Genomic DNA, 115,343 nt, shown 5'->3' with positions numbered 1-115,343 from the left:
TCCCTCACCCGTGACCGCGCGGAGCTCGGCACACTGATCGACGAGCTGGAGCGGGTCCGTGACGGCGTCCGGGAGGGGAGGGCGCCGCGGATCGCCGCCGACGCGCTGTGGCAACTGGCCCAGGCGTACCGCGAGCGCGGGGTCCGCAACGACGACGTGAAGGACATCGCGGCCCTGGAAGCCGCCAAGGAGTCGCTGACGGCGCTCGCCGCCGACGTCCTGCTCCAGGCCGGCGCGGAGCACGGCCTGCTGACGGCGCGTTCGGGAGCGAGCAGGGGAGTCCAGGCGGCCCTGTGGGCGGCCTCGCAGGGACGGCTGCACGAGACGGTGGCCGCCCTGGAACTGGGCCGGGCCCTGGTGCTGCAAGCGGCGTCCACCTCGTCGGCGGTGCCCGAACTCCTCGACGCGGGCGGGTACCACGAACTCGCCGAGGCGTGGCGGACGGTCGGCGCGAGCCAGGGACCAGGGACGGCCGACGAGGGCGGCGTCCCCGGCGAGCTGCCGAGCAGGCTGCGCCGCCAGGCCCTCGAAGCCCTCGGCTACCGGCGTGCGGACGGCCTGCTCGCCACGCCCACGCTGAGCGAACTCGCCGACGGGCTCGCCGAGAGCGGCGCGGACGCGCTCGTCTATCTGGTTCCCGGCGACGACGCGGACGCCGGTGTGGTGCTCGTGCTGGCTCCGCGACTCGGCGTCCGGATGTGGGTGCAGTCGCTCCTGTCCGGCGCCGAGAACGGCCCGCTGGAGCGCTACCTCGACGCCACCGACGTGCGCGACGCCGCCGCACGCGACGGCCGCCGGAGCGACCCGTCCGCCGAACAGGCATGGGAAGAGGCCCTCACGGCCCTGTGCGACTGGGCCCACCAGGTGATCGGCCCCGTCCTCGCCGATGTGGAGGAGCGGCTCGCGGCCGACGGCGACCGCGCCGACGGGCCGCTCAGGCTCGTCCTGGTGCCCTGCGGGCGACTGGGCATCGTCCCCTGGCACGCCGCGCGCCTGCCGGACGACGCGCCCCACGACTACCTGTGCCAGACCGCCGTGGTCAGCTACGCGGCGTCCGGCAGCCAGTTCCTGCGGACCGTGGGACGCGCGCCGAGGGATCCGGCGGCAGCCCCCGTCCTGCTGGCCGACCCGAACCTGGGCCTCACGCATGCCGAGGTCGAGGTCACCGCCCTTCGGGACGCCTTCTACCGGCGGGCCCGGATGTGCGGCGGGCTCTTCGGGGTGCCCGACGAGGAGCTGGTTCCCGGCACCCCCGACGACGTCCTCGCGTTCCTCGCCGACGGGGCCTCGCTGCTCCACGTGGCCTCGCACGGATCGGCGGGGACCCGCCCCACCGTCTCGGCCCTGCATCTCGCCGCCCCCGAGCCCGCGGGAGACCAGCCCGTCGGCGACGAAAGCACGGCGCCGGACCCGGGCCACCTGACAGTGACCCGGCTCCTGGACCGCCCCGACACCCAACTTGGCGCCGACGACGGCCCGTTGGTTGTGCTGAGTGCCTGCCAGACCGACCTCAGCACCCGCGACCACGACGAGGCGCTGACCCTCACCACGGCGTTCGTCGCGGGCGGGGCACGGGACGTCGTCGGATCACGGTGGACGACCCAGGACAGCGCGTCGGCGCTGCTGATGGCGGTGTTCCACCACCATCTGACCGTCGAGGGGATGAGCCCCGTGGACGCGCTCAGGGCCGCGCAGCTGTGGATGCTCGACCCGCGGCGCGAGAACCCGGGCTCGCTCAGCGGTGAGCTGCTGCGGCGGATGGAACGACCGGACCTCGACCGGATCGCACTCTGGGCCGCCTTCATCCACCAGGGACACCCGGGTCCGGCCGAGACGAGGACAGGAACAGAAGGGGGGAACGCGTGAACGACAACGGTACGAGCGAGGACGGCACAAGTCCGGCGGAGCGGCTGCTCGCCCTGATCGGCGAGCACCGGGACACCGTCCGCGAGGCGCTCGACGACGAACAGCACGCGCTGCTGCTCACCCGGCTCGGCGCCCTCGCCGCCGTGGCACCGGACGACGACAGGGCGGTCCGCAAGGCACTCCAGGGCGTCCGTCTGGCCCTGCTGCCGCTGCCGTTCGACCATCCGGTGTACGTCGCGCTGGACTCCCTGCGGCTGGTCCAGGCACCGCCCGGCCCGACGACCGTCGCGGGAGCGCGGGACCTGGTGACCCTGCTGGCGAGCCCCTCGTCCGGCCCGGCCCCCGGCACCAGCACCGACCCCGGCCAGGAGCGGCTGCTCCGGGCACCTGCCCTGTCGGCGGCCGAGGCGCGGGCCCGGTGCGGCGGCGCCGCCCCGCCCGCCGAACTGATCAGACTGACGGATCCCCAAGGCGGCGACCGTTACCCCGAGTTCCAGTTCACCGCGGACAGCGGCACCCCGCGCGAGGTCGTCCTCCAGGTCAACCGGCTGCTGCTCGCGGACATCGACCCCTGGGGCGCCGCGGCCTGGTGGCTCAGCGGGAACAGCTGGCTGGGCGGTACACCCGCGTCGCTCCTCGGCCGACTGCCCGACCACCGGTTGGTCGGCGCCGCCACCGCACTGGTGGAGGGCGACTGATGAGCGGCTTCTACCCCATGACGTCGCTGGAACTGCGCCCCGTCCGTCATGTGATCCCCGAAGACACGAGGCTGTGGCGGGTGCACAACGCCAGGTACGCCCCCGACGAGTTCAACCCGACGCTCGCGGACCCCTTCGATCCGCGACAGGGCAGCCGCTTCGACGGGACGGTGCTCGACCCGTATCACAGCCTGTACCTGGCGGACACGGCGACCACGGCGCTCTCGGAGAGCGTGCTGCGCTCACGGCCGTTCGAACGGTCGGAGAGCATGCGGATCATCCCCTACGTCACCGTCCGCGGCCGGTCGCTGAGCGTCCTGCGGACCACGTGCGAGCTGGTCCTGGTGTCCCTGATCGGGGCGACGGACCTGGCAGCCGTCTGTCAGAACACCCTGCTTCTGGAGGACGAGTCCAACTACGTCCAGGCGCGGCACTGGGCGCGGGAGATCCGGGCGCAGGCACCCGACGTGATGGGGCTGATCTGGCAGTCCCGGCACAACCGGCCCCAGCACGTCCTGGTGCTGTTCCACGACCGGTTCGGCCACCACGACGGCAAGCCGTTCGAGGTGCTGCCGGACGACGGCGTCGCGGATCTCGGCTCCAAGGACGGCGTCAGGAGGGCGAACCGGCTTCTGGAACCGCTGCGGGCGAAGGTCTCGGAGCCGGTGTGGACGTGATCGCGCCGTGCCGGACCGTCCCGCTTGTCCTCGGTCGAAGCGTGATGCCATCGTGGTCCGGTGGCACAGCCCTTACCTGACGACACATCACTTCTCGATGAGCTGAAGGAAGTCAGACGCGCGGGACTGGTCCGGCTGCGCGGCCGCGCACTGCCCGCCCTGGAGTCGGCGGCGCAGGCGGTGAACCCGGCCGCGGCCCGGACACCGGGCGCGGCCGTCGAGGCGCTGCTGCGGCGCGCCGTGTCGGACCTGGACGCCGGCACCCTGCGCACCGCCGCCGAGTACACCCTGGGTCTGGCGCAGGGCACCCTGGACTGGCCGGCGTCCTCGCGCCGCGCCAGGGCGGCCTCGGTGTACGGGGTGAGCGTCGAGCGGTTCCGCAAGGAACAGGAGGTGCGGGTCCTCGAACAGGTCGCCGAGCACATCGTGCGGCTGGTGTCGCGGCAGACCGGGAGGCCCGGCGCCGAGGAGGGCGAGTGGAGCGTCGGCACGCACCGGTCCGTCCGGGTCCTGGCCGGCCCCCGCCAGGTGACGCTCACCGTCCACGTCCATCCCGTGGACCTGCTGCGGGACGTGGACGTGGTGGTCGCCCCGGCCAACGTCCATCTCGCGCTGCCCGAGCCGTTCAAGGCGTCGGTCGCGGCGTCGCTGCGCCGGGCGGCCGCCGTGCGGGGCGTGACCGGTGACGTCCTGGACGACCCGGTCCACGACGAACTGCGCAAGTGGGCCGCCCGGCAGGGGACAGCGGGACGCGCGGTGCTGCCCGGCACGGTGGTCGCCACCGGCGCGGGCGCCCTGGCCGGACAGGGAGTGCGGCGGATCTACCACGCCGCGATCGCCGTTCCCCGGGCGGGAACCAACGACTACGACGTGCTGCCGGCCGACGTCACCCGGGCGGCGTCCCGGGCCCTGGCGCTGCTGGCCGAGGAACACGACAGCTACGCGCCGCCGCTGCGCTCGGTGTGCTTCCCGCTGCTCGGCTCGGGGCGCGGCGGGCTGCCGTACCGCGTCAGTCTGGGAGCCGTGTGGGCGGCCGTGGAGGCGGAGTTGGCGCGCGGGGCGCAGTGGGACGTGCACTTCGTGGTGCGCACCCCCGAGGCGGCGGCGGTGGTGGAGCGCCTTCCGGCCTGAATACGCCCGGCTCACGACCGGAGCTCGACCGGGTCACGCGGTGAAATGGAAGAACGCCTCCCGTTCCGTAGGAGCGGATGAGAGGGGCGTGACGGGGGCGCCGCATCGACCGGCCGCCCAAGTTTCCTTTCGACAGCCCAGAGTTGATGGATCGTCATGCAGCGGTGGCGCCCGAGTGGCAGGATGGATGGGCGGGTTCATGGAGGCCGACGCGGTGACGGTCGCGGATCTCCGGCGGTCGGTGTCGTTCCGGCACGGGCCGTGGGCAGGAGGGCCGCCGGAGCCACCGCAGCGTCGGCGGAAATCGGGGGAAGGTGTTGCGGTGGTGGTCGTCTGTCGCTGCCCGGGCGCCGGTTGTGGACCGGGGCGGGGAGCCGGGGGAGTGGACGGGTGAGGGGGGCCTGTGAGGCACAGGCTGCCTGCCCGGTGTGCGCCACCCCGGATCAGCACGGCGACTTCTGCCCGGTGTGCGGATGGCGGCTCCATGACGGCCTGGTGCTGGGAGAGTTGACCGCCCGGGACCTGGAGATCGCCGAGGACGCGCTCCGGTCGGCCGGGCACGCATGGGACATCCGGGCGGCGGCGCTGTCGGGCCGTGCACCCGGCGGCAGCCCACGGGTCGCGGAGGTGACCAGGGGCGGTCCGCCGGGGCCGGACGAGGAGGAACGGCCCGGAGCCGGTCCGGCCGACGGCCGGATTCCCTCCGGGCGCGGCGAACTCCTCGACGACCTCCACCGCGGCCGCGTCAAGGAACTGTCCTTCGTGGAATTCACGGCCGACGGACTCCACATGATCAAGGTGACCGTCGGCGAGGCCGGAATCCCGCTGCACAACGACGCCGGATTCATGCCATGGCGTTCGCTCGTGCCGGAGTTCGACTCCGACGAGGATGTGCGGCGCTTCCAGCTCGCGGGCGGGATAGGCACCCTGCGGCCCGTCGACCGCCGGGAATTCGACGCCGCTGTGCTGCGATGGCTCACGGCATGCCTGCCGGCCGTCCCCGACCCTCCGGTCGTCCTGCTGCGGCCTGCGCCCGGATGGGTACTGCTGGAACGCGCGGCAGCCGCCGTGTGGGAGACCTGCGCCCCGCGAGCCGAACTGCACGCGGGCAGCGCGGAACGAGCGGACGGCACGTCGGCCCGCCGTAGCACCGCCGACGCGGTACGCGCTCTCGTGCGTACCCTGCCGCTCCTGGCCGACCACACGCTCCTGTTGGTCGGGGCCGACCGCGACACCGGCACCGTGCACCCCCACAGCCATGTGCTCTTTCCCGCGGGCTCCCGGCTCGGCCCCGGTGAGACCGAGACCGCCGAGGTCACCGTGTACGGCCCGGTCACCGGACGGGACGCCCTGCTCCCCGTGCTGGCCGGCGCGCCCGCCGCCGACGGGACCGGCGCGCCCACCGTGAGCGTGCACCGGATCGAGGTGGGGGCACTGGAACCGGTGCGGCTGACCTTCGTCCTGCGCGGCCCCGGAGAGGTGGACCTCGTCGCCCCACACGGCGATCCGGCCGCCGTCGACGTGCCGGGCCTGCTCGCCGCCCTGCCCCGCCGGGTCGTGAGACCGCCGAGGCTGGAGCTGTTCTTCACCGTCGAACTCAGCGGCGCAGACGCGGCGGAGACCGAGGAACGCCTCACCTTCGTGCGGGACGTGGCCGCCCTGCTGGCCCGGCGGGACCGCGCCGGCACCGCGATCCGGGTCGGAGCCGTCGGCCACTACGACCACACGGTCTACGAGAGCGTCTGGGCCCAGCCGGGCACCCTGCTGCAGGCGCCCGTCTCCGCGCGGCCGCCGGCCATGCTGCCGGCCGCCCTGAACAGATGGTCGCCCGCCCGGCGGCGGCAGGACACGGTGTCGTCCCTGGAGGACGCGCTGCAGACAGTGGCCCTGCTCGCCGCCGACTCCCCGGCCGCAGCCGACGTGCGGCGGGTGGTCCTGATCGTCGCCCGCCGTCCACCCGCACCGGCCCGCCAGGACGGCACCGTCCCGGCCTGCCCGCACGGCGTGGACTGGCGAACGGCCCTCGCCCGACTGCGCTCCCACGGCGTCCAGGTGATGACCCGGGCGGATCCGGGGGCCGGACCGCCGCCGGACGCCCAGGACCGCGAGGCCCGGCTCTACGCCGCCGAGGCCTGGAGAGCCCTCGGCGCCGACGGCGGCTTCCGTCCCGGCGAGGACCCGGCGGCAGCCGTGGCCGACAGCCTCGTCCCGCCCTGGCGGTCGGCGGGCCCGGACTGCCGTCTCGCCTTCGCCGCCCCGCTCGTGTGACCCCGCGTCCCCCTCCGCCCCCGCGTTCCCCGGTACGAGGAGAGTTCATGTCCGATCTCTACGACCCGAACAAGAAGGACTCCGGCGACCCGGCCCCGGCAGGCGCGGCCCCCGGGAACACGGTCCCCGGGCCCCCGCCCGGGGCCCCCGCGACCCCGCCGGGCAGGCCTCCCGCGCAGGCCCCGGCCGGCGGCGGCCCCACGCCGCAGCCCGGACCGGTCCCGGACGCGGTGCCGAACTCGATACCCGAGCCGATTCCGTCCGCCAGGCAGGAGGACGGGACGACCGCCGGCCGCATCCGAATCGGGCTGTGGGGCGCGCCCGGCTCGGGCAAGACGACCTATCTGGCCGCCCTGCCGATCGCCGCCATGCAGTACCAGCGGCACAACAAGGGCAGTTGGAACATCAGCGGCATGACGCAGGAGGCCAACACCTTCCTCACCCAGGGCATGGACCTGCTGACCCGGCGGCGAACCTTCCCCGAGGCCACCATGGGTGTCCAGGGCATGGCCTGGTCCGTCCAGGGACCGGAGGAGAAGGGGAAGCGGTTCCGGTCCCGGCGGCCCAGCTTCGTGCTGGAGATCCAGGACGCGGCCGGAGAGGTGTTCCGGCACGATCATCCCCAGCATGCCCAGCTCGTCGGTCAGCTCGCCCGGTCCCAGGGGCTGATCTACCTCTTCGACCCGATCGGTGACGCCCAGGAGGCCACCGAGAGCTTCACCTATCTCCAGGCGATGCTGACCCAGCTCACCGCGAGGGTCCGGGACCAGGGCCAACTCGTCGACGGCAAGCTTCCGCACCACGTGTCCGTCTGCATCGCCAAGTTCGACCACCCGGAGGTCTTCCGGCCCGCGGTGGAAGCGGGCTGGGCCGTTCAGGACACGGTGGGATCCCGGCTTCCCCGGGTGCCCCGGGAGGACAGCGAGAAGTTCTTCCAGTGGATGTGCGACGACTTCCGCGGAGCCAACGCCCGGCTGGTGCGCGACGCCCTCTACTCCCACTTCGACCCCCGTCGCATCTCCTACTACGCGACCTCCGCCGTCGGCTTCCGGCTGAACCCGCAGCAGGTTTTCGACTACGCGGACTACGTCCAGCCGGTCATGCGGGAGGGAACGCTGCACATTCGTACCTCACCGGTGCCGATCAACGTGCTGGAGCCCCTGATCGACCTGGAGAGCCGGATCCACCGCGACGGCGGCTGGGGCGGCTGGCGCGGAGGAAAACGACGTTGAACGAGAGCCTCGGTGAGGAGCGACTGACCGCGCACTGGGCAGTGCTGGGCAAGCGTCCGGGGCAGACCATGGGCTACGAGTTGCTGCGGAGCAGCCTTCCCAAGGACCGGGCGAGCAGCTACCTCTGGAAGGCCTCCGCCACCGGCGCACCCAGCGGCCGTGACCAGGAGGGCGAACTGCCGTGGCGGGTGTTCCTCGGCAGCGCGGGCACCCACCCGGAACCCGCCTGCGCCTCCGTGGAGACCACCTGGGACGGCTCCACCGACGGCACCGGCCGCCCCAGTTACACCTGGCGGCTGACCCTGCTGGAGTGGGCACAGGCCGGTCGGTCCGCCCTGACCTGGTCCGGGATCGACCGGGCGCTGATGTCGGATCCGCCCGCTCTGCCGGGCGACGAGGCCCCGATGACCGTTGCCGTCCGACCGACCCCGCCCGCCGAACTCGCCGAACTGATCGATCAGTTGGGCTTCGAGTGGGCGGCCGGCGTGGCCGCGCTGCTGCTCGGCAACCGGCAGGTGGCGATCGTGCCGAGACCGGGCGAGCGACTGCCGGACGTCTCCGACCGCGTCCGTGTCCTCGACGCGGTCTGTTCACTCCTGCCGTACGGATGCCGGGCCTGGCTCAGCGCCGCGACCTGGACGGGCCAGGCGGAGCACGACCTCAGACTGTTCTTCGCGTCCGCGGCACGCAGGGGGCAGATCTCGGCGGTGCTCGGCGGAAGCCCGCCGGAGGAGCCGGGGGAGGAGGCCGCCCGGGCCTATCTGGGCGGGCTGCGCAAGCTGCGTGCGAAGACCGGCGACACCACCGCGATCGTGGAGAACCTGCTGACGGCCACGGAACCGGCCGCGGAGCCACGCCCCGGGGCGGCGCTCCGCGTCCTGCGCGAGGCCGACCTGATGGACACGGTGGTCGAGGAGATCCGGTCGGGCGGTGGGGAGGTCGAGGACGTCCGGCGGGTCCTGGAACGGTTTCCGGCCGTGTCCATGGACGAACACCGGCTGGGCGTGCTGACCTTCTTCCTGGTCCACAGCGCGCACCACGGCGACGCGGCCGCGGCGAGGCAGCTGAGCGAGCACTGGACCGAGCGCACCCAACCCCTGCTCGCCCGGGAGGTCCTCGCTGCCGGCACCCCGGCCGAGTCCTTCGAACGGGCCGAGCGCTACCTGGGTGTCCTCCACAACGCCGTCGAGGCCGACCGGCCCGGCAGCTTCGACGCACTGTTCGACGCCCTGGTCGAGTCCCGGGAACCGACGCACGAATGGACCGGGACGCTCATCTACATGGCCGAGAACGAGTGGGGCCGCAGCACGGACCGGGCCGACCGCCTCCTCGTCCGCGAGCCGGCCGTCGGCAAGACATGGCTCGGATACCTGCTGAAGCACAAGGACCGCCGTCTGGCACCGCTGCGCCGCCTGGTGCAGCGGGCGCGGGGCGACATGGCCACCGACGCCATCCCCGGCTGGCTGCGCTTCGCGGCCGTACTGCTCGGCGATTCCCTGGCCCCGGCCACCGCCACCGACGCCGCCGATTTCGCCGATGCCGTCGAGGGAGGCTGGCGGACCACCCTGGACATCGCCCGGGCGGAGCGGCGGCCGGAGGTGCTCGGTCTGATGTGGCCGGGTCTGTGGCGGGCCGCCCACACCGAGCGAGGACTGCGGGAAGCCGTGGAGCGGCTGGTCCCGGTCGAGGAGCCGCCGACGTCAGGGGCCGTGGCAGCGGACGCCGACCTGTTCTGCGGGGCTGTCCAGGGCGGAACCACGCCGGGCATGCCCCGGCTGCAGCGGCTCTCCACGGAGGAGGAACTGGCGGACTACGTGTCCGTTCTGTCCCGCCGGATCCGGTCCGACGGAGAGCTGAGAAGGCTGGCGATCGATGCCCTGCTCGGCGGGGAACTGTCCCGGCGGACGTGGCGCGTGATCGAGCAGACGAACAACGCACTGCCGGGCACCTTCCTGCCCCAGCTGTGCGAGCAACTGCACGGGCGGCTGATCGGACGGGGGAGACCGATCAACGATCTCGACGTCCCCGAGTACCTCATGCAGGAGCTGACGAAGCGGTACGACCTGGGATGGCTGCGGCCGGTGCATGCCTTCCGCAAAGCGGTACGGGACCGGGCGCCGTACCGGGAACTCGCCGGGATCATTCTGGAGGCCCACGCACCTCACGGACCCGGCCGTCTCCCCGCCCAACTGCTGGACGCGATCGCCGCATGGGTCCGCAAGGAGGGAGCGCACGGCCTGGCGCTGGTCGCCCTGTACATGGACGGCATGGCGAAGGACTGGCCGGGGCTGAAGCTGTACACGGCCGTCGCCGGCGAGGACACGGACGGTGAACTGCGCGAGCTGCTGATCAAGTACAGCGAGGACCAGAAGGCGCGGCACGACTGGATCCTGACGGAACTGCGGCGCGGGGGTGGCCGCGCGAGGACGCGTCGGCTGTGGCCCGGGGGATCCTGATGACGACGCCCTCCGCCCCCGCCATCGCCGTCGACGCCGGCACACGCTTCCTCCGTGTCGCGTGGACCCGCGCCGACGGGACACCGGAGTTGGTGCAACTGCCCGGCACCGTGCCCGGAGAGGGGCTGCCCACCCCCGTCGGCGTCCGCGGTGACAGGGAGGCCGCGCTGAACGTGGCCTACGCCGCGTACCGCGAGCACTGCGGTGCGCCCGGACCGGTGGTGCTGGTCGTCCCTCCGGAAGAGCGGGCCGTGCTGCCCGGGGACGGCCCGCTGCCGCGTCCCCGTCTGCTGAGCACGCCGCACGCGGTGCTGGCCCTGCTGCGGCACGCGGAATCCCGGACCGCGTCCCGTTGGCTGGTGTGCGACCTGGGCGCCTCGGCGGCCGAGGTCGCCGAATGCGCCGTCGCCGCAGGGGCCGTGGCCGTGCCCAGAGTCGCCCGGTACGCGCCGGCCGACGACGGCTACGGTGCCGCGTTCGACGCCGCGGTGCTGGCCGGGGCGGGGCTGCCGGTCGACGACCCCGAGAAGCTCCTGGAGCTCGCCCGGGCCATGGACAACAACGGCCGGCGACTCGACGTCGCTCTCGACCGGATGGCGGCCCGGCCCGACCGCGCCGACCGGTTCGCCGACACCGTGGTCTTCGAGGTGGCCGGCCGGGAGATCACCGCAGGCCTGGTGCACCGGGCACTGGACCTGCTCAAGGGCGGCCTCGACGGGGCCCTGGACGGCCTGCCGGGAGTCCGGGGCGCAGCCGACGACCCCGACACACGGGTCGTCGCGGTGGGCGGTCCGGCCCGGTCCGGGGCGCTGCTGCGGCACCTGACCGGTCGTCTGGGCCCGCCGACCCCGCTGCCCGGCGGGACGGACCCCGCTCTGGCCGCGGTGTTCGGGGCCGCCCTGGTCGCCGGTGGACACATCGACCCGCCCGACCGCTGTCCGCATGCCGTGGCCGTGGGCGTCCACCGGACCGTGGCCGGCCGGCCACGGGACGAGGAACTGCTGATCAGCCCGCCCCGGACGCTGGAGCCGGGCGGCGCCACCGTGTTCGCCGAGACCGGCGGGGAACGGGTGCGGATCCGGACCGGACCGGCCCACGGGACCGGCGGACGCGAGGTCCGGATCCTGGTCCACGCGGCGGGGACGGACGCCGCCGCCCCGGTGGGCGTGGTGACGGTCCCTCAGTACGGCGACGGCGCGTACGTCAACGTCGGCGTGCGCGTCGCCACCGACGGCACCGCCTGCCTCGTCCTGCAACCGCTCGGCCGGACCGCGCCCGGCGGACACCCGGCCCAGGACCACCAGCCCGCCGAACCTCCGCCCGAGGAGTTCCCGTTCGGCCTCCTGCCGACCGACCCCCAGCCCGACACTCAGGGAGACCGTACGTGAAGCGAACCGCCTGGCCACCGTGCGCGGTGACCGTACTGCGGCGCGGGGCCGCCGTCGCCGCCGCCCTGCTGGCCGTTCTGTCGGCGGCCACCGTCCCCGCGACGGCCGCCGAGACGCCGACCCGGGACGGGATCTACGAGGAACTCGGTGTGGCCGACCAACCCGTCGACTACGTCGTCCTGGTGGACACGTCCGGGTCGATGGCGGCCGACGGCCGCTACGGCACCGTGCGCTCCACCCTGGGCGTCTTTCTGGACGGGCTGTCCGACACCGACCATGTCGCCCTCATCACCTTCGACGACCGCCCCGACGTGCGCTACATCGGATCCGCCGGGAACCCGGGGAAGATCGTCTCCTCGCTGCCCAAGGCACCCAACCCGACCGGCGGGACCGACATCGGGTCCGCCCTGGACCGGGCCCTGCGCGAACTCGAACGGGCGGACGCCGGGGACATCGCCTCCGTCGTCATGCTGACCGACGGCAAACACGAGCCACCGCGCGGGAGCGACTACCCCAAGGCGTCCGGGGCGTCCTGGGACGACCTGCGGGAGCGGGCCGACGCCCTCGGCAAGCGCACCGAACTCGCCGGGTACGCGCTGCCGCTGGGCAGCGGCGCGACCGGCGCGGACCTGCTCGGCGATGTCGTCGAGAACTCGCTCGTGCTGCGCCCGGAGAGCATCGAGGACCTCAGCGGCTATCTGCGGCGGGCCGGGGACAACACCCGCGCCCGGTCGGCGGCGCTGCTGCTCGCCGAGGACAACGGCAAGGGCGTCACGGCCTCCTGGACGGGCACCGGCGCCCGCGACCTCACCGACGGCTCCGCCACGGCCTCCGTCACGTTCCGGTCGGCCACCCGGCACGTGCCGCTCACGGTGAGCGACATGCGGGTCTCCGTGGACGGAGTCCCGCTGCGGGTGACCGGAGTGCCGAAGCAACTGACCCTGAAACCGGGCGAGTCCCGCGAGTACGCCGTCCGACTCGACGGAGGTCCGCAGGCGGGCGGACTGCCGTACCGCAGGACCGAGGACGGCGGGGCCACCTTGCGGGTGTCCGGCCAGGTGACCTCCCCGTGGCAGCGGGCGCTCGCCCCCGACGTGGACCTGAAGGTCCCGGACCGGGTCGGGGTCACCGGCGATGCCCTGGCGGTGCGGGCCGAGGTCGGCTCGGTGTACTTCCTGCCGGCCGTGTGCGCGGCGCTGGCGGCGGTCCTGGCAGCCGGGTCGCTGTGGTGGCTGCATGTCAACCGGCCTCGGCTGCGGGGGGTGCTGACGGCCGTTCCCGTGTTCGTCGAGGCGATCCCGGAGCGGATCGCGTTGTCCGGGAGGCGGGTGAACTTCAGCCTGCGCGAGGGCGGGCGGGGCACGGTGCACGGCCGGCGTCGCAGGACGCCCGAGGGGTCCCGGGTCGATCTGCTGATCCGCTACACACCGGCCGGCGCGTCCGGACGGCCGAACGAGGTGACCTGCGAGCCGGGCGCCCACGTCGTGGTCGGCGGCCTGTCCTTCACCTATCTGCCGCCCGAGTCGGCGGCCGGCTCCGGCTCCGGGGCCCAGGCCGTCGCGCCGGGTACCGGGCGGCCCTGATGGCTGCCGAGCCGCTGCTCAATGTGGCGGCCACACATGTCGGCACGCGGGCGCTCGGGCCCGGCCTCCGGTCGGTGGTGTGGGTGCAGGGATGCCCGTTCCACTGCGCCGGGTGCGTCGCCCCGGAGTGGATTCCCGACCGTCCCGCGCGGCAGGCCCACCCCGAGGACCTGGCCGCCGAGTTGCTCGCCGATCCCCGGGTCACCGGTCTGACCCTGTCGGGAGGCGAGCCGATGCAGCAGGCGGCCGGACTGGCCCTACTGGTCCGGCGGGCGCGCGAGATCCGGGACGTCTCCGTGATCTGCTTCACCGGCCATCGGCTGGAACGGCTGCGGGACCGGCCCCCGTCGGAGGGCGTACCGGACTTGCTCGCGGTCGTCGATGTGCTGATCGACGGCCTGTACGTGGCCGGTCTCAACGACGGGCGCGGACTGCGCGGCAGCACCAACCAGCGGATCCACCACCTCACCCGGCGGCTGGCGGACAGCGGATACGACTTCGCACACCGGGCCCGCGACGCGGAGATCGCCGTCGACGGCCCGCAGACCCTGCTCATCGGCGTGGCGCCGAAAGGGCTCCCCACAGTGTTCGAAACCGCGGTCGACACGGTTCGCACCCGGATGTCGGCAGCGGACCCCAGCAGCCCCGGTCCAGGAGAGGAAGGGCGGTCATGAGCGGCAGGAAACGCATCTTCATCGACGAGTCGGAGTGGTACAGCCTGCAGCGCAAGGCGCGGCAGCTGCGGGAGGTCAGGCGGGACATCCCACGGCTGTTCGCCGACGTGCGGGCCCAGACCCGGGCCGATGTCGACCGGGCCTTCTCCACGGTGGAGGCGCGGCAGCGCCGCCAGCAGGAGGCGGTCGACACGCTGAGCGACCGGACCCGCCGGCTGGAGGCCGACACCACCCGCAGGCTGCGCGAACAGGCCGACCGCCTGCACCAGGACCTGCGGGAGACCACCGGCCGGATCGAGCAGGACACCCGCCGCCGACTTCAGCAGCAGCAGAAGGAGACCGAGCGCGCCATCGCCGCCCAGCGGGCCGAGACGACCCGGCTCGCCCAGGAGGTGGAAGCGTTCAAGGAAGACCGGGCGCGCGCCGAGGACACCGTGCGCACCTGGCTGGCCGACGCCCGCACCATGGCGGACCTCATCGACGGCGAGCTGCCCCACGACCGGTACGCGCCCGGCCGGCTGGACAGGCTGCGCCGCCGGATCGCCACGGCCGAGGAGACCGCCGCGGACGGCCGCTTCGACGCCGCCCTGGCCGTGGCGCAGGAGACCTTCCACGAGCTGAGCGAGCTACGGGTGGACATCGAGCAGCGGGAGTTGGAGCGCTGCCTCGCCCAGCAGGAGGCGATCGACGCCCTCGTGCAGGTGGAGACCCTGGCCGAGCAGAACCGGCAGCGTCCGGTGGTCGGACCGGACCGCGAGCAGGTCGCCGGATACACGCTGGACGTCGTGTACTGGTCCGAGGGCGAGTACGACCGGGTACGGCAGGACACCGCGGACGCGCTCACCCGGGCCCGTGACCCGCAGACCGGCGTGGACGACCTGCGCGCCCTGCGCGACGAGGAGGCGCCCCGGCTGGAGCGCGGCCTGGGCGAGACCGTGGAGCGGGCCGGGATGCGCCAGCTCACCTCGCAGATGCGGGTGAACCTGGCCGACGTCGTCGCCGGCACACTCGCCGAGATCGCCTCCTACGACCTCGTCGAGGAGGAGTCCGGATACGACGGCGGTGACGTGCGCGCGAAGTTCCGGGCCCTGCTCCGCCACGAGGTCAGCGGCAACGAGATCACGGTCGAGATCGAGCAGGCCGGCAAGGACTCGGACCAGTGCGTGATCCGCGTGGTGTCGCACGACCACGACGTCACCTCCGAGGCCGAACTGCGCAGCCGGGCCGACTCGGTGTACCGGGCGCTGCGGGAGCAGGGCGTGCCCGTCGGACTGGACGCGGCGGCGCCGACGGTCGATACCGGCTCCGCGGTCCCGGGGACCGTCCGTCCCGGCGAGCGGCCGGCAGGCCGGGAGGGCCCCGGCGCGTGATCAGCACCAGCAAGCACGGGAGCCGTCCGCCGGGGACCGAGCGGCTGGACCCCGCGGCCGTCCGCACCGGCGAACCCTTCACCGTCCTGTACGGGCCCGGTGTCGGCGACGTGTTCGTCGACAGCGCCGCCCAGGTGTGCGTCATGGAGCAGGCACTGTGGCGCATGCTGCGTTCTGCGGGATTCGAGCGGATCGTCTTCAGCACCCTGCACCACCCGGTCTATTTCCTGGACCGGGCTTCGTGGGACCTGTCCCGCCGGCCGGTCCGCCGCAGGGAGGGACCGGCCGGCCGACGTGGGCCGCGCCTGATGGAGCACGCAAGCCTTCAGGGGCCCCTCGGCGGAACGCAGCTGCTGGGTTCCGCGCCCCCGTCCCGGGCGGAACCCGCCGCGGACGAGGGCGCGACACCCCGTGCCGCACCGGCGTCCGGGATCGCCGATTCGTTCGCGGTGATGACCCTGGCCGCCCATCTGCGCGGCTCGGGACACCGTACGGCCGTGGTCTTCCCGCACGCGGACGAGTTCCTGCTCCTCAACGAGGCCCCGCGGCAACTCGCCGGAGCCATGGCCGAATGGGCGGCCGACGCCGTCGCGGGGAACCAGTGGATCCTCGTGTTCCGCAGGGCCTCCCTGAACAGTGTGGCCGAGTTCCTGCGGGGGCTCGGGCGCTATCCGCAGCTGGAGAGCTTTGTGAACGAACGCCGGGACGAGCCCACCCGCGGGGGCACCTTCCGGGTCGGGCTTCCGCAGGCGGCGGAACTGGAGCGGCTGGTGCACTCGGTGCGGCTGCGCAGCGGACTTCGGGTCGCGTGGCAGGACCTGGATCGGGTGGTCCGGGGAATGGCCGGCCAGCCCGAGACCGCCCGTGTCTGGCACGGGCGCCTCGAACAGCTGTCGGCGGCCGAGGAGCCGCTCGGCCGCCACTCGGTCCGGCCGTGGTTGGGCGCGGCCCCGTCCGACGAACGGACACCTTGGGACCGACTCGCCGCGATGCCCGGCATGGAGGCGCTGGTGCGCCGTTTCGAGGACATGCGGGCCGAAATGGAGGCGGCCGAGGAACTCGGCGTGCGCGGGCTGGCCGCGGAGGCTGAACCGCCCGCCCGGCACCTGGTGTTCACCGGCAACCCCGGGACCGGGAAGACGACCGTGGCCCGACTGGTCGGCGAAATCTACCGGGACCTCGGTGTACTGAGCCGGGGCCACTGCCGGGAGGCGAAGGTCAATGACCTGGTCGCCGGTTACGTCGGGCAGACCGCCGGACGGACCGACGCGGTGGTGGACCAGGCGCTCGACGGTGTGCTGTTCATCGACGAGGCGTACACGCTCAGCGACCAGCGCGAAGGCTTCGGCAGCGACGCCATCCAGGCGCTGCTCAAGCGGATGGAGGACGACCGCGGCCGACTGGTGGTCATCGTGGCCGGATACCCGGACAAGATGAGGGAGTTCCTCGACGCGAACCCCGGCCTGAGGAGCCGGTTCCCGCTGACGAACATCGTCGAGTTCCGCGACTACGATCCCGGCCTGCTGAACACCATCCTGCTGCGCCGCCTGGCCGAGCACGGCCTGCGCCCCTCGGACGAGACGGCACAGGCGCTGGGGCGGATCGTGGAGGGCATGCACCGCTCCCGGGACGAGACCTTCGGCAACGCCCGGGAGATGCGCACCCTCGCCGACGCGATCCGCACCCGGTGGGCCGTCCGCGTCGGACGGCAGGTGGAACAGCCCGTCACCGTCGACGACATCCCGCAGGAGTACCAGGACCACCTGCACGGACAGGCGCCCGACCTCACCGTACGGCGGCCGAACTCGACCGGCATGTGGGCCTCAAGGGGGCCCTCGGGGCATCGGAACGACTCGTCAACCGGTTGAGGACGCGCCAGGAACGAGGGATGGCGGCCATCGGCCGAGCATCGGCCCGGACGGTCAGGGCTGAGGGCGGGTGATTCTCGTCCTGCCGTCCTGCTCGTCGTCCAGGCGTTGGGCCAGCACGCGGCTGAGCGTGCGGTCGGCGTCGGCGAGCCGCTCCTCGACGGTCTGGCAGAGGATCTGCACCTCTTCGAGAGTGAGGCCCTGCTCCGGTACACGGCTGCCGCTGTCGTCGCCGGCGGCCTCGCGCAGAGCCTGCGCCAGCTCCCGGTCGGCGCGGCCGTGCCGGGCCAGGGACGCGAACACCGGGCCCTGTTCCGTCTGGATGCGCTCCAGCCGCTCCTGGCAGCCGGCGAGTTCGCGGGAGCCCTCACTCAGCTCCTGCTCCGCGGCCGCCAGCGCTCTCTGCGCCGCCGCGGCCCGCTCCAGGGCCTGCCGCGTCCGCGGCGCCAGCACGGCGAGCTGCTGCTCGGTGATCCGCAGCAGGGCGTCGGCCCCCGTGCGCAACTCCCGGTCGACCGCCTCGGGGTCCTGGTCGCGCAGCTCCCGCAGCCGTGTGTCGATGACCTCATGCTGCGCCCGCAGGTCGTCCAGCTCCTCCACCAGCTGCTCCAGCCGCCGCAGTTCGTCGGCCTCCTGCCGCAGCTTCTCGTGCTCCGCCAGGCGGCGGCGCAGCTCCTCCTCCCGGTCCGCGAGCTCTTGGAGAGCCGCGCGTTCCGACGCCACCCGCTCGGCGACCGCGGTGAGTTCAGCCATCAGGTCCCGGGTGGCCCCGCCCATCCGTTCCCCCGGCCGAGCCGCCTCCAACAGCCCGGGCAGCGCCTCGCCCAGGCCACGGGCGTCCGCCAGCGCGTCGTACAGCGCGTACAGGGCCGCCAGGGCTTCGGCCCCGTCGGCTTCGGCCGACGTGCCGCCGTCGGACGCACGGTCGTGTCGGCCGAGCGTGTCGGCGGCCCACCGGACGGCGCACCCCAGCACGTCGAGGGCCAACTCCCGCTCGGTGCGCCCGGAGTCCGCCAACGCGTCCGCGATTTCCTGCCTGCCGTCGCGCACGATGCCCCCTCGTGAACCCTCGGCGGGGCCGATCGGCGCCCCGATGCCGTCCTGGCCGCCAGGTTATCTCCGCGAACCGGAGCCCCGGGGCCACTTGCACGGCGTCGGTCTGCGACCGGCGGAGTCCGTGCTCCCGTCGGGACATGAGCCCGCAGGGGAGACAACCGCTTCACAGGACCAGACTCATCAGGATCTCGTCCCGGTCGTCACCGGGCGCCACACGCAGCGCGCCCGGCCACCGGCCGACCTCGGTCCAGCCCGCCTTGCGGTAGAACTCCTCGAGCCCCAGACCGGACCGCACGGCGAGCTGGAGCCGTTCCAGACCCATGTCGTCGCGCGCGACACCCCTCGCGTGCCGCATGAGGGCGGCACCCACGCCCAGGCCACGGAAGCGGACGTGCGTCTGGACGTGGTTCACCACGCCGCAGTGCGCCACAAGGGGGTGCTCCTCGCGGCGCAGCAGCAGCCAGCCCGCGAGCGCGCCGTCCACGGTCGCAAGGAGCAGTCTGCTCCGGTCCGGGGAGAGGCCACGCGTGATCCTCTCGACCGCCGGCCGGAGCGCGGCCTCGGTCACCGGCGGGAGTGGGCAGTCCATGGGTACGACGGCTCCTCCGGCGTTGATGACCGCCGCCCAGCATGCGGTGAGTTCTCGCCGGACGGCCGCGGTGGCATCCTCGGCCCGGCTGATCTGTGCGGCCATGGGAGTGGGCACAGTCTCATGCGCTGTCACACCCCGTAGCCTGCCAGCCGCGTGAGGTCCCGTGTGCTTCTGTCCCGGCCTGCCCAGAGGCGGGCCGGTCGCCAGGCCCTGCCCCGTGCGTCACCGGCCGGGCGTGAGTCGCCGCTCGGCGTGCTGCTCGGTCGAGCCTTGCGCGGTCGGGGTGACGCGACCGCGGCCGCAGACGCCCTTCAGTTCCACCGTGTGCTCGACCTCGGCGAATCCCATGCTCTCGGCCACGTCCTCCGCCCAGCGTTCCACTGCGTCCGCCTCCACCGCCGTGCTGAAGCCGCAGCCGCGGCAGACGAGACAGTGGCGGTGTCCGTCGGTGGGCCGGGGGCGGTAGAGCCGTTCCCCGGTTCTTCTCCCGTACGACGTCGACCTGCCCGGAGCGGTCCAGGGCGTGGCGCGGCTCTTCCCCGTCCATGAGTGGCCTCCCTGTCCCGTACGTGTACCGGGCCGGACGGTGCCGTGGCTGCGACCACCGTCCGGCCCGGAGTCTTAGTTCCCCGCCACGGCGGTGAGGGGCTCGTGCTCGTGCGCGCAGACCTCGTCGAAGCCGTAGGTGTCCCAGGCGGGGAAGGGGTCGGAAGAGGGGGACCGCTCGCCCTCCCTCATGAGGCAGTCGGCGAGGGCCGCCCGCAGCGGCTCCGCGTCCAGGTGGGTGCCGATGAACACGAGTTCCTGGGCGTAGGGGCTGTCGGTGTCACGCGCGGAGGAGGGCTCGAAGCGTGCCACCGAGCCGGCCTGGGACCACAGTCCCGTCACGTGGGGGCGGCTGGCCAGGGTGAAGAAGCCCTTGGAGCGGAGGATCTGTCCGTGGGCGCCGCTGTCGAGTGCCTCGGTCACGAACGTCCACAGCCGCCCGGGATGGAAGGGCGTCGCGGAGCGGAAGACGGTGGAGGAGATGCCGTACTCCTCTGTCTCGGGGACGTGGTCGCCGTTGAGTTCCCTGACCCAGCCCGGTGCCTGCTGGGCTCGTTCCAGGTCGAAGCGGTTGGCACCCAGGATTTCGCCGACGGGTACGCGGCCCCGCACGGCCGGCACGATGTGGGCGGCGGGGTTGAGGCGGGTCAGGGTGGCCCGCAGCCGGTCGGCTGACGTGGCGTCGACGAGGTCGAGCTTGTTGAGGACGATGACGTCGGCGAACTCGATCTGGTCCATCAGCAGGTCGCTGACCGTGCGTTCGTCGTTCTCGTACTGGTCCAGGCCCCGTTCGGTCAGTTCGTCGCCGGCGGTCAGCTCGGGCAGGAAGCCCGCGGCGTCCACGACCGTGACCATCGTGTCGAGGCGGGCCAGGTCGCCGAGGGTGGCGCCGTCGTCGCGGGCGAAGGCGAAGGTGGCGGCGACGGGCATGGGTTCGGAGATGCCGGAGGACTCGATGAGGAGGTAGTCGAAACGCCCCTCGCGGGCCAGTCGGTCCACTTCTTCCAGCAGGTCGTCGCGCAGGGTGCAGCAGATGCATCCGTTGGTCATCTCGACCAGGCGTTCCTCGGTGCGCGACAGCGCTGCTTCGCCGCCGCGCACCAGGGCGGCGTCGATGTTGACCTCGCTCATGTCATTGACGATGACGGCGACGCGCAGGCCCTCACGGTTGCTGAGGACGTGGTTGAGCAGGGTGGTCTTGCCGGCGCCGAGGAATCCCGACAGGACGGTGACGGGTAGGCGCGGCGAGGGGGTGTGGGTCATGCGGCGGTCAGCCTTCGGGGCGGAGCAGACCGCGCTCGTATGCCTTGGCCAGCCGCTGGGGGACGAGGTACGGCACGCCGTCCACCGTGACCGTCACCAACTGAGGCGTCGTGGCCTTCCATTGCGCGCGACGGTGCCGGGTGTTGCTGCGCGACATCTTGCGTTTGGGTACGGCCATGGGGACCTCCGGTGCGTTCGGTGAGCGAGGCAGAACGATACATGAAAATGGATTTCATTACGACCGTAGCTGTGCTCGGCGTTCCCCGAGGGTGGGCAGGGGTCGTGCTTGACGTGGACCTCCCGCTCCGCGCGGGGTGCGCAAAGTCCCGGAGAAGCCCCAGAAATGCCGCCGCACCCGCTCCTGACCCCCATATGTGGGCCAGGAGCGGGTGCGGCGGCAGCTCTGTCTCAGATGTCCCGGAAGATCTCGATCTGCGCCCCGATCGAGTTGAGTCGCTCGGCCAGATCCTCGTACCCCCGATTGATGACGTACACGTTCCGCAGCACCGACGTCCCCTCCGCCGCCATCATCGCCAGCAGCACGACCACGGCCGGACGCAGGGCCGGCGGGCACATCATCTCGGCCGCGCGCCAGCGGGTCGGGCCCTCCACCAACACCCGGTGCGGGTCGAGGAGTTGCAGTCGGCCCCCGAGGCGGTTCAGGTCCGTCAGATAGATCGCGCGGTTGTCGTACACCCAGTCGTGGATGAGCGTCTTGCCCTGCGCGACCGCCGCGATCGCCGCGAAGAACGGCACGTTGTCGATGTTCAGGCCGGGGAACGGCATGGGGTGGATCTTGTCGATCGGCGCCTCCAGCTTGGAGGGCCGCACGGTGAGGTCCACCAGCCGGGTACGGCCGTTGTCGGCGACGTACTCGGGCGTACGGTCGTGGTCGAGGCCCATCTCCTCCAGGACCGCCAGCTCGATCTCCAGGAACTCGATCGGCACCCGACGCACCGTCAGCTCCGACTCGGTGACCACCGCGGCGGCGAGCAGGCTCATCGCCTCGACCGGGTCCTCGGAGGGGGAGTAGTCCACGTCGACGTCGATGGTCGGCACGCCGTGCACGGTGAGCGTGGTGGTGCCGATGCCCTCGACCTTGACGCCCAGCGCCTCCAGGAAGAAGCAGAGGTCCTGAACCATGTAGTTGGAGGAGGCGTTGCGGATGACGGTCACGCCGTCGTGCCGCGCGGCGGCGAGCAGCGCGTTCTCGGTCACGGTGTCGCCGCGCTCGGTCAGCACGATCGGCCGGTCGGGCCGCACGGACCGGTCGACGACGGCGTGGTACTGACCCTCCGTCGCCGCGATGTCCAGCCCGAACCGGCGCAGCGCGATCATGTGCGGTTCGATGGTCCGCGTACCGAGGTCGCAGCCGCCGGCGTACGGCAGCTTGAAGTGGTCCATGCGGTGCAGCAGCGGACCGAAGAACATGATGATGGAGCGGGTCCGCACGGCGGCCTCGGCGTCGATCGCCGCCATGTCGAGGTCGGCCGGCGGCACGATCTCCAGGTCGACGCCGTCGTTGATCCAGCGGGTGCGGACACCGATGGACCCGAGCACCTCGAGAAGGCGGTACACCTCCTCGATGCGGGCGACCCGACGCAGCACCGTGCGCCCCTTGTTGAGCAGCGAGGCGCACAGCAGTGCCACGCACGCGTTCTTGCTGGTCTTCACATCGATGGCCCCGGACAGCCGGCGACCGCCGACCACCCTGAGATGCATGGGACCCGCGTAGCCCAGAGAGACGATCTCACTGTCGAGAGCTTCACCGATTCGGGCGATCATCTCAAGGCTGATGTTCTGATTGCCGCGCTCGATGCGATTGACGGCGCTCTGGCTGGTTCCGAGCGCCTCGGCAAGCTGCGACTGTGTCCAGCCCCGGTGCTGCCGGGCGTCACGGATGAGCTTGCCGATGCGTACGAGGTAGTCGTCTGCCATGTGGTTGAGGTTATCTCAGATATGAGATGGCGCTTGTTGGGGGGTCCATTCGGGTGATGGGCCGTCAACGCCGCCGTGTCGAACGGGTCCTGCGCCATCCGAAAGGTCCGGGCAAATCCACCGATGTCGTACGACGTCCGGTGCTGCTGCGCGTGTGGCGCGGCCCGTGTTTACCGCCCGTCGTGATGGACCAGGAGCGCCGGTTGATGTTCAGCCGCACCCCGGGCAGGATCTGGAAACTCTTACGGAACGTGAGCGGCATACGCGTCTCCCTCCGGTACGTCGCCGGTCTTCCCGGCTCACCTTCGGTTACCCCGACTTTCCTCACTGATGGCCGGACAGGGGCGCTTCCTTGAAGGGAGATGTGACCAGGAGTCCACCGACGAAGGTGTGGGTGGGCTTGAGGTCGCGCAGGGCGTCGCCGGGGCAGTGGGCGGGGTCCTGGTCCCAGACGGTGAGGTCGGCGAGGCGGCCGGGGGTGAGGGTGCCGCGCAGGTGCTCCTCGCCGCACAGGCGGGCGGCGTTGGTGGTGTGCAGGGTGAGGGCTTCGTCGTAGGTGATGGCGTGCTCGGGGCCCTTGACGCCGATGACGGTCTGCCGGGTCGTCAGGCCCCAGACGGAGCGCATGGCGCCGAACTGGCCGACGGGGAAGTCGGATCCGGCGCTGACCTGGGCGCCCAGATCGATCCAGCCGCGGGCGGGGAAGAGGCGGGCGACGCGTTCCGGGCCCCAGAAGCCTTCCTCCACCTCGGCGGTGTCGTGCAGCAGCGGCTGCTGGATGGTGACGGGGATGCCCAGCGCGACGGCGCGGGCGCGCTGCTCGGGGCCGGCCAGGCCGCCGTGCTCCATCACCAGCGTGCCGGCGGGCAGGCCCGGGTTGCGCTCCAGGACGCGTTCGTAGACGTCCAGGAGAGTGCGGACCGCGCGGTCGCCGTAGGCGTGGGTGCCGACCCGCCGGCCGCGCCGGACCACCGCCTCGACCGCCTCGACCAGCGCGTCGGGCTCCCAGATCAGCGTGCCGGAGTAGGAGTGGTCGCAGGCGTACGGCTCCTCCGTGGCACCGGCCTCCAGGCCGCCGTCGATGCCGAACTTGACGCCCCACACCGACAGCCCCGGGTCGGCGCCGTAACGCCACTCCTCCATGGTGTCGAGCAGGTCCTCCACCTGGGCGGCGCTGGTCATGCCGAGCGCCGAGATCAGCGCCCGCACCCGGACGCCGAGCGCCCCCGCCTCTCGGGCGGCCCGCAGGAGCGCGTAGTCGGCGGGGGAGACCATGCAGTCGCGCACGGTGCCGATACCGGTGGCCGCGTAGTCGTGGGACGCCAGGCGCAGGCCCTCGATGGGCTGGGCCCGGTCCTGGGCCGGGACCAGGCGCTCCACCAGACCCATGGCGTTGTCGATCAGGCGGCCGTCCAGCTTGCCGTCGGCGCCGCGGCCGATGGTGCCGCCCGGCGGTACGGGGGTCTCCTCGGTGATGCCGGCGAGGCGCAGCGCGTAGCTGTTGACGACGTCGTTGTGGCCACCGCGCTTGACCAGGACCGGGTGGCGGTCGGTGGCTTGGTCGAGCTCGGCCGCGGTGGGCATGCGGCGCTCGGCCAGGTTCAGCTCCTGCCAGTTGGTCGTGGTGCGGATCCACTCTCCCTCGGGAGTGACCGCGGCCCGCTGCCGGATCAGGTCCAGGAACTCGGGGATGTTCCGGGCCTGGTGGACGGGCACGTCCTGGGCGCCGAGGGCGGCGAAGATCAGGTGGGTGTGGGTGTCGTCGAAGGCGGGCAGCACGGTGGCACCGGGCAGGTCGTGGACCTCGGTGGCCGCGGTGACCAGGTGGTCGAGGCCGTCCAGGTCGGGGGACAGGGCCAGGACGCGGTCACCGCGAACGGCCAGGGCGCGCTGCGGGGCCTGGCCGGGGACCAGGGTATGCACGGCATTGGCCCGGATCAGCAGATCGGCACCGTGGTCAGTCATCGTCTTCTCCACGCGGTCTCGAAGTGTTTCGGACGAGACCGTTGTACGGGTCGAAGCTGATTCACGTATGTTCGGCGGCTCTGGGCACAGGAAGTACGCCACAGCGGCATTGGCTCATGCAGATTATGCGCCATCCGCTCACAGGCTGCCGGGGCGGACCAGTCCCGTTCGCTTGACGCCGGTCAGGATCGGGGTGACCTCGATGGTGGAGACGTGCTCCAGGGCGCCGATGGTGTCGCTCAGGAAGTGGTAGAGCGCGTTGAGGTCGGCTGCCGCGACGGCCACCAGGAGGTTGGCCGGGCCGGTGGTGGCCGAGGCGAACCGGACCTGGGGATGGCGGCTGAGTTGCCGGCCCGTCTCCTCCATCCCGCCGGGTGACACGGTGATCCACAGGAGGGCCTCGGCGCGGATGCCCAGCCGGGCGAGGTCGACCTCGGTCGCGAGTCTGATGACCTGTCCGCCCACCAGCGCCTCCAGACGGCGGCGGGCGGTGAGGGCGGTGGTGTCGGCGCGGCGCGCGAGGTCGGTGTAGGAGGCTCGCCCGTCCTCGGTCAGCGTCGCGATCAGCTGATGGTCGAGGGGCAGGAGAGCGGGACGGGTGGGTGCGGCGGACATGTCCGGCCGCAGGCTGGTCAGCTCGGCTTCCGTGAGCAGGCCGCCGCTCCAGTCGAAGGCGGCCGGGAAGACCCGTAGCAGGACATGGGAGGTCCACGACTGGACCGCGGGGGTGGCGGGGAGGTCGCGCAGCAGCAGGTTGTTGCGGGCGTCCGGGCCGTCCAGGAACAGGATGGTGCAGATCTCGTCCCCGCCGCCGAGGACGTCCACCCAGACGGTGTCGGGGCGGCGGGCCAGGGTGGCGGCGACGGCCGTGATCCGGTTGGGCTTGCAGCGGATGCGCAGGGCCAGCGGGATCAGATCGGGGAAGTGCACGGGGTTGCGTACGGCTGTGGCACGCAGCGTTCCGTCATGGAACAGCGGCGACGCCCGGCGCACCACCGTGCGCTCCGAGATGCCCAGGACCCGGCCGACCGTGCGCCACGAGGCACGCGGCGCAGCCAGCAGCGCGGCGGTGATCCGGCTGTCTGTTTCATCGAGACGGTGGCGCACTTTTTCCATGCAGCGAGACTCTATGTCCTTCTTTCTCGCTCCATACGTGCGCGCTGGCTCGGAATGCTCGCCCCGCCTGGAAACGAACCACGGCCGAGGACGAGCACGCTCTGGGGCGCGCACTTCGGCTGAGTCGACAGGCCGCGCGAATCTGTGGCGAGCGTCACATCCCAGGGTTCGAACTTCCACCTCCGCCGTGCATCCAGTCCGTGTCGGTCACCAAGCGACTTCGGAGCAGCAATGGGTTACATGCGCGGATTCATCCCCTGGATCGTCGCGGGCGTCGTCTCAGCCTTCGACTGGCGGTGGGGCGCGATCAGTGGTCTCGTCTCGGGGCTGCTGCTCCTGGTGCAGGACCGCCGCCGCCGGGTCGGCCTCGATGCCCTGATCCTGGAGATCAGCACCATCGTGTACTTCGCCGCGGTCGGCGCCGTCGCTCTTGCCAGGCCGGACTCGGCCCTGGCGGACCACACCGACGTCGTCTCCTTCGCCTGGCTCGCCGCCACCGCCTGGGGGACCCTGGCGATCCGCCGCCCCTTCACGCTGGGCATCGCCAAGCGCCAGACACCCCCCGAATACTGGGACATGCCGGAATTCATCCGGGTCAACAACAACATCACCATCGCCTGGGGCGCCGGGTTCTCCTTCATCGGCGTCAGCCTGGCCATCCTCGGGGCACTGGACGCCCCGGCCTGGGCCGGCATCGCCGCCCATGTCGCCGGCCTTGCCGCCCCCGCCGTCTTCACCAAGGTCTACCCGGCCCGCGCCCAGGCCCGCCTGCTGGCCGCCCAGGCCCCCGTCACGGCCGTACCGCAGCACTCACCCGAAGGAGCTGACGCACCATGACCACGGAAGCCAGGAACGTCGTACTCGTCCACGGCGGATTCGTCGACGGATCGGGCTGGAAGGGGGTCTACGACCTCCTGACCGCCGACGGCTACCACGTCACCGTCGTCCAGAACCCCACCCTCTCCCTCAGCGGCGACGTCGCCGCCACCAAGCTGGTCCTCGACGCCCAGGACGGCCCGACCGTCCTCGTCGGACACTCCTACGGCGGCGCGGTGATCTCGGAGGCGGGCAACCACGAGAAGGTGTCGGCCCTCGCGTACATCGCGGCGTTCGCGCCCGACAAGGACGAGTCCGTGAACACGCTCATCGCCGACCCGCCGCCCGGAGCGCCCGTTCCGCCGATCCTGCCGCCCGTCGGCGGGTTCCTCTTCCTCGACCGGGAGAAGTTCGCCGCGTCCTTCGCCGGGGACCTGCCCGAGGGCGAGGCCCGGTTCCTGGCGGACTCCCAGGTGCCCTGGGGCCTGGACGCCCTGGGCGGGACGGTCACCCAGCCCGCCTGGCGGGCCAAGCCGAGCTTCTACCTGGTCGCGACCGACGACCGCATGATCCCGCCCCCCGCGCAGCGTGCCATGGCCGAGCGGGCCGGCGCGACGGTGACCGAGACCGGCGGCAGCCACGCCGTCTACGTGTCCAAGCCCGGTGAGGTCGCCGCGCTCATCAAACAGGCCGCCGCGGGAACCCGCGCATGACGCCCCCTGTGGGTCCCGTGACGCTCACGGGACCCACAGGACACCGGACCAGGAAAGAAGCATGGCGAACGACACAACTCCTCCCCTGTACCTGCGGGGGCGCTTCGCCCCCGTCCCCGACGAGCACACCGCGGCCGATCTCACCGTGCGGGGTTCCCTGCCTCCCGAGCTGGACGGCCGCTATCTGCGCAACGGCCCCAACCCGCTGCCCGGCGAGGACAAGGGCCACTGGTTCATCGGCCCCGGCATGCTCCACGGCATCCGGCTGCGCGAGGGCCGCGCCGAGTGGTACCGCAACCGATGGGTCCGCACACGGGAGTTGGAGGGACACCCGCTCATCCGTGAGGACTTCACCGTCGATCTCACCGCGAACCCCTCCAACACTCACGTGATCCGGCACGCGGGCACCGTGCTCGCCCTGTGCGAGGTGGGGCTCCCCTACTGGGTCACCCCGTCGCTGGAGACCGTGGGGCCGTACGACTTCGCGGGACGGCTGACCACCGCGATGACCGCGCACCCGAAGGAGGACCCGGTCACCGGCGAACTGCACCTGTTCGGCACCGGTTTCGCCCCGCCGTACCTCACCTACCACCGGGTCACCGCGGACGGCGAACTGCTCGACAGCCGGACGGTCGACGTGCCGGGCCCGACGATGATGCACGACTTCGCCATCACCGAGCACCACATCGTCTGGATGGACCTCCCCGTCGTCTTCGACCTCGAACTCGCCGGACGCGGCGGAATGCCCTACCGGTGGGACGACGGCTACGGCGCACGGCTCGGGGTCATGTCCCGAAAGCCCGGCAGCACGGACGTGCGCTGGTACGACGTCGATCCCTGTTACGTCTTCCATGTCGGCAACGCCCACGAGGACGGACACGGGCGGATCGTGCTGGACGCGGTGCGCTACGACCGCGAAGGCTTCCGGCGCAGTTGGACGAACATCGGCGGAACCGCCTCACCGAACGGTCGGGCCGGGGCGCGGGAGCCGCGCAGCCACCAGGCCCCCTCCGTGCTGCACCGCTGGACGCTGGACCCGGTGACAGGCCGCGTCACGGAGTCCCAACTGGACGACCGGGCGGTCGAGTTCCCCACCCACAACGAGACCCTCACCGGGCGCCGGAACCGCTACCTGTACACCGTCTCCGACGAGGGCATCGCCAAGCACGACCTCGCGCGTCACACCACGCACACCCACGCGACGCCCGGCAGCCGCTACGCCGGCGAGGCGGTCTTCGTACCGGCGGCGGACGGCACCGGCGAGGACGAGGGCTGGCTGCTCTCGCTCGTCTCGGACGACGACGGTGCCGCCGGGGAACTGCTCGTCCTCGACGCCGCGGAGCTCTCCGTCCAGGCCGTGGTGGAACTGCCCCACCCGGTCCCGGCCGGCTTCCACGGAAGCTGGCTGCCGGAGCTTTCGGAGCGGCCATGACCGAGGCATGATGCGGTAGCGGCACGTCTCCGGAGGCGTACAGACATGGCACCCCTCATCCCGCCCACCGACGAGGAACTCACCCGCAGAGCCCAGGCCGGCGAGACCGGAGCCCTCGGGCTGCTGCTGGCCCGCCATGAGGCGTCGATGCGCGCGGTGGCGCTGAGTCTGCTCGGGTACGGTCCCGACGCGGAGGACGCGGTGCAGGACGCCGCGCTGACCGCGCTGCGGCGCATCGGCGACGTACGGGACCCCGCGGCCGTGGGAGCGTGGCTGCGGGCGATCGTGCGCAACGCCTCCCGCATGCGCCTGCGCGCCACCCGGGAGACGCCCGGCCTCGACGGCCTCGACCACCTGCGCCTTCGCGACGACGAGCCGTCGCACCCCGAGCGGATCGTCGAGCAGCACGCGATGCGCGACTGGATCTGGGACGCGATGGAGGAACTGCCGCAGCAGCTCCGGCTGGTGCTGATGCTGCGGCACTTCAGCGGCATCACCTCCTACCAGGAGATCGCCGACGCCTGCGAGGTGCCGGTCGGCACGGTACGCAGCCGGCTCCACCAGGCCAGGGGAAAGCTGGCCGAGGTACTGCTGTCGACCGCCGCGCAGGCGCACGACGACGCCTCCGCCGTCACCGAGGACAGCAGGCAGGAGGCGCTGGCGACGCTGGAGAGCGCCATTCGCGGCAGCATCCCCGGCGACATCGCCGAGCTGTGGCCGGCCGAGACCGAACTGCTCGGCACGCTCAGCCGGCCGGGGGAACGCATCCATCCCACCACGGCCATGCGCCAGAACCGGGAGAAGGGCGTGACCCAGCACCTGCGCCACGTGGTGGCCAGCCGGGACATCACCATCTGGGAAATGGACGTCACCAACCCGCCCGGCATCGCCAGCCCGTGCCCGCCGACTCTCGCCTGGCTCATGTTCCGCCGGAACAGAAGGGTTCAGACCCTCCGGGTGATCTTCCCCGAGCCGACATGACAGGGAGGCCGGGCATGACCATCCCTGCCTCATGTACTAGAGTTATCTCGACATCGAGATATCTGCCGAGGTGCAACCGCAGCCGCCACCCGGTAAGGGTTACCTAACTTAGCCTTACCTTAGCGGATCGGCCAAGATGCCGTGGCGGCAGGATCGTGGTGGTACGCGCACATCAATGAAGGAGACTGTCGTGTCGGCGAACAGCTTCGACGCCCGCAGCACGCTGCAGGTGGGCGACGAGTCGTACGAGATCTTCCGCCTGGACAAGGTGGAGGGCTCGGCCCGGCTCCCCTACAGCCTTAAGGTCCTGCTGGAGAACCTGCTCCGCACCGAGGACGGCGCGAACATCACCGCCGACCACATCCGCGCCCTCGGCACCTGGGACTCGCAGGCCCAGCCGTCGCAGGAGATCCAGTTCACGCCGGCCCGCGTCATCATGCAGGACTTCACCGGTGTGCCCTGTGTCGTCGACCTCGCCACCATGCGTGAGGCCGTCAAGGAGCTCGGCGGCGACGCGGCGAAGATCAACCCGCTGGCCCCGGCCGAGCTGGTCATCGACCACTCCGTCATCGCCGACAAGTTCGGCACCAACGACGCCTTCAAGGTGAACGTCGACCTGGAGTACGGCCGCAACAAGGAGCGCTACCAGTTCCTGCGCTGGGGCCAGACCGCCTTCGACGAGTTCAAGGTCGTCCCGCCCGGCACCGGCATCGTCCACCAGGTGAACATCGAGCACCTCGCCCGTGTGGTGATGGTCCGTGACGGCAAGGCCTACCCGGACACCCTGGTCGGCACCGACTCGCACACCACCATGGTCAACGGCCTCGGCGTCCTCGGCTGGGGCGTCGGCGGCATCGAGGCCGAGGCCGCGATGCTCGGCCAGCCGGTCTCGATGCTCATCCCGCGCGTCGTCGGCTTCAAGCTCACGGGCGAGCTCCAGCCCGGCACGACCGCCACCGACCTCGTGCTGACCATCACGGAGATGTTGCGGGGGCACGGCGTCGTCGGCAAGTTCGTCGAGTTCTACGGCGAGGGTGTGGCGGCGACGAGCCTCGCCAACCGCGCCACCATCGGCAACATGTCGCCGGAGTTCGGCTCCACCGCCGCGATCTTCCCGATCGACGACGAGACCATCAAGTACATGCGGCTCACCGGCCGCAGCGAGCAGCAGCTCGCGCTGGTCGAGGCGTACGCCAAGGAGCAGGGTCTGTGGCTGGACCCGGCCGCCGAGCCCGACTTCTCCGAGAAGCTGGAGCTCGACCTCTCCACGGTCGTCCCCTCCATCGCCGGCCCGAAGCGCCCGCAGGACCGCATCGTCCTGGCCAACGCCGCCGAGCAGTTCAAGGTCGACGTACGCAACTACGTCAGCGACGAGTACGAGGCCAGCAAGGAGTCCTTCCCGAGCTCCGACGCGCCCTCGACGATCCCGAACGGCGCCCCGTCCAACCCGGTCACCGTGACCGCCCCCGACGGCACCTCGTACGAGATCGACCACGGTGCCGTGACGGTCGCCGCCATCACCTCCTGCACCAACACCTCCAACCCGTACGTCATGGTCGCCGCCGCCCTGGTGGCCAAGAAGGCGGTCGAGAAGGGCCTGACCCGCAAGCCGTGGGTCAAGACCACCCTCGCCCCGGGTTCGAAGGTCGTCACCGACTACTTCGACAAGGCCGGTCTGACGCCGTACCTCGACAAGGTCGGCTTCAACCTCGTCGGCTACGGCTGCACCACCTGCATCGGCAACTCCGGTCCGCTGCCGGAGGAGGTCTCCAAGGCCGTCAACGACCACGACCTCGCGGTCACCTCGGTCCTCTCCGGCAACCGGAACTTCGAGGGCCGGATCAACCCCGACGTCAAGATGAACTACCTGGCCTCCCCGCCGCTGGTCGTCGCGTACGCCATCGCGGGCTCCATGAAGGTGGACATCACGCGCGACGCCCTGGGCACCGACCAGGACGGCAACCCGGTCTTCCTGAAGGACATCTGGCCCTCCGAGGCCGAGGTCAACGACGTCGTCGCCAACGCCATCGGCGAGGACATGTTCTCCAAGTCCTACAGCGACGTCTTCGCGGGCGACGCCCAGTGGCAGGCGCTGCCGATCCCGACCGGCAACACCTTCGAGTGGGACGCCGAGTCGACGTACGTCCGCAAGCCCCCGTACTTCGAGGGCATGGCGATGGAGCCGGCCCCGGTCCAGGACATCGCCGGCGCGCGCGTGCTGGCCAAGCTGGGCGACTCGGTCACCACCGACCACATCTCCCCGGCCGGCGCGATCAAGGCCGACACCCCCGCCGGCAAGTACCTCACGGAGCACGGCGTCAAGCGCGCCGACTTCAACTCCTACGGCTCCCGCCGAGGCAACCACGAGGTCATGATCCGCGGTACGTTCGCCAACATCCGCCTGCGCAACCAGATCGCGCCGGGCACCGAGGGCGGCTACACCCGCGACTTCACCCAGGACGGCGGTCCGGTGTCGTTCATCTACGACGCCTCCCGCAACTACATCGAGCAGGGCATCCCGCTCGTCGTGCTCGCGGGCAAGGAGTACGGCTCCGGCTCGTCGCGCGACTGGGCGGCCAAGGGCACGGCCCTGCTCGGCGTCAAGGCCGTCGTCGCCGAGTCGTACGAGCGCATCCACCGCTCCAACCTCATCGGCATGGGCGTCCTGCCGCTGCAGTTCCCGGAGGGCCAGTCGGCGGCCTCCCTCGGTCTGACCGGTGAGGAGACCTTCTCCATCTCCGGCGTCACCGAGCTGAACGACGGCAGCACGCCGCGCACGGTCAAGGTCACCACCGACACGGGCGTCGAGTTCGACGCGGTCGTCCGTATCGACACCCCCGGTGAGGCCGACTACTATCGCAACGGCGGCATCATGCAGTACGTGCTGCGCAGCCTGATCCGCAAGTAACGGATCCGGTACGGCGACCCGGCCGCACCCCCGGTCAACGGGGGTGCGGCCTTCGTCGTGCCCCCGCAGCGAGCCGCGAGCGGTTTACAAGCGAGCCGCTCCGCGCTAGCTTCCGAAACAGGTGGGTGGGAGCGCTCCCATAGGCGGGCGGACCGGAACCTGTCGCGCCGGGTCCGCTCCCGCCCCTCATCACCGACATCCGAGGAATGATCTCTGACGACCTTTCAGTGAAGGGACGTAGATCTGTCATGTCCGCGACATTCTCTGAGCCGCCAACCCTCGCGCGGCGATTACCACGCCGGACCTTCCGCCCCACCGCCCTCCTCCTGGTCCTCCTCTCCCTGCTCGCGACGATCCCCGCCCTCGGCCTGATCGTCGTCAGCTCCGGCAGCCCGGCAACGGCCCACGGCACGCCCATGAAACCGGGCAGCAGAACGTTCCTGTGCTGGCAGGACGGACTCACCGACACCGGTGAGATCAAGCCGGTCAACCCGGCCTGCAAGGCGGCGCAGCAGGTCAGCGGGACGACCCCGTTCTACAACTGGTTCTCCGTGCTGCGCTCGGACGGCGCCGGCCGCACCCGCGGCTTCGTACCCGACGGCGAGCTGTGCAGCGGCGGCAACACCAACTTCACCGGCTTCAACACACCCAGCGACGACTGGCCGCTCACCCACCTCACCTCGGGCGCGACCGTCGACTTCTCCTACAACGCCTGGGCCGCGCACCCGGGTTGGTTCCACGTCTACATCACCAAGGACGGCTTCGACCCGACCCGGACCCTCACCTGGGACGACATGGAGGAACAGCCGTTCCTCAGCGTCGACCACCCGCCGCTCAACGGCAGCCCGGGCACGGTCGAGGCCAACTACTCCTGGACCGGGAAACTCCCTGACGACAAGTCGGGGCGCCACATCGTCTACATGGTCTGGCAGCGCTCCGACAGCCAGGAGACCTTCTACTCCTGCTCGGACGTCGTCTTCGACGGCGGCAACGGCGAGGTGACCGGTATCAAGGACCCCGGCAACCCGCCGACCGAGCCCCCGCCCGGCACCTGCACGGCCACCCGCAGGACCACCGGCAGCTGGAACGGCGGCCACCAGTCCGAGGTCACCGTCACCAACACCGGTGACGTCCCGATGCTCGGCTGGATGGTCGACTGGACGCTGCCCGGCGGCCAGAAGGTGGAAAGCCTGTGGAACGGCAGTCCGACCTACAACGGCCAGGCCGTGATGGTCCACAACGCCGGCTGGAACGGATCACTGGACCCCGGCCAGAGCACCACATTCGGATACGTCGTCTCCGGCTCCGGCGGCGACACCACGACGACCCTGCCCTGCCGGGTCGGCTGACCCGACGCCGCCCCGTGCGGACCCGGTGGTCGCCGATCCGACGTCCTCCGGGACCGCGAGAGCTTCGGCTGTCACAGAACCGGCGGCTGTCCTGTCCTGCTGGTGTGCGCTCCGGCGCACCGGGTCCGGCGGGTGCCGCCGTGATCCGTTCGTCAAGCCGCATCAGCGAATGGAGACAGTAATGAGGATCGTGGTCGTCGGCGGTACGGGGCTCATCGGCTCACAGGTGGTCGCGCTACTGCGTGACAACGGTCACGAGGCCGTGGCCGCCACTCCCTCCACGGGCGTCGACGCCGTCACCGGTCAGGGCCTGGCACAGGCCCTCAAGGGCGCGGACGTGGTCGTGGACGTGTCGAACTCCCCGTCCTTCGAGACCGAGGCGGCGCTGGACTTCTTCACCCGCTCGGCGCAGAACCTGTTCGAGGCCGAGAAGGAGGCGGGTGTACGCCACCACGTCACGCTCTCCATCGTCGGCGTCGACCAGGTACCGGACTACGGCTACTACCAGGCCAAGGTCGCCCAGGAGGACGCCGTGCGGGACAGCGGCGTCCCCTACAGCATCGTGCGCGCCACCCAGTTCTTCGAGTTCATCGCCCCGGTGATGGACATGTCCACCCAGGGTGCGGAGGTGCACCTGCCCTCCCTGCGGCTGCGGCCCATCGCCTCCGCCGATGTCGCCGCCGCCGTCGCCGACGCGGCGCAGGGTGAACCGTCGAACGGCGTGCGCGGCATCGCGGGCCCCGAGGTCCACCGGCTCGACCGACTCGGTGAGATCACCCTGGCGGCGAAGCCGGACGGCCGCTCGGTCGTCGTCGACGAGGCCGCCGGCCCGTTCGGGGGCATGCCCGACGGGGTACTCATCGGCGACGACACGGTGCACACCGTGTCCACCCGCTACGAGGACTGGCTCAAGCAGAACTGACCGGCGCAGTGGTCTGCGCACCCAGCGGGTGCGCAGACCGTTCGCCGCCGCGACTGTTCGCTACGGCCGGCCGGTGAGCCTGTGTGCCGACCGCTCGTACGCCCTCAGCTTCTCGGGCGTCAGGACCCAGTAGAGCCCGTCGATACCGTCCGGCCCTGTCGTGATGCTCACCAGAGCGACAGTGCGCCCGTCCCTGCCGAGCGCCAGGCACGGCCGGCCGTTGGCCTCGACCACGCCGTACTCGGCGCCGGGGAAGAACTTCTGGGCGAAGGCGCTGATCCTGGCCACGCGCTCGGGTCCCACGACCTCCAGCCGTGCCACGCCGCGCATACCGTTGCCGTCCGCGTACGCGACGACGTCGGCCGACAGCACGTTCTCCAGCGCGGCGACGTCTCCGTGCCGTGCGGCGGCGACGAAGGCTTCGAGCAGACGCCGGTGCTGTGCCGTGTCGACGGGTTCCCGGCGCTCGGCGGACAGGCGCTTGCGGGCCCGGCTGACGATCTGCCGCGCATTGGCCTGGCTCAGCCGCAGGATGCCCGCGATGTCGCCGTACGCGTAGTCGAACGCCTCCCGCAGCACATAGGCCGCCCGCTCCACGGGATTCAGCTTCTGCAACATCAGCAGCACGGCGAGCTCCAGCGCCTCGCCGCGCTCCGCGCCGACCTGCGGATCCACACTGGTGTCCACCGGCTCCGGCAGCCACGGCCCCACGTAGGCCTCCCGGCGAACCCGCGCCGACTGGGCCACGTTGATCGCCAGACGTGTGGTGATCTTCGCCAGGAACGCCCCGGGCTCCAGTACGGCGCTCCGGTCGGCGTCCTGCCACCGCATCCACACGTCCTGCACCACGTCCTCGGCCTCGGACACGCTGCCCAGGATGCGGTAGGCGATACCGAACAGCCGTGGCCGCAGCCGCTGGAACGCGTCCGCCGCTTCGCTCAGCGAGTCGTCGCCGAGCGGCTCCCGCTCGTCCATGGTGCCGATGCCTCCGCAGGTCGACCGCCGTGCCCTCGGGCGGGCGCACCTCCGACGCAAGGACGGCCCGCTCGCTGTGATCCTATGGCGATCGCGCCGGGAGGACAGCGAACGCAAGCGGCGCCTCCCGCCGGGAAACGCGGGAGGCGCCGCAGGGGACCACGGTCTCCTTACCGGCCGAGCAACTCGACCTCCGAGAGCGTGGCCTCCCCACCGTTGAGGACCAGCCGGTATTTCACATACTCACCGGCCCGCGCCACGGAGAACGCCCGCGTCTGCCGGTCCCACCTGAAGGACTCCCCGGCACGTTCGTCCAGCGTCCGCCATCTCCTGCCGTCCGCCGATCCCTGGAGCTGCCACCCGGTCGGGGCCTTCGCGTGGTCGGACGAGGTCAGCGTGTACTGCACCGCTTTCGCCCGCCCCGACACCGGCAGCTCCACGGACGTCACACTCGCGGCCGTCGCCGACGTGTTGTCGAAGAGGGCACCCTCGCCCGTGATCATGTCCGATCGCGGCGTCGGCACCTTGTCGTCCCGGGTGACGGACACCGGTGCCGCGTTCTTGCCCGTGCCCCACTTCGACGGCCTCGGCCCCATGTCGAACTCCAGCACCCCGCCCTTGGCGAGCAACGAGTGCGGAAGCGCAGTCGACGACCAGCTGCGGCCGTTGACCTTGAGGCCCTGCACATAGACGTTCTTCGCGCTGTTCTTCGGTGCCCGGACCACCAGGTCCCGGCCGTTCTCCAGATGGACCGTCGCCTTGGTGAACAGCGGTGAGCCGACCGCGTACTCGCCGCTGCCCATCACCAGCGGGTAGAAGCCGAGCGCGGAGAAGAGGAACCAGGCCGACTGCTCGCCGTTGTCCTCGTCACCGTGGTAGCCCTGGCCGATCTCGCTGCCGGTGTAGAGGCGGGAGAGCACCTCGCGGACGTTCTTCTGTGTCTTCCAGGGCTGTCCGGCCGCGTCGTACATGTAGATCGCGTGGTGGGCGACCTGGTTGGAGTGCCCGTACATGCCCATCCGGACGTCCCGCGCCTCCGTCATCTCGTGGATGACACCGCCGTACGAGCCGACGAACTCGGGCGAGGCCGTCTCCGGCGTCGCGAAGTACTCGTCGAGCTTGTCCGCGAGCCCGCCGCGGCCGCCGTACAGGTTGGCGAGCCCCCGGCTGTCCTGCGGGGCCGTGAAGGCGTAGCCCCAGCCGTTGGTCTCGGTGTAGTCGTAGCCCCACACGCGCGGGTCGTACTTCGAGGACTCCACCCGCCAGTCGCCCTGGGCGTCGCGGCCCTGGAAGAAACCGGCCTTGGCATCGAAGAGGTTCACATAGTGCCGGGCCCGGTCGAGGAAGTACTCCGACTCGTCCCGGTAGCGCTTCTCACCCGTCTCCCGGTACAGCTTCTGGCCCATCATCGCGATGCCGTAGTCGTTGAGGTAGCCCTCCAGCGCCCACGACAGGCCCTCGTGCGTGTCGGTGCTGGTGTAGCCGAGGAAGGGCGAGGTCGCCATGCCCTTGCGGCCCACGCCCGACGACGGCGGCACGACGGTGGCGTTCTTCACCGCCGCGTCGTACGCCGCCTTCTCGTCGAAGTCGACGCCCTTGACGGAGGCGTCCGCGAAGGCGACGTCCGAGGAGGTGCCGGTCATCAGGTCGGCGTACCCCGGCGACGACCAGCGTGAGGTCCAGCCGCCGTCCTTGTACTGCTGCACGAAGCCGTCCACCATCTCGCCCGCCTGGCGGGGCGTCAGCAGCGAGTACGCCGGCCAGGTCGTCCGGTACGTGTCCCAGAAACCGTTGTTGACGTACACCTTGCCTTCGACGATCTTCGCGCCGGTGTGGGTCGGGGTGTCCGGGCCCGGCATCGGGGAGAACGGGGAGGCGTACTTGTACGTGGACCCGACCTTCTCGAAGCCGGAGTTGGGGTACAGGTACAGCCGGTACAGGCTGGAGTACAGCGTGGTCAGCTGGTCCGGCGTCGCGCCCTCGACCTCGACCTTGCCGAGCAGCCGGTCCCACAGCCGTTGCGCCTTCGCCTGCACCGCGTCGAAGGAGGTGCCCTCCGGGATCTCCTGGCGCAGGTTGTCCTTGGCCTGGTCGACGCTGATCAGCGAGGTCGCCAGGCGCAGCGTGACCGTGCGGTCGGCGCCCGCGTCGAAACGCAGGTGACCCTTCACCCCGCTCGACGAGCCCTCCGTCACCGGCTTGTCGAACGTGCCGTAGACGAACAACCGGGTGGCACCGGTCGACAGGCCCGACTTCACGTCCGAGTAGCCGGTCACCACACCGGTCTCCGTGTCCAGGCTCAGGCCCGCCTGGTCGGTCACGTTGTCGAACAGGACGCTCGCGTCGTCGCCGGGGTAGGTGAACCGGAGCATCGCCGCGTGGTCCGTCGGGGTCATCTCGGCCTTGAGACCGTTCTCGAACCGCACGCCGTAGTAGTGCGGCCGCGCGACCTCGTTCTCGTGCCTGAAGGCCAGGGCCCGCGCCGTCCGCCCCATGTCCGGGGTGCCGGCGGCGGCGGACGGCATCACCTGGAAGGTCTGCCGGTCGCCCATCCAGGGGCTCGGCTCATGACTGGCGCTGAACGCCTGGATCGTCGGCAGGTTGTCGGCGTTGTTGGCGCGGGCGTAGTCGTACAGCCAGCTGAGCGAGCCCGCGTTGGTCACCGGCGTCCAGAAGTTGAACCCGTGCGGCACGGCGGTCGCGGGGAAGTTGTTGCCGCGCGAGAAACCGCCGCTGGAGTTGGTGCCGCGCGTGGTGACCGCGTAGTCCGACAGGTGCGCCTTCGGCTTCTCGGGGGCCTTCACGGCCAGGGACACGTCGTCCACCCAGCCGCGGAACTTCGCCGGGCCGGCGGGGGAGTCGTAGGCCACCAGGATCCGGTCGACGGTCTTGCCGGACGCCACCGAGCCGATCCGGGAGACGACGTTGTTCCACTGGTTGACGTACAGCACCTTGGCCTCGCCCTGTCCGCGCGGGGAGAGCCGGAAGCCGTGCTGGTCGGTCGCGCCGAGGTCACTCAGGTGGGTGCCGTCGGTGAAGGCGAGGTCGACGGAGACGTTCGTGGCGTCGTAGTCCCGGTCCCCGTCCGCCATCGACGGGAAGATCCGGTACGACAGCTCGGTGTCGCGGCCGACGGCCACGTCGACGTCGAAGATCTTGTTGTACGAGTACGCCCGGCCGTCCGCGGTGTGCCGGCCGGCGTACCGCAGCGCCCGCTTGCCGGTGAAGCCGGCGCCCGCCTTCGCGGTGGGCGAGCCGCTCGGGCCGCGGTCGACGAGGGAGAGCATGTCCTGCGGGACCGGACCGTCGCTGCCGCCCGTGGAGAACTGGACGTCCGCCAGCTGCAGGATGCCTCCGCCGTTGTTCTTGGTGACGTCCAGCCGGTAGTGCCGGAACTCGGCGGCGGCGGTCTCCGCGATGTCGTACGTCTTCGTCTGGAAACGCTCCGAGAAGCCCTCACCGGTGCGGCTGTCGAGCGTCTTCCAGTCCTTGCCGTCGATGGAGCCCTGAAGGGTCCAGTCGACCGGGTCGCGTTCGTCGTGGTCGTTGGCCGAAGTAAGGGCATACCGGGCGAGTTTCACTGGTTCGTCCAAGTCGAACTCGACCCAGCCCGTGGCCGTGAACGTCAGCCACTTGGTGCTCGGCTCGGTGTCGACGAGGTTCTCCTTGACCTCCCCGCCGCCGGTGTTCTCGCCGCTCGCCCGGACGTCGGTGACGTGGTCGGTGACATTGCCCGGAATGCCGCTGCTGTAGCCGCCGTCCACGCCGGCGGCCCGCTTGCTGCCGTCCGGTGCGGTGTCGACGGTGTTCAGCCAGTCCGGTGCGGGCTCCCCGGTCTCGAACGAGGACGTGAACTCCCGGTCGGCCGCGGGTGCCTCCGGCAGGGCGACGGCCACGCCCTGTGAGCCGACGGCCATGACAAAGGCGGCCGCTGACACGACCGCCGTACTCCATCTGTGCCGAACTCTGTGCCGCAACGCCAACACACTCCCTGCCACGTTCTGGACAACGTTGTCAAATACCGTGAGCAAGGACCAGTAGTGGCCCAAGTGGTCGATGCTGTCAAGGGTGTTGCTCGCGTCGTTCGAGGCCTATGTCGCGGATTTTTCCGGCAAGGCGCCCACAGGCGACTCATATTTCCGCGAGGTCTCAACTCGGAAAAGACCGACGGCGAACCTTGCATTCGATCTTGCTCCGTTGGCGGGAAGTGGACTATACCTGTCGGCGTCCGCGTAACCGTTCGACAATGGCCCGGGCGCAGGTGGTTGCTATGCCTGAACGCACCAACCACGAGTCTCTCCAGGCCCCGGCCCATCGAGTACGAAGCACTTCCCGCACGACTTGTACGTCCTAGCTTGGCCCGACTGCGGTGCCGGGGAGGTTCCGGTTCACCGCCTGAGTCCTGAAGGCGAGGACTTGAGCGTGACTCCGCCCACCGCTGAAGCAGCGAGCTTCCTGCGTCGCCGACTAGGGCCTGTTGCGAAAGTGGCCTCGTCGCCCGGAGCGCGGCAGAGGCCACTTTCGCAACAGGCCCTAGGGGGCGCAGAGGGCCAGCCCGGCCCTGTTGAGGATGTTCAATGCGCCGACATGGTCCGCGTTGGCGGCGAAGCCACACGCTGCGCACTTGAACTCCGCTTGGCTGGCGCGGTTCTCCTTTGCGACGTGCCCACACTCGGGACAGGTGCGGGAGGTGTTGTGGGCGTCCACTGGGATCACGCGGCGACCGGCGCTCTCAGCCTTGCTCGCCAGGATTCCGAGGAACAACCCCCAACCCGCGTCCATGATGCTGCGATTCAGCCCAGCTTTGGGGGCAGCCTTGTTCGGAAGGAAGCCACCATCGCGATTGGGGTCGGGCTTGGGCGCAGGCCTCTTGGTCTTGCCCGCCGCGTTCAGTCTCTCGTGGGCGATCACTTCGTGCTTTTGCACGAGTGCGTTCGCTGTCTTGTGGTGATGGTCGAGCCGTTGACGTCGGACCTTCGTATGCAGCTTGGCGACCTTCCGAGCCGCACCGCGATGCTTGGGGAAGGTGTCCAGAAGCGTGACGTGATTGCCGTTCGAGTCGGTGAAGAAATGCACTGTGCCCATGTCGATGCCGACGATCGATCCTGTGGCCGGAAGCGGCTCGGCAGGCACATCGTCACAGGCGAGAATCACGTACCAACGACGGCCTTCCCGCTTGACGCTCACCGTTTTCACCCGACCGAGTACGGGTCGATGCCGGTGGACCCGGACATGTCCGACGCCTTGCAGGCGTACTCGGGTCTGCGGGTCCCGCGGGGTGGAATCCCAACGGCAGCCGTCGCCGTTCTTCGGGAACTCAACCGTATCGAAGTGTCCTGTGCCTCTGAACCTGGGGTATCCGGCCTTCTCGCCTTTCTTGATGCGACTGAAGAAGGCGGCGGACGCTTTGTTCAGCCGGCGAAGCGTTGCCTGCTGAGAGGAGAACGACCAGCGTGCCTGCTCGGGGTCGAAGGCGCGGATCTCCGAAAGCTGGGCGGACTGCTGCCCGTAGCTGATGCTCTTCTTCGACGCGTGCCGGTAGGCGTCGCGTCTTTCCTGAAGTGCAGCGTTGTAGAGGTGGCAGTGGTCCCGGAGCGTCTGTTCCTGACGCTGGGTGGGACGGAGAAGGAATTTGTAGCTGCGTCTCACGAGATCACCTCCTGGCCCTCCGTCAGGGGACGTTCTCACTGCGTATCGATGTATTGCTGCACTGTCTTCGCCGAGACGGAGCCGGCCGAGGCGGCGAAGTACGACGACGACCACAGTGTGGGCAGGCGGCTCTTGAGATGCGGGAATTCTTCCCGCAGTACGCGGGAGGTGAAGCCTTTGAACTGGTCGGCCACATGTGAGGCCGACGCCTTCGGATCGTGCTTGACGAACAGATGGACGTGGTCGGGCAAAACATCGAGCGCCACGATGTGCCACCCCCGTTCGTCGGCCTTCCGCTCGATCAGTTCACGAAGACGTTCCGCGACGCGGTCATCGAGGACTGGTCTGCGGTACTTCGAGCACCACACCACATGCAGCCCGAGGTCGTACACGCCACCAGAGAACCGGCGAGCCTTCTTTGGTCGCACACACGTGATCAATATGCACATGCCGCAGGTCTATTGCGGGTCATCTCCGGGAGAATCGCCGGAGTGATGTTGCGGCGCTTCGTACCGCACGGCCAGGGATTCGATTCCACCGCCGGCCAAAGCCGGTGGTCTCCTTGAAAGTAGGTCTGATGGGATCCACTTCCGACGTCCGTAGCAGCTCAGAGGGTGTAGGCCGCCGCGATGTGATCAAGCGCTCTGCCGCGCTCGGCCTGATCTCCGTACCGACGATGAGCTTCTTGTCCGCGTGTGCCAGCGGCGGGGGAAGCGACAACGGGGACAAGGCCGAAGAAGGCAAGAAGACCGCGAAGAACCCGCTCGGCGTCAATGACACCGCGCCGATGGAGTTCGTGCTGTTCGACGGCGGCTTCGGCAAGGAGTACGCCGAGGACGCCGTGAGAATCTACGAGCAGAACTTCCCCAAGGCGGACGTGAAGTTCTCCGCCACCCAGAAGATCCAGTCCACGCTCCAGCCCCGCTTCAACCAGGGCACCCCGCCCGACCTCGTCGACAACTCGGGCGCCGAGCAGATGGACATGGGCATCCTCTCCAGCAAGAACCAGCTCGCCGACCTCACTCCGCTGCTGGACGCCCCGTCGTACGACGACCCGAACAAGAAGGTCCGCGACACGCTGCGCCCCGGAATCGTGGAGATGGGCCAGCTGGACGGCGATCCGGTCTGGATCCTGTACTACGCCTACACGGTGTACGGCGTCTGGTACTCACAGAAGGCCCTGGACTCGCTCGACGAGCAGTACCCCGAGACCTGGGACCAGATGCTCGCGGTCTGCGAGAAGGCCAAGAAGAAGGGCATGGCGGGCTGGACGTACGCGGGCAAGTACCCGTACTACATCCCCTTCTCGCTCTACCCGATGATCGGCAAGGTCGGCGGTGTGGAGGTCCTCGACGCCATCGACAACCTGGAGCCGAACGCCTGGAAGCACCCGGCGGTCAAGGCGTGCTTCGACGCCTACTACGAGCTCTACGAGAAGGGCTACATCCTCAAGGGCACCCCGGGGCTGGACCACATCCAGTCACAGACCGCGTGGGCTCAGGGCAAGGCGCTGTTCATCCCGAACGGCTCCTGGGTGGAGAACGAGTCGGCGAACGTCATCCCGAAGGACTTCGACCTCGCCGTCTCCGCGCCGACCGGCATCGACAGCTCCGACAAGCTGCCCTTCGGCACGATCTGGGCTTCCGGCGGCGAGCCGTTCATCGTCCCGGCCAAGGCGAAGAACACCGCGGGAGGTATGGAGCAGCTGCGCATCATGCTGAGCGAGGCGAGCTCCAAGAACTTCACCAGCAAGGTCAAGTCGCTGACCGCGTACAACGGCGGCACCGACGGCATCACCCTCACCCCGGGTCTGAAGTCCGGTGTCGCAGCGCTGGACAAGGCCGGGGAGAACGTGGTGAATCCGCGGTTGCAGGACTGGTACGTGCAGCTGCAGAAGGAGAAGATCGGCGTGTCCGCTCTCGGCGAGATGATGGCCGGGCGTCTCACCCCGGCCGAGGCCATCAAGAAGATCCAAAGCTTCGCCGACGAGACCGCCAAGGACACGTCGATCAAGCACTACAAGCACCAGTAGGTCCGGTGAGGATCCGTCACCAGCGGTCGCACCCGCGCGCAGATCGGGGTCGATAGCAATGCAGCACGGCAAGTACCGGTTCATCGTGGGGTTTCTCGCACTGCCCGTGGGGCTGTACGCGCTCTTCGTCGTCTGGCCGTTCATCCAGTCCATCTACTACTCGTTCACGGACTGGACCGGTCTGAGCCCCGAATTCAAGATGGTCGGCTTCGACAACTACGAGCGGATGCTCGACGACGACATCTTCTGGAAGTCGTTGCAGCACAGTCTGTTGCTCGCGTTGTTGCTGCCGTTGGTGACGATCGGGTTCGCGCTGTTCCTCGCCTTCATGATCAATGTGGGCGGACGGCGCAGAAAAGGCGGCCCGGTGGTCATCGGTGTCCGCGGTTCCTCGTTCTACAAGATCGTCTATTTCTTCCCGCAAGTGCTGTCGATCGCGATCGTCGCGCTACTGTTCGCCTTCGCGTACAACCCGGATAGTGGCGCGATCAACTCCGTCCTGCGCGGGATCGGGCTCGACAGCGTTCAGCCGCTCTGGCTGGGCGACCCCAACCTCGCCTTGTGGGCCGTGATGGCGGTGATCGTCTGGTCCACGGTCGGCTTCTTCGTGGTCCTGTTCTCGGCCGGCATGGCCTCCATTCCGGCCGATCTGTACGAGGCCGCACTGCTCGACGGCGCCGGCCGCGCCACCACCTTCTTCCGGGTCACCCTGCCGCTGCTGTGGGACACCGTGCAGTCCGGCTGGGTCTACATGGGCATCCTCGCCCTCGGCGCCGAGTCCTTCGCGGTCGTACACATCATGACGACCGGGCCGGGCGGCCCCGACTACTCGACCACGGTCATGGTCCTGTACGTGTACCAGAAAGCGTTCCGTGACGGGCAGGCCGCGTATGCCACCACCATCGGCGTGGCCCTGCTCATCGTCACGCTGGCCTTCGCCGCGGTCGTCATGCGGCTGGGACGGCGCGAACGGCTGGAGTTCTGACAGATGAAGACGACCGAGACCACCGCTCCCGTACCGGCCGAGTCCGGTAGGCCCGTGACCAAGGCCGGCGTTCCGGACGAAATGCCGTCCAGGGAGAAGAAAGAGGGCACCGTCCTCAACGTCTTCTCGCACGGCATCCTCGTCATCTGGGCGTTCATGGTCGTCATGCCGCTGCTGTGGGCGGTGATGACGTCCTTCAAGGACGACAGCTCCATTTTCGGCTCGCCCTGGTCGCTGCCGGACGAACTGCACTTCTCGAACTGGTCGCGGGCGTGGACCGAGGCCAACATGAGCGACTACTTCCTCAACACCATTCTGGTGGTGGGGGGTTCGCTGATCGGCACCCTGGTGCTCGGTTCGATGGCGGCGTACGTGCTCGCCCGCTTCGAATTTCCGGGCAACCGCTTCATCTACTTCCTGTTCATCGGCGGCATGAGCTTCCCGATCATGCTGGCGCTGGTCCCGCTGTTCTACGTCGTGAACAACATGGGCCTGCTGAACACCATCCACGGCCTGATCCTGGTCTACATCGCGTACTCGCTGCCGTTCACCGTGTTCTTCCTGACGGCGTTCTTCCGCACGCTGCCGACCTCGGTGGCCGAGGCGGCCTTCGTCGACGGCGCTTCCCACTCGCGTACGTTCTTCCAGATCATGCTGCCGATGGCCAAGCCGGGCCTGATCAGCGTCGGCATCTTCAACTTCCTGGGTCAGTGGAACCAGTACATGCTGCCCACGGTCCTCAACACCGACCCGGACAAGCGGGTTCTCACCCAGGGCCTGGTACAGCTCGCCGTCAGCCAGGGCTACAAGGGCGACTGGTCCGGACTGTTCGCCGGTCTGGTGATGGCGATGCTGCCGGTGTTGGCGGCCTATGTTGTCTTCCAGCGTCAGGTCGTGCAGGGGCTGACGGCGGGGGCGCTGAAGTGACGCGCCGAGCGAGCCTGAAGTAAATGGGGTAGCACTCCGTAACAGATCGCACGCACACCGCTTCCGCCCTCGGGAGCGGTGTCCGTGCTGTGCGTGAGGTCCCCGAAACTGTTCAACCTCTTGACGGGAGGCACCCCGTACGGCTCAGCTTAGAGTTCACTAGTTGGACATAGACGGGGCCTCATCGAAGCGGTCCCGCGCGCAGGAGGTCGTCGTGGAGACTCCAGGGTCGCAGTCGTCGCTGCACCGAGCCAACCTGGAGCGGGTGGTCCGAGCCGTACGTCTGGCCGGATCCCTCACCCAGGCCGAGATCGCGAGGACGACCGGTCTGTCCGCGGCGACGGTCTCCAACATCGTCCGTGAGCTCAAGGATGGCGGAACGGTCGAGGTCACGCCCACGTCGGCGGGCGGCCGCCGGGCCCGCAGCGTCTCGCTCAGCGGCGACGCCGGCATCGTCATCGGCGTCGACTTCGGGCACACCCACCTGCGCGTCGCGGTCGGGAACCTCGCCCACCAGGTGCTCGCCGAGGAGGCCGAGCCGCTGGACGTCGACGCCTCCGCGTCGCAGGGCTTCGACCGGGCCGAAGAGCTGGTCAACCGGCTGATCGCGGCGACCGGGGTGGACCGGGCCAAGATCGCCGGGGTGGGCCTGGGCGTGCCCGGCCCGATCGACGTGGAGTCCGGGACGCTGGGCTCTACCGCCATCCTGCCCGGCTGGACGGGCGCCCGGCCCGCCGAGGAGCTGCGGGGGCGGCTCGGCGTACCGGTGCACGTGGACAACGACGCCAACCTGGGCGCCCTCGGCGAGCTGGTGTGGGGCAGCGGCAAGGGTGTGCGGGACCTGGCGTACATCAAGGTCGCCAGTGGTGTCGGCGCGGGCCTGGTGATCGACGGGAAGATCTACCGGGGTCCCGGCGGCACCGCCGGAGAAATCGGACATATTACACTCGATGAATCCGGCCCCGTCTGTCGTTGCGGAAACCGGGGCTGCCTGGAGACCTTCGCGGCCGCCCGCTATGTGCTCCCGCTGCTCCAGTCCAGTCACGGCAACGACCTGACCATGGAGGGCGTCGTACGGCTGGCGCGGGACGGAGACCCGGGCTGCCGTCGGGTGATCGCCGACGTCGGCCGCCACATCGGCAGTGGAGTCGCCAACCTGTGCAACCTGCTGAACCCGAGCAGAGTGGTCCTGGGCGGAGATCTCGCCGAGGCCGGAGAGCTGGTACTCGGGCCTATCCGGGAGTCCGTCGGCCGCTACGCCATCCCCAGTGCCGCGCGCCAACTGTCCGTCCTTCCAGGGGCGCTTGGCGGCCGTGCGGAGGTGCTCGGGGCGCTCGCCCTCGCCCTGAGCGAGATGGGCGATTCGACACTTTTGGACGGCAGCGCCGCCGGGGCGCTTCCGGCCGTTGCACCTGCCTTCACTTAGAGAACGTATGGCACCGTTGCCAACCCGTTAAGGATTTACTTCTTGACGTCGCACGTGTGGCCGAGTTGACTTCCAGCCACCTCGGCCGCAACGACGCGGCCTCGTCAGGGAGGTTATGAAGTGAACACGCGTATGCGTCGTGCCGCCGTTGCCATCGCCGCCGGTGCGATGGCTGTCTCGCTCGCCGCCTGTGGCAGCGCTGAGGAAGCGGGCGGCGACACCGACGCCACCGGCTCCGCCGCCGCCAAGGGTGACAACATCAAGGTCGGCCTCCTCCTTCCGGAGAACAAGACCGCGCGTTACGAGAAGTTCGACCGGCCGCTGATCGAGAAGAAGATCAAGGAGCTGACGAACAACAAGGCGGAGATCCAGTACAACAACGCCCGCCAGGACGCCAACCTCCAGGCGCAGCAGGTCGACACGATGATCACCAACAAGGTGGACGTGCTGATCCTGGACGCCGTGGACGCCAAGGCGATCAAGAACTCCGTGCAGAAGGCCGCGGACGCGGGCATCAAGGTCGTCGCCTACGACCGCCTGGCCGAGGGACCGATCAGCGCCTACACCTCGTTCGACAACGAGGAGGTCGGCAGGACCCAGGGTGAGGCCCTGCTGAAGGCCCTGGGCGCCAAGGCCAAGGACAGCCAGATCGTCATGATGAACGGCTCGTCCACCGACCCCAACGCCAAGCAGTTCAAGGATGGCGCGCACTCCGTCCTCGACGGCAAGGTGAAGATCGGCCGCGAGTTCGACACCAAGGAATGGTCGCCGGACAACGCCAACGCCAACATGGAGGCGGCGATCACGGCGCTCGGCAAGGACAAGATCGCCGGTGTCTACTCCGCCAACGACGGCATGGCGGGCGGCATCATCACCGCCCTGAAGGCCGCCGGCATCGCCGACATCCCGGTCACCGGCCAGGACGCCGAGCTCGCCGCCGTGCAGCGCATCCTCAGCGACGAGCAGTACATGAGCGTCTACAAGTCCTACCCGCAGGAGGCCGAGGTCGCCGCCGAGATGGCAGTCGCCCTGGCCAAGGGTGAGGACCTGGGCGCCATCGCCAAGGACAAGGTCTCCAGCGGCAGCGCCAAGGACGTCCCGTCGGTCCTGGTCCCGGTCGTCTCCCTGACCAAGGACAGCATCAACGACACCGTGATCAAGGACGGCATCTACACCGCCGACGAGATCTGCACCGGCAGCTACAAGTCGGCCTGCGAGAAGGCCGGCATCGGCGGCTGACACGGTCCCGGTCCACTCCAAGTACGGGAACCCGCTCCGGAGTTCCCGTACCGGACCGCCGTACCACAGACTCCTCCGGCGCCCCGCGTCACACACAGCCCCGCAAGCTCGTAGCGGGGCGCCGGACGGAACATCCCCGCGGGTATCCCCCGCCCACCCACCCAGCATTTCTGCACAACCTCCCGCCGGGTCAGGCGGCGAAGGAGATGGTTCACGTGTCCGCTACGCCCGTGCTGGCGTTGCGCGGGGTCTCCAAGCGGTTCGGTGCCGTTCAGGCGCTCACCGACGTAGAGCTTGAGGTCCACGCCGGTGAGGTGGTCGCCCTGGTCGGCGACAACGGCGCCGGAAAGTCCACGCTGGTCAAGACGATCGCCGGCGTGCACCCCATCGATGACGGTGTCATCGAGTGGGAAGGCAAGGCCGTTTCGATCAACAGGCCGCACGACGCCCAGGCCCTGGGCATCGCGACCGTCTACCAGGACCTCGCGCTGTGCGACAACATCGACGTCGTCGGAAACCTGTTCCTCGGCCGTGAGCTGAGGAAGTGGGGCGTCCTCGACGAGGTCGAAATGGAGCGCCGCTCCCGCGAGTTGCTGCAGACGCTCTCGATCCGCATCCCCAGCGTCCGCATCCCGATCGCCTCGCTCTCCGGCGGTCAGCGCCAGACCGTGGCCATCGCACGCTCGATGCTCGGCGAGCCCAAGCTCGTCATCCTCGACGAGCCGACCGCCGCCCTCGGCGTCGAGCAGACCGCCCAGGTCCTCGACCTGGTGGAGCGGCTGCGCGAGCGCGACCACGCGGTCATCCTCATCAGCCACAACATGGCCGACGTCAAGGCCGTCGCCGACAAGGTGGCGGTACTGCGCCTCGGCCGCAACAACGGCGTCTTCGAGGTCAAGACGACCTCGCAGGAGGAGATCATCTCCGCCATCACCGGCGCCACCGAAAACGCCGTGACCCGCCGTGCGGCGCGCACGAACGGGGAGGTTTCCAAGTGAGCATCGACAAGACCTCCACGTCGGCGGCGGACGAACACGCCGTCGAGAACCCCGAGGCGGCCGCGGCCGCCGTGACCGCGGTCGACCCCCGGCTGCTCGTGCGCGAGCGCGGCCTCGCGGGCTACCTCGGTGAGTTCAAGCGCAAGATGAAGGCGGGTGAGCTGGGCTCCATCCCGGTCATCATCGGCCTGATCGTCATCTGCGTCGTCTTCCAGAGCCTGAACTCCGCGTTCCTGTCCGCGCAGAACATCAGTGACATCACCGTCACGATGGTCGGCACCGGCATGATCTCGGTCGGCATCGTCTTCGTGCTGCTGCTCGGCGAGATCGACCTGTCCGTCGGCTCCGTCAGCGGCGCGTCCAGCGCCATCGCGGCCGTGCTCGCGGTGAACCAGGGCTGGCCCGAGTGGGTGGCGGTGCTCTTCGCGGTCGGCGCGGGCGCCCTCATCGGCGCGGCGCACGGCTTCTTCTTCGCGGTCCTCGGCGCTCCGGCGTTCGCGGTCACCCTGGCCGGTCTGCTCTTCTGGCTGGGCTTCATGCTCCAGACGCTGGGCGAGAACGGCACGATCAACCTCGACAGCGACGGCTTCATCGGCCAGCTGACGACGTACTTCTTCACCGATATCGCCGCCGCGTACGGCCTGGCGGCCGTGGTGACCGGCATCTTCTTCGTCACGTCGTTCCTGGGGAACCGGCGGCGTGAGGCGGCCGGTGTTCCTTCGCGGCCGCTGAGCGACACGCTGCTGCGGACGGTGCTGCTCGCGGTGGTATCCTTCGCCGCGGCGTTCATGTACAACCAGTACAAGGGTCTGCCGCTGGCGACCGTGATCTTCCTGGTGTTCCTGGTGGGCACGGACTTCGTGCTGCGCCGGACCTCGTACGGCCGCAAGGTCTTCGCGCTCGGTGGCAGTGTCGAGGCGTCGCGGCGCGCGGGTATCAACGTCACGGCGGTACGGATCTCCGTGTTCGCGATCTCCGGTGGGTTCGCGGCGATCGGTGGTCTGTTCCTGGCGTCGAAGATCGCGTCGGCGAACCAGAGCGCCGGTACCGGTGATCTGCTGATGAACGCGATCGCGGCGGCCGTGATCGGTGGTACGTCGCTGTTCGGTGGGCGTGGGCGTACGTGGAACGCGCTGCTGGGTGTGCTGGTGATTGTTTCCATCCAGTACGGGTTGCAGCTGGAGTCCATCGCCGAGCCGGTGAAGTACATGATCACTGCGGGTGTGCTGTTGACCACGGTGGTTATTGACTCCATCACGCGGCGGACGCAGAAGACCGCTGGTCGAGCGTAGGGCTGCGCCGTAGGGGTGCGGTGGATCGCTGGGTGCGGGCCGTGTGTGGCTTGTCGCGCCCACGCGGCGGAGCCGCACATTGATACAGCCCCGCGCCCCTGAGGGCGTGCAGTCCCGCTCCTTTCGAACATGTGCCCGGCGCCAATGGCGGTGCCGGGCACAGTCGTGTCGTAGAAAGGGTCTCTCCTGGGTAGAGCCGAACGCGTGACGTACGACCCAGTGCCCTGGCGTCGGGGGCCGGGGCGGAACATTAGACTCGTCGAGCCCGGCAACAGCTCGAACAGCTCTACTGCAAGGAGGCACGGGTGCCGCTGCTGACCCGCATCACGGGACCGCGCGATCTGGATCGGCTCACCCTGGAGGAGCTGGACCAGCTGGCGCAGGAGATCCGGACCTTCCTTGTCGAGGCCGTCTCCAAGACCGGCGGCCACCTCGGCCCCAACCTCGGCGTGGTCGAGCTGACCATCGCCCTGCACCGTGTGTTCGACTCGCCGAAGGACAAGGTGCTGTGGGACACGGGTCACCAGGCCTACGTCCACAAGCTGCTCACCGGTCGGCAGGACTTCTCCCGGCTGAAGATGAAGGGCGGCTTGTCCGGCTACCCCTCGCAGGCCGAGTCCGAGCACGACGTCATCGAGAACAGCCACGCCTCCACGGTCCTCGGCTGGGCCGACGGCCTGGCGAAGGCCAACCAGCTGCGCAAACGCGACGACCACGTGGTCGCCGTGATCGGTGACGGGGCGCTCACCGGCGGTATGGCCTGGGAGGCGCTGAACAACATCGCCGACGCCAAGGACCGCCCGCTCGTCATCGTCGTCAACGACAACGAGCGTTCGTACGCGCCCACGATCGGCGGCCTCGCCAACCACCTCGCGACGCTGCGCACCACCGACGGCTACGAACGTTTCCTGGCCCGGACGAAGGAAGTGCTGGAGCGCACCCCGGTCGTCGGCCGGCCGCTCTACGACACCCTGCACGGCGCCAAGAAGGGGCTGAAGGACTTCATCGCGCCGCAGGGCATGTTCGAGGACCTCGGCCTGAAGTACGTCGGCCCGATCGACGGCCACGACATCGAGGCGCTGGAGTCCGCGCTGGCCCGCGCCAAGCGGTTCGGCGGCCCGGTGATCGTGCACTGCCTCACCGAGAAGGGCCGCGGCTACCAGCCCGCCCTCCAGGACGAGGCCGACCGCTTCCACGCCGTCGGCAAGATCCACCCCGACACGGGCCTGCCGATCGCGTCCTCCGGCGCCGACTGGACCTCCGTCTTCGGCGACGAGATGGTCAAGCTCGGCAAGGAGCGCGAGGACGTCGTCGCCATCACCGCCGCCATGCTCCAGCCCGTCGGCCTGGACCGCTTCGCGAAGATCTTCCCGGAGCGGGTCTACGACGTCGGCATCGCCGAGCAGCACGGCGCCGTCTCCGCGGCGGGCCTCGCCACCGGCGGGGTGCACCCCGTCTTCGCCGTCTACGCCACCTTCCTCAACCGCGCCTTCGACCAGGTCCTGATGGATGTCGCCCTGCACAAGTGCGGGGTGACCTTCGTGCTGGACCGGGCCGGCATCACCGGCACCGACGGCGCCTCCCACAACGGCATGTGGGACATGTCGATCCTCCAGGTCGTCCCGGGCCTCAGGCTCGCCGCCCCGCGCGACGCCGAGCAGGTGCGCGCCCAGCTGCGCGAGGCCGTCGACGTCGACGACGCGCCGACCGTGGTGCGCTTCTCGAAGGGCGCCGTCGGCCCCGCCGTACCGGCCGTCGGCCGGATCGGCGGCATGGACGTACTGCGCGAGCCCGGCACCACCACCCCGGACGTGCTGCTCGTCTCGGTCGGCGCCCTCGCGCCGATGTGCCTGGAGATCGCCTCCCTCCTCGACAAGCAGGGCATCTCCACCACCGTCGTCGACCCGCGCTGGGTCAAGCCCGTCGACGAGGCCATGGCCCCGCTCGCCGAGCGGCACCGCGTGGTCGTCACCGTCGAGGACAACTCCCGCGTCGGCGGCGTCGGATCGAGCGTCGCTCAGGCCCTGCGGGACGCGGGTGTCGACGTACCGCTGCGCGACTTCGGCATCCCGCCGCGCTTCCTCGACCACGCCTCCCGCGCCGAGGTCATGGCGGAGATCGGGCTGACCGCCCCCGACATCGCCCGCCAGGTCACCGGCCTGGTCTCCCGGCTCGACGGGCGGTACGAGCGCAGCGCCGCCGACGAGATCGAGGCCGCGCGCGACTGATCTCCGCGCCACCCGGAACCCCCTGAATGGGCCGGTGCCACCACTCTTCACAGTGGCGGCACCGGCCCATTCGCGTGAGACGGCCCGCGTCGGGGCATACGGACTACGCCCCCTCTCGATCATGTCGAGGACGACAAGCGTGGGAGGTACGCCGTGAGCAGCACCCTCTTCCGGACGAAGAAGGTCGAGCAGTCCATCCTCGATACCGAGGAGCCAGAGCACGCGCTCAAGAAATCCCTGTCCGCCCTGGACCTGACGGTCTTCGGCGTCGGTGTGATCATCGGCACCGGCATCTTCGTCCTCACCGGCGCGGTCGCGAAGAACAACGCCGGACCGGCCGTCGCGCTGTCCTTCGTCGCGGCCGGCGTCGTCTGCGCCCTCGCCGCGCTGTGCTACGCCGAGTTCGCCTCCACCGTCCCGGTGGCCGGTTCCGCGTACACCTTCTCGTACGCCTCCCTGGGCGAACTGCCCGCCTGGATCATCGGCTGGGACCTCGTCCTGGAGTTCGCGCTCGGCACGGCGGTGGTCGCCGTCGGCTGGTCGGGGTACATCGCCTCGCTGCTGGAGAACGCGGGCTGGCAGATGCCGGAGGCGCTCGGGACCCGGGAGGGCGCCGACGGCTTCGGCTTCGACATCCTCGCCGCCGCCCTGGTGCTGGTGCTCACCGCCATCCTCGTGGTCGGCATGAAGCTCTCGGCGCGCGTCACGTCCGTCGTCGTCGCCATCAAGGTGACCGTCGTCCTCGTCGTGATCATCGCCGGCGCCTTCTTCATCACCGGCAGCAACTACGACCCGTTCATCCCCGAGCCGCAGCCCGTGGGCGCCGGACGCAGTCTGGACGCACCCCTCATCCAGCTGATGTTCGGCTGGGCGCCGGCCAACTTCGGCGTGATGGGCATCTTCACCGCCGCCTCGGTGGTCTTCTTCGCCTTCATCGGCTTCGACATCGTGGCCACCGCCGCCGAGGAGACCAAGAACCCGCAGCGCGACATGCCCCGCGGCATCCTCGGCTCCCTGTTCATCTGCACCGTCCTGTACGTGGCGGTGTCGATCGTCGTCACCGGTATGCAGCACTACAGCGAGCTGTCCGTGGACGCCCCGCTCGCCGACGCCTTCAAGGCCACCGGACATCCCTGGTTCGCGGGCTTCATCAGCTTCGGCGCCGCCGTCGGCCTGACCACCGTCTGCATGATCCTGCTCCTCGGCCAGACCCGTGTCTTCTTCGCGATGAGCCGTGACGGACTGCTGCCGCGCTTCTTCTCCCGCGTCCACCCACGCTTCAGGACCCCGCACCGGCCCACCATCCTGCTCGGCGTGCTCATCGCGATCCTCGCGGGCTTCACGCCCCTTCAGGAACTCGCCGAGCTGGTGAACATCGGCACCCTGTTCGCCTTCGTGGTCGTCGCGATCAGCGTGATCATCCTCCGCAAGACCCGCCCCGACCTGCACCGCGCCTTCCGCACCCCCTGGGTGCCGGTGCTTCCGATCGTGTCCGTGCTGGCCTCGCTGTGGCTGATGCTGAACCTGCCCGCCGAGACCTGGGTCCGGTTCGCCATCTGGATGGCGATCGGCATCGTCGTCTACTTCCTGTACGGCCGCTCCCACAGCCGCCTCGGCCGCCACGAGGAGACCACGGTCGAGGAGGTCATCAAGCCCGACCGCGGCGACGCGGGGTGAGCGTCCCGTTCTGAACACCCGGCCTCGTATGTCCCGTTTCAGTGGGACATACGGGGCCGGATAGCGTTCGGCCCATGTCTGTCGAGCCCCTCGCCCCACCACGCTCCGTAGCCGCACCGCGGGTGGCGCACGGCTACTGGACCCGGCTGCTGCCCCTGCTCGCCGCGCTGGCCTGCGTCACCCGCGTCCCCTCCTTCGTACGGCCGCTGTGGAACCCCGACGAGGGCTACCTCGCCGTACAGGCACGGATGCTGGCGCACGGCGGCGAGCTGTACGAGACGGTCGTGGACCGCAAGCCGCCCCTGGTGCCGTGGCTGTACGAGGGGGCCTTCGCGCTGGCCGGGTCCGAGTCGCTCGCCCCGGTCCGGGTGCTGGCGGTGCTCGCGCAGCTGCTCACGGCCGTTCTGCTGGCCTCGTTGGCGCGTCGGCGGTGGGGCGACGGCGCGGGCCGCACCGCCGGCGTGCTGTACCTGCTGGTGTCCGTCGGGCTCAACCCCGAGGACGCGCAGGCCGCCGGGTTCGAGGTGTTCATGCTGCCGTGCACGGCCGCCGCGATGTGGTGCGCGGACCGGCGCCGCTGGGCCGCGGCGGGCGCGGCCGTCGCCGGGGCCTTCCTCGTCAAGCAGACGGGAGCGGCCGTACTCCTTCCGGTGATCTGGCTGTACGTCCGTACGGGCGGTGGTTCGCGGGGTGGGCTGCTGTGGCTCGCGGCGGGGGTCGTCGTGCCGGTGCTGTGCGCGGCCCTGGTCACCGATCCGGCGGGCTTCCTCTTCTGGACGGTGACCGGATCGCGGGCGTACGCCTCCTTCACCGGCTCCGAACTGCACGTCCTGGCCCGGGGACTGGCCAACACCGCGATCCTCGCCGTCGGGTGCGCGGGGCTGCTGCCGCCGGTGGTGCGGGTGCTGCGCGTGGCCCGCACCGGGGCGGGGGAGCTGTGGCTGTGGCTGGCCGCGTCGGCCGGGGCGGTGCTGGCCGGGTGCCACTTCTTCGGCCACTACTACCTGCAACTCCTTCCGCCGCTCGCCCTGTTGGCGACGGCCGCCCTACAGATCCTGCCCCGCGACCGCCTGGTGACCGCCGTCCTCGTCTCGGCCTGCTGCTGCGGCCTCTTCCTCGCCTGGGGCCTGCTCGCCCCACGCCCCGAACTCGCCCACGTCCAGCGCCTCGCCGAGGCCACCGCCCGCCGCACCGAACCCGGCGACCGCGTCCTCGTCTGGGGCATGCACCCGGAGACGTACTGGCTCGCCGACCGCACCCCCGCCAGCCGCTACCTCACCGCCGGCCTCCTCACCAACTACAGCGGCGGCCGGGACGGCCCCCAGGTCGGCGAGAAGTACGGCGTCGCGGGCGCCTGGCCGACCTTCCGCACGGAACTCGACACCCACGCCCCGGCCCTGATCGTCGACGACTCGCGCGGCAAGCCGTACGCACCGAAGCGGGTGCCGAGCCTCAGGAAGGTGCTGCGGGCGGGATACGAGGAGGTGGGGGAGGTGGACGGGGCGGTGTTGTACGCGCCGGTGGTGGGCGGTGGTGGCGGGCCCTGAGGGTGCACCGTCCGTGGAGCCGCCAACGGTGATGGCACGCCCTGCCCGTGTACCGTCCGTGGCCCCGCCGGCGGTGGTGGCGGGCCCTGAGGGTGCACCGTCCGTGGTCCCGCCAACGGTGATGGCGCCCCTCCCCGTTGTACCGTCCGTGGCCCCGCCGGCGGTGGTGGCACCCCTAGCGGTGCACCGTCCGTGGTCCCGCCACCTCCGCGCCCAGTTCCGTCACCCGGCGCCTGAGTTCGCGGTCGGCCGTGACGACCAGGCAGGGGCGGTCGCCGGCCTCGGTGACCAGTTCGACCATGCGGTCGTCGCCGCTGCCGGGAGCCGCGTCCACGCGCACGCCCGGCACGGAATCCACGCCGCGGGCCGCACCCTCCACCACGAGGACGATGTCCACGGGCCCCGCGTGGCCGGGCAGGCCGTCCGCCGCCAGCCGGTCGCGCAGGCGTTCGGCCGCGCCGTGCCGGTCGCGCCACCAGCCGTCGGGTACCGAGCCGACCACGTTGGCGGCGTCGACGATGACCAGGAGCGGGGCAGTCATGTCACCCAGGGTCGCACGAGCCGCCGAGGGGAACCCGGGGGATGCCCGATTAAAGTAGGAGCGTGTCAATGGTCCCTGCGGTGAACGGCGACTGGCTGATACGAGGCCGCGACGGGCGGCTCAGCGCCTACGGCCCCAGCGGCGAGGCCGTCCATTGCCGGGCCGAGCGCCATGCGGGCGGGGCCTGGCTGCCGTCCCGCACGGTGGGCGGCGAACAACGGCTGCTGCCCGGCGTCGCGGTCGGCCAGGGAGCCGACGGTTACGCGCACCTCGTCGCCTGGCGGCCCACCCCGGGCGGTGAGGCGGGCCTCGTGCACTCCACGCACTTCCGCCCGCACCTCGCCCCGCTGGACTGGCTTGCGATCGGCCATCCCAACAAGAAGGGCGAGCGGACCGGGATGCCCGCCGTGGCCGTGGACGCCGAGGGGCGCGCCTACCTCTTCGTACGCAACCGCGGCAAGGGCGTGTCGACCACCAACCAGAAGGAGCGCGGCGGCTGGAACGGCTGGCACGACCTGAAGGGCTCCCAGGTGGACGAGGAACTCGTCGCCGTCACGGGGGAGTCGGGCCGGGTGGAGGTGTACGCCACCAACCCCGACGGCATCCTGCGCTGGCTCCAGCAGGAGCCGGGCGCGCGTCCGGTCGCCGCCGACCCGCTGCCGGTGCGGGTGGCGCCGGGTTCGCTGAGCGCGCTGCCCACCTCGAAGGAGTACGCGACGCTGTTCTTCGCGGACCCCGACGGCATGGTGTACGCCTGGCGTCCCGACGGTGACCCGATCGCGCTGATCGCCGCGGCCGGGCCCGGGCCGGTGGCGGTGCTGCGCTGTGTGCTGGAAGGCCACGACTGCACCCTGCTCGCCCAGCGTTCGACCTCCGGACGGGTGGCCTTCGCGGCGTACCCCACCGAGCAGGAGTCGGCGGGCCTGTGGTGGACCGAGTCCGGGCCCGAGCTGCCGGAGGGCTCGCGGGTCGCCCTGGCGGAGGACGCCGAGGGCCGCGTCGTCGCCGCGACGGCCACACCGGACGGCGAACTGCGCCTGGCCCGGCAGAAGGACGAGCCGGGGCTGGCGCTGGCGGCGTGGCAGGTGGCCTGAGGAGCCCCGCGTCCGCAGGGGCGTACACACCGCCGCCATGCCCTGTTCATCGAACGCTCATCCTATGATGGGCCAGCTCGGCCTCCCGTACACAGGTTCGGGATGGGCAGTCAGCCGCGCCGAGGGTCAGGGAAAGGGCAGGTCACGTCATGCGGACCGGATCCGGGCGCGGCGCCGTCCGAGGCAGAACGAGAGCGGTCGTCGGCACCGAGGAGGCCGGCACCCCAGGCCACGCGGCCCAGTACACCCCGTCCGGCCGGTGGCTCGCCCTCGGCAAGGACGGCCGGCTGACCGCCTACGCCCGCACCGACGCGGGGCTGCTGCGCTGGACCGAGCTGCGGCCGGGCGGCCCGGCCTGGACCGGCCCCGAGTTCTTCGCGATACCCGGCCTCACCCATCTGTCGGTGGCTCAGGGCGCCGACAGCTACGTGCACTTTCTCGGGCGGCGCGAGGTCCGCAAGGGCGACGGGCCGCCCGTCGTCGACGTCGTGCACGCCATCCAGTACCAGACCGGCAGGCCGGTCACCGAGTGGCGGTCGCTGGGCAACCCGCACCAGGACCGGGAGAAGGCGGCGCGCTTCGGGGTCCCCGTGGCCGCGGTCAGCGCCTCGGGCCGGGTGTACGTCTTCGCGCGCAACGCCGGAGGCGGAGTGATGCTGCGCCGGGAGGCCCCCACCGGGAAGTGGGAGGCGTGGCGCGACCTCAAGGGCAGCCGGGTGCAGGACGGGCTCGCCGTCGTCGCCCACGCCTCCGGCCGCATCGAGCTGCTGGCCGGCGGTGAGCAGGACGCCATGTGGTGGCGCCAGTCCGAGGCCGACGGCGACTTCCGGCAGGAGCCGAACATCCCGCTGCGGGTGGCGCCGGGCACGGCGGCGGTGCTGGAGACGGGCCCGGACCGGGCGACGTACTTCTGGGCCGACCCGGAAGGCGGCGGGCTCCTTGCCCACCGTCCCGGCGGCTGGGCGCTCCCCCTCGGCGGCGCGCCCGCCGGGGACCCGGTGACGGCGCTGCGCGCGGTGCTCGACGGCTACGACTGCACCGTACTGGCCCACCGCGACCTTGACGGGCACGTCATGCTCGCCGCGTACGGCACGGAGAACGAGCAGGCCGGCGTGTGGTGGTCCCCGACCGGCGAACGCTGCGTCGGCGCCCCGGCGCTGGCGCTCGACGGCCACGGCCGGGTGGTCGTCGCGATGCTGGGCGACGACGGCGCCTTGCACGTGGCCCGTCAGACGGGCGAGCCGGGTCTGTCACTGGCTCCGTCGGTGCGCGTCTAGGTGTGCTGTCCCGGGACGTTGGTGACGGGCGACACGCCTTGAGTGGTCCTTGAACGGGCCGAGGGAGCCGGCGCACGTTCCCTCGGGCTCAACGGCCTCCCGCGGCCGGCGACTTCTTCGCCGACTCCGGGATCTCCTCGTCCTTGCGCACGGCCTCCCACAGCTCGTCCGCCTGCGGCTGGGCCGCCACCACGCGGTTCGGGTCCTGGGCGTCGTACTGCACCGGCAGCATGATCGTCTCCATGGTCGACGGGTCGACCCCGTTCATGCTGCGGCCGAACTCGGCGAGCCTGGTGAGGGAGGCGAGGCCGGAGTCGGTGGTGAGGGACTCGGTGAGCGTGTCGGCGACGCGGTAGGTCTTGGTGGGGCTGCCCAGCAGGTCCTGCTTCTTGATCTCGGAGAGCAGCGCGACCAGGAACTGCTGCTGGAGCCCGATCCGCCCGAGGTCGCTGCCGTCCCCGACACCGTGCCGGGTGCGGACGAACTGCAGGGCCTGCGTGCCGTCCAGGCGGTGCGTGCCGGCGCTGAGGTCGAGGCCGCTGGAGGTGTCGTGGATGTCCTCCTCGACGGTGACCGGCACGCCGCCGATCGCGTCCACGAGCCCCTTGAAGCCCGCGAAGTCGATCTCCACGAAGTGGTCCATGCGGACCCCGGACATCTGCTCCACGGTCTTGACCACACAGGCCGGACCGGCCTGCGCGTACACGGAGTTGAACATCACGCGCCGCGCCGAGGGCAGCGCGGAGCCGTCCCGCCCGGTGCACTCGGGCCGGGTCACGAGGGTGTCGCGGGGGATGCTGATGGCGACGGCCTCGCGCCGGCCCTCGGGTATGTGCAGCACCAGCGCGGTGTCGGAGCGGGCGCCGGAGACCTGGCCGCCGCCGAGGTCGGCATTGGCGCCGGAGCGCGAGTCGGAGCCCAGGACCAGCAGGTTCTGTCCCGACGTGGGCAGTTTCTCGGGCCGGTCGTCGCCGAGCGCGCGGTCGAGGTCGACGCCCTCGATGTTGCCGTCGAGGTCGCGGTAGAGCCAGTAGGCGGTGCCGCCCGCGGCCAGCACGACGAGGACCAGGCACAGCAGGACCCAGCGCCACACCCGGCGGCGTCTCCTGGGCGGCCGTGCGGCGCGGCGTCCCGACGGTGCGCGCCTCGATCCGCGGGAGCCCGTCATGGTCGGGGCGTGGGTCATGCGTGGGTCCTCTCACTGAGCGGCTCGAACTGGGGAGGCCCATGCCTCCGTCACTCAACAGATGTCTGACGTTCAACTGTCGCTCATGGTTGTGTGTGTTCTGTGTCATGACTGATTGCAGTTGACAGCTATCCGGAGGCTTGGTGATGATGTGCCCGGCCTGTGAAGGTTGAACATTTGGCGTGAATGAGGCGTCGGTCAGGTGACCGACGCCTGACCGGTCGCGGATTCGAGCCGGGGGGCGCGAGGGCGAGCGACCAACAAAAGGGAGGGTGGCTGTGCTGCTGCGTGCGTCGGCCCGTCAAGGGACGGCTGCGTGACGACCGTTTCCGATCACGCCGTCCAGCAGGTTCCCGGTGCGGCCGGCCGTGTGCCGTCGCCGCGCGCCACGGGACCGAACCCGGCCGAGTCCGCCGCCACCACGCTCACCGCCGAGCACGGCGACGTCTACGTCGAGCCGGGCCTCACCCCGCTGGGCGCCCGCGAGGCCAACCGCTCCGCGCTCACCGCACTCCTCGACACGGCCGGCATCGGCCACTTCGCGGTGCGCGGCACCTCGGACCACGGCACGGTCGTCGCCGTCGCCGAGGAGGACCGCGAGCGGGTCCTGGCGGCGGTGTTCCGCGGGCTGGGCCAGTACCCGGGCCACCTGAGCGTCGTCGACCCCGACGCGCCCCGGCCCGCCCGCCCGGTCTCCTCCCGCGATCCCCGGGCCTGGCGCGAGGTGTCCGCCGCGCGCGTGCTGCAGATCAGCTGGTACCGCACCGACCCGGACCGGCACCTCCTGCTCGGTCACGAGTACGGCTGCGCCATCGAGTTCTGGCAGCGGCACGGCAGCCACCTGGTCGCGCCCCGCGCCAACCGCGCCACCTGGGCGGTCGCCGCCGACGGCGGCAACGTCCTGGGCGCCGCCCGGCTGTTCAGCCGGTTCGTCTCCGACTGGACGCCGCGCCACCTGGCGCCCGCGCTGGCCACCCGCCCCGAGTTCCTGGTGCACTGCGCCGACGACATCGCCTTCCCGGTCGACGCCGTCTACACCTGGGTCGACGGCAACGACCCCGCCTGGCAGCGGCGCAAGGCGCAGGCCAAGGGCGAGGTCTACCACGCCGAGTCGGCCAGCGACGCCCGCTTCATCAGCCGGGACGAACTGCGCTACTCGGTGCGCTCGCTGCACCTGTTCGCGCCCTGGATCCGCAACATCTACATCGTCACCGACGACCAGGTCCCGGCCTGGCTGGTCGAGGGCCTGCCCGGGCTGCGCATCGCCACGCACCGGGAGATCTTCCGCAACCCGGACGACCTGCCGACGTTCAACTCGCACTCGATCGAAAGCCAGTTGCACCACATCGAGGGCCTGGCCGAGCACTTCCTGTACTTCAACGACGACATGTTCATGGGCCGCCCGGTGGCCCCGCACGCCTTCTTCACGCCCACCGGAACGGCCCGTTACTTCCCGTCCCGCAACCGCATTCCGCAGGGCCCGGTCGTGGCGACCGACAGCCCGGTCGACGCGGCGTGCAAGAACAACCGCGCGCTCCTGGAGGAACGTTTCGGCAGGGTGATCACCCAGCCGATGGAGCACATCCCCTACGCCCTGCGCCGCTCGGCGATGGAGGAGGCCGAGCGGGACTTCCCCGAGGCCTGGTCGCGCACCTCGGCCAGCCGGTTCCGGGCGATGACCGACCTGTCGCCCACCTCGTCGTTCGCGCTCTACTACGCGGCGCTCACCGGCCGGGCCCAGCCGGGCTCGATGCCCTTCACCTACCTCCAGCTCGCGGTCCCCGACTTGGCCGACCGGCTCGGGCGGCTCCTCGACGGGCGGGACCAGGACACCTTCTGCCTCAACGACGCCTTCTCCACACCGGAGGACATCGAGGCACAGCAGGAGTTGCTGGACGGCTTCCTCAACGCCTACTTCCCGACGCCGAGTCCGTACGAGCGGTGAGATCCGGTCCCCGCAGGGGGACGACCCCGCCTTCCACCGTGATGACACCCCAGCCCCCGCGAGGGGCCACCCTGCCCTTCCCACGACCCATGAAACGGAGTTCATGACGTGCCGGACCCGACGTCCTTGAACTCCGCGGCGCACGTCTACCAGCGCCTCGTCCCGCAGCCCGTCCGCTCCGCCGCCGCGACCACCGTCCCCGCGGGCGTACGCCGTAAGGTCAAGCGGCAGCTGGCCCGTACCCTCAGCCGCCGCGAGGCCCGGCTGCACCGCCGGGCGCTGCGCCAGGTGCGGCGCGCCGAGCTCGGCCAGTCGGAGCGGCGGGTCACCGCACCCGACGGCCGCATCGGGCACGTGCACACCGGGCTCACCGTCGACCTGGCCCGCCGCCTCGACCACGACCTGGTCACGCACGCGCTGGACGCCGCCGAGATCCCCTGGTTCGCGGTGCCCGCGCTGGACGACCGGCGGATCTGCCTGGCCGTGGACGTCAAGGACAAGGGCCCCGTCCGCCGCGTCCTGCGCGCGCTCCTTGAGGAGCACACCGGGTACGTCGTCTCCGTCTCGCCCGCACTGGGCGACACCCGCGAGATCCCGGGCAGCCACGTCAAGGCGTGGAAGCACTACGGCAAGACCCGGGTGATCCGGCTGACCTGGCTGCGCACCGACCCCACCGAGAACCTCTGGGTCGGCGAGGACCAGGGCATCGAGATCGAGTTCTGGACCACCAACACCGACCTGCCCACCGAACGCCTGATCGGCCCGCGCCCCAACCGGGTCCAGCGGGCGGTGCCCAGCGACGCGCTCGGCATCGAGATCGGCCTCGACCGGCTGTCCGGCTACTGCGACATCGACGGCGACTGCGAGCCGACGGTCACGCTGGAGAGCTTCGACGTGGTCCGGCTGGAGGAGATCACCTTCCCCGTGGACGCCGTCCTGGTCTTCCGGCACGCCACGCCGTGGGGCGAGCGGCTGCTGCGCGCCGCACTGCGCTCCGTGCACCAGTACGCCCCCTGGGTGGACGTCGTGCACGTCGTCGCCGAGGCCGAGCCGCCGGCCTGGCTCGACGCCGGTGACCGGCTCAGCGTGGTACGCGCCCGGCCGGGTGCCGAGTGGCACCTGCACCAACTGCCCGACGTCGCGGACCACTTCCTGCTGCTGCGCCCGGGTGCCCTGCTCGGCCGCCCGGTGCGGCCCTTCGACTACTTCACGCCGACCGGGTCGGCCCGCCCCCGGCGCGGTCCCTGGAGCGCGCAGGAGTCCTTCGCGCCGTGGACCCGTGCCGCGTACTCCGCCACCGGCCGGGTCACCGCCCACGGCTACGCGCACGGACCCCAGCCGCTGCGCACCGAGACCCTCGCCCGGCTCGCCGCGACCGGCACCGCGCACCTGCCGCTGCCCGACGCCCAGCACCTGCCCGCCGTACCCGGCACCCACCCGCTGGACGGCATGGTCCACCACTTCGGGTACGTCTCCGGTGTCGCCGACCCCTCCGGCGAGGCGTCCGTCGCCCTGCACGCGGCGCTGCCCGGCATCGGCAACCACCTGGAGCGGCTGCTGGTCCGGCGCGACACGCAGCAGATGCAGATCACCGGCCTCGGCACCGAAGAGGCGCGTGCCCGGGGCGGCGTCAAGGCGGTCGGGCGTTTCCTGGCGCGCTACTACCCGGTGCCCAGCGTCTTCGAGCGCGACCACGCCGACTTGGGCGAGGCGGGCCGCCAGTCGTGAGTATGAGCAACCCCGAGGCTTCCGCCGCGGTCGGGGCGTACCGCACCCTCGTCCCCGCCGGCCTCAGACGCCGGATCGCGCGCCGCGTCCCGCTGCGGCTTCGGCAGATGCTGAAGCAGCTGCTGCGCCGCCTGCACACCCTCACTTTCGGGGCCCGGCTGCTGCGCTCGGTGCAGGCCCGCCGCCGCTGGCCGCACCTGTTCGGGCCGGGGGAGCGGCTCGCCGCGCTCGCCGGGCCGGGCACGCGGATCGCTCTCGTCCGGCCCACGGTCTCACCGCTGGGACTGCGCGAGGCCAACCTCGAACTCGTCGTCACCGCGCTTCAGGAGGCCGGCGTCGACTACTTCGCGATCCGCGGCACCTGCGACTTCCGCTCCTGCCTCGCCGTCGCCGAGGCCGACCGCGACCGCGCCCGGCAGGCACTTCAGCGCTGCGCCGGGCACAGCCCCGTCTACCTCACGGCCTGTCGCGGCGAGAGTGCCCAGGGTCGGCCGGTGCCGGCCGACTCGGCACGCGGCCGCCGCCTCGCCCGCGAGGCCGCCGTGCTGCGGGTCGGCATGGTGTGGAGCGACCCGGCCGGCACCCTGGTGCTGGGCCTGGAGCACGGCTGCGACATCGAGTTCTGGCAGCAGAGCGAGGGCCGCCTGGTGGCGCCGCGCCCCAACCGCGTCACCGAGGACGTCGCCCTCGACGAGCCCCGCATCACCGTCCCCGTCAGCCGCCTCACCGGCTTCGCCGCCCTGCACACCCGCCGCACCCGAGCGGTGCGCACCATCCGGCCCTGCGCCGAGCCCCTCCCCGAGGACGTCCGCTTCCCGATCGACGTCGTCTACACCTGGGTCGACGGCAGCGACCCCGAGTGGCAGCGGCGGCGCGGCGCCTACGGCGACGGCGGCTACCACACCGAGTCCGCCAACGCGGCCCGCTACATCAGCCGCGACGAACTGCGCTACTCACTGCGCGCGCTGGAGCAGAACGCGCCCTGGGTGCGCCATGTCTACGTGGTGACGGACCGGCAGCGCCCGGCCTGGCTCAACGACGCCCACCCGCGCCTGACCGTCGTCGACCACTCCGAGATCTTCGACGACCCGCAGGCGCTGCCCACCTTCAACTCGCACGCCATCGAGAGCCGGCTGCACCACATCAAGGGCCTGGCCGAGCACTTCCTGTACTTCAACGACGACATGTTCCTCGGCTGCCCGGTGACCCCGCAGGACTTCTTCCTGTCCAACGGCATGACCCGCACCTTCTTCTCCCCGTCCCAGGTGCCCCGCTGGGACCGCACGCCGGTCGACCGCCCCGTCGACGCGGCCGGCAAGAACAACCGGCGGCTGCTCCTGGAGCACTTCGGCAGCGCCATCGTGCAGAAGCTGCGGCACGCCCCCTACGCGCTGCGCCGCAGCGTGCTGCACGAGATCGAACGTGAGTACGCCGAGGCGCACCGGCAGACGTCGTACAGCCGCTTCCGCAGCGCCACCGACATCTCCATCCCGTCGTCGCTCTACCACTACTACGCCTACTTCACCGGCCGGGCGGTGCCGTCGAACATCTCGTTCGCCTATCTCGACCTGGCCCGGCCGGAGATCCGGCGGCGGCTCGGCATCCTGCTGGCCCGCCGCGACCGGCAGGCGTTCTGCATCAACGACACCCTCTCCGACGGCCGGGACGTGGACCGCCAGACGGCGATGCTGCGCGACTTCCTCCAGGCCTACTACCCCGTGCCCAGTCCCTTCGAGCGGAAGGAGCGTGAGGTCCGGTGAAGATCTCCTTCCTGATCAACAACATCTACGGCATCGGGGGCACCAACCGCACGGTGATCAACCTCGCCGAGGCGCTGTCCGTGCGGCACGAGGTGGAGATCGTGTCGGTGTTCCGGCGCGCCAACACCACCAAGTTCGAGATCTCCCCGCGCGTCACCGTGCGCGCCCTGGTCGACCTGCGCCCCGGCTCCGCCGACCGCGGCGCCGCCGGCAGCGACGAACCCAGCGAAGTGGTGCCGCGCCAGGAGGAGTTCTACGCCCAGTACAGCCGCTTCACCGACGGCCGGATCATCCGCGAGCTGCAGAAGACGTCCGCCGACGTCGTCGTCGGCACCCGGCCCAGCCTCAACCTGTTCGTCGCCGCCCACACACGGGACGGCGCCCTGCGCGTCGCCCAGGAGCACATGACGCACCTGGCCATCCCACCGGCGGTGCGCGCCGAGATGGCCCGCGTCTACCCCCGCCTGGACGCGATCACCACGGTCACCGAGGCCGACGCCCGCTCCTTCATGGAGAACACACCGATCCCCGGCATCCCCGTCGTCGGCATCCCCAACAGCGTCCCGCAGCCGTCCGTCACCCCCTCCGACTGCACCCGCAAGGTCGTGGTCAGCGCCGGCCGCATGCACCACATCAAGCGCTACGACCTGCTGATCCGCGCCTTCGGACAACTCGCCGACGAGTTCCCCGACTGGCAGCTGCGCATCTACGGCGACGGCGGCGAGGCCGCCAAACTGCGCGCCCTGGTCACCGAACTCGGCCTGACCGGACGGGCGTTGCTGATGGGCGGCTTCTCGCCCATCGAGTCCGAGTGGGCCAAGGGCTCCATCGCCGCCGTCACCTCCAGCGCCGAGTCCTTCGGCATGACCCTCGTCGAGGCGATGCGCTGCGGACTGCCCGTCGTCTCCACCGACTGCCCCGTCGGCCCCCGCGAGATCCTCACCGACGGCGAGGACGGCTTCCTCGTACCCAACGGCGAGGTCGACGGCATCGCCTGGGGCCTGCGCCGCCTGATGGCCGACGAGGCGCTGCGCCGTGGCATGGGCGCCGCCGCGCTGCACAACGCCGCCCGCTACGACCCGGCGGCCGTCGCCGGCGAGTACCTGGACCTCTTCGAGGACGCCGCCCGCCGCCGCGCCGCCGCCCACCGCGGCTACCGCGCCCCCGCCGCACCCCGCAAGGCCGGCTCCGCCCCGCTCACCGTGCCGCCCGTCTCCGTCGGCGCGGCCACCGTCGACGTCACCGCCGACGACGGAGGCTGGCTCCGCTTCAGCGCCGACGCGCCCGGCGAGGGCCGCAAGCGCCGCCAGTTCGTGCTGCGGCACAAGCCCTCCGACGGCGACCGCCGCCCCGACCTGCCGCTGCGCACCCAGCGCAAGGACCTCGACAACGGCGGCACCCGCTACACCGCCGCCCTCACCCCGTCCGCCCTCGACGACCTCGGCGACGGACGCTGGCAGGTGACCCTGCAGACCGGCAAGGCGTCCCCCGTCCATCTGAAGGCCGGCATCCGCGACACCCGCGCCCTCATCGACGCCCGCGCCCGCATCGTCGCCCGCCCGCCGTCCGGCCCCGTCGGCTGGAACCTGCCCTACGCCCAGCCGGGCGGCCGTCTGATGCTGCGCACCGTGCTGCGCGAGGAGCACGCCGAGTGCACCGGCGTCGAGGTCGCCGACGGCCGCATCGTCCTGCGCGGAGTGCTGTGCGGGGGGCGGCGGATCGAGCCCGGCGCGCTGTTCGTCGCGAGCCGCCGCGGCCGGCACAGCCGGAACATCACCGTGCCCGTCGAGATCCTCGGCCGCCAGGCGTTCCGCGCCGAGGCACCCGTGCGGCAGGTCGTCGACCACCGGCTGGAACGGTGGGAGGACTGGGACTGGTGGCTCCAGCCCGACCCGTTCGACCGCCGCAAGGTGCGCGTCTGCCACCTGCTGGAGGACTTCCCCGACGTCAAGAGCGCCTACGCCTACCCGTCGCTGCCGCTCGCCGGTGACGAGCCCTCCGAGTACGCCGTCGTCCACCCGGCCCGTCCGGTGTGGGTACGGCCGTACTGCTCGGCCTCCGGGGCGATGGCGATGAACGTGGTGGACCGATGACCGAACCGGCCCAGGGAGGCCCGATGACCCGTTCCGTGCTGCACGTCATCGCCCACCAGGACGACGACCTGTACTTCATGAACCCCGACCTGGTGCGCTCCCTCCAGGACGGCGACCGGGTCACCACGGTGGTGCTCACCGCGGGGGAGGGCGACGGCGTCAACGTCGACACCGGCGACCCCCAACGCGCCGCGGCACGACCGGATTTCGCCCGCTACAGCACCGAGCGCGGCTGCGGACTGCGCTCCGCGTACGCCCGGATGACCACCGGCGACCGCGACCACCCCTGGCGGCGCGAGGCCGTTGAGCTCGTGCCCGGCTTCGCCGCCGAACGGTGCACCCTCGACGGTCACGACCACGTGCGCCTGTACTTCCTTCAGCTGCACATGGGCGCGCCCACCGAGCGCGGCATCCGCACCCGGCTGCACGAGCTGTGGGACGGCGCCCTGCGCACCCAGGCCACGCTGCCGGTGCGCGGCGGCACCATCGGCCAGGTCCAGCACGTCACGCGCGAGCAGCTGATCGACGCGCTGACCGCGCTGCTCGCCGACGTCCGCCCCACCACGGTGCGCGCGATGGACCCCGACCCCGAACACGACGGCGGCAAGGAGGAGTACGTCTGCTCCGACCACGTCGACCACACCACCACCGCCCAGTTCACGCTGGCCGCCCTCGCCCGGCACCGCGAGGCCGGGCACTACCCGGTGGTCGAGCACTACCGCGCCTACGCCAACCGCTTCTGGGGCTACAACCTCGACTCGGCCGCGGTGGCGGAGAAGGCCGAGTTCCTGGCGACGTACGCCGGACTGGACGCGCCCGAGCGGTGCGCGCACGGCACCTGTGAGACCTGCGGCGACCGGCAGCTGGGCAGCAACCCGTACCGCAGTACGCACTTGATGAGCACCGCCTCCAGGTACTCGCCGACGACGACCTGGCTGCGCCTCGGTCCTGGTGGTCGGCTCAACGCGTTCGGTGTGCTGGCCGGCCGGCTGGCCTTCTGGACCGAGACCGGCCCGGCCAGCGGTGAGTGGAAGGGCCCGTTCGTGCTCGGCGAGGGCTGGCTGTGCCCGACCCTGGCCGTGACCGGACTGCCGGGCGGTCCGGCCGAGTTGGTGGGCCTGCGCCGCCAGAACGTGGTCGGCAGCGGAGTGACCGTCGACGTCGTCCACACCGTGCAGGACCCCGACGGAGGCGGCTTCAGCGGCTGGCGGACCCTGGAGAACCCCGACTGGGCGCACGGCGACGGACGCCGCCAGCGCGAGGTCGGCGTGCCCACGGCGGCCGTCGACCCGGTCGGGCGACTGCACGTCTTCGTCCGTGACTACGCCCAGGGCATCGGCCTGCGCCGGCGGGACACCACCGGCGCCTGGGGACCCTGGGAGAACCTCGGCGGCAGCTTCGTCCAGGACGCCGGCACCGCCCTCGTCACCGAGCGCGGCACGGTGGAGCTGTACGTGCCGGGCAAGAACTCCGTGTGGCGCTGGCACCAGAGCGAACCCGGCGGCGCGTTCCTGCTCGACGACACGCTTCGGACGGGCCGCGCGGCCACCGGCGGGATCACCGCCGTCGACTCCGGTGACGGCCGCACCTGCCTGTACTTCCGCGAGGCCGGCACCCAGCAGGTCATGGCCTACCGCCAGCACCCCGACGGCCGCTGGCCCGGCTCCGGCGCGGGCCTCGGCGGCCACGGCGGCACCGGCCCCGTCGCCGCCCTGTGGGCCCCCGAACGCGGCGCCCGCGAGGCATATCTGGCCCACCGCGGCAGCCGGGGCCGCCTGGTCGTCTCGCTGCCCGACCGCGACAAGGACGTCTCCGGCACCCATTGGCGCGAGTCCGGCGACATGCTCACCCACGCCCCGGCGATGGCCTACGACGCGGCGGGCGCCGCGACCGTCGCGGTCATCGGCACGGACGGCCGGCTGCGGGTGCGCCGCCAGTTGTCGGCGACGGTGGGGAGTCCACTCGGTCCGTGGCGCTGAAGGGGGTGGCCTGCGGCCGTCCGGTGAGCGATGATCATCCCTGTACGTCCGGATCGGACGTACATTCGATACCGACAGGGGAGGGCGCATGCCACTGGCACGCAGATTGTTCCTGGGGGGCTTCACGGCGGGTGCGGTGACCGTCGCCGTCAGCGGTACGGAAGCGGTGGCCGTCGGCGAGTACACGGACTACACGGCGCCGGCCAACTTCCTCAGCACCTCGACGACGGCCCACACCGTCGCCATCAACCAGAAGGCGACGTCGGGGGAGGCGGTGGCACTCAACGTGACCTCCGCCAACCCGGACACCTCGGCCATGTACCTCAGCGGCAAGGAGACCGGCCGGGGGACGCTGAAGATCTCCCACAACGGGTACGCCGACGGCTCCGACGCGAACGCCTCCGCCCTGTCGATCGACCTCAAGGTCAGCGGTACCGCCGCGCAGGGCATCTACCTGACCGCGACCGACGGCCCGACCAAGGGTGCCCTGCTGGTCCTGCGGAACAACGACGGCCTGGACGACTTCGTGGTCAAGGGCACCGGCCGGACCGGCATCGGCATCGCCCGTGGCGCCACGCCGCAGTCCCAGCTGCACGTGGTCCAGTCGGCCGGCGCCCCGTCCGCCCTGCTCGCCGAGGGCGCGGTACGCCTCGCGGACGTCGCCTCGGCCCCGACCAACGCGCCCGCCTCGGCCGGCGGCGGTTCCCTCTACGCCCAGAACGGCGCCCTGTACTGGAAGGGCGGCAACGGCACCGTCACCCAGGTCGCACCGGCGTAAAGGGCGTTGAGATGCAACTGACCCCGGAAGAACTCGTCGCCGAGTTCCACGACGCCGTCATGGAGCTGTACTTCGCCCGCAAGCGCATCGCCGTCCTGGAGGCGGAGAACGCCGAGCTGAAGGCCAGGCTGGATGCCGCGGCACAGACCGACGCATGACAGAGGGCCTCCGCCGACCCGGCGGAGGCCCTCTCGCGCGTCAGGCGGTTACGCCGGGACGCTCGCGACCCCTGCCTCCAGGAACCGCTTCCCGTTCACCCGCTCGGAGACGCCCTCGCGGTCCAGGTACGGCGTGATGCCGCCCAGGTGGAAGGGCCAGCCGGCGCCGGTGATCAGGCACAGGTCGATGTCCTGCGCCTCGGCGACGACGCCCTCGTCGAGCATGAGCCCGATCTCCTGCGCCACCGCGTCCAGCACCCGCGCCCGCACCTGCTCCTCGGTGAGGACGGTGTCTCCCTGCTTCAGCAGCGCGGCGACCTCCGGGTCCAGCTCGGGCTTGCCGCTGTCGTAGACGTAGAAGCCGCGCTTGCCCGCCTCGACGACCGCCTTCAGGTTCGGGGAGACCGTGAAGCGGTCCGGGAACGCCTTATTGAGCGTCTCGGAGACGTGCAGGCCGATCGCCGGGCCGACCAGCTCCAGCAGCACCAGCGGCGACATCGGCAGACCCAGCGGCTCGACCGCCTTCTCCGCCACGTCCACCGGCGTGCCCTCGTCGATGACGTTCTGGATCTCGCCCATGAAGCGGGTCAGGATGCGGTTCACGACGAACGCCGGGGCGTCCTTGGTGAGCACCGCGGTCTTCTTCAGCTTCTTGGCGACGGCGAACGCCGTGGCCAGCGAGGCGTCGTCGGTCTTCTCGCCGCGGACGATCTCCAGAAGCGGCAGCACCGCGACCGGGTTGAAGAAGTGGAAGCCCACGACCCGCTCGGGGTTCTTAAGCTTCGAGGCCATCTCCGACACCGACAGCGAGGAGGTGTTGGTGGCGAGGATCGCGTGCGCCGGGGCGACCGCCTCGACCTCCGCGAACACCTGCTGCTTGACGCCCATCTCCTCGAACACGGCCTCGATGATGAAGTCCGCGTCCGCGAAGCCCTCGGCCTTGTCCAGGACACCGGTCACCAGCGCCTTGAGGCGGTTGGCCTTGTCCTGGTTGATGCGGCCCTTGCCGAGCAGCTTGTCGATCTCGGCATGGACGTAGCCCACACCCTTGTCGACGCGCTCCTGGTCGATGTCGGTCAGCACGACCGGCACCTCCAGGCGGCGCAGGAACAGCAGCGCGAGCTGGGAGGCCATCAGACCGGCGCCGACGACGCCGACCTTGGTGACCGGACGCGCCAGGTTCTTGTCCGGGGCGCCCGCCGGGCGCTTGCCGCGCTTCTGCACCAGGTTGAACGCGTAGATGCCGGCGCGCAGTTCGCCACCCATGATCAGGTCGGCGAGCGCCTTGTCCTCGGCGTCGTAGCCCTGCTGGAGGTCGCCGTTCTTGGCGGCGGCGATGATGTCCAGGGCGCGGTAGGCGGCCGGGGCGGCGCCGTGCACCTTGCCGTCGGCGATGAAACGGCCCTTGGCGACGGCCTGGTCCCAGGCCTCGCCGCGGTCGATCACCGGGCGGTCGATCTGAATCTCGCCCTTGAGGACGGACGCCGTCCAGATGAGCGACTGCTCCAGGAAGTCGGCGCCCTCGAAGATCGCGTCGGCGATGCCGAGCTCGTGGACCTGCTTGCCCTTGAGCTGCTTGTTCTGGTTGAGGCTGTTCTCGATGATCACCGAGACGGCCTTCTCGGGGCCGATCAGGTTCGGCAGCAGGGTGCAGCCGCCCCAGCCGGGCACCAGGCCGAGGAAGACCTCGGGGAGCGAGAAGGCGGGGATGGCCGCGGACACCGTGCGGTACGTGCAGTGCAGACCGACCTCGACGCCGCCGCCCATCGCGGCGCCGTTGTAGTACGCGAACGTCGGCACCGCGAGGCCCGCGAGGCGCTTGAAGACGTCGTGGCCGCCCTTGCCGATGGCGTAGGCGTGGTCCCACTCCTTGAGCAGCTCGACGCCCTTGAGGTCGGCGCCGACGGCGAAGATGAACGGCTTGCCGGTGATGCCGACGCCGACGATGTCGCCGTCCGCCGCCTCCTTCTCGACCTGGTCGACGGCGGCGTTGAGGTTCGCCAGCGACTGCGGGCCGAAGGTGGTCGGCTTGGTGTGGTCCAGGCCGTTGTCCAGGGTGATCAGGGCGAAGCGCCCGGCACCCTGGGGGAGGTCGAAGTGGCGTACGTGCGCCTGCGTGACGACCTCGTCCGGGAACAGGTCCGAGGCCTGCTTCAGAAGCTCGGCGGTGGTGCTCACTTGTCCCCCTCGAAGTGCGGGTTCTCCCAGATGACCGTCGCGCCCATGCCGAAGCCGACGCACATGGTGGTCAGGCCGTAGCGGACGTGCGGCTGCTCCTCGAACTGGCGGGCCAGCTGCGTCATCAGGCGGACGCCGGAGGAGGCCAGCGGGTGGCCGAAGGCGATGGCGCCGCCGTACTGGTTGACGCGCTCGTCGTCGTCCGCGATGCCGTAGTGGTCGAGGAAGGCCAGGACCTGGACGGCGAAGGCCTCGTTGATCTCGAAGAGGTTGATGTCCTCGATGGACAGGCCCGCCTTGGCGAGGGCCTTCTCGGTGGCCGGGATCGGGCCGTAGCCCATGACCTCCGGCTCGACGCCCGCGAAGGCGTAGGAGACCAGGCGCATCTTGACCGGCAGGCCGTGCTCGCGCGCGAAGTCCTCGGAGGCGATGATCGAGGCGGTGGCGCCGTCGTTCAGACCGGCCGCGTTACCGGCGGTGACCCGGCCGTGCACGCGGAACGGGGTCTTCAGCCCGGACAGGTTCTCCAGGGTGGTCCCCGGCCGCATCGGCTCGTCCGCGGTCACGAGACCCCAGCCGGTCTCGCCGCCCTCGGGGTTGGTGCGGCGCACGGAGATCGGCACCAGGTCCTGCTGGATCTTGCCGTTGGCGTACGCCTTGGCGGCCTTCTCCTGGGAGCGCACCGCGTACTCGTCGGCGCGCAGCTTGGTGATGTGCGGGTAGCGGTCGTGCAGGTTCTCGGCGGTCATGCCCATGAACAGCGCCGACTCGTCGACCAGCTTCTCGCTCACGAACCGCGGGTTCGGGTCCACGCCCTCGCCCATCGGGTGGCGGCCCATGTGCTCGACACCACCGGCGATGACGGCGTCGTACGCACCGAAGGCGATCGAACCGGCCGTGGTGGTCACGGCGGTCAGCGCGCCGGCGCACATCCGGTCGATGGAGTAGCCGGGCACCGACTGCGGCAGGCCCGCGAGGATGCCGGCGGTACGGCCGATGGTCAGGCCCTGGTCACCGATCTGCGTGGTCGCGGCGATGGCGACCTCGTCGATCTTCTTGGGGTCGAGACCGGGGTTGCGGCGCAGCAGCTCCCGGATCGCCTTCACGACAAGGTCGTCGGCGCGGGTCTCGTGGTAGATGCCCTTCGGACCCGCCTTGCCGAACGGGGTGCGGACGCCGTCGACGAAGACGACGTCCCTGACGGTACGAGGCACGATGGCTCTCCTCCAGGGTGCGGGACGCTGAGCGCTTGCTCATACTCATGCTACTTATGAGTAACGTAGCTGCACAGTCCCGGTCGGTCGAGCGGCGAAGGTCACATCGAATCCGGCGCTGCGGTGAGCGCCCCAAGGGGCGCGGGGCTGTATCGATATGCGGCTCCGCCGCGCGTGCGCGAGCAACCCACCACGACCCGCAGCCACAAACGGCACTCACCGACACGGCGCCGCCGTGGACCCTCTCGGTGCCGGCACCGGAGTGCCGCCACAAGCAGCGACCGCGTGGCCCGGGCCCCCGCCTCCCCCGAGAAGTCGGTCGCCACCTGCCACGCCCCGGCCAGCCCCACCATTCCCGCCACCTCGTCGAACGCGGCCGCGCGAATCGCCGTGTGCCCGAGACCCGCCGCGCCGCCGACCCGGGCGATCCGCCGGTGCCCGAGCGCGGCCAGATAGCGCACCCCCTCCGTGACGGCGGTGGCGTCGTCGGCCCACACGGAGGTCAGGCCCGCGGTCAGCGACGGATGCCCGACGGCCACCACCGGCAGCCCCAGCCGCTCCGCCACCGCCACCCGGGGGTCGTCGGCCTGGAAGTCCACCAGGATCGACCCACCGATCTGCCGCCCCTTCCACCAGGAATCCAGCAGCCCGGCCTCCTCCTGGAGGTTGCGCACCAGCCGCAGCAGCAGCGAACAGGAGTGCTCGGTCAGCACGCTCTCCACTCCCGAGACGAACTCCATGTAGAACGGCTCCAGGCCCAGCATCCGCGCCGGCCGGCAGACCGCCGGCCCCACCACGTCCACCCGCGCCCCCGCCGGCGACCGCGCGGTCGGATTCGGCGCCCAGCCCAGCTCCCGCGCCGCCCGGAAGATCCGCTCCCGGGTCGCCTCCGACAGCCCCGGCTTGTGGTTGAAGGCCAGAGACACCGCTCCCTTGGACACACCGGCGCGCGCGGCGACGTCCTTGATGGTGACGCGGGGCGCGGTCATCGCGTGGGCTCCACGCAGTACAGGGCGGCCCGGGCGGCCGCCGCGTCCGGAGCCGGCCAGCCACTGACGCCGATGGTCACCCGCTCACCGGGCAGCAGCGTCACCAACCCGCGATCGGCCCGCGCGTCCGGATCCAGCCGGTCGGCCTGCAACAGCAGATCCCGTACGAGGGTGTGGGCCGTCACCGCGATCCCGCCCGGCACGAGCTCGACGTCGAACTCCGGCCGCGGGTAGGGAATCTCCCGGTCCGGCGCCGGAAACCGCAGCGCCCGTACCCCTTGAGCGTCCGCCACCAGGAACTCCTTCGCCCCGGCCGGCTCCAGCTCCCTCGGCACCCGTACCAGGGCCACCTCCCGCGCCCCGGCCGCGAACCGCACGGTGGCCCCGACGAGCCCCTCGCCGTCCACCGACATCCGGCGCAGCGTCATCTCACCGGCCCAGCCCCGCGCCGCCTGGTTCACCACCGCCACCGCCAGCCCACCGTCCCGCTCCCGCACGGTCAGCAACCGGTCCGCGTACAGTCGCCGCAGCTCGTGATACAGCGGTTTCTCCCGCCCGTCACCGTCGATCGCGGCCCAGGACGTCACCGGCCAGCAGTCGTTCAGCTGCCACACGACCGTGCCCGCGCACACCGGCCAGTGCGACCGCCAGTGCTCGATCCCGGCGGCGACGGCCCGCGCCTGGTTGACCTGCGTGAGGTAGTGCCACCGGTCGAAGTCCCCCTCGGGGAAGGCGAAGTGTCGCTCCAGCCCCCGGCGCAGCTTGCCGTTTCCGTCCCCCGCCTTCTGGTGGTGCAGCATCCCGGGGGAGTCGGCGGCGAGCTCCTCACCGGGCAGCGCCCGCCGCAGCGTGGCGTACGCGGGTGGCGCCTGCCAGCCGAACTCCGCGACGAACCGGGGCACATGGAGCCGGTAGTCGGCGTAGTCGGCGCGGTTCCACACCTCCCAGGAGTGATGGGTCCCGTGCGCCGGATCGTTCGGGTGGTGCCGCCAGGACCCCGACCACGGACTGCCCGCCGCATACGGCCGCGTCGGATCGAGCTCGGCCACCACCCGCGGCAGCAGCCCCAGGTAGTACCCCTCGCCCCACGACTCCCCGGCGAGCGGCCGCTCCCAGCCCCAGTCCCGGAACCCCCACAGGTTCTCGTTGTTGCCGTTCCACAGCACCAGCGAGGGATGCGGCATCAGCCGTACGACGTTCTCCCGGGCCTCGGCCTCCACCTCGCCCCGCAGCGGCTGCTCCTCCGGATAGGCCGCGCACGCGAACGGGAAGTCCTGCCACACCAGCAGCCCGAGCTCGTCGCAGGCGGTGTAGAAGTCCTCGCTCTCGTAGATCCCCCCGCCCCAGACCCGCACGAGGTCCACTCCGGCGTCGGCGGCCTGCCGCAACCGTTCCCAATACCGCTCCCGCGTGATCCGTGAGGGAAACACGTCGTCCGGAATCCAGTTCACCCCGCGCGCGAAGAGCCGCTCGCCGTTGACGACAAGCGTGAAACCGGTTCCGTACGCGTCCGCCGACGTGTCCAGCTCGACCTTCCGAAACCCGATACGCCGCCGCCAGACATCAAGGGCCTGGCCCCCGTGCAACAGCGACAACTCGACGTCGTACAGCGCATGTTCGCCGTACCCTCGCGGCCACCAGAGCTCGGGATCCGCCACTTCCAGCCGTACGACCCCCTGCGATCCGTCGACCGCCGCGCGCGCCCGCGCCCCACCCACCTGAGCCTCCAGGACGAGCTCCGCCTCGACCCGCGTCCGCTCCACCTCGACGTGCAGCTCGACCTGCCCCGTGCCCTCCTCGACCGTCACCAGCGGACGCACCCGGGAGATCCGGGCCGTCGACCAGTGCTCCAGCCGCACCGGCCGCCAGATCCCGGCCGTCACCAGGGTCGGCCCCCAGTCCCACCCGAAGGAGCAGGCCATCTTGCGGAGGTACTGGTAGGGCTCGGCATAGGCACCCGGCCGCTCACCCAGCCGCCCGCGCACGGCCTCGGCCTCGGTGTAGGCGGAGGCGAAACGGACGGTGAGCCGCCCCTGGAGGCCGGTGACGTCGAAGCGGTACGAGCGGTGCATGTTCCGCACCCGGCCGAGGAGTTGACCGTCGAGCAGGATCTCGGCGGCGGTGTCGAGCCCCTCGAAGACGAGGTCGGTCTGTTCCTGCGCGGAGCCCGCGTCCAGCCCTCGCTCGTAGGTCCACTCCCGCCGCCCGACCCACGCCACCTCGGCCTCGTCCCGACCGAGGAACGGATCCGGGATCACCCCAGCCGCCAGCAGATCGGTGTGCACACAGCCGGGGACCTCGGCCGGGAAGGCGTCCCCCTCGTGCCGCAGGATCCATCCGTCGGCGAGCAATGTGGCCTGAAGCATGCGCTCTCTCCCTGGACCGGTCTACTCCACGACTCCTGAAGATCGCGTTCCTGGTGAGCTACCTCCAGGGGCGCGGGGAACTGCGCGAGAACCCCCACGACCCGCACCCACCCCACGACGAGAACCCCTACGGCGCTTTGGCGGAAAGCGCAGTCACCAAAACCGGCGTCACCAATTCGACCTGCCACTCCCGAGCCCCGTACCCACGCAGCACCTCGGCAACGGCGCCCACGTCGGCAGACGGCGGCTCCCAGCAGACCCGCCGCACCGTGTCCGGCGCGATCAGATTCTCCTGCGGCAGCCCCAGCTCCTCGGCCAGCGCGGACACACCGGCGCGAGCCGCCGACAGCCGGGCGGCCGCCGCCGGATCCTTGTCGGCCCACGCCCGCGGCGGCGGAGGCCCCGCGACCGGTTGCCCCGGCTGCGGCAGCTGCGACTCCGACAGCGCCCTGGCGCGGTCCACCGCGGCCTGCCACTGCTCCAGCTGCCGCCGCCCCATCCGATGCCCGAACCCGTTCAGCGCGGACAGCGCGTGCACCGTGCCCGGCAACGCGAGCGCGGCCTCGACGATGGCCGCGTCCGACAGCACCTTGCCCGGCGAGATGTCTCTGCGCTGCGCGATCCGGTCCCGGGTCTGCCACAGCTCGCGCACCACGGCGAGCTGCCGCCGCCGGCGCACCTTGTGCATGCCGGACGTACGGCGCCACGGGTCCTTGCGGGGCTCCGGCGGCGGCGCCGCCACGATCGCGTCGAACTCCTGCAGGGCCCACTCCAGCTTGCCCTGCCGGTCCAGCTCCTTCTCCAGCGCGTCGCGCAGGTCGACGAGCAGCTCGACGTCGAGGGCCGCGTACCGCAGCCAGGGCTCGGGGAGCGGGCGCGTCGACCAGTCGACGGCGGAGTGGCCCTTCTCCAGGACGAAGCCGAGCACGTTCTCGACCATGGCGCCGAGGCCGACCCGCGGGAAGCCGGAGAGGCGCCCGGCCAGCTCGGTGTCGAACAGCCGCGTCGGCACCATGCCTATCTCCCGCAGGCACGGCAGATCCTGGGTGGCGGCGTGCAGTACCCACTCCACACCGGACAGCGCCTCCCCGAGCGCCGACAGGTCGGGGCAGGCCACGGGGTCGATCAGCGCGCTGCCCGCGCCCTGGCGGCGTAGCTGGACGAGGTAGGCGCGCTGTCCGTAGCGGTAGCCGGAGGCGCGCTCGGCGTCGACGGCGACGGGGCCGGAGCCGGCGGCGAAGGCGGCGATCACCTCGGCGAGGGCGGCCTCGTCCGCGATCACGGGCGGAATGCCCTCACGCGGCTCCAGCAAAGGGATCGGCGCCTCCGTAACAGAAGATCCGCCGTCTTCCGGAGGAGCGCCCCCGGTGATTCGCAGTGAACTGTCTGCTGCGGTTTCTTGGGCGTCGGTCACCTGTCAAGGGTATCTGTGTATGGACGGCGCCCGCCGACGGAACGTTCCGTCGGCGGGCGCGCGGGGGTCGTAAACAAGTCAGTCCAGTGGGATCTCGGTCACGACCGAGGGCGGACGCGGGTGGGCATCGGCGGCTCGATCCCGTTCACGTCAGTGAATGCCGAGGTGATGCGGCGGAAGGGCGGCTCGGGGAGGAGGGGAAGCGACAAGGGGGGAGTGGGGGAGTGCGGGGGAGTGGGGAAGTGCGGGGGAGTGGGGGAATGCGGGGGAGCGTGGTGTGCGGTGGTCAGTGGATGATGCCGGTGCGCAGGGCCACGGCGACCATCCCGGCGCGGTCGCCCGTGCCGAGCTTGCGGGCGATGCGGGCGAGGTGGCTCTTGACGGTGAGGGCGGACAGGCCCATCGAGACGCCGATCGCCTTGTTCGACTGGCCTTCGGCGACCAGGCGCAGCACCTCGACCTCGCGGCCGGACAGCTCGCGGTAGCCACCCGGGTGACTCGGGGCACCCGGGGGGCGGCGGTGCAGACGGGCGGCGGCAGCGCCGATGGGGGCGGCACCGGGCCGGGTGGGGAGCCCGACGTTGGTGCGGGTGCCGGTGACGACGTAGCCCTTCACGCCGCCCGCGAGGGCGTTGCGCACGGCGCCGATGTCGTCGGCGGCGGACAGGGCGAGCCCGTTGGGCCAGCCCGCGGCGCGGGTCTCCGACAGGAGCGTCAGACCGGAGCCGTCGGGCAGGTGGACGTCGGCGACGCAGATGTCGCGGGGGTTGCCGATGCGGGGACGAGCCTCGGCGATGGACGAGGCCTCGATGACATCGCGCACACCGAGCGCCCACAGGTGGCGGGTGACGGTGGAGCGGACGCGGGGATCGGCCACGACCACCATCGCGGTCGGCTTGTTCGGGCGGTAGGCGACCAGGCTTGCGGGCTGCTCTAGGAGAACGGACACCAGGCCTCCTGGGTGCGGGACGGGTCGGCTCGTGGGGGGTGAAGCCGGGACGAACCGTGCTTTCAAGGTCACAGTCGTCTTCGGCACCAAACCGGTCCGCCTTTAGAGAATGATCACGATCTGGTGAGTAACAATCCGAGCAATTCGGACACGCGATCGATCATGCGAAGATCGAACGGTTTCGATTCGATTCGTTGTCCGGTCGAAAGTGGCCGTATCGACAAAGAGATCAGCCCGAATGGGTGCATGAGAGTTTGATCGGCCGGGGTTCAGGCAGCAGGAGGCAAGGGACGCGGCGCGGGAGCGGCGGAAACACGCGGCACGGCGCGGCTCGTATCAGCGGGACTGCGGGCCGCGCCGCTGCGGCAGGGTCACCACGGACGCGTCGCCCGGGCCCGCCGGCGGCAGGCCCGCCACCTGGGCGAGCAGGTCGCACCAGGAGGCGAGGTGGGCCGCGGTGTCCGGGACACCGCCCAGGCCCTCGCGGGGCGTCCAGGAGGCCCGGATCTCGATCTGCGAGGCGGCGGGACGCGCGGACAGCCCGCCGAAGTAGTGCGAGCTCGCGCGCGTGACGGTGCCGCTCGCCTCGCCGTACGTCAGACCGCGGGCCTGCAGCGCGCCGGTCAGCCAGCTCCAGCACACCTCGGGCAGCAGAGGGTCGGCGGCCATCTCCGCCTCCAGCTCCGCCCGTACCAGCGTCACCAGGCGGAAGGTGCCGCGCCAGGCGTCGTGCCCGGCGGGGTCGTGCAGCAGCACCAGCCGGCCGTCCGCGAGTTCCTGGTCGCCGTCGACGACGGTGGCCTCCAGCGCGTACGCGTGCGGGGCCAGCCGCTGGGGCGCGCGCGTGGGCTCGACCTCGATCTGCGGCCGCAGCCGTGCGGAGCGCAGCGCCTCGACGGCGGCCCGGAAGGGCAGCGGAGCCGTGTCGCCCGCATGCAGGTCCCCCTCCTTCGGGTCGTCCATTCCGCCAGCGCCGTCCGACAGTCGTCCCTGAGCCGCAGCCATGCGGGGAAGATTAAGCGGAATGGACGCCGGGCGCAGGGTAGACACCCCGCCCGGCGGTACCGGGCCGCCCGGGACTGTCGTATCCGAGGCGCCGCCATGCCCCTCCGGGCGCCGTGCGAAACTTTCCCCGTGAGTGCCAACGGAAGCCCCACGGGCCAGCAGCCGACAGCGACGTACGACTCCGCCTTCCTCAAGGCGTGCAGGCGCGAGCCCGTGCCGCACACGCCGGTGTGGTTCATGCGGCAGGCCGGGCGCTCCCTGCCCGAGTACCGCAAGGTGCGCGAGGGCATCCCGATGCTGGAGTCGTGCATGCGGCCCGAGCTGGTCACCGAGATCACCCTGCAGCCCGTGCGCCGGCACAACGTGGACGCGGCGATCTACTTCAGCGACATCGTCGTGCCCCTCAAGGCCATCGGCGTCGACCTCGACATCAAGCCCGGTGTGGGCCCGGTCGTCGAGCGCCCGATCCGCACCCGCGCGGACCTGGCACAGCTGCGCGACCTGACCCCCGAGGACGTCTCCTACGTCACGGAGGCGATCGGCCTGCTGACCGCCGAGCTGGGCGAGACGCCGCTCATCGGCTTCGCGGGCGCCCCGTTCACCCTCGCGAGCTACCTCGTCGAAGGCGGCCCGTCCCGCACGTACGAGAACGCCAAGGCGATGATGTACGGCGACCCCGAGCTGTGGGCCGACCTCCTGGACCGTCTCGCGGACATCACCGCCGCCTTCCTCAAGGTGCAGATCGAGGCGGGCGCCAGTGCCGTCCAGCTCTTCGACTCCTGGGCCGGCGCCCTCGCTCCCGCCGACTACCGGCGCTCCGTCCTGCCCGCCTCGTCGAAGGTGTTCCGCGCGGTCGAGGCGTACGGCGTCCCGCGCATCCACTTCGGTGTCGGCACCGGCGAACTGCTCGGCCTGATGGGCGAGGCCGGCGCGGACGTCGTCGGCGTCGACTGGCGCGTCCCGCTGGACGAGGCCGCCCGCCGCGTCGGCCCCGGCAAGGCGCTGCAGGGCAACCTCGACCCGACGGTCCTGTTCGCCCCGCAGGAGGCCGTCGAGGCCAAGACCCGCGAGGTCCTGGACGCGGCGGCGGGCCTGGAGGGCCATGTCTTCAACCTCGGCCACGGCGTCATGCCGTCCACCGACCCGGACGCGCTGACCCGCCTCGTCGAGTACGTCCACGCGCGGACCGCCCGCTGAGGGCCCTCCGCTGTCCGCCTACACCTCGATCGGCAGTCCGGGTGAGCGCTTGTAACCCAGGATCAGGACATCCCGTACGGCGCGGGTGCCGGGCCGCACGGCCGTGATGGGACGTACGGCGTGCAGGACCTTCTGGTCCGCCCAGAACATCGTGTCCATGCGCTCGGACAGGCAGAACTCGGTGATCAGCTCCTTGGACTCGCTGTAGACCTGTGACTCGCCGCCCGCGGCGTTGACGCGGTTCATCAGGTGGATGGCGCCGAAGTCGACCTCGTCGCGGTGCGGGCCCTCCGGTGTGGGCTCGCCCAGCTCGTCCTCGGTGCTGATGATGCGGAACTGGTGGCACTGCACGTCCCAGGGGTCGTCCAGCCACTCCTCGGGCACCGGGAACTGGGCGAAGTCGGCGCGCAGCAGCGCCGTCAGCAGGGGGTTGTCGAGGGTGTCGTGGCTCAGCGGGGCCACGTCGCGCTCGATGCCGCCCGCGTAGTCGTTGACGTGGCCCGACTGGAAGTAGGGCCGGTGCGGCCGCAGCCGGATCTCACCGGTGCGGGGGTCGTAGCGGAACCGGTCGTAGCGGCGCTCGCGGAACCGTGATCCGTTCTTCAGGTACTTGTCGACTTCCAGCCGGTCCCACTCGCCCGCCAGTCGCTCCTCGAAACGGCGGAATTCCGGATCGATCGGAAACCGGTCGGCCGGCAACAGCGAGTAGCCGAGGGTCCGCAGTTCTTCCCTGGTGTCGATCGGCACGGTGGCGTCCTCCAACCGGACGGGGTGTCTTCCCTGTGCATTTCCCGTAATCCGCGACCGAGCATCGCATCGCCCGCCTGACATCGAACTGACAACGGGAATCCGTGTGATCGCGTCGGGCGAAAGGGCAGGCCGCGCCGCCGGTCAGCACCTCGTCAGTCACGGGCAAGCCGGGCGTGTTGTACTCGAATCCGTCTGGCAGAAAGGTGACCAAGATGACGCCTGTTGCCGAAAGACTGAGATCACTGGCCAGGGCGGAACGCCGAACAGAACTCGAATCCGTGGTGGCGGCGGAGTTCAAAGTGGCCCTGCTCATGACGGAGGACGAAGAACTGCCCCTGGAGGACAGCTTCTTCGAACTCGGCCTCACGTCCCTGGCGCTCACCGATGTGAAACAACGGCTCGAAACTCTCCTCGGCCGGGCCATCAGCAGTACCGCGATGTTCAACCGGCCGACCGTCGAGCAACTGGTGGACCACCTGGCCACGGACGTGCTGGCTGAGCTGTTCGACGCGGACGCCGCCACGCCACAGCCGTGACGCAAACTCTCACCCGAGAAGGAGGCGGCCGCATGCCGGAAACGGATCTCGCCGCAGTACGGCACAGGCTGGAGGCAGCCGAGGAAACCATCCGTCAGCAGCAGCGGACCATCGGGCAGTTCCTCCTGGAAAAACATGAACCCATTGCCGTCGTGGGCGTCGGGCTGCGGTTTCCGGGCGGCGGCCGGACCCTGGAGGAATTCGACGGCTTTCTCCGCGAAGGGCGTTCCGGCATAGGGCCCCTGCCGCGCTCCCGTTGGCTGTCCGACGTACCCGAGAGCGAGATCACGGCGCAGGCCGGCGGATTCCTGGACGGAATCGACGAGTTCGACCCGCAGTTCTTCAATATTCCGCCCAGCCAGGTGCCGTACATAGATCCGCAGCAGCGCCTGCTGCTGGAGACCGTGTGGGAGGCGCTGGAACACGCCGCCATCGATCCGGCGGGCCTGCGGCACGGCGACGGCGGGGTCTACGTCGGGGCCTCGCCGCTCGACTTCGCGCTGGAGCTGGAGTCCCTGGGGGACGAGCAGCTCGACGGCGCGCTCGCCACCGGCCTCGGCGGCTACTCGATGTCCGGGCGCCTGTCCTACTTCCTGGGCTGGCGCGGGCCCAGCCTCACCACGGACACCGCCTGCGCGTCCTCGCTGACCGCCCTGCACCTGGCCGTCGAGGGGCTGCGTCGCCGCGAGTGCTCGATCGCTCTGTGCGCGGCCGTCAACGCCCTGCACAATCCGCGCTCGTTCGTGATCCTGTCCCATGCGCAGATGCTCGCTCCGGACGGCCACTGCAAGACGTTCGACGAGGCGGGTGACGGCTACGCCCGGGCCGAGGGCTGCGGTGCGCTGGTCCTCAAGCGGCTCTCGGACGCGTTGATGGACGGCGACACCGTCCTCGCCCTCGTCCGCGGGACGGCGATCGGGCAGGACGGGGAGAGCGCCGGGCTGAGCGCGCCCAACGGCACCGCGCAGGAGGCGGTCATGCGTGCCGCGCTGGCCAACGCCCGCCTGGAGCCCGGCGACATCCAGTACGTCGAGGCCCACGGCACCGGGACCCCCCTGGGCGACCCGATCGAGATGGGCTCGATCAACGGGGTGTTCGGCGCCGCGCACAGCAAGGAGGCGCCGCTGACCGTGGGCTCGCTCAAGGCCAACGTCGGGCACATGGAGCCGGCCGCCGGCCTGGGCGCGGTCGTCAAGGTCATCGCCCAGTTGCGGGCGGGAACGTTCTACCCGCACGTGTGGGACACGCCCTCCGGGCGCATCCCGTGGGACGCCTATCCCGTGACCGTGCCCACGCACGCCGGTCCGTGGGACGCTCCCGTGCGCCGCGCCACCGTCAACGGCTTCGGCGTCGCCGGCGCCATCGGCGTCGCCGTCCTCGAAGAGGCCCCACCCGCCGAGACGGCCGGCGCGTGGGTGATGAACACGGGCAGGGCAGAGGCCGAGTCCGGGGACGCCGTCCGGGGTGGGGTTGCTGCTCGGGGTGGGGATGCTGTCCGGGGCCGGGTTACTGCCGGGGGTGGGGTTGCCGTCCGGGGTGGGGTTGCTGCTCGGGGTGGGGATGCTGTCCGGGGCCGGGTTACTGCCGGGGGTGGGGATGCCGTCCGGGGTGGGGACGCTGCCCGAGGCCGGGACGCTGCCTTGGATCGGGACGCTGCCCGGGGTCCGGACGCTGCCCGGGGTCCGGACGCTACCCAGAGCCGGAAGGCCGCCCAGAGCCGGGACGCCGCCCAGAGCCGGGACGCCGCCCAGGGCGGAGCCGAGCGTTCCGGTGGTCGGGCCCTGGTTCCCGTTCCGGCCGCGGCCGCTCCTGCCGAGGACTTCGGACACGTCTTCACCCTCTCCGCCAAGAGCCGTCCCGCATTGCGTCTGCAGGCCGAGCGGCATCTGCGGTTCCTGAAGGAGCACCCGGACGTCCGGCTCGCGGACCTGTGCTACACACGGGCCGTCGGACGCACCCACTTCCGGCACCGGGCCGCGGCCGTCGTGCACGACCGCGACGAGCTGACGGCCTTCCTGACGAAGCTGGCCGCCGAGCCGACCGGGACCGGCGGCGGGGCCCGCGTCACGGCCGACGCCTACCGCAAGACGGCGTTCCTCTTCACCGGATCCGGCTCCCAGTACGCGGGCATGGGGCGGGAGCTCTACGAAACGTTCCCCGTCTTCCGCGAACACGTCGACGCCTGCGACGCCCTCTTCGCGAAGATCCTCGGCCGCTCGGTGACGGAGGTGATGTTCGGGCAGGCGCCGGACACCGAGGAACGCTTCGCCTCGACGCTGTACACGCACGCCGCGCTGTTCACGCTGGAGTACGCACTCGCCCGGCTGTGGCTGTCGTGGGGCGTGCGGCCCGCCGCCCTGCTGGGGCACAGCGTCGGCGAGATCGTCGCGGCGACGGTCGCCGGCCTGTTCGAGCTGCCCGACGGGGTGGCCTTCGTGGCGGCCCGGGCCCGGCTGATCGAGACGGTCTCCCGGCCCGGCGGCATGGCCGCGGTCTCCGCGTCGGCGGACGAGGTCCGCGCGCTCCTCGAACCGTGGCCGGATCTGGCGGTCGCCGCCGCGAACTCCCCTCGGCAGTGCGTGGTCTCGGGAGCCGCCGACTCGCTCGCGGAGGCGGTCGTCAAGCTGCGCGAGACCGCGGGGACCGTCACCGCGCTGCGCGTCTCGGCGCCGTTCCACTCACCACTGATGGCCGAGATCTCCGCCGGACTGCGCGAAGCACTCGGCGACGTCCGCTTCCACGAGCCCGAGTTCACGGTGATCTCCAATGTGACCGGCCGGGTCGCCGGGCCCGGGGAGATGGCCACGCCCGAGTACTGGGTGCGCCACCTCAACGAGGCGGTCCGGTTCGACGAGGGCGTCGCGGCCGTCGACGAGCGCGGCCGCCACGTCTTTGTGGAGGTGGGCCCTTCGACCGCGCTGACCGGACTCGCCCGGCAGAACGTGGACCCGTCGCGCCACCGCTGGCTCACCTCGCTGCGTCCCTCGGACGGCCGGGGCCTGTCGATCCGTCAGGCGCTGGCGGCGGCGTACGAGGCGGGGCTGGGCATCGACTGGGCCGCGGTGTACCGGGGGAGGGAGGGGCGGCGGATCCCGTTGCCCGCGTACGCCTTCGACCGGCGTCCGTACCGGCTGCCCGCCCGCCGCGACCGCACGGCGGACGTGGGAGGGCACCCGCTGCTGGGCCGCCGGACGGGCGAGGCCGCCGCACTCACCGCCGCGCCGGGTACCGGCACCCCCGCGGTGTTCACCGCCCGTATCAGCGCCGGCCGCCCCGCCTACCTCGCCGACCACACCCTCGACGGCCGCGTCTTCCTGCCCGCGACGGCCTACGTCGAGACACTGCTCGCCTGCCAGGACGCCCTGTTCGGCAGCACGGACCGCGCCGTTCTGGACCTGCGCTTCCACGAGGCGCTGTTCCTCGGCGACCGGCCGGTGCCGCTGACCACCAGGGTCGAGCCCGCGCCCGGCGGTCGGCTGCGCGTGGAGATCGGCAGCCGACCCGCCGAAGGGGAACCCGGCGGAGAGCGGCTGCACGCGACGGCCCACCTCTCCGCGGCCGACGACGAGGCGACCGGCCCGTCTCCGGAGGGGCGGCACCTGCTGGACCGCGCGCTCCCGTTGTTCGACGCGGCCGCGGACCGTGTCCTCGACCAAGCCGGGGTGAGCGCGGCCTACGCCCGGGCCGGGCTGCGCTACGGGCCCCAGTTCAGCCGCGTCCGCTCGGTGGCCCGCCACGGTGACGACCTCGCCGTCGGCACACTCCACGGCGGCGACGTCTCCTGGGCCGAGCACCTGCCGCCGCCGCTGCTGGACGCCGTCACACACGGCCTGGCCGTCCTGGCCGACGACGGTCACCAGTACGTCGCGACCGGCATCGACGCACTGCGGCTGCTGCGCCGCCCCCGCGCCGAGGAACTGCGCTCCGTGCTGCGGGTCACCCGGACCGCCGGGGACGGTGCCGCCCCGGCACTCAGGCTCGACGCGCTGCTGCTGGCGGGCGACGTGCCGGTGGCCGAGCTCACCGGCATGACGCTGACCCGTCTGACCTCCCGCCCGGCCACCGGCACCGTCGGTACCGCAGCCGGGCCGGCCGCCGCAAAACCGGTACGACGAGGGCTGCCGGGCCGGGAGTCCCTGCTCGCGGCCTCGTCCGACAAGCTCCTGACAGGGCTGGTCGACGTGGTCCGCGGCACGGTCGCGGAGCTGCTGGCGATCGACGACCCGGACACGGTCGACGCCCGCGCCACGTTCCTGGAGCTCGGCGTCGACTCGTTGCGCGCGATCGACCTCAAGGACCGGCTCCAGGCCCACCTGCGCGTGCCGCTCGCCTCGACCGCGGTGTTCGACCACCCCACGGTCGAGGACCTGGCCGAGGCACTGAGCCACCGGCTGACCGAGAACCACTCCGCCACCACCGGTACCTAGGCAGCCCGACGCATCAGAGCGCACGCACCGCACACCACCACGACCAGGTCGAGGGGCATCATGGAGAACCGGAACGACAGGACACTCGCCGCGCGGTCGGCTCTGCACGCCGGCCGGCGCCCCGATCACCCCGCCGTCGTCTGCGAGGGACGCACCCTCACCTACGGCGAACTGCACCGGCACAGCAACCGCACCGCCCACGCCCTGCTCGGCACCGGCCTGGGCCCCGGTGCCCGGATCGGCTACCTCGGTCAGGAGTCGGAGCACTACTTCGACATCGCCCTCGGCTGCGCCAAGAGCGGCACCGTGCTCGTCCCGATCAACTGGCGGCTGACCGCACCCGAGGTGGAGCACATCCTGGCCGACGCGCAGGCGGAAGTGCTCTTCGTGGAGCGGGAGTTCCAGGACGTGGTGGAGCGGCTGCGCCCCTCGCTGCCGCGGCTGCGGCACGTGGTCGTGACCGACACCGACGAGCACGTGGCCGGCGGCCTGCTCGCCTGGAAGGAACCCTTCCCGGACACCGACCTGCCGCCGGTCACCGGCTTCGACGACGCCGTCGCCCAGCTCTACACGAGCGGCACGACCGGTCTTCCCAAGGGAGTGGTGCTGGCCCAGCGCACCTTCTTCACCTTCATCGCCGACATGACGGCGGCGGGCGTGGACTGGATCGACTGGCGGCCCGACGACCGCGGGCTGTGCTGCTTCCCCGCCCTGCACACCGCCGGGTTCGGCTGGTTCATGCACTCCTTCAACGTGGGCGCCACCACGGTGATCATGCGCAAGTTCATCGCCGACGAGGCGACGCGGCTCATCGAACGGCTGCGGATCACCACCGTGTGGGCCGCCCCGGCGATGCTGCGCATGATGCTGACCGAGCGGGGCACCACGCGGGACACCTTCCGCTCCTTGCGCAAAGTGGTCTACAGCGGCTCACCCATCGACCGCGACCTGCTGCTGACCTGCATCGACGTCCTGGACTGTGAACTGGCCCAGGGCTACTCCTCGGCGGAGGCGGGCAGTTTCGTCACCTGCCTGGCCCCGGCCGACCACCGGCCCGACAGTCAGGTGCTGGGCTCGGCCGGCCGGATCTGCCCGGGCAACGACATCCAGATCGTCGACGACGAGGGGAACGTGCTCCCCGCCGGCCGTGTCGGCCGGGTGCGGATCAAGAGTCCCGCACGGTTCCTCGAGTACTGGCGGCTGCCCCAGGCCACGACCGAGGCGGTGCGCGGCGACTGGCTCGCCATGGGAGACATGGGCTGTCTCGACGAGGACGGCTACCTCTTCCTCGTCGACCGCGTCAACGACACCATCATCGTGGCCGGTCAGAACATCTACCCGACCGAGGTGGAGAACGCGCTGCGGCAGCACCCGGCGGTCGAGGACGTGGCGGTCTACGGCGTCCCGGACACCCACTGGGGCGAGGCCGTGCGCGCCGCCGTCGTACTGCGCCCGGACGCGGACGCCAAGCCCCGGGACTTCCTGCGCTTCATGAACGGACGCGTCGCGAACTTCAAGATCCCCACGGGGTACGAGATCGTCGACGCCCTGCCCCGCAACCCGACCGGAAAGGTGCTGCGCCGGGTACTCCGGGAACGCCACACGGCCGGCGCGGAGCAGCCGGCCGGGAGGTGAACACGGTGCCCGACGCCACCCGGCCGACCGCTCCCGAGCGCTGGCTGCACCCGCCGGACCCGGAACCGGACGCGGCGGTCCGGCTGTTCCTCTTCCATCACAGCGGTGGCAGCGTCACCGCCTACCGGGACTGGACGGGCCTGCTGCCCAGCGACGTCGGCGCCCACGCCGTACAACTGCCGGGCCGTCAGGAACGGCGGGGCGAGAAGCCGTTCACCCGGTTGACGCCGCTCGTCGACGCCGTCGCCGACGTCCTGGCGGCCCAGTGGGACGAGCGGCCCTACGCGTTGTTCGGCCACTCGATGGGGGCACTGCTCGCCTATCGCACCGCCGTCGCCCTGCGGTCCCGCGGTCGTCCGCCCGCGCTGCTCGCCGTCTCCGGCTGGGCCCCGGAGGGGTTCCGGGGGCTGCCGGCGGACGGACCGGGGGGCGCGGGCGGGGCCGGGGACGCGGCCGCGGTGGCCGCGATGCGCGACCTCGGCGGGCTGCCCGAACGGGTCGGCGAGGACGCGGAGATGCTGGCCGCGGCGGCGCGCGCGATGGCCGCGGACAGCGCGGTGTGCCGGGACCACGTGGACGACGGCGCCGTCGTCGACTGCCCGGTCGTGGCCTACGCCGGGCGCGCCGATCCGTTGCTGGACCCCGCGGCGATGGCGTCGTGGGGCCGGCGCACGGACCGCTACCTGGGCTGCCGGGTCTTCCCGGAGGGCCACTTCTTCATCCGTACGCAGGTCGCCGCCGTCACCGCCGACCTCGTCCAGCTGCTGCGGCGGTACGCGGTGGACCGCCCACCGACCCGGGAGACAGATCATGCTGCCTGGACCGAATGAACTCGCCGACCGTTACGTGACGTTGTGGAACGAGAAGGATCCCGAACGGCGCCGCGCCGGCGTGGCGGCGCTGTACGCCCCCGACGCCACGTACGTCTTCTACCGGCGCGACCCCGTCCGCGGCCGGGAGGCGATCGCCGCGCAGATGGCGTACACGCACGAGATCTACGGGCCGATGGGCTATGAGTTCCGGTCGGGGAACAACGCGACCGGGCACCACGACGTGGTCCGTATGAACTGGGTGATGGTCGTGGCCGCGACCGGTGAGATGGAGATGGCGGGGCAGGACGTCCTGGTGCTGGACGAGAGTGGCCTGATCCGGTTCGACTACCAGTTCCACGACCGGCTGCCCACGTCCTTCGTCTACAACGACGGCTACGAGGAGCACGGGGTGGCGGTCCGCCCGGCGCGCCCGGAACGTATCGCTCGCTGACCGTTCGGCTCCCGGCCGGCGACCACGCATCGGCCTCGCGGCGCGCTCCCGCCGCGAGGCCGTTGCGTCATGTCAGGCGGCGGCCGAGCCGACCGCGCCGGGGCAGTACTGGCGGACGATGGTCTCCGCTGTCGCGATGGCCATGCGGGCGGGGCCGGCGGGCCCCAGCACCTCGCCGTTGGCGAGCATCCCGCCGATCAGCAGCATCAGGGCGTCGGCCATGGCGTCGGGGTCGTCCGCACCGGCGCTCACCGCGAGGTCGCGCAGCCAGTCGCGCAGCTTCTGAAGGTGCTGCCGGGCCTCGCGGCGGCCGGGGTGGGTGGGGTCGCGGAACTCGCTCGAGGTGTTGTAGTAGATGCAGCCGCGGAAGTCCGGCTGATCGACGCTGTCGTAGAAGAACCGCATCAGCGCCAGGATCTGACCGACCGGGTCCCCCTCGTGGGGCTGCGTGACCTTGCGGGCCTGGGCCCACCACTCCTCGTCGCTCTGTCGGATCCAGGCGGCGACCAGTTCGTCCTTGCTCGGGAACTCGCGGTAGAGCAGGCTCTTGCCCACTCCCGTCTCCTCGATCACCTGCTGCATGCCGACCGCGCGCACACCGTTCTCGCTGAAGAGCCGGGAAGCGACGTTGAGGATTCGTCGACGGGTGCCGGGCGCAGGCGTGCGTGCCATGTAGTACTCCCTCCGAGCTACCCCCGTGGTCACAAGCATACGTTTGACAGCGCCAGTTGTGGACGCTAGAAATGGACCGATCGGTCCCGGACCGATTGGTCCGTGATCTTGTTTGCGACCTCGTCGCCCTCCGATCGGAGTCTGATCATGACTGAGGCGTCCTCCACCTCCCCGCCCGCGGCCTCGGCCGCACCGGCGGACGTCGGCGCCCCCGCGGTCCGGAGCCTGCCTCTGCTGCTCCTGGTCGTGTGCGCGGTCCAGTTCCTCGACGCGATGGACATCGCGAGCATGGGCCCGGCGCTCCCGCTCATCGAGAACGACCTGAACATGTCCCCGGCGGCGCTGCAGTGGGTGGTGTCCGCGTACGCGCTGGGCTTCGGCGGTTTCCTGCTGCTCGGCGGACGGCTGGCCGACTTACTCGACCGCAAGAAGCTGCTCATCGGCTGGCTGCTGGTGTTCGTGGTCGCCAGCTGCCTGGGCGGCATCGCCGACGACGGTCTGCTGCTGGTCGCGGCCCGGCTGGTGAAGGGCATCAGCGCCGGCATCACGGCGCCCGCCGCGATGGCCATCCTCCTCGACGCCTTCCGTGACGAGCGGGCACGCAACCGGGCCCTGGGCACCTTCCTCGCCGTCGCCTCGGCGGGGTACTCGCTGGGCCTGCTGCTCGGCGGTGTCCTGGCCAGCGCCTCCTGGCGCCTGATCCTGTTCCTGCCGGCGCTCGCCGGTGTGCTCGTCGCGCTGCTGGCGGCCTACGTCGTACCCGCCGGCCGGCGCCGGACCGAGCGCGGCAACGTGGACGTTCTCGGCGCGGTCACGGTCACCGCGGGGGCCATCGCGCTCGTCTACGGGCTCAGCCGTGCCTCCAGTGAGGGCTGGGGCGACGGCCTGACGCTCGCCTCGCTGCTGGCGGCCGCCGTGCTGCTGCCGCTGTTCGTCCTGGTCGAGAGCCGGCACTCGGCGCCCCTGGTGCCGCTGTCCATCTTCCGGCGCGGACAGCTCGTGCGGGCCAACATCTGCATGCTCTTCTTCGGTGCGTACGTCTCCTTCCAGTTCGTGCTGACGCTGTACTACCAGCAGACGCTCGACTGGTCGCCGATGCAGGCCGGTCTGGCCTTCCTGCTCGGCGGTGTGCTGACGGCCGGCACGGCTCGCTACGGCGCCGCGCTCGTGACCAAATATGGTGCCTGGCCCGTGGCCACGGTCGGCCTGGTGATGATGGTCGTCGGCTACCTGGGGTGGGTGCTGCTGATCGGGCACGTCGATCCGCTCGTCACCCTGCTCGCCCAGCAGCTGCTCGGCGGCTTCGGCTTCGCGGCCGTCTATCCGGCCCTGAACATCGCCGCCGTCGGCAGCGCGTCCGCGGACGAACAGGGCCTGGCCTCCGGCCTGTTCAACGCCGGCGCGCAGGTGGGCAACGGCATCGTGATCGCCGTGACGGCCACCGTCTTCGCCTCCGTCTCCGGCGCCGGGCTGGAGCCCTACCGGGCGGGCCTGTGGACCGTCACGGCCATCACGCTGGCCGTGACCCTCGTCGCCCTCGCGGGCGCCGCGAAGTACCGCCGGAATGCCGCCTGAGGCCTTCGGCCACCTGTCAGCCGTACGGCACGGTGGCGGCTTCCAATAATCCCCCGTATTGTCGCCGGCCGTGCCGTACGGCCCCTCTCCCGACTCCGTCGCCCGCCCCTGTGGGCGACGGAGTCGGATTTGCCGGTCAAAGGGAATCTCGCCGTCCGATTTCATGGACGGCGTCGACTGTTTTAGGTCACCGCGACAGGGGCAGCGCTTTCTGGGCGTGCCGACGTTGACATATTGAGATCTGGCCTAGTAGTTTCTGAGACCGATCGGTCCATATAGCAGGATTCTGGATCTGCCGCCCTGGCCTCTGACCAGGGGAGACATAGGGTTGCGTGGACGTGCGGCCCTTCTCGTACGACGGCGATCGTTTCTGGTCATCCTGTAAATGGCGGGAACCCGTACAAGTTGCGAGTGTTCACGGTCGGGTTCAAGCCAGCTCTGGTGAACGTTCATTTTGCGGGGGAGAGAAGGCTTGTGTTGAAATTTTCACTACTGGGCCGCATAGAAATAGATCCCGGCAAAGAACCCGTAAAACTTGGTGGCGCCATTCAGCAGACGCTTTTGGCTACCCTGTTGGTAACCGGCGGTTCGCTGGTCACCGTTGATTCCCTCATCGTCGAACTCTGGGGAACCACCCCACCGGCCAAGGTCGACAACGCCCTCCAGGCACAGATCAGCAGAATCCGTCGTACACTCGCCGCGCTCGAACCCGAGCGGGAGACCTCCCGAGTGGTCACCAGCATGTCGGGCTACGGCTTCACCCTGGAGCGATCGGAACTCGACTCCTACGTCTTCCTCGACGCCGTGGAGGCGATCCACGCCCGGCACGGCCGCGCCGGCCGGCCCGACGTCACCCAGGACATCACCCACGACATCGCCAACCTGCGCGCGGCGCTCTCGCTGTGGCAGGGACCCGTGTTCGGCGGCCTCACCGGAGGCCCGCTCTGCCAGGCGGCCTCCGCGCGCTATCTGGAGGCACGCAACTTCGCCCAGGCCCTGCTCTACGAGCTCGAACTGCGCGTCGGCGGACACGAACGCATCCTGCCGGAACTCATGGAGCTCCACGCCCGCAACCCGCTGCAGGAACAATTCTGCCTGCTGCTGATGCGCGCCCTGTACCGGTCCGGACGCCAGCTGGACGCGCTCAACGTCTACCGGCAGTGCCGGCACGACCTGGTCGAGTCCCTGGGCATCGAGCCGTCGCCGGTCCTGCGCCAGTACGAACAAGCCATCCTCACCCACGACCCCATGCTGCTCAGCGACGAGCCGGCCCGGCCGACGGCACCTCCGGTCGCCACCATGGCGTCGGCACCGTGAGACCGTCGTCCGCAGCGACCGCCGGCCGGCCCGCCAGGGTCGGCCGCGCCCTGCTCGTCGTCGCCCACGGCAGCCGCGACCCGCGACACGCGGCGACGGTGCACGCCCTGACCGGGCTGGTCCGCGCGCGCCGGCCCGCGCTCCGGGTGACGACCGCCTTCCTCGACTTCGACACCCCGACCGTGCGCGAGGCCCTGCACCGGCTGGCCGCCGAGGGCGTGGCGGAGGTGGTGGTCCTGCCCCTGCTGCTCACCCGGGCCTTCCACGCCAGGACCGACCTGCCCGCCGTGCTGGACGACGTCGGCGCACTGCCGCTGCGGATGCGCCGGGCCGCCGTTCTGGGCCCCTCGCCCCTGCTGCACGCCGCGCTGGAGCGCCGGCTGGCACAGGCCGGGCTCCGGCCCGAGGACCGGTCGTCCACGGGCGTGGTGCTGGCGTTCGCGGGCTCCACCGACGCGGCGGCGATCGCGCAGATCGCCCGTACCAGGCAGGAGTGGGCGCGCACCGGCTGGTGCTCCGTGCGCCCCGCGGCCGCTTCCCCGTCCTGCCGTCCGGCCGGTGTGCCGGGCGTGGTCGAAGCGGTACGGGCCCTGCGGGCGGGCGGCGCCCGGCGCGTGGCCGTCGCCCCGTACGTCATCGCCCCCGGCATACTGCCCGACCGAATCTTCCGGGCGGCCCACGACGGGGGCGCCGAAGTGGTGGCGGGGGTACTGGGCCCCGCACCGGAACTCGCCCGGCTCGTGCTGCTGCGCCACGACGAGGCGTCGGCCCCCCTGACGGCGGGGGCCGACGCCTCGTCGTAGGCCCTGTCGTCAGGTGCGGCCGGTCAGGCCGCGGCCGCGCAGCACCCGCCGCTCCAGCGGGCTGAACAGGAGCAGGTCGATGGCGATGCCGACGACCAGGATGAGCATGATGGCCAGGAACACCCCGGGCATGTCGGCGTTGTTGCGGCCGTGCTCCAGCAACTGACCCAGCCCGACGCCCAGATCGGGCGAGGAGGCGATGATCTCCGCCGCCATCAGGGACCGCCAGGAGAACGCCCAGCCCTGCTTGAGACCGGCCAGATAGCCCGGCAGCGCCGCCGGCAGGACGACGTACCAGGTCCCGCTGACCCCGGTCGCGCCCATCGTGCGGCCCGCCCGCAGCAGCAGCGGGGGCACCTGGTCGATCCCGGAGACCAGGCCGTTGGTGATGGAGGGGACCGCACCGAGCAGGATCACCGTGTACATCATCGAGTTGTTCAGACCCAGCCAGATCACGGCCGGCGGCACCCACGCCACCGACGGCAGCGACTGCAGACCCGCCAGGACGGGGCCGAGCGCCGCCCGCAGCGGGCGGACCCGGGCCACCAGCAGCCCGAGCGGAGTGGCGATGGCGAGTGCGAGCAAGAAGCCGAGCAGACCGCGCGAGACGCTCGTCCAGATGACCTCGAACAGGGTGCCCCGCAGCCACATGTCGGACAGGCTGTGCCACACCGCGGACGGCGGGGGCAGCTTGTAGTCGCTCGTGACCTTCGCCCACACCAGCGTCTGCCACACCGCCCCCACCAGTACCACGGCCAGCAGGGGCGGCAGCACGGTGCGGCGCAGGACGGCCCGCAGGGCGCCACGCCCGCTCCGCCCTGGCGCCGGTGAGCCCGCCCCGGCCGGCCGGGGCACGTCCGTGACGGGGGCGCCGGCCGTGGTCCCGGTGGTCTCAGTGGTGGCCATGACGGCGGATCTCCCCACGCAGGGCTTCGGTTATCTCCAGGGACAGTTCGGCCACGGGGGCATCCTCGATACGGCGCGGCTGCGCCGTCCCGACGCTCCACTGGCGGGCGAGACGACCGGGCCGGGAGGAGAGCAGGACGACGCGCTGCGCGAGGCGCACGGCCTCGCGCACGTTGTGCGTCACGAACAGCACGGAAAGCCGGGTCTCGTTCCAGATCCGGATCAGCTCGTCGTGCAGCACGTCACGGGTGATCGCGTCGAGCGCCGCGAACGGCTCGTCCATCAACAGCAGCCGGCTGTCCTGCGCCAGCGCGCGGGCGAGGGCGACGCGCTGGCGCATACCGCCGGAGAGTTCGTGCACGCGTTTGCCGTACGAGCCCTCCAGCCGGACGAGTCCGAGCAGCTCCTCGGCGCGGGCGCGACGATCGCTCCGGGCGACTCCCCGGAGCTTCAGGGCGAGTTCGACGTTCCGCCCGGCGGTCAGCCAGGGGAACAGGGCGTGGTCCTGGAACATCAGGGCCGGGCGCCCGTGGGTGGTGATGGACCCGGCGGTCGGGGCGTCGAGGCCGGCGACGAGGTTGAGCAGGGTGGACTTGCCGCAGCCGGAGGCCCCGAGGAGGGTGACGAACTCGCCCGGCGCGACATCGAGGGTGATGTCGTCCAGGACGACTTGCGGCCCCGTGGGCCCGGCGAAGGACTTCGAGACGTGCTCGATCCGGGCGGCGTACCCCACCGACTCGGTTGCCGGGGCGAGGGTCGTGCTCATGGTCGTCACCTCCTGGGAAAACTCGGGTGTCGGGGTCTACTCGACGCCGAGGGCGGCGTCGTCGACGGTGGGTTCGCCCTCGGCCCGCAGAACCTTGTTCAAAAGCGCGAGGTCGTAGATGCCGTCCAGTTGCGGGTCCTCCAGCAGCCCGGCCCTCGCCGCATGCCCGGCCTGGGCGCGCAGCGTGCCGGCCAGCGGGTCGTCCAGGAAGCGGATGCGGGGCCAGGCGTGCGCCAGCACCGGGGCCGGTAGCTCCTTGCCCGTCAGCTCCTCCAGCGCGGCGTTGGCGGCGCGTCCGGCGTCGGCCGGGTGCGCGCGGATCCAGCGGTTGGTGCGCACCGTGCCGCGCAGGACGGCCTCCACGACGTCGGGATGCTCCCGCAGGAAGCGCTGCGACACGACGACATTCGTGATCACGAACTGCTGCTCCGGCCACAGCGTCGCCTCGTCGAGCAGCACCTTCGCGCCCTCGGCCACCAGTTGGGACGCGGTCGGCTCCGGCACCCACGCCCCGTCGACGGCCCCCGATCTGTAGGCGTCCGGGATGACCTTGGGGTCGGTGCGGATGACCGACACGTCGCCGTCGCCGCCCCGCGGATCCACCTTCCAGCCCTGTTCCGCGACCCAGTTCAGGAACGCCACGTCCTGCGTGTTGCCCAACTGCGGCGTCGCGATCCGCCTGCCCTTGACGTCACCGGGCGTCCTGATCTTGCGCGGGTCGACGACCAGGCTCACGCCCCCGGACGCGGCCCCCGACACGATCCGCAGATTGCGGCCGCCGGACCTCGTGTAGCCGTTGACGGCGGGGGAGGGGCCGATGAACCCGATGTCGATGGCGCCCGCGTTGAGGGCCTCGATCTCGGACGGCCCGGCGCTGAACGCCACCGCCTTGAGCTGGGTGCCGCCCAACTCCTCCTGGATAAAGCCCTGTTCGACCCCGACGAGGGCGGTCGCGTGCGTCAGATTGGGGAAGTAGCCGATCCGTACGGAGTCGACCGACAGCTTCCTGCCGTGCGCGGCGACGGGCCTGCCGTCGTCCTCGGCGGCGCGGGAGCCGTAGCCGCACGCGGTGACGGCGGCGAGCAGCAGGTACGGGACAACGGCGCGGACGACACCATGGCGCACCCTCATGAGGCGACATGCTCCCTGCCGAGTCCGCCGCTCGCCCTGTTCGTCCCGGGAGCGATGAACGCCTCGCCGGCCATTCCGGCGGTGCGGGTGCTCCCGTCCGCCGCGTCGACGAGCAGGAACGCGCCGGTCCGCCGGGACACGGCGTACGGATCCACGTGCACCGGCTCCGCCGTGCGCAGGACGGCCTGCCCGATGGCGTTCATGGGCAGTTCCACGGGGGCCGGGGACAACGACAGGTCGTGGAGCCGGAGTTGATGCGTGATCCGCTCGACCACCGCACGGACGGTGCGGGCGCCGTGCCGCAGCAGCAGGCGCTCCCCGTCCCGCAGCGGACGTTCGTGCAGGTGACAGAGGGTGGCCACGATGGTCCTGGTGGCCGTCGGCGCGCCCTGGCTGGGCACGATCAGATCACCGCGCGAGACGTCCACGTCGTCCGCGAGCAGCAGGGTCACCGACAGCGGGCTCCAGGCCGCGTCGACCGGTGTGCCCAGCTGGTCGATTCCGGTGATGGTGGTGGTGCGACCGGAGGGGAGTACGGTGATCTGCTCGCCGACGCGGAAGGTGCCGGCGGCGATCTGGCCCGCGTAGCCCCGGTAGTCGGGGTGCTCGGCGGTCTGCGGCCGGATCACGTACTGCACGGGCAGGCGGGCGTGGCAGTGCGCCGGGTCGTGGCTCACCGGCACGGTTTCCAGGTGTTCCAGGACGGTGGGGCCGCCGTACCAGTCCGTGTGCGCGGACGGTTCGACGACGTTGTCGCCGTTGAGCGCGGAGATCGGGATGGCGGTGACCTCGGGGACGCCGAGTTCGGTGGCGTACGCCGTGAACTCCTCGGCGATGTGCTCGAACACGGGTTGCTGGTATCCGGTGAGGTCCATCTTGTTGACGGCGAGGACGATGTGGGGGACGCGGAGGAGGGCGGCGATGGCGGCGTGGCGGCGGGTCTGTTCGACGATGCCGTTGCGGGCGTCGACGAGGATGACGGTCAGCTCGGCCGTGGAGGCGCCGGTGACCATGTTGCGGGTGTACTGCACGTGGCCGGGGGTGTCGGCGAGGATGAAGCGGCGTCGGGGTGTGGCGAAGTAGCGGTAGGCGACGTCGATGGTGATGCCCTGTTCGCGCTCGGCGCGCAGGCCGTCCGTCAGCAGGGCGAGGTCGGGGCTGTCGCCGCGGGAGGCGCGGGTGACCGCTTCCAGTTGGTCGGTGAGGATGGATTTGGAGTCGTGCAGCAGTCGGCCGACGAGGGTGGATTTGCCGTCGTCGACGGAGCCGGCGGTGGCGAGGCGGAGGGTGTCGGTGGTCATGGCTAGAAGTACCCCTCGCGCTTGCGGTCTTCCATCGCGGCCTCGGAGAGTTTGTCGTCGGCGCGGGTGGCGCCGCGTTCGGTGAGGCGGGAGGCGGCGATCTCGGCGATGACCTGCTTGAGGGTTCTGGCGTCGGAGTCGACGGCGCCGGTGCAGGACATGTCGCCGACGGTGCGGTAGCGGACCTGGCGTTTCTCGACGGTCTCGGTGTCGCGTGGTCCGCCCCAGTCGCCGGGGGTGAGCCACATGCCGTCGCGTTGGAAGACTTCGCGGTAGTGGGCGAAGTAGATGGACGGTAGTTCGATGTCTTCGCGGGCGATGTACTGCCAGATGTCCAGCTCGGTCCAGTTGGACAGGGGGAAGACGCGGACGTGTTCGCCGGGGGCGTGCCGTCCGTTGTACAGGTTCCACAGCTCGGGGCGTTGCCTGCGTGGGTCCCACTGGGAGAACTCGTCGCGCAGCGAGAAGACGCGCTCTTTGGCCCGCGCTTTCTCCTCGTCGCGGCGTCCGCCGCCGAACACGGCGTCGAAACGCTCGGCCTGGATCTTCTCCGTGAGCGGCAGTGTCTGGAGTGGGTTGCGGGTGCCGTCGGGGCGTTCGCGTAGCACACCGCGGTCGATGTAGTCCTGTACGGAGGCCACATGGAGGCGCAGCCCATGTGCGGCCACCACACGGTCGCGGTAGTCGAGGACTTCGGGGAAGTTGTGGCCGGTGTCGACGTGCAGCAGCGAGAAGGGCACCGTCGCGGGCGCGAACGCCTTGAGTGCCAGATGCAGCATGACGATGGAGTCCTTGCCGCCGGAGAAGAGGATCACCGGCCGCTCGAACTCGCCCGCCACCTCGCGGAAGATGTGCACCGCCTCCGACTCCAACGCGTCCAGGTGTGATGGAGTGCGTTCCGTCATGCGAGCCCTCTTTCTGTGAGGACCGCGTGCAGCGACGCGGCGGATTCCTGCACGGTCTGGTTCTGGGACTCGATGCGCAGGTCGGGCGCTTCGGGCTCCTCGTAGGGGTCGTCCACGCCGGTCAGTCCCGTCAGCTGGCCCGCGGCCTGCTTGGCGTACAGCCCCTTCACATCGCGCACGGAGCACACCTCGACCGGGGTGGCCACGTGCACCTCCAGGTACGACGTGCCGTTCGTCTCGTGCCGCTTGCGCACCGCGTCACGGCTGTCGGTGTACGGCGCGATGACCGGGACGAGGGCCTTCACACCGTTACGGGCGAGGAGTTCGGCGACGTAGCCGATGCGCTGGACGTTGGTGTGCCGGTCCTCGCGGCTGAAGCCGAGGCCGGCGGAGATGAACTCGCGGATCTCGTCGCCGTCGAGCACCTCGACGAGGTGGCCCTCCTCGCGCAGGCGGCCGGCCAGCTCGTACGCGATCGTGGTCTTGCCGGCGCTGGGCAGGCCGGTGAGCCAGACGGTGGCTCCGCTCGTCACGTGCTTCTCCTGAGGGGTCGCTGTGGTGGTCATCCGTGCAGTCCGCACTCGGTCTTGGCTCGTCCGGCCCAGCGGCCGGCGCGGGCGTCCTCGCCGGCGAGGACGCGGCGGGTGCAGGGGGCGCAGCCGACGGAGGTGTAGCCGTCCATCAGCAGCGGGTTGGTCAGCACGCCGTGTTCGGTGACGTAGGCGTCGACGTCGTCCTGGCTCCAGCGGGCGATCGGGGAGATCTTGACCTTCTGGCGCTTGTCGTCCCAGGCGACGACGGGGGTGTTCGCGCGGGTGGGGGACTCGTCGCGGCGCAGTCCGGTCGCCCACGCGTCGTAGTTGGTCAGCCCCTGCTCAAGCGGTTTGACCTTGCGCAGGAAGCAGCACAGGTCGGGGTCGCGGTCGTGCAGTTTCGGGCCGTACTCGGCGTCCTGCTCGGCGACGGTCTGGACGGGGGTGAGGGTGATGACGTTGACGTCCATCACGGCCTCGACGGCGTCGCGGGTGCCGATGGTCTCCTCGAAGTGGTAGCCGGTGTCGAGGAAGACGACGTCGACCCCGGGCATCGCGCGGGAGGCGAGGTGGGCGACCACCGCGTCCTCCATCGAGGACGTCACACAGAACCGCTTGCCGAAAGTCTCCGCCGCCCACCGGAGAATCTCCGGCGCGGAAGCGTCCTCCAGGTCGCGGCCCGCCCGCTCGGCGAGCGCCCTCCCGTCATGTTTCCGTTGAGCCACTGTCATCCGGGTGCCCTTTCGTCGGTACCGGAAAGAACATTTCGGAAACCATCGCGAAACGCGATGCCGAATGGTCTCGGTGGCGATTTCGACGCACGCCGAACGCGTGGCCCGAATGACGTTACCAACGGCGGCGGATGGCGCGCTGACCGATCGCTGACCCTCTTTCCCGGCCCGGATGTCAGCGTGCGGCAAGCTCCGGATCAGCTCTGAGTCAGTGACCTCTTGGGATAGTTCCGGATGAGTCACGGGGGGACGGGGCCCCGCGCGCGTCAGAAATTCGATTTGGTGCAGAACGCTGTTTCCCGAAATGGATGGGGCCGACAATGAGATTTCACCGGTTACGACAAGTCGCCACGGCACGGCGCGCCTTCTTCGGCGCGTTGGTCCTCTCGGTGACCGCCGGTCTGCTCGCCGGAGGAGGCACCGCCGCGGCGGACACCCCCCGCGAGTGGACGTCTGCCGTCAAGGCCGCGGACGGCGTCACGTACACCGCGACCAACCACCTGACCAAGGCCGCGGACGGCCAGGGCCGCAAGTGGCTGCTGGCCTGGGCGGGTCCCAGCAAGCAGCCGGCGCCCGACTTCCTCGCCGTCATCGACGCCGAGCCGAAGTCGCCCACCTACGGCGACGTGGTCAACACGGTGACGATGGGGCCGGGCACCGGCAACGAACCGCACCACCTGCAGTACATGTGGCACAAGGGCGACCGGATCTACGCCGGTGGCATCCTGTCGGACACCACGTTCGTCTTCGACACGCGTGCCCTGCCCGCCGTCCGGCTCGTGGGCGTGAACACGCCCGCCGAGACGCCGTGCGGCACGCTGCCCGACGCCTACCAGGTGCTCAGCGACGGCACCGCGTACGGCACGTACATGGGCGGACCGGACGTGTCCGGGCCCTGTACGTACACCAACGGCGAGGTGCGCGTCGGCAACGGCGCCGCCGGCTCCCCGGGTGAGATCGTCCGCATCGGCAAGGACGGCCGTACCCTCGCCGAGATCCCCGCCGCGACGGAGGACGGGGAGTCCGCCGAACAGTGCGGCAACGTGCCCCAGTTGCCGGCGGCCAGCTGCTCCAACCCGCATGGACTGGCGGTGCGCGAGGACCTGGACATCATGGTGGCCAGCGACTTCGCCGAGGCCCGCAACTTCATGACGCCGGACTCGCCGCTGCGCGAGGAGCTCGCCCGCCAGACCGTGCGTGTCTTCGACATCAAGGACCGCAACAACCCGAAGCTGCGGTCCGTCTCCAAGGTCCACGACGGGCCGCGCGGCGCGCTCGAGAAGCGCCCGTTCTTCCGCGAGTCCCGCGTGGTGATGGAGGTGGCCACCACCAACAAGCCGGGCCACCGGGGCGCCTTCGTCTCCTCGATGGCGGGCGGCGCGGTCTTCTACACGCCCGACATCACCGCCAGGAACCCCAAGTGGCGCGAGGTGTTCGACGACACCACCTCCTACCGTGCCTTCCAGAAGGACGACTCCGTCACCGGCAGCGGCGACAACTCCAGCTGGCTGGCCGTCAGCCCCGACGACCGCTACCTCTTCCACACGGTCATGGGCCAGTCCGTGCCGTTCGGCGCGCCGCTCGACGCCACCACCGGCATGCTGTACGTCCTCGACATCCGCAAGCTGCTGGCCGCCGGCCCGAAGACCCGCTGCTCGGTCGACGAGCTCAACGAGGCCTACACCGGCGGCTCGGAGCGGGACTGCCCCGAACTGGCCGGAGTGGTGCCGATCCGGGACGTCACCGCGGGCGGCCCGCACTGGGGCACCATGGACGTCTTCCAGCGCGGCCACGGCGGCATCTACCGGGAGACCGACCGCGTCAGCCGGATCGCCGTCGCCAACTACTTCGTCTCCGGCTCCTTCGGCGGCGGCGGTGACCACCGCGTGTGCATGTTCACCCTGAACGGCAAGGGACGTCCCGCGCTCGACCGCGGCTTCCGCGACGAGCACACCGGCGAGCCCTGTGTCGCCTTCGACCGCACGTCCTGGCCGCACGGCGACCACGGCGACGCCCAGCCCCACGGTGTGCTGTTCGCGGTGAGCGACCGCGTCCTGCGATGAGGGCGGACCTCTCGACGGCGGTGTCCGGGGCCGCGGGTCCCACCGGCCCCGGACACCTGCCTTCCCTGTACGGGGGCCTCGTACTGGGCGCGCTCGTGCTGAGCGTCGCGCTCGTCCTCGGCCTGTGGCTGCTGCGGCGCGGAGTGCTGCGCCGCAGGGCCGCCGCATGCGGCTACTTCGCCGCCACCGTGGCCGGCGCCGTGGTGGCCGGTACGGCGGTCGCGGCGGGCCCGACGCAGCCGAGCGAGGCGGCCGCGCGCCCCGGTGCGCCGCTGCTGAGCCCGGTCACGCTGGGCGGCCGGAGCGTCCCCGTCACCGTGGTGCCGGGCCGGCCCGGCCTCAACCTGGTCGGGGTCGCCGCCGACGGTGCCTCGGCAGGTGTGCGGCAGGACCGGCTGACCGCGGGCCGGGTGTACCCGGGCAGCGAGCAGACCTGGGTGACGGTGCGGCTGCCGGAGGGGCGCAGCCGGCTGTGGGTGTCGGCCGCCGGGACGACCGCGACCGTAGCGGTCGACACCGGCAAGGAGCGCGCCTCCGTCCCCGCCTCGCTGAGCGGCAGCGACGGACCGGAGTGCGCCGCGGCCGCGGTCGGTGCCCTCCTGGCGGGCGGCAGCCGGCCGCTCCAGGAGTGCCCCGCCGACCGGCTCGACCCGGCGGACGCGGCCGATCTGCGGTCCGTCGTCGGGTTCCTGGCCGGCCGCGGCGAACGCGCCGTCGCCCTGGCCGGCGACGACTCGGCCCGTTCCGTCGCGGCCGCCGAGGTGGTGCGTGACGCCGCCCGGCGGGCCGGCCTCGACGTGACGCGGCCCGGCACCGGCAGGCACCCGCTGATCGTCGTGGCCGGTTGGGAACGCGCCGCCGCGGCCGTGGAGGGTGTGGCCGGCGGACGGACCACGGCCCAGGGCACCTACCTCGCGCCCTGGCTGCTGACCCCGCCGCTGCTGAGCCCCGGCGCGGGCCAGATCATCCCGCTGCGGTACGTGCCACGGGGACCCGACGCGACGCGCTACCTCACCGCCCTGGGCGAACGGCTCCCCGGCGAGCCGCCCGCCGCGGCCGGCTACCGGGCCTGGCGGTCGGTCGGCGGCACCCACGACCGGTCACCCGCCAAGCTCTACGCCGTCGCCGTGCCGTACGTGCCCGGCAGCGGTGGGCAGGGCGGCGGGCACCACCACGCCGCACGGACGGACTGGCTGCCCGACGGCATGATCGTTCCCGTGACGGGCCCGCTGAAAGAGCCCGCCTGACAGCCGGACCGCCCGTCGGCGGGGAGCGGCGTCCATGGCCGCCCCTTGCCGACGGGCGACCGGCCCGGCCATCGAAGGAGCACCCGGGATGAGTGAGTCCGTCACGACGTCCGTGCCGCCACCGGCCCGGTCGCCGGGCGCACGCAGCGAGGGCCAGTGGGCCCTGGGCGAGCGCGCGCCCCTCAACGCCAACGAAGAGTTCAAACAGCGCGAGGACCCGCTGCGCGTGCGGGAGCGGATCGAAACGGTCTACTCCCGCACCGGGTTCGCCGGCATCGACCCCGACGACCTGCGCGGCCGCTTCCGTTGGTGGGGCCTGTACACCCAGCGCAAGCCGGGCATCGACGGCGGCCGTACCGCCGTACTGGCACCCGAGGAGCTGGAGGACGAGTACTTCATGCTGCGGGTCCGTGTGGACGGCGGACGGCTGGACGCGGCTCAGCTCAGGGCCGTGGCGGACGTCTCCATGCGTTTCGCGCGCAACACCGCCGACATCACCGACCGGCAGAACATCCAACTGCATTGGGTGCGCATCGAGGACGTGCCCGCGATCTGGCGCCGGCTGGAGTCGGTGGGCCTGTCGACCACCGAGGCGTGCGGCGACTGCCCGCGGGTCGTCATGGGCAGCCCCGTCGCCGGCGTCGCCGCCACCGAGCTCCTCGACGCCACCCCGGCCGTGCAGGAGATCGTCGACCGCTCGGTGGGCGACCCCTCGCTGTCGAACCTGCCGCGCAAGTTCAAGTCGGCCGTCGCCTGGCTGCCGGACGTGCCGTACGAGGTGAACGACATCGCCTTCCTCGGCGCGGTGCACCCCGAGCACGGACCCGGGTTCGGGGTGTGGGTGGGCGGCGGCCTGTCCGCCCAGCCGATGCTGGCCAAGTCGCTGGGCGTGTGGGTGCCACTGGCCGAGGTCCCGGACGTGTGGCTGGGGGTGGCCCGGCTGTTCCGGGACTACGGCTACCGGCGGCTGCGCAACCGGGCCCGGCTGAAGTTCCTCGTCGCCGACTGGGGAGTGGACCGGTTCCGCGAGGTCCTCGAGAAGGAGTACCTGCACCGGCCGCTGCACGACGGACCGCCCCCACAACTGCCCGAGCGGCCCGTCGACCATGTCGGCGTCCACCCGCAGCGCGACGGGCGGTGGTACGTCGGGGCCGCGCCGGTCGTCGGCCGCATCTCCGGCACCCGGCTGGCCGCCCTCGCCGACGCGGCGGAGGAACACGGCAGCGGACGGGTCCGCCTGACGCCCTATCAGAAACTGCTCGTCCTCGATGTCGCCGATCCCGAGCCGCTCGTCGGCGCGCTGCGAGAGATCCGTCTGGAGGCGGATCCCTCGTCCTGGCGGCGCGGCACCATGGCGTGCACCGGCATCGAGTACTGCAAACTCGCCATCGTCGAGACGAAGGAGCGGGCCGCCGCTCTCGTGGCCGAACTGGAGCGCCGGCTCGCCGGTCAACCGCTGGACCTCGCCGTGAACGTCAACGGCTGCCCCAACTCCTGCGCCCGCACCCAGGTCGCCGACATCGGCCTCAAGGGCCAGCTGGTGCCCGGTCCCGACGGCACTCCCGTGGAGGGGTTCCAGGTGCACCTCGGCGGGGGGCTGACCCTCGCGGAGGACCAGGACAGCGTGTTCGGCCGCAAGCTGCGCGGTCTGAAGACCACCGCGGCCGACCTTCCCGACTATGTCGAACGGCTCTCCCGCCGCTACCTGGAGGGCCGCCGCGACGAGGCGGAGACGTTCGGCCGGTGGGTGGCGCGGGCGGCCGACGACGACCTGAGGTGAGCCGCGGCCACGAGATCCGGCCCGGTGCGCAGACCGCGCACCGGGCCGGACCCGTGTTCCGCGGACGTCACGTCCGCGCCGTCGGGACGGCCTTGAGGACCGCCTCCCGGATGACCTCCACACTGCGGTCCACGTCGTGCTCGGTGGTCCGCCAGTTGACCAGCGACACCCGCATCGCGGCCCTGCCCTGCCAGACGGTGCCGCCGAACCAGCAGACCCCGCTGTCCTGGATCAGGCCGATCACCCGCCGGGTCGTCGCGTCGTCGTCGCCGAAGCGCACCATCACCTGGTTCAGCACGACCTCGTTGAGGAGTTCCACGCCGGGTATACCGGAGAGGCGCTCGGCGAACCGGGCCGTGAGGTCGCAGCACCGCTCCACCAGCTCGGCCACACCGTCGCGGCCCAGGCTGCGCAGCACGGCCCACACCGGCAGGCTCCGCGCCCGCCGGGAGAAGTCCGGCACCCACTCGATGGCGTCCCGCTCGCCCACCGCGCCCGCCGGCAGATAGCCGGCCCGTCCGCCGAGCATCGCGGTCCGGTGCGCCTCGGGGTGCGCCACGACCACGATGCCGCAGTCGTAGGGCACGTTGAGCCACTTGTGGGCGTCCAGCGCCCAGGAGTCCGCCTTCTCGACCCCGTCGACCAGCGGCCGCAGCCGGGGACTGGCCGCGGCCCACAGCCCGAACGCCCCGTCGACATGGACCCACGCGCCGTGCCGGTGGGCGATGTCGCAGATCTCGCCGACCGGGTCCACCGCACCGGAGTTGACGTCGCCGACCTGCGCGCAGACGATGACCGGCCCCTCCAGACCGGCCAGCGTGTCCGCCAGGGCGTCGGGCCGCATCCGGCCCCGCTCGTCGACCGGCACGTTGTGGATGCCGCCGCTGCCGAAGCCGAGGTAGCGCGCCGCGAGGTCGATGGTCATGTGGTGCTGCGCCCCGGCCACGAGGTGCACGCGCGGTGCCCCCGGCAGGCCGTCGCGCTCGACGTCCCAGCCCATCGCGCCGAGCAGTTGGTGGCGGGCGGCGGCGAGCGAGGTCAGATGGGCCATGGTGCAGCCGGTCGGGAAGCCCACCGAGGCGTGCCGCGGCAGCCCGAGCAACTCCAGCACCCACTGGCCGGCGACGTGTTCGGCGACGGCGATCGCGGGCGAGAGGTTGTACAGGCTCGCGGTCTGGTCCCAGGCCGCGACGAGCCAGTCCGCGGCGATCGCCACCGGCAGGGTGCCGCCGGTGACATAGCCGAAGTAGCGCGGACCGGACGCCGTCGGAATACCGCCCTCCGCGACGGCCCGGCCCAGCAGGGCGATGGTGTCGGCGGCGTCGGTGGGCCCGCCGGGCAGCGGGCCACCGAACATTTTCAGCAATTGTTCGGCATTTGCCGTGGCGCCCACCGGTCGTCGGGCGAGCCCATCCAGATATTCCGTCGCCTGCTGATATGCCAGGTCGAGTGGTGCCCTGTCCGCAGTGGTCATGACCTCACGGTATGGCGTATTGGCTGACAACCGGCTGACCGTCGGGCACTTGGGCTTGGACGAGATCGCGTCCGGCGCGGTATGACTTTCCTGCGACCGCGTTCGGACAATGTGAGACGTGCCCGCACGGCACCCCCCACAGCCGTTTCGCGGTCGTAGCGGTGTTCGGTCATTCCGGCGCTGTGCCGGACCGACAGGAGGGTGTACGAGGGGCAATGTCAGATGAGCAGACGCTTGCCGTTATCGATCAGTTCAATCGGGCGTTCCGGGAACACGATCCCAGTCTTCTGAGGGATCTGCTCGCCGAGGACTGCTACCTGGAGAACTCCGGTCCGGCGCCGGACGGTTCACGGCACAAGGGCTATGCCGAGTGCCTGGAATTCTGGTCCCAGATCGCCGGCAACAAGAACCTGGAGTTCGTGCCCGAGGAGGTGTGGGCGGCCGGTGAACGGGCCGTGTGCCGCTGGACGCTGCGCTGGGGCTCCGGCCCGCAGGACTTCGTCCGGGGCGTCAACGTGACCAGGCTGAAGAACGGCCGGATCGTGGAGAGTTTCGGCTACGTCAAGGGCTGAGTCGCCCGACGGGCACGACGACCGGGCGGGCGCCGCGCAGCCGCGGCACCCGCCCGGTCGGCCGTCCCAGGACAGCGGACAGCGCACCTAGTCCAGCTGGGAGACCACCATCACGCAGTCCTCCAGCGCCTTGGTGGCGTGCCCCTTGCCCACGGTGTCCTCCACCAGCTGGGTGTTGCCCGGCGAGAACAGGCGCGTCGTGCCGTCGCTGACGCTGCACTCCAGCGAGCCGCTGATGAGGGTCATGATCTGGCGGCGCGGCGCGGGGTGGAAGTCCCCCTCGTAGCCGGCCGGCAGGAACAGGTAGACGGTCTGCTTGGCCGGCACGCCCTCGGAGACGTAGATCGGCGGCGCCGGCGGAGCGAAATTAGCCGCGGTCACCTCCAGGGTCTCCTCGATGAAGTGCGATTCCCCGTGCTCGTCGTTGTAGAGCCGCGACACGGGTATTTTGCGGGTCTCAGCGCTCACCGGACATCTCCTCTGTGGTGAAACCTCGGCGCCCGCGCGGCGAATCCACCGGGCCGCGGGCCCTGCCTTGCCGCCACTATCCCAGGCGCCACTGATGGCCTCCTGATATCGGACCTTCCGAGATGCCGCTCGCCGCTCAGTTTTCTATCAGGGGCGTGTCAGTACGGGTGTGCCAAGCTATGAGCAACGAAAGGCCGTTGGAGAGGTACCCAAAGCGGCCGAATGGGGTCCGGTGGGGTACTCACCGGTCGGGTTATGCCCGCGCAGGTTCGAATCCTGCCCTCTCCGCTGGCGCTCACCCAGGCACGCGCATCCCGAATTTCTCAGGATGCGCGTGTCTTTGGCGTGACGGCCGGACGGAACAGGCCAGTTGGCCTACCGTTTCGCGCACCGCCTCCGATCCAGGTGCCCATGGATTCCCGTCGACGGTGCCGTATTCAATCCACGTCCCGGCGCGATGCGATCGAGCGTCGAATCCCGAGAGACCCAAAGATTGGAGTAGGCGTGCTCAGCAATGACACCGCCCTGGCGGCGACCGGCGCGTCAGGCCACGCGGAGATCGTGGACGAGGTCTCGTCCTGGCTGTCGGTCCCCGCCGAGGAGATCGACCGGACCCGCCGGAGCGAGCGCGAGCGCGTGGTCGCGGCCGTGACCGAGCTGAACGAGGCGGCCGCCAAGGGCTCCGCCGAGGCGCACCACGCACAGCAGCTGCTGCTGTCGCGCATCTACCAGACGATCATGCAGATTCCCGAGCGGCCCAGCGCCGAGGGATCCGTCGTGCTCCACGAGGTCACCCGGCTGCTGGAGACCGCGACGATCGCTGCTGAGGACGGCTGGATCGAACCGGGCACCCTGGAGGAGGCGCCCGACGACCCCAAGCAGTTCCTGTCCTGGCTCAAGGGGCTGGTGCGGTCCCACCGGGCCTACAAGCACCCCTACTACCTGGACTTCATCAACCGCGACGCCGACCGCGACGACCTGCGCACCTACGTCATCCAGGAGTCCCTCGTCGACGGCAGGTTCGACGACTTCCTCGCGATGATGCAGGTGGGTACGGTCGGGCCGAGCAAGATGGAGATCGCCGGCAACTACTGGGACGAGATGGGCAACGGCGAACCCGAGAACGTCCACACGCACCTCTTCAACAAGATCTACGAGGTGTTCGACATCGGCGAGGCCGAGCTGGAGAGCGCGATGACCGCGACCGACCTGCTCTCCGGGAACCTGGCCGTGCTGCTGTGCCGCTACCGGCACCTCTACCCCGAGGCCGTCGGATTCCTCGGCATGACCGAGTGGCTGGCACCCGACCGGTTCCGCAACGTGGTGCGGGCCTGGGAGCGGCTCGGCCTGCCCGAGGTCGGCATCACCTACCACCGGCTGCACATCACCATCGACTCCCAGCACGCCGCCGGCTGGTTCCACAACGTGGTCGTCCCGTCGGCCGGCTCGCCCTACATGCGGCGCGGCATAGCCCGCGGCGCCCTGTGGCGGGTCAACTCCTCCGCCCGGCACCTCGACGAGCGGCTCGCCCGGGTGGGGCGGTCCGCCGGGCCCGCGCACGCCGGCGCGAGCTGAGTCCGGGAGAGCGTGCCGTGCCCCGCCCCGCGGGGGCTACGTCCTCGCCGACCTCCCGCCCCTGCCGGCGGGCCTGCTGGACGGTTGCGGCAGCCCGGCGCCGGGGGCCCGGGGGCTCCGGATGCGGATGACCTGGACGGCCGACGACGACTGGTTCTTCGCGGTGGACCAGGCACGACCGGTGACCGTCGGACCCGACGGCCCCGGTCGGCCGTCGGCGTCCGACGTCGCCGGGCTGCTGCGCCGGCTGCTCGTGGGTCCGTGGATCGACGTGGACGCGGACTGGCGCATCGAGGCCCATCGACTGCAGACCGTGGTGCCCGTGGGCGAGCCCGTCCGGGCCCGGCTGCCCCGGTGGGACGACTGCGAGTTCCTGCTGCTGGCCGTGATACGCCAGGAGGGCGCGAGGGGTGGCGGCCCGCGCCTGGTCCCCGCCGGCGCCACCGACCCCTGCTGGACGGCGGACCTCCCGCCCGGCCGCGCCCTCCTGATCGACTGCCGAACTGTCAACCCCGACGTCCACCACCTCCACGCCACCGGCCCGGGACCGGGCGTACAGGATCTCCTGGTCGCCGTGCTGACCCGCGAGCGCGCCACGAGGGTGCCCGCGGCCTGAGAGAACCCGCGGGCACCGCAATGTGCGTCGGTGGTCCCTCACGCACGTCGACGGCCCGTCCCCATCGGACGGGCCGTCGGCGTTTCGAGATCCTCGGGCGCTACCCAGCCAGCTCTTCCTCCTCCGCGTCCCGCAACAGCACCTCCAGCTCGGCGAGCGCGGCGTCGGCCGCCTCGGCCGCGGCCAGGTCGTCGGGAGCCGCCGCGCACGCGGTGAACAGCTCGACGACCTTCCTGCCCTGGACCTCGATCTCCTCGGAGTTCTCCTCCGACACGGGATCACCTCGACTCTCTGAGTCCGTGAGTCTCTGACGTACTGCGACTTGCTGCGAAGACGGACGCATCCGACCCGTTCAGACGGCGTTGCAGGCGCGGAACACGTGCACCAGGGCCGGCAGGCTCGCGCGGCGCTGGAAGGCGATGTACTCGGGCAGGACGACGCTCGGCGCCCACTTCTCCTTGTAGTCGAGCTGCGTACGGGCGGGGTAGATGTGCGCCCCGTGCTCCCACAGGTGGCTCATGAACCAGTGGAACGCCTTGCTGTAACCCGGGAACTGAGGGGCGGTCAGTGACGTGAAAGGGGTGAACCCGAAGTGCAGCCAGCGCGTCCCCTCCGCGCGGAACACCTCGATCGCCGCCTTGTTCACCGCCTCCATCACTCCCGGCGGGGAGTCCGGCTGCCGCCGGCTGAGGTCGTGCATCCAGCCCGCCCGGGAGCCGTACACCGGCGCGTACGACACGTACCCGATCAGCCCCCCCTCGCGCTCGGCGACGAACAGCCGGCGCAGCGACTGGTACCGCCCCCCGGTCTGTCCCACCAGGAACTCCAGCGGCTTCACCCCGTCCCCCTTGGTCGTCAGCCAGGCCGCGTCCAGCGCGCACACGGCCTTCTCCCACTCCTCGAACGGCGCCTCACGGATCGTCAGGCCCGAACGCAGTGCCCGCGAGATCTTGTTGCGCAGCTGCATGAACCGGGTGCCCGCCAAGGTGAAGCCGTCCAGGTCCACGACGTACGAGGCGCCCATCTGGTTGACCGTGAACCCCTGCTCCACATAGATGTCGGCGTCCTTGCCCTGCAGTTGCACGGAGACGATCTCCCGCCCGCTGCGGGCGGCGAGCGCCACGAACGCGGCGAGCAGGCGTGCCCGGCTCTCCGCGGGTGCGAACGGCCCGCCGAACTGCACGAAGTAGCGGCCCACCTCCCGATAGACGATCACGCCGGGTGCATCCGGCAGCCGGAAATAGCTGTTGCCCTCGTTGAACGCGAAATACGCACTCGGATTGTCCGCGTCCGGATAACGCCGGATCGCGTCCAGCGCGATGTCCGTCTCCGGAATTGTCTCGGTCATGTGAGAGGTCCCGTCTCGCTAGCCGGCCAGGTTCGCCCATACCGGTTATCACATTCCCTGCTCCCGGCCACAAGACCGACCACCCCGCAGGTCAGTACCGGGTCAGTGAAATATCAGTACCGCCTGGGCGGATCTCCTGGTCAGGGCAGTGTCAGGGATGAGTCAGGCGGCGGGTGCAAGAATTCCTGCGAATGCGCGGGATGTCCCCGAGGATCCTTCTCCCGGCAGCCCCGCCCGGCATTCCCCAACGTTCTCGGTAAGCAATGTTCTCCGTAAGTAATGTTCTCGGTAAGCGAGGAGAATTCTCTTCATGCGTTCCCTCACCGTAGCGCGCGAGACCTGCGAACGATTTCACCCGGGGCTGCTCACGGCTCTCGAAGAGATCCCGCTCATGACCCGGGAGGCACCCGACAGCCCGGTCGTGGAGCTCTACCGCCGGCACGGCGGCCCCGGCCTCCTGGTCCCCGCCTCCTACGGCGGGAGGGCCGCCGGCCCACTGGACGCCGTACGGGTGCAGCGGGCCATCGCCTCCTGCTCACCGTCCCTCGGTGTCGCCACGACGATGCACCACTTCACCGTCGCCATGCTGTTCCGGCTGGCGGAGGCGGCCGAGCGGCTCACGCCGGCCCAGCTGAAGGTGCTCACCTCGGTGGCCGCCGACGGGCTGCTGCTCGCCTCCGGATGGGCGGAGGGCCGCACCGACCAGAACATCCTGGCCCCGGCCGTGGTGGCCGAGCGCAGCACCGCCGGCTACCGGGTCAACGGCTCCAAGAAGCCGTGCAGCCTCTCCCGTTCCATGGACGTGCTCACCGCCAGCGTCATGGTCAGGGACGCCGACGGCACGTCGGGCCTGGCCCTGATGCTCATCCCCGCCACGTCCCCCGGCATCGAGACACGGCCGTTCTGGGCCACGCCGATCCTGGCCGCGGCGCAGAGCGACGAGGTGCGCCTCACCGACGTCGAAGTGCCCGAGGACCTCGTCATCCGCAGCACTCCCGAGGCCCACGACCGGCTCGACGACCTGCAGACCGCCGGCTTCAGCTGGTTCGAACTCCTCGCCACCTCCGCGTACACCGGCGCCGCGTCCGCGCTCGTGGCGCAGGTGCTCGCCGCCGGCCGGGGCAGCGCGCACGACCGTGCCGCACTCGCCGTACGGATGGACGCGGCGGTCGGGCTGGTGGAGGGCACCGCGCGGGCCCTGGCGGACGGACTGGACGGCGACGCGGCCGTGGCGGCGGTGCTCACCGCGCGCTACGCGACCCAGGATCTCCTCACCGCCACCGTCGACCAGGCCGTGGAGATGCTCGGCGGCATGGCCTTCATCCGCTCCCCGGAGACGGCGCACCTGGCCTCGTCCGTCCGCGCGCTCGCCTTCCACCCGCCCTCGCGCACGAGCGTCGCGGCGGAGCTGGCCGAGTACTTCGCCGGCGGCCCGCTGCGCCTGTCCTGATCCCGCAGCACGCACTCCCGTCAAAGGGGCACCCTCATGGACATCAAGAATCCGGTCGAGTCACCCGTCACCTTCAATCTCCACCGGGCCGAGTACCTCATCGCGTTCGCCGTGACGATCGTGCTGATCCTCGTACATTTCCAGGACATTCGCTGGATCCCGGCGATCGCGCTCTTCCTCTACATCGACGTCATCGGCTACATCCCCGGCGCGATCGCCTACCGGCGCAGCCCGGACGGGCGGATCCACAAGGCCTACTACGTCCTCTACAACAGCATGCACAGTCTCATCAGCGTGGCCGCGGTCGGCGTCCTGTGGTGGTGGCTGGTCGGTGCCGAATGGGCGCTGCTCGCGCTGCCGTTCCACGTGTTCGGCGACCGAGGCGTCTTCGGTAACTTCCTCAAGCCGTTCGGGCTCCCCTTCGAACCGGTCTCCACGCCGCTCGTCGACCAGGTCACCGCGATGCTGCGCCGCCGGGGCGCCACCACCGGCCGCGTCCCGCTGCCGTTGAGCGAGGACAGCGGCGAACCCGTCGTCGGAGCAAGCCGTTGACCCGCCCCACCCCCCACCTGGCAACCCCCACGACCAAGAACCCGCCCCGCCCGACGGTGGGCGCCGAGGGTGCCGTGTCGGATGGGCTCCGTCCGGCGGTGGGTGCCGAGGGTGCCGTGTCGGACGGGCTCCGGTCGGCGGTGGGTGCCGAGGACGCTGTGTCGGATGGGCTCCGGTCGGCGGTGGGTGCCGAGGGTGCCGTGGCGGACGCGGCCCAGGTGCCGGACGGAGCCGACCGGGCCGGGGTCGGGGCGGGGGGTGCCTCGGGGGAGGGGGACCGGCTCGCGGGCAGTGCCGACCGCACCGCCGCCGACCCCGGGCGCCGGCTCGCGGGCGGTGCCGACCGCACCGCCGCCGACCCCGGGCGCCGGCTCGCGGGCGGTGCCGACCGCACCGCCGCGGACCCCGGGCGCCGGCTCGCGGGCGGTGCCGACCGCACCGCCGCCGACCCCGGGCGCCGGCTCGCGGGCGGTGCCGACCGCACCGCCGCGGACCCCGGGCGCCGGCTCGCGGGCGGTGCCGACCGCACCGCCGCCGACCCCGGGCGCCGGCTCGCCGGCGGTACCGACCGCACCCCCGCCGACCCCGGGCGCCGTCACTCCGCCCCGGCGTCGGACTCCCGCCGTGCCGGCCCCGTCGGGAACCCGCCCGTCGACGCCGCCCGCCGGGCGCTGCGCCAGGTCGCCTCCGGGGTCACCGTGCTGACCGTCAGCCGGGACGGCGTCCCGCACGGCACCACGGCGAGCGCCGTGGTCGCGGTCTCCCGCGATCCGCTCGTCATCGGCGTCTGCCTGCGCCCGCAGTCCTCGTTCGGCTCGATCGTCCGCCGGACCGGAACCTTCTCCGTCAACGTCCTCGGCTCCGGCCAGACGGCCGTGGCCCGTCACTTCGCCGACCCGCAACGCCCGCTCGGCCGCGCCCAGTTCGAGCAGCTGGACTGGTCCACCGACGCGTCCAGCGGCGCCCCCCTGCTCTCCGGCAGCCTCGCCCACCTCTCCTGCCGGGTGCTGCACCGCCACCGGGTCGGCGACCACGACCTGCTGCTCGCCGAGGTGACCGGCGGCTCCCACGCCACCGGCTCTCCCATGCTCAGCTTCGCCGGCCGGCTGCACGACGCGGAGGTCACCCCGTCACCGTCCGTGCCCGCCCCCGCTCCGTCCACCACCCCTTCCCGCAGTGAGGTGTCATGACTGTCGAGATACCCGTCGAGGCCGACTGGGACCGCGCTCCGAACCTGCTCGACGGCGCGCAGGAGATGACCCTGACCGCCGAAGAGTGCGACCTCGCCTACTGGCTGTCGGCGGTGGCCCAGG

General features: G+C 71.2%; 91 protein-coding genes, 1 tRNA gene and 1 pseudogene (2 of these 93 cut by a window edge). 58 read left to right on the top strand and 35 right to left on the bottom strand.

What is annotated here, in order from left to right; translation table 11 throughout:
* The 12 genes from I2W78_RS08235 to I2W78_RS08180 form a co-directional block, all read left to right on the top strand.
* Positions 1-1,866, top strand: partial view of a CHAT domain-containing protein gene (locus tag I2W78_RS08235; RefSeq protein ID WP_307783635.1) — the final stretch only. The gene continues 2,049 nt to the left of window position 1, outside the view; the window shows 1,866 of its 3,915 coding nt (coding positions 2,050-3,915); the start codon falls outside the window, past its left edge; its stop codon occupies positions 1,864-1,866.
* On the top strand, positions 1,863-2,564 hold the full coding sequence (locus I2W78_RS08230) for a hypothetical protein (RefSeq protein ID WP_196458284.1): 702 nt from the start codon (positions 1,863-1,865) through the stop codon (positions 2,562-2,564). Before I2W78_RS08235 ends, I2W78_RS08230 begins: the two co-directional genes overlap by 4 nt.
* Positions 2,564-3,241 carry an RES family NAD+ phosphorylase gene (locus tag I2W78_RS08225; RefSeq protein WP_196458282.1) on the top strand — a complete coding sequence of 226 codons (678 nt, stop codon included), beginning with the start codon at positions 2,564-2,566 and terminating at the stop codon, positions 3,239-3,241. The genes I2W78_RS08230 and I2W78_RS08225 overlap by 1 nt, the downstream gene beginning before the upstream one ends.
* 60 nt (positions 3,242-3,301) lie before the next feature.
* Positions 3,302-4,372: a hypothetical protein gene (locus I2W78_RS08220; protein WP_196458280.1), complete on the top strand. Its 1,071-nt coding sequence runs from the start codon at positions 3,302-3,304 to the stop codon at positions 4,370-4,372.
* A 390-nt stretch (positions 4,373-4,762) separates the two neighbouring features.
* Positions 4,763-6,640 carry a hypothetical protein gene (locus I2W78_RS08215; protein ID WP_307783634.1) on the top strand — a complete coding sequence of 626 codons (1,878 nt, stop codon included), beginning with the start codon at positions 4,763-4,765 and terminating at the stop codon, positions 6,638-6,640.
* Positions 6,641-6,687: 47 nt separating this feature from the next.
* Positions 6,688-7,872, top strand: a complete 1,185-nt coding sequence (locus I2W78_RS08210; protein ID WP_196458278.1) for a hypothetical protein — start codon at positions 6,688-6,690, stop codon at positions 7,870-7,872.
* On the top strand, positions 7,869-10,328 hold the full coding sequence (locus I2W78_RS08205; protein WP_196458276.1) for a hypothetical protein: 2,460 nt from the start codon (positions 7,869-7,871) through the stop codon (positions 10,326-10,328). The genes I2W78_RS08210 and I2W78_RS08205 overlap by 4 nt, the downstream gene beginning before the upstream one ends.
* Positions 10,328-11,716 (top strand): sugar kinase, encoded by a 1,389-nt coding sequence (locus I2W78_RS08200; protein ID WP_196458274.1) that lies wholly within the window; start codon positions 10,328-10,330, stop codon positions 11,714-11,716. The genes I2W78_RS08205 and I2W78_RS08200 overlap by 1 nt, the downstream gene beginning before the upstream one ends.
* Complete coding sequence (locus I2W78_RS08195) at positions 11,713-13,299, top strand: vWA domain-containing protein (protein WP_196458272.1); 1,587 nt, start codon at positions 11,713-11,715, stop codon at positions 13,297-13,299. The genes I2W78_RS08200 and I2W78_RS08195 overlap by 4 nt, the downstream gene beginning before the upstream one ends.
* Positions 13,299-13,973, top strand: a complete 675-nt coding sequence (locus tag I2W78_RS08190; RefSeq protein WP_374222653.1) for a 4Fe-4S single cluster domain-containing protein — start codon at positions 13,299-13,301, stop codon at positions 13,971-13,973. The genes I2W78_RS08195 and I2W78_RS08190 overlap by 1 nt, the downstream gene beginning before the upstream one ends.
* Entirely contained in the window at positions 13,970-15,343 is a 1,374-nt protein-coding gene (locus I2W78_RS08185) for a hypothetical protein (RefSeq protein WP_196458270.1), read from the top strand. The genes I2W78_RS08190 and I2W78_RS08185 overlap by 4 nt, the downstream gene beginning before the upstream one ends.
* Positions 15,340-17,211 (top strand): AAA family ATPase, encoded by a 1,872-nt coding sequence (locus I2W78_RS08180; RefSeq protein ID WP_307783633.1) that lies wholly within the window; start codon positions 15,340-15,342, stop codon positions 17,209-17,211. The genes I2W78_RS08185 and I2W78_RS08180 overlap by 4 nt, the downstream gene beginning before the upstream one ends.
* Positions 17,212-17,265: 54 nt before the next feature.
* On the opposite strand, the gene I2W78_RS08175 is transcribed toward I2W78_RS08180, so the two are convergent.
* The 9 genes and pseudogenes from I2W78_RS08175 to I2W78_RS08135 form a co-directional block, all read right to left on the bottom strand.
* On the bottom strand, positions 17,266-18,261 hold the full coding sequence (locus I2W78_RS08175; protein ID WP_196458268.1) for a hypothetical protein: 996 nt from the start codon (positions 18,259-18,261) through the stop codon (positions 17,266-17,268).
* Between the two features lie 169 nt (positions 18,262-18,430).
* Entirely contained in the window at positions 18,431-18,961 is a 531-nt protein-coding gene (locus I2W78_RS08170) for a GNAT family N-acetyltransferase (RefSeq protein ID WP_196458266.1), read from the bottom strand.
* A gap of 120 nt (positions 18,962-19,081) precedes the next feature.
* Positions 19,082-19,382: pseudogene (locus tag I2W78_RS41640) on the bottom strand (transcriptional repressor); the annotation flags it as partial.
* 98 nt (positions 19,383-19,480) lie between these two features.
* Positions 19,481-20,668: a GTP-binding protein gene (locus I2W78_RS08160; protein ID WP_196458264.1), complete on the bottom strand. Its 1,188-nt coding sequence runs from the start codon at positions 20,666-20,668 to the stop codon at positions 19,481-19,483.
* A 7-nt stretch (positions 20,669-20,675) separates the two neighbouring features.
* Positions 20,676-20,846, bottom strand: coding sequence for a 50S ribosomal protein L32 (rpmF, locus tag I2W78_RS08155; RefSeq protein WP_007387878.1), 171 nt, complete (start codon positions 20,844-20,846; stop codon positions 20,676-20,678).
* Between the two features lie 230 nt (positions 20,847-21,076).
* Positions 21,077-22,606, bottom strand: coding sequence for a helix-turn-helix domain-containing protein (locus I2W78_RS08150; protein WP_196458262.1), 1,530 nt, complete (start codon positions 22,604-22,606; stop codon positions 21,077-21,079).
* Positions 22,607-22,670: 64 nt separating this feature from the next.
* Entirely contained in the window at positions 22,671-22,868 is a 198-nt protein-coding gene (locus tag I2W78_RS08145) for a DUF4236 domain-containing protein (RefSeq protein WP_196458260.1), read from the bottom strand.
* A gap of 62 nt (positions 22,869-22,930) precedes the next feature.
* Positions 22,931-24,571, bottom strand: a complete 1,641-nt coding sequence (locus tag I2W78_RS08140) for an amidohydrolase (protein WP_196458258.1) — start codon at positions 24,569-24,571, stop codon at positions 22,931-22,933.
* 138 nt (positions 24,572-24,709) lie between these two features.
* Positions 24,710-25,687: an Lrp/AsnC family transcriptional regulator gene (locus I2W78_RS08135; protein WP_196458256.1), complete on the bottom strand. Its 978-nt coding sequence runs from the start codon at positions 25,685-25,687 to the stop codon at positions 24,710-24,712.
* Positions 25,688-25,927: 240 nt separating this feature from the next.
* Here I2W78_RS08135 and I2W78_RS08130 point away from each other — a divergent pair, with 240 nt between their 5' ends.
* The 7 genes from I2W78_RS08130 to I2W78_RS08100 all read left to right on the top strand — a co-directional run bounded on the left by I2W78_RS08130 (position 25,928) and on the right by I2W78_RS08100 (position 34,808).
* A complete protein-coding gene (locus I2W78_RS08130; RefSeq protein ID WP_230885377.1) occupies positions 25,928-26,524 on the top strand; it encodes a hypothetical protein in 597 nt (198 codons plus the stop codon).
* The gene (locus I2W78_RS08125) at positions 26,521-27,216 is read left to right on the top strand and encodes an alpha/beta fold hydrolase (RefSeq protein ID WP_196458252.1); all 696 of its coding nucleotides are present in this window, start codon (positions 26,521-26,523) and stop codon (positions 27,214-27,216) included. The genes I2W78_RS08130 and I2W78_RS08125 overlap by 4 nt, the downstream gene beginning before the upstream one ends.
* A 61-nt stretch (positions 27,217-27,277) precedes the next feature.
* On the top strand, positions 27,278-28,648 hold the full coding sequence (locus I2W78_RS08120) for a carotenoid oxygenase family protein (protein ID WP_196458250.1): 1,371 nt from the start codon (positions 27,278-27,280) through the stop codon (positions 28,646-28,648).
* A 45-nt stretch (positions 28,649-28,693) separates the two neighbouring features.
* Positions 28,694-29,629, top strand: coding sequence for an RNA polymerase sigma factor (locus I2W78_RS08115; protein ID WP_196458248.1), 936 nt, complete (start codon positions 28,694-28,696; stop codon positions 29,627-29,629).
* Positions 29,630-29,819: 190 nt separating this feature from the next.
* Complete coding sequence (gene acnA, locus I2W78_RS08110; RefSeq protein WP_196458246.1) at positions 29,820-32,537, top strand: aconitate hydratase AcnA; 2,718 nt, start codon at positions 29,820-29,822, stop codon at positions 32,535-32,537.
* Between the two features lie 248 nt (positions 32,538-32,785).
* Positions 32,786-33,886, top strand: coding sequence for a lytic polysaccharide monooxygenase (locus tag I2W78_RS08105; RefSeq protein WP_230885375.1), 1,101 nt, complete (start codon positions 32,786-32,788; stop codon positions 33,884-33,886).
* Between the two features lie 181 nt (positions 33,887-34,067).
* Positions 34,068-34,808 (top strand): SDR family oxidoreductase, encoded by a 741-nt coding sequence (locus tag I2W78_RS08100; protein ID WP_196458244.1) that lies wholly within the window; start codon positions 34,068-34,070, stop codon positions 34,806-34,808.
* A 60-nt stretch (positions 34,809-34,868) separates the two neighbouring features.
* Here the strand turns inward: I2W78_RS08100 and I2W78_RS08095 are convergent, their stop codons facing one another.
* The 4 genes from I2W78_RS08095 to tnpA all read right to left on the bottom strand — a co-directional run bounded on the left by I2W78_RS08095 (position 34,869) and on the right by tnpA (position 41,881).
* A complete protein-coding gene (locus tag I2W78_RS08095; RefSeq protein ID WP_196458242.1) occupies positions 34,869-35,783 on the bottom strand; it encodes a sigma-70 family RNA polymerase sigma factor in 915 nt (304 codons plus the stop codon).
* Positions 35,784-35,953: 170 nt separating this feature from the next.
* Entirely contained in the window at positions 35,954-39,700 is a 3,747-nt protein-coding gene (locus I2W78_RS08090; protein WP_196464471.1) for a GH92 family glycosyl hydrolase, read from the bottom strand.
* A 616-nt stretch (positions 39,701-40,316) separates the two neighbouring features.
* Positions 40,317-41,432, bottom strand: a complete 1,116-nt coding sequence (locus tag I2W78_RS08085) for an RNA-guided endonuclease InsQ/TnpB family protein (RefSeq protein ID WP_196458240.1) — start codon at positions 41,430-41,432, stop codon at positions 40,317-40,319.
* A gap of 35 nt (positions 41,433-41,467) precedes the next feature.
* On the bottom strand, positions 41,468-41,881 hold the full coding sequence (tnpA, locus tag I2W78_RS08080) for an IS200/IS605 family transposase (RefSeq protein ID WP_230885374.1): 414 nt from the start codon (positions 41,879-41,881) through the stop codon (positions 41,468-41,470).
* Positions 41,882-42,009: 128 nt separating this feature from the next.
* On the opposite strand from tnpA, the gene ngcE reads away from it, so the two are divergent.
* From ngcE to I2W78_RS08030, 10 genes are all read left to right on the top strand, one after another.
* Positions 42,010-43,464: an N-acetylglucosamine/diacetylchitobiose ABC transporter substrate-binding protein gene (gene ngcE / locus I2W78_RS08075; RefSeq protein ID WP_196458236.1), complete on the top strand. Its 1,455-nt coding sequence runs from the start codon at positions 42,010-42,012 to the stop codon at positions 43,462-43,464.
* A 58-nt stretch (positions 43,465-43,522) separates the two neighbouring features.
* Positions 43,523-44,449: a carbohydrate ABC transporter permease gene (locus tag I2W78_RS08070; protein ID WP_196458234.1), complete on the top strand. Its 927-nt coding sequence runs from the start codon at positions 43,523-43,525 to the stop codon at positions 44,447-44,449.
* A gap of 3 nt (positions 44,450-44,452) precedes the next feature.
* Positions 44,453-45,376 carry a carbohydrate ABC transporter permease gene (locus I2W78_RS08065; protein ID WP_196458232.1) on the top strand — a complete coding sequence of 308 codons (924 nt, stop codon included), beginning with the start codon at positions 44,453-44,455 and terminating at the stop codon, positions 45,374-45,376.
* A gap of 214 nt (positions 45,377-45,590) precedes the next feature.
* Entirely contained in the window at positions 45,591-46,802 is a 1,212-nt protein-coding gene (locus I2W78_RS08060) for an ROK family transcriptional regulator (RefSeq protein WP_196458230.1), read from the top strand.
* A 132-nt stretch (positions 46,803-46,934) separates the two neighbouring features.
* Complete coding sequence (locus I2W78_RS08055; RefSeq protein ID WP_196464470.1) at positions 46,935-48,041, top strand: substrate-binding domain-containing protein; 1,107 nt, start codon at positions 46,935-46,937, stop codon at positions 48,039-48,041.
* Positions 48,042-48,247: 206 nt separating this feature from the next.
* Positions 48,248-49,039, top strand: coding sequence for an ATP-binding cassette domain-containing protein (locus I2W78_RS08050; RefSeq protein ID WP_196458228.1), 792 nt, complete (start codon positions 48,248-48,250; stop codon positions 49,037-49,039).
* Entirely contained in the window at positions 49,036-50,331 is a 1,296-nt protein-coding gene (locus I2W78_RS08045; RefSeq protein ID WP_196458226.1) for a sugar ABC transporter permease, read from the top strand. Before I2W78_RS08050 ends, I2W78_RS08045 begins: the two co-directional genes overlap by 4 nt.
* Before the next feature lie 305 nt (positions 50,332-50,636).
* Positions 50,637-52,559 carry a 1-deoxy-D-xylulose-5-phosphate synthase gene (gene dxs / locus I2W78_RS08040; RefSeq protein ID WP_196458223.1) on the top strand — a complete coding sequence of 641 codons (1,923 nt, stop codon included), beginning with the start codon at positions 50,637-50,639 and terminating at the stop codon, positions 52,557-52,559.
* Between the two features lie 153 nt (positions 52,560-52,712).
* Complete coding sequence (locus I2W78_RS08035; protein ID WP_196458221.1) at positions 52,713-54,236, top strand: amino acid permease; 1,524 nt, start codon at positions 52,713-52,715, stop codon at positions 54,234-54,236.
* A 74-nt stretch (positions 54,237-54,310) separates the two neighbouring features.
* On the top strand, positions 54,311-55,783 hold the full coding sequence (locus I2W78_RS08030) for an ArnT family glycosyltransferase (RefSeq protein WP_196458219.1): 1,473 nt from the start codon (positions 54,311-54,313) through the stop codon (positions 55,781-55,783).
* A 175-nt stretch (positions 55,784-55,958) separates the two neighbouring features.
* On the opposite strand, the gene I2W78_RS08025 is transcribed toward I2W78_RS08030, so the two are convergent.
* Complete coding sequence (locus I2W78_RS08025) at positions 55,959-56,324, bottom strand: NTP pyrophosphohydrolase (RefSeq protein WP_196458217.1); 366 nt, start codon at positions 56,322-56,324, stop codon at positions 55,959-55,961.
* Positions 56,325-56,392: 68 nt separating this feature from the next.
* Between I2W78_RS08025 and I2W78_RS08020 the strand changes: the two genes are divergently transcribed.
* Together I2W78_RS08020 and I2W78_RS08015 are read left to right on the top strand one after the other, a co-directional pair.
* The gene (locus tag I2W78_RS08020) at positions 56,393-57,418 is read left to right on the top strand and encodes a hypothetical protein (protein WP_230885972.1); all 1,026 of its coding nucleotides are present in this window, start codon (positions 56,393-56,395) and stop codon (positions 57,416-57,418) included.
* Positions 57,419-57,567: 149 nt separating this feature from the next.
* On the top strand, positions 57,568-58,695 hold the full coding sequence (locus I2W78_RS08015; protein WP_196458216.1) for a hypothetical protein: 1,128 nt from the start codon (positions 57,568-57,570) through the stop codon (positions 58,693-58,695).
* An 88-nt stretch (positions 58,696-58,783) separates the two neighbouring features.
* Here I2W78_RS08015 and I2W78_RS08010 read toward each other — a convergent pair whose 3' ends face one another.
* Positions 58,784-59,881 carry an LCP family protein gene (locus I2W78_RS08010; protein WP_196458214.1) on the bottom strand — a complete coding sequence of 366 codons (1,098 nt, stop codon included), beginning with the start codon at positions 59,879-59,881 and terminating at the stop codon, positions 58,784-58,786.
* Between the two features lie 316 nt (positions 59,882-60,197).
* Here I2W78_RS08010 and I2W78_RS08005 point away from each other — a divergent pair, with 316 nt between their 5' ends.
* The 7 genes from I2W78_RS08005 (at position 60,198) to I2W78_RS07975 (ending at position 70,322) form a co-directional block, all read left to right on the top strand.
* Positions 60,198-61,826: a stealth family protein gene (locus I2W78_RS08005; protein WP_196458212.1), complete on the top strand. Its 1,629-nt coding sequence runs from the start codon at positions 60,198-60,200 to the stop codon at positions 61,824-61,826.
* A gap of 108 nt (positions 61,827-61,934) precedes the next feature.
* The gene (locus I2W78_RS08000; protein WP_196458210.1) at positions 61,935-63,554 is read left to right on the top strand and encodes a sugar phosphotransferase; all 1,620 of its coding nucleotides are present in this window, start codon (positions 61,935-61,937) and stop codon (positions 63,552-63,554) included.
* 2 nt (positions 63,555-63,556) lie between these two features.
* Positions 63,557-65,314, top strand: coding sequence for a stealth family protein (locus I2W78_RS07995; protein WP_230885372.1), 1,758 nt, complete (start codon positions 63,557-63,559; stop codon positions 65,312-65,314).
* Entirely contained in the window at positions 65,311-67,407 is a 2,097-nt protein-coding gene (locus I2W78_RS07990; RefSeq protein ID WP_196458206.1) for a glycosyltransferase family 4 protein, read from the top strand. The genes I2W78_RS07995 and I2W78_RS07990 overlap by 4 nt, the downstream gene beginning before the upstream one ends.
* 23 nt (positions 67,408-67,430) lie before the next feature.
* Positions 67,431-69,386 (top strand): PIG-L family deacetylase, encoded by a 1,956-nt coding sequence (locus I2W78_RS07985; RefSeq protein ID WP_196458204.1) that lies wholly within the window; start codon positions 67,431-67,433, stop codon positions 69,384-69,386.
* A gap of 88 nt (positions 69,387-69,474) precedes the next feature.
* A complete protein-coding gene (locus I2W78_RS07980) occupies positions 69,475-70,164 on the top strand; it encodes a hyaluronoglucosaminidase (RefSeq protein ID WP_196458202.1) in 690 nt (229 codons plus the stop codon).
* A gap of 11 nt (positions 70,165-70,175) precedes the next feature.
* Positions 70,176-70,322 carry a hypothetical protein gene (locus I2W78_RS07975; RefSeq protein ID WP_196458200.1) on the top strand — a complete coding sequence of 49 codons (147 nt, stop codon included), beginning with the start codon at positions 70,176-70,178 and terminating at the stop codon, positions 70,320-70,322.
* Positions 70,323-70,370: 48 nt separating this feature from the next.
* On the opposite strand, the gene I2W78_RS07970 is transcribed toward I2W78_RS07975, so the two are convergent.
* The 7 genes from I2W78_RS07970 to I2W78_RS07940 form a co-directional block, all read right to left on the bottom strand.
* Positions 70,371-72,500, bottom strand: coding sequence for a 3-hydroxyacyl-CoA dehydrogenase NAD-binding domain-containing protein (locus I2W78_RS07970; RefSeq protein WP_196458198.1), 2,130 nt, complete (start codon positions 72,498-72,500; stop codon positions 70,371-70,373).
* On the bottom strand, positions 72,497-73,714 hold the full coding sequence (locus I2W78_RS07965) for a thiolase family protein (RefSeq protein WP_196458196.1): 1,218 nt from the start codon (positions 73,712-73,714) through the stop codon (positions 72,497-72,499). The genes I2W78_RS07970 and I2W78_RS07965 overlap by 4 nt, the downstream gene beginning before the upstream one ends.
* Positions 73,715-73,815: 101 nt before the next feature.
* Positions 73,816-74,703 (bottom strand): LacI family DNA-binding transcriptional regulator, encoded by an 888-nt coding sequence (locus I2W78_RS07960; protein WP_196458194.1) that lies wholly within the window; start codon positions 74,701-74,703, stop codon positions 73,816-73,818.
* Entirely contained in the window at positions 74,700-77,069 is a 2,370-nt protein-coding gene (locus I2W78_RS07955) for a glycoside hydrolase family 2 protein (RefSeq protein ID WP_196458192.1), read from the bottom strand. Before I2W78_RS07955 ends, I2W78_RS07960 begins: the two co-directional genes overlap by 4 nt.
* Positions 77,070-77,196: 127 nt before the next feature.
* Complete coding sequence (locus tag I2W78_RS07950) at positions 77,197-78,483, bottom strand: ribonuclease D (protein WP_196458190.1); 1,287 nt, start codon at positions 78,481-78,483, stop codon at positions 77,197-77,199.
* 286 nt (positions 78,484-78,769) lie between these two features.
* Positions 78,770-79,432, bottom strand: a complete 663-nt coding sequence (locus I2W78_RS07945) for a response regulator transcription factor (protein WP_003993737.1) — start codon at positions 79,430-79,432, stop codon at positions 78,770-78,772.
* 336 nt (positions 79,433-79,768) lie between these two features.
* Positions 79,769-80,437, bottom strand: coding sequence for a DUF3000 domain-containing protein (locus tag I2W78_RS07940; RefSeq protein ID WP_196458188.1), 669 nt, complete (start codon positions 80,435-80,437; stop codon positions 79,769-79,771).
* Positions 80,438-80,566: 129 nt separating this feature from the next.
* Between I2W78_RS07940 and hemE the strand changes: the two genes are divergently transcribed.
* A complete protein-coding gene (gene hemE / locus I2W78_RS07935) occupies positions 80,567-81,634 on the top strand; it encodes a uroporphyrinogen decarboxylase (protein ID WP_196458186.1) in 1,068 nt (355 codons plus the stop codon).
* An 18-nt stretch (positions 81,635-81,652) separates the two neighbouring features.
* On the opposite strand, the gene I2W78_RS07930 is transcribed toward hemE, so the two are convergent.
* The gene (locus I2W78_RS07930; RefSeq protein ID WP_307783631.1) at positions 81,653-82,381 is read right to left on the bottom strand and encodes a 2OG-Fe dioxygenase family protein; all 729 of its coding nucleotides are present in this window, start codon (positions 82,379-82,381) and stop codon (positions 81,653-81,655) included.
* A 215-nt stretch (positions 82,382-82,596) separates the two neighbouring features.
* Between I2W78_RS07930 and I2W78_RS07925 the strand changes: the two genes are divergently transcribed.
* From I2W78_RS07925 to I2W78_RS07900, 5 genes are read left to right on the top strand one after another with little or no spacing between them, the layout of a single operon-like run.
* Positions 82,597-82,920, top strand: coding sequence for an acyl carrier protein (locus tag I2W78_RS07925; protein WP_196464468.1), 324 nt, complete (start codon positions 82,597-82,599; stop codon positions 82,918-82,920).
* 32 nt (positions 82,921-82,952) lie between these two features.
* The gene (locus tag I2W78_RS40320; RefSeq protein WP_230885371.1) at positions 82,953-87,347 is read left to right on the top strand and encodes a type I polyketide synthase; all 4,395 of its coding nucleotides are present in this window, start codon (positions 82,953-82,955) and stop codon (positions 87,345-87,347) included.
* A 60-nt stretch (positions 87,348-87,407) separates the two neighbouring features.
* On the top strand, positions 87,408-88,982 hold the full coding sequence (locus I2W78_RS07910; RefSeq protein ID WP_196458182.1) for a long-chain-fatty-acid--CoA ligase: 1,575 nt from the start codon (positions 87,408-87,410) through the stop codon (positions 88,980-88,982).
* Positions 88,983-88,987: 5 nt separating this feature from the next.
* Entirely contained in the window at positions 88,988-89,812 is an 825-nt protein-coding gene (locus I2W78_RS07905) for a thioesterase II family protein (protein ID WP_196458180.1), read from the top strand.
* Positions 89,793-90,245: a YybH family protein gene (locus tag I2W78_RS07900; protein WP_196458178.1), complete on the top strand. Its 453-nt coding sequence runs from the start codon at positions 89,793-89,795 to the stop codon at positions 90,243-90,245. The genes I2W78_RS07905 and I2W78_RS07900 overlap by 20 nt, the downstream gene beginning before the upstream one ends.
* 72 nt (positions 90,246-90,317) lie before the next feature.
* On the opposite strand, the gene I2W78_RS07895 is transcribed toward I2W78_RS07900, so the two are convergent.
* Positions 90,318-90,917: a TetR/AcrR family transcriptional regulator gene (locus I2W78_RS07895; protein ID WP_196458176.1), complete on the bottom strand. Its 600-nt coding sequence runs from the start codon at positions 90,915-90,917 to the stop codon at positions 90,318-90,320.
* Between the two features lie 147 nt (positions 90,918-91,064).
* Here I2W78_RS07895 and I2W78_RS07890 point away from each other — a divergent pair, with 147 nt between their 5' ends.
* The 3 genes from I2W78_RS07890 (at position 91,065) to I2W78_RS07880 (ending at position 94,612) form a co-directional block, all read left to right on the top strand.
* Positions 91,065-92,492, top strand: a complete 1,428-nt coding sequence (locus I2W78_RS07890; RefSeq protein WP_196458174.1) for an MFS transporter — start codon at positions 91,065-91,067, stop codon at positions 92,490-92,492.
* A 561-nt stretch (positions 92,493-93,053) separates the two neighbouring features.
* Complete coding sequence (locus I2W78_RS07885) at positions 93,054-93,809, top strand: AfsR/SARP family transcriptional regulator (RefSeq protein ID WP_230885370.1); 756 nt, start codon at positions 93,054-93,056, stop codon at positions 93,807-93,809.
* Complete coding sequence (locus tag I2W78_RS07880) at positions 93,806-94,612, top strand: sirohydrochlorin chelatase (RefSeq protein ID WP_307783630.1); 807 nt, start codon at positions 93,806-93,808, stop codon at positions 94,610-94,612. The genes I2W78_RS07885 and I2W78_RS07880 overlap by 4 nt, the downstream gene beginning before the upstream one ends.
* Positions 94,613-94,621: 9 nt before the next feature.
* Here I2W78_RS07880 and I2W78_RS07875 read toward each other — a convergent pair whose 3' ends face one another.
* From I2W78_RS07875 to I2W78_RS07845, 7 genes are read right to left on the bottom strand one after another with little or no spacing between them, the layout of a single operon-like run.
* A complete protein-coding gene (locus I2W78_RS07875; RefSeq protein WP_196458172.1) occupies positions 94,622-95,518 on the bottom strand; it encodes an ABC transporter permease in 897 nt (298 codons plus the stop codon).
* Complete coding sequence (locus I2W78_RS07870) at positions 95,505-96,284, bottom strand: ABC transporter ATP-binding protein (protein WP_196458170.1); 780 nt, start codon at positions 96,282-96,284, stop codon at positions 95,505-95,507. The genes I2W78_RS07875 and I2W78_RS07870 overlap by 14 nt, the downstream gene beginning before the upstream one ends.
* 36 nt (positions 96,285-96,320) lie before the next feature.
* Positions 96,321-97,415 (bottom strand): ABC transporter substrate-binding protein, encoded by a 1,095-nt coding sequence (locus I2W78_RS07865; RefSeq protein ID WP_196458168.1) that lies wholly within the window; start codon positions 97,413-97,415, stop codon positions 96,321-96,323.
* Positions 97,412-98,716, bottom strand: coding sequence for a sulfate adenylyltransferase subunit 1 (locus I2W78_RS07860; RefSeq protein WP_196458166.1), 1,305 nt, complete (start codon positions 98,714-98,716; stop codon positions 97,412-97,414). The genes I2W78_RS07865 and I2W78_RS07860 overlap by 4 nt, the downstream gene beginning before the upstream one ends.
* 2 nt (positions 98,717-98,718) lie before the next feature.
* A complete protein-coding gene (gene cysD, locus I2W78_RS07855; protein ID WP_196458158.1) occupies positions 98,719-99,621 on the bottom strand; it encodes a sulfate adenylyltransferase subunit CysD in 903 nt (300 codons plus the stop codon).
* Positions 99,618-100,187 carry an adenylyl-sulfate kinase gene (cysC, locus tag I2W78_RS07850; RefSeq protein WP_196458156.1) on the bottom strand — a complete coding sequence of 190 codons (570 nt, stop codon included), beginning with the start codon at positions 100,185-100,187 and terminating at the stop codon, positions 99,618-99,620. The genes cysD and cysC overlap by 4 nt, the downstream gene beginning before the upstream one ends.
* Positions 100,184-100,885, bottom strand: a complete 702-nt coding sequence (locus I2W78_RS07845; RefSeq protein ID WP_196458154.1) for a phosphoadenylyl-sulfate reductase — start codon at positions 100,883-100,885, stop codon at positions 100,184-100,186. The genes cysC and I2W78_RS07845 overlap by 4 nt, the downstream gene beginning before the upstream one ends.
* 320 nt (positions 100,886-101,205) lie before the next feature.
* On the opposite strand from I2W78_RS07845, the gene I2W78_RS07840 reads away from it, so the two are divergent.
* From I2W78_RS07840 to I2W78_RS07830, 3 genes are all read left to right on the top strand, one after another.
* Complete coding sequence (locus I2W78_RS07840; RefSeq protein WP_196458152.1) at positions 101,206-102,948, top strand: selenium-binding protein SBP56-related protein; 1,743 nt, start codon at positions 101,206-101,208, stop codon at positions 102,946-102,948.
* Positions 102,945-104,195 carry a hypothetical protein gene (locus I2W78_RS07835; protein WP_196458150.1) on the top strand — a complete coding sequence of 417 codons (1,251 nt, stop codon included), beginning with the start codon at positions 102,945-102,947 and terminating at the stop codon, positions 104,193-104,195. The genes I2W78_RS07840 and I2W78_RS07835 overlap by 4 nt, the downstream gene beginning before the upstream one ends.
* Before the next feature lie 88 nt (positions 104,196-104,283).
* Entirely contained in the window at positions 104,284-105,975 is a 1,692-nt protein-coding gene (locus I2W78_RS07830) for a nitrite/sulfite reductase (protein ID WP_196458149.1), read from the top strand.
* Between the two features lie 67 nt (positions 105,976-106,042).
* Here I2W78_RS07830 and I2W78_RS07825 read toward each other — a convergent pair whose 3' ends face one another.
* Entirely contained in the window at positions 106,043-107,449 is a 1,407-nt protein-coding gene (locus I2W78_RS07825) for a pyridoxal phosphate-dependent decarboxylase family protein (protein ID WP_196458148.1), read from the bottom strand.
* Positions 107,450-107,664: 215 nt separating this feature from the next.
* Here I2W78_RS07825 and I2W78_RS07820 point away from each other — a divergent pair, with 215 nt between their 5' ends.
* Complete coding sequence (locus tag I2W78_RS07820; RefSeq protein ID WP_196458147.1) at positions 107,665-108,021, top strand: nuclear transport factor 2 family protein; 357 nt, start codon at positions 107,665-107,667, stop codon at positions 108,019-108,021.
* An 87-nt stretch (positions 108,022-108,108) separates the two neighbouring features.
* Here the strand turns inward: I2W78_RS07820 and I2W78_RS07815 are convergent, their stop codons facing one another.
* Positions 108,109-108,489 carry a hypothetical protein gene (locus I2W78_RS07815; RefSeq protein ID WP_196458146.1) on the bottom strand — a complete coding sequence of 127 codons (381 nt, stop codon included), beginning with the start codon at positions 108,487-108,489 and terminating at the stop codon, positions 108,109-108,111.
* A 199-nt stretch (positions 108,490-108,688) separates the two neighbouring features.
* On the opposite strand from I2W78_RS07815, the gene I2W78_RS07810 reads away from it, so the two are divergent.
* From I2W78_RS07810 to I2W78_RS07800, 3 genes are all read left to right on the top strand, one after another.
* Positions 108,689-108,777, top strand: a tRNA-OTHER gene (locus I2W78_RS07810).
* A 216-nt stretch (positions 108,778-108,993) separates the two neighbouring features.
* A complete protein-coding gene (locus tag I2W78_RS07805; protein ID WP_196458145.1) occupies positions 108,994-110,064 on the top strand; it encodes an iron-containing redox enzyme family protein in 1,071 nt (356 codons plus the stop codon).
* A 121-nt stretch (positions 110,065-110,185) separates the two neighbouring features.
* Positions 110,186-110,680: a hypothetical protein gene (locus I2W78_RS07800; RefSeq protein WP_196458144.1), complete on the top strand. Its 495-nt coding sequence runs from the start codon at positions 110,186-110,188 to the stop codon at positions 110,678-110,680.
* 100 nt (positions 110,681-110,780) lie between these two features.
* Here I2W78_RS07800 and I2W78_RS07795 read toward each other — a convergent pair whose 3' ends face one another.
* Together I2W78_RS07795 and I2W78_RS07790 are read right to left on the bottom strand one after the other, a co-directional pair.
* Positions 110,781-110,954, bottom strand: a complete 174-nt coding sequence (locus tag I2W78_RS07795) for a hypothetical protein (RefSeq protein ID WP_196458142.1) — start codon at positions 110,952-110,954, stop codon at positions 110,781-110,783.
* 78 nt (positions 110,955-111,032) lie between these two features.
* A complete protein-coding gene (locus I2W78_RS07790; RefSeq protein WP_196458140.1) occupies positions 111,033-112,028 on the bottom strand; it encodes a bifunctional lysylphosphatidylglycerol flippase/synthetase MprF in 996 nt (331 codons plus the stop codon).
* A gap of 310 nt (positions 112,029-112,338) precedes the next feature.
* Between I2W78_RS07790 and I2W78_RS07785 the strand changes: the two genes are divergently transcribed.
* From I2W78_RS07785 to I2W78_RS07770, 4 genes are all read left to right on the top strand, one after another.
* Positions 112,339-113,478, top strand: coding sequence for an acyl-CoA dehydrogenase family protein (locus tag I2W78_RS07785; protein WP_196458138.1), 1,140 nt, complete (start codon positions 112,339-112,341; stop codon positions 113,476-113,478).
* A gap of 36 nt (positions 113,479-113,514) precedes the next feature.
* A complete protein-coding gene (locus I2W78_RS07780) occupies positions 113,515-114,030 on the top strand; it encodes a hypothetical protein (RefSeq protein ID WP_196458136.1) in 516 nt (171 codons plus the stop codon).
* 158 nt (positions 114,031-114,188) lie between these two features.
* Positions 114,189-115,220 (top strand): flavin reductase, encoded by a 1,032-nt coding sequence (locus tag I2W78_RS40315; RefSeq protein WP_307783629.1) that lies wholly within the window; start codon positions 114,189-114,191, stop codon positions 115,218-115,220.
* On the top strand, positions 115,217-115,343 hold the start of the coding sequence (locus tag I2W78_RS07770) for a VlmB-like protein (RefSeq protein WP_196458134.1). 848 nt of this gene lie beyond the right edge of the window; only the first 127 of its 975 coding nucleotides appear in the window; it begins with the start codon at positions 115,217-115,219; its stop codon lies beyond the right edge, outside the window. Before I2W78_RS40315 ends, I2W78_RS07770 begins: the two co-directional genes overlap by 4 nt.

It is taken from the genome of Streptomyces spinoverrucosus, from assembly GCF_015712165.1.
In the GTDB taxonomy this organism is placed as follows: domain Bacteria; phylum Actinomycetota; class Actinomycetes; order Streptomycetales; family Streptomycetaceae; genus Streptomyces; species Streptomyces spinoverrucosus_A.
Note: the sequence above shows the minus strand (reverse complement) of the source record. Positions and strands in the feature narration are given on the sequence as shown.

Coding starts and splice junctions, on each gene's coding strand:
- I2W78_RS08225 (WP_196458282.1), top strand. CDS start 2,564: ATGAGCGGCTTCTACCCCATGACGTCGCTGGAACTGCGCCCCGTCCGT.
- I2W78_RS08210 (WP_196458278.1), top strand. CDS start 6,688: ATGTCCGATCTCTACGACCCGAACAAGAAGGACTCCGGCGACCCGGCC.
- I2W78_RS08200 (WP_196458274.1), top strand. CDS start 10,328: ATGACGACGCCCTCCGCCCCCGCCATCGCCGTCGACGCCGGCACACGC.
- I2W78_RS08190 (WP_374222653.1), top strand. CDS start 13,299: ATGGCTGCCGAGCCGCTGCTCAATGTGGCGGCCACACATGTCGGCACG.
- I2W78_RS08185 (WP_196458270.1), top strand. CDS start 13,970: ATGAGCGGCAGGAAACGCATCTTCATCGACGAGTCGGAGTGGTACAGC.
- I2W78_RS08170 (WP_196458266.1), bottom strand. CDS start 18,961: ATGGCCGCACAGATCAGCCGGGCCGAGGATGCCACCGCGGCCGTCCGG.
- I2W78_RS08160 (WP_196458264.1), bottom strand. CDS start 20,668: ATGACCCACACCCCCTCGCCGCGCCTACCCGTCACCGTCCTGTCGGGA.
- rpmF (WP_007387878.1), bottom strand. CDS start 20,846: ATGGCCGTACCCAAACGCAAGATGTCGCGCAGCAACACCCGGCACCGT.
- I2W78_RS08150 (WP_196458262.1), bottom strand. CDS start 22,606: ATGGCAGACGACTACCTCGTACGCATCGGCAAGCTCATCCGTGACGCC.
- I2W78_RS08145 (WP_196458260.1), bottom strand. CDS start 22,868: ATGCCGCTCACGTTCCGTAAGAGTTTCCAGATCCTGCCCGGGGTGCGG.
- I2W78_RS08140 (WP_196458258.1), bottom strand. CDS start 24,571: ATGACTGACCACGGTGCCGATCTGCTGATCCGGGCCAATGCCGTGCAT.
- I2W78_RS08135 (WP_196458256.1), bottom strand. CDS start 25,687: ATGGAAAAAGTGCGCCACCGTCTCGATGAAACAGACAGCCGGATCACC.
- I2W78_RS08130 (WP_230885377.1), top strand. CDS start 25,928: ATGCGCGGATTCATCCCCTGGATCGTCGCGGGCGTCGTCTCAGCCTTC.
- I2W78_RS08125 (WP_196458252.1), top strand. CDS start 26,521: ATGACCACGGAAGCCAGGAACGTCGTACTCGTCCACGGCGGATTCGTC.
- I2W78_RS08120 (WP_196458250.1), top strand. CDS start 27,278: ATGGCGAACGACACAACTCCTCCCCTGTACCTGCGGGGGCGCTTCGCC.
- I2W78_RS08115 (WP_196458248.1), top strand. CDS start 28,694: ATGGCACCCCTCATCCCGCCCACCGACGAGGAACTCACCCGCAGAGCC.
- I2W78_RS08105 (WP_230885375.1), top strand. CDS start 32,786: ATGTCCGCGACATTCTCTGAGCCGCCAACCCTCGCGCGGCGATTACCA.
- I2W78_RS08100 (WP_196458244.1), top strand. CDS start 34,068: ATGAGGATCGTGGTCGTCGGCGGTACGGGGCTCATCGGCTCACAGGTG.
- I2W78_RS08095 (WP_196458242.1), bottom strand. CDS start 35,783: ATGGACGAGCGGGAGCCGCTCGGCGACGACTCGCTGAGCGAAGCGGCG.
- I2W78_RS08090 (WP_196464471.1), bottom strand. CDS start 39,700: ATGGCCGTCGGCTCACAGGGCGTGGCCGTCGCCCTGCCGGAGGCACCC.
- tnpA (WP_230885374.1), bottom strand. CDS start 41,881: ATGTGCATATTGATCACGTGTGTGCGACCAAAGAAGGCTCGCCGGTTC.
- ngcE (WP_196458236.1), top strand. CDS start 42,010: ATGGGATCCACTTCCGACGTCCGTAGCAGCTCAGAGGGTGTAGGCCGC.
- I2W78_RS08070 (WP_196458234.1), top strand. CDS start 43,523: ATGCAGCACGGCAAGTACCGGTTCATCGTGGGGTTTCTCGCACTGCCC.
- I2W78_RS08065 (WP_196458232.1), top strand. CDS start 44,453: ATGAAGACGACCGAGACCACCGCTCCCGTACCGGCCGAGTCCGGTAGG.
- I2W78_RS08055 (WP_196464470.1), top strand. CDS start 46,935: ATGCGTCGTGCCGCCGTTGCCATCGCCGCCGGTGCGATGGCTGTCTCG.
- I2W78_RS08050 (WP_196458228.1), top strand. CDS start 48,248: ATGGTTCACGTGTCCGCTACGCCCGTGCTGGCGTTGCGCGGGGTCTCC.
- I2W78_RS08030 (WP_196458219.1), top strand. CDS start 54,311: ATGTCTGTCGAGCCCCTCGCCCCACCACGCTCCGTAGCCGCACCGCGG.
- I2W78_RS08025 (WP_196458217.1), bottom strand. CDS start 56,324: ATGACTGCCCCGCTCCTGGTCATCGTCGACGCCGCCAACGTGGTCGGC.
- I2W78_RS08020 (WP_230885972.1), top strand. CDS start 56,393: ATGGTCCCTGCGGTGAACGGCGACTGGCTGATACGAGGCCGCGACGGG.
- I2W78_RS08015 (WP_196458216.1), top strand. CDS start 57,568: ATGCGGACCGGATCCGGGCGCGGCGCCGTCCGAGGCAGAACGAGAGCG.
- I2W78_RS08010 (WP_196458214.1), bottom strand. CDS start 59,881: ATGACCCACGCCCCGACCATGACGGGCTCCCGCGGATCGAGGCGCGCA.
- I2W78_RS07995 (WP_230885372.1), top strand. CDS start 63,557: ATGAGCAACCCCGAGGCTTCCGCCGCGGTCGGGGCGTACCGCACCCTC.
- I2W78_RS07985 (WP_196458204.1), top strand. CDS start 67,431: ATGACCCGTTCCGTGCTGCACGTCATCGCCCACCAGGACGACGACCTG.
- I2W78_RS07980 (WP_196458202.1), top strand. CDS start 69,475: ATGCCACTGGCACGCAGATTGTTCCTGGGGGGCTTCACGGCGGGTGCG.
- I2W78_RS07975 (WP_196458200.1), top strand. CDS start 70,176: ATGCAACTGACCCCGGAAGAACTCGTCGCCGAGTTCCACGACGCCGTC.
- I2W78_RS07960 (WP_196458194.1), bottom strand. CDS start 74,703: ATGACCGCGCCCCGCGTCACCATCAAGGACGTCGCCGCGCGCGCCGGT.
- I2W78_RS07955 (WP_196458192.1), bottom strand. CDS start 77,069: ATGCTTCAGGCCACATTGCTCGCCGACGGATGGATCCTGCGGCACGAG.
- I2W78_RS07940 (WP_196458188.1), bottom strand. CDS start 80,437: ATGGCTGCGGCTCAGGGACGACTGTCGGACGGCGCTGGCGGAATGGAC.
- I2W78_RS07925 (WP_196464468.1), top strand. CDS start 82,597: ATGACGCCTGTTGCCGAAAGACTGAGATCACTGGCCAGGGCGGAACGC.
- I2W78_RS40320 (WP_230885371.1), top strand. CDS start 82,953: ATGCCGGAAACGGATCTCGCCGCAGTACGGCACAGGCTGGAGGCAGCC.
- I2W78_RS07910 (WP_196458182.1), top strand. CDS start 87,408: ATGGAGAACCGGAACGACAGGACACTCGCCGCGCGGTCGGCTCTGCAC.
- I2W78_RS07900 (WP_196458178.1), top strand. CDS start 89,793: ATGCTGCCTGGACCGAATGAACTCGCCGACCGTTACGTGACGTTGTGG.
- I2W78_RS07895 (WP_196458176.1), bottom strand. CDS start 90,917: ATGGCACGCACGCCTGCGCCCGGCACCCGTCGACGAATCCTCAACGTC.
- I2W78_RS07890 (WP_196458174.1), top strand. CDS start 91,065: ATGACTGAGGCGTCCTCCACCTCCCCGCCCGCGGCCTCGGCCGCACCG.
- I2W78_RS07875 (WP_196458172.1), bottom strand. CDS start 95,518: ATGGCCACCACTGAGACCACCGGGACCACGGCCGGCGCCCCCGTCACG.
- I2W78_RS07870 (WP_196458170.1), bottom strand. CDS start 96,284: ATGAGCACGACCCTCGCCCCGGCAACCGAGTCGGTGGGGTACGCCGCC.
- I2W78_RS07865 (WP_196458168.1), bottom strand. CDS start 97,415: ATGAGGGTGCGCCATGGTGTCGTCCGCGCCGTTGTCCCGTACCTGCTG.
- I2W78_RS07860 (WP_196458166.1), bottom strand. CDS start 98,716: ATGACCACCGACACCCTCCGCCTCGCCACCGCCGGCTCCGTCGACGAC.
- cysD (WP_196458158.1), bottom strand. CDS start 99,621: ATGACGGAACGCACTCCATCACACCTGGACGCGTTGGAGTCGGAGGCG.
- cysC (WP_196458156.1), bottom strand. CDS start 100,187: ATGACCACCACAGCGACCCCTCAGGAGAAGCACGTGACGAGCGGAGCC.
- I2W78_RS07845 (WP_196458154.1), bottom strand. CDS start 100,885: ATGACAGTGGCTCAACGGAAACATGACGGGAGGGCGCTCGCCGAGCGG.
- I2W78_RS07840 (WP_196458152.1), top strand. CDS start 101,206: ATGAGATTTCACCGGTTACGACAAGTCGCCACGGCACGGCGCGCCTTC.
- I2W78_RS07835 (WP_196458150.1), top strand. CDS start 102,945: ATGAGGGCGGACCTCTCGACGGCGGTGTCCGGGGCCGCGGGTCCCACC.
- I2W78_RS07830 (WP_196458149.1), top strand. CDS start 104,284: ATGAGTGAGTCCGTCACGACGTCCGTGCCGCCACCGGCCCGGTCGCCG.
- I2W78_RS07825 (WP_196458148.1), bottom strand. CDS start 107,449: ATGACCACTGCGGACAGGGCACCACTCGACCTGGCATATCAGCAGGCG.
- I2W78_RS07820 (WP_196458147.1), top strand. CDS start 107,665: ATGTCAGATGAGCAGACGCTTGCCGTTATCGATCAGTTCAATCGGGCG.
- I2W78_RS07800 (WP_196458144.1), top strand. CDS start 110,186: ATGCGGATGACCTGGACGGCCGACGACGACTGGTTCTTCGCGGTGGAC.
- I2W78_RS07790 (WP_196458140.1), bottom strand. CDS start 112,028: ATGACCGAGACAATTCCGGAGACGGACATCGCGCTGGACGCGATCCGG.
- I2W78_RS07785 (WP_196458138.1), top strand. CDS start 112,339: ATGCGTTCCCTCACCGTAGCGCGCGAGACCTGCGAACGATTTCACCCG.
- I2W78_RS07780 (WP_196458136.1), top strand. CDS start 113,515: ATGGACATCAAGAATCCGGTCGAGTCACCCGTCACCTTCAATCTCCAC.